At 59.2% G+C, this 112,750-nt stretch carries 110 protein-coding genes; 62 read left to right on the top strand and 48 right to left on the bottom strand.

Annotated elements, in window-relative coordinates; genetic code table 11:
- Positions 1-64: 64 nt before the first annotated feature.
- Together TX23_RS20640 and TX23_RS20635 are read left to right on the top strand one after the other, a co-directional pair.
- Complete coding sequence (locus TX23_RS20640; protein WP_057703792.1) at positions 65-499, top strand: DoxX family protein; 435 nt, start codon at positions 65-67, stop codon at positions 497-499.
- A 259-nt stretch (positions 500-758) separates the two neighbouring features.
- Positions 759-1,067: a hypothetical protein gene (locus TX23_RS20635; protein ID WP_057703791.1), complete on the top strand. Its 309-nt coding sequence runs from the start codon at positions 759-761 to the stop codon at positions 1,065-1,067.
- 4 nt (positions 1,068-1,071) lie between these two features.
- Here TX23_RS20635 and TX23_RS20630 read toward each other — a convergent pair whose 3' ends face one another.
- Genes TX23_RS20630 through TX23_RS20620 form a run of 3 tightly spaced genes read right to left on the bottom strand, consistent with a single transcriptional unit; the run spans position 1,072 to position 4,478 of the window.
- Entirely contained in the window at positions 1,072-2,814 is a 1,743-nt protein-coding gene (locus tag TX23_RS20630; protein WP_057703790.1) for a Gldg family protein, read from the bottom strand.
- Positions 2,815-2,829: 15 nt separating this feature from the next.
- A complete protein-coding gene (locus TX23_RS20625) occupies positions 2,830-3,555 on the bottom strand; it encodes an ABC-2 transporter permease (protein WP_057703789.1) in 726 nt (241 codons plus the stop codon).
- Complete coding sequence (locus TX23_RS20620) at positions 3,552-4,478, bottom strand: ABC transporter ATP-binding protein (RefSeq protein ID WP_057703788.1); 927 nt, start codon at positions 4,476-4,478, stop codon at positions 3,552-3,554. Before TX23_RS20620 ends, TX23_RS20625 begins: the two co-directional genes overlap by 4 nt.
- A 239-nt stretch (positions 4,479-4,717) precedes the next feature.
- Between TX23_RS20620 and TX23_RS20615 the strand changes: the two genes are divergently transcribed.
- Both TX23_RS20615 and greB read left to right on the top strand, forming a co-directional pair.
- Positions 4,718-5,716: a hypothetical protein gene (locus TX23_RS20615; RefSeq protein WP_057703787.1), complete on the top strand. Its 999-nt coding sequence runs from the start codon at positions 4,718-4,720 to the stop codon at positions 5,714-5,716.
- 112 nt (positions 5,717-5,828) lie between these two features.
- On the top strand, positions 5,829-6,308 hold the full coding sequence (gene greB, locus TX23_RS20610; protein ID WP_057703851.1) for a transcription elongation factor GreB: 480 nt from the start codon (positions 5,829-5,831) through the stop codon (positions 6,306-6,308).
- Positions 6,309-6,346: 38 nt separating this feature from the next.
- Here greB and TX23_RS20605 read toward each other — a convergent pair whose 3' ends face one another.
- Positions 6,347-8,857 (bottom strand): ABC transporter permease, encoded by a 2,511-nt coding sequence (locus tag TX23_RS20605; RefSeq protein WP_057703786.1) that lies wholly within the window; start codon positions 8,855-8,857, stop codon positions 6,347-6,349.
- The gene (locus tag TX23_RS20600) at positions 8,857-9,540 is read right to left on the bottom strand and encodes an ABC transporter ATP-binding protein (RefSeq protein ID WP_057703785.1); all 684 of its coding nucleotides are present in this window, start codon (positions 9,538-9,540) and stop codon (positions 8,857-8,859) included. The genes TX23_RS20605 and TX23_RS20600 overlap by 1 nt, the downstream gene beginning before the upstream one ends.
- A gap of 10 nt (positions 9,541-9,550) precedes the next feature.
- Here TX23_RS20600 and TX23_RS20595 point away from each other — a divergent pair, with 10 nt between their 5' ends.
- The 3 genes from TX23_RS20595 to TX23_RS20585 all read left to right on the top strand — a co-directional run bounded on the left by TX23_RS20595 (position 9,551) and on the right by TX23_RS20585 (position 11,551).
- Positions 9,551-10,156 (top strand): arylesterase, encoded by a 606-nt coding sequence (locus tag TX23_RS20595; protein WP_057703784.1) that lies wholly within the window; start codon positions 9,551-9,553, stop codon positions 10,154-10,156.
- Positions 10,157-10,214: 58 nt separating this feature from the next.
- On the top strand, positions 10,215-10,508 hold the full coding sequence (locus TX23_RS20590) for a hypothetical protein (protein WP_057703783.1): 294 nt from the start codon (positions 10,215-10,217) through the stop codon (positions 10,506-10,508).
- Between the two features lie 77 nt (positions 10,509-10,585).
- Positions 10,586-11,551 (top strand): L,D-transpeptidase family protein, encoded by a 966-nt coding sequence (locus TX23_RS20585; protein ID WP_057703782.1) that lies wholly within the window; start codon positions 10,586-10,588, stop codon positions 11,549-11,551.
- A 172-nt stretch (positions 11,552-11,723) separates the two neighbouring features.
- Here TX23_RS20585 and oprI read toward each other — a convergent pair whose 3' ends face one another.
- Positions 11,724-11,975 carry an outer membrane lipoprotei OprI gene (oprI, locus tag TX23_RS20580; RefSeq protein WP_003172710.1) on the bottom strand — a complete coding sequence of 84 codons (252 nt, stop codon included), beginning with the start codon at positions 11,973-11,975 and terminating at the stop codon, positions 11,724-11,726.
- 609 nt (positions 11,976-12,584) lie between these two features.
- Between oprI and TX23_RS20575 the strand changes: the two genes are divergently transcribed.
- Entirely contained in the window at positions 12,585-12,866 is a 282-nt protein-coding gene (locus TX23_RS20575) for a GNAT family N-acetyltransferase (protein WP_003189869.1), read from the top strand.
- A 68-nt stretch (positions 12,867-12,934) separates the two neighbouring features.
- On the opposite strand, the gene TX23_RS20570 is transcribed toward TX23_RS20575, so the two are convergent.
- Both TX23_RS20570 and TX23_RS20565 read right to left on the bottom strand, forming a co-directional pair.
- Positions 12,935-14,011 carry a 3-deoxy-7-phosphoheptulonate synthase gene (locus TX23_RS20570; RefSeq protein ID WP_057703781.1) on the bottom strand — a complete coding sequence of 359 codons (1,077 nt, stop codon included), beginning with the start codon at positions 14,009-14,011 and terminating at the stop codon, positions 12,935-12,937.
- A gap of 130 nt (positions 14,012-14,141) precedes the next feature.
- Positions 14,142-14,576 carry a PilZ domain-containing protein gene (locus tag TX23_RS20565; RefSeq protein WP_057703780.1) on the bottom strand — a complete coding sequence of 145 codons (435 nt, stop codon included), beginning with the start codon at positions 14,574-14,576 and terminating at the stop codon, positions 14,142-14,144.
- On the opposite strand from TX23_RS20565, the gene TX23_RS20560 reads away from it, so the two are divergent.
- The 5 genes from TX23_RS20560 to cysB all read left to right on the top strand — a co-directional run bounded on the left by TX23_RS20560 (position 14,575) and on the right by cysB (position 18,480).
- Positions 14,575-14,961, top strand: a complete 387-nt coding sequence (locus TX23_RS20560) for a thioredoxin family protein (protein WP_057703779.1) — start codon at positions 14,575-14,577, stop codon at positions 14,959-14,961. The genes TX23_RS20565 and TX23_RS20560 overlap by 2 nt on opposite strands.
- Positions 14,958-15,920 (top strand): putative 2-dehydropantoate 2-reductase, encoded by a 963-nt coding sequence (locus TX23_RS20555; protein WP_057703778.1) that lies wholly within the window; start codon positions 14,958-14,960, stop codon positions 15,918-15,920. Before TX23_RS20560 ends, TX23_RS20555 begins: the two co-directional genes overlap by 4 nt.
- Before the next feature lie 15 nt (positions 15,921-15,935).
- Positions 15,936-16,853 carry a 5'-nucleotidase gene (locus TX23_RS20550; RefSeq protein ID WP_057703777.1) on the top strand — a complete coding sequence of 306 codons (918 nt, stop codon included), beginning with the start codon at positions 15,936-15,938 and terminating at the stop codon, positions 16,851-16,853.
- 48 nt (positions 16,854-16,901) lie between these two features.
- Positions 16,902-17,402, top strand: coding sequence for a universal stress protein (locus TX23_RS20545; RefSeq protein WP_057703776.1), 501 nt, complete (start codon positions 16,902-16,904; stop codon positions 17,400-17,402).
- A gap of 103 nt (positions 17,403-17,505) precedes the next feature.
- Positions 17,506-18,480: an HTH-type transcriptional regulator CysB gene (gene cysB, locus TX23_RS20540; RefSeq protein WP_005786423.1), complete on the top strand. Its 975-nt coding sequence runs from the start codon at positions 17,506-17,508 to the stop codon at positions 18,478-18,480.
- Between the two features lie 126 nt (positions 18,481-18,606).
- On the opposite strand, the gene TX23_RS20535 is transcribed toward cysB, so the two are convergent.
- Complete coding sequence (locus TX23_RS20535) at positions 18,607-19,089, bottom strand: GreA/GreB family elongation factor (RefSeq protein ID WP_057703775.1); 483 nt, start codon at positions 19,087-19,089, stop codon at positions 18,607-18,609.
- Between the two features lie 5 nt (positions 19,090-19,094).
- Positions 19,095-19,463: a hypothetical protein gene (locus tag TX23_RS20530; protein ID WP_057703774.1), complete on the bottom strand. Its 369-nt coding sequence runs from the start codon at positions 19,461-19,463 to the stop codon at positions 19,095-19,097.
- Positions 19,464-19,595: 132 nt separating this feature from the next.
- Here TX23_RS20530 and earP point away from each other — a divergent pair, with 132 nt between their 5' ends.
- Both earP and TX23_RS20520 read left to right on the top strand, forming a co-directional pair.
- Positions 19,596-20,729: an elongation factor P maturation arginine rhamnosyltransferase EarP gene (gene earP, locus TX23_RS20525; RefSeq protein WP_057703773.1), complete on the top strand. Its 1,134-nt coding sequence runs from the start codon at positions 19,596-19,598 to the stop codon at positions 20,727-20,729.
- Between the two features lie 49 nt (positions 20,730-20,778).
- Entirely contained in the window at positions 20,779-21,351 is a 573-nt protein-coding gene (locus TX23_RS20520) for an elongation factor P (RefSeq protein WP_003172723.1), read from the top strand.
- Positions 21,352-21,416: 65 nt separating this feature from the next.
- Here TX23_RS20520 and TX23_RS20515 read toward each other — a convergent pair whose 3' ends face one another.
- The 3 genes from TX23_RS20515 to TX23_RS20505 all read right to left on the bottom strand — a co-directional run bounded on the left by TX23_RS20515 (position 21,417) and on the right by TX23_RS20505 (position 23,604).
- Positions 21,417-21,836 (bottom strand): organic hydroperoxide resistance protein, encoded by a 420-nt coding sequence (locus tag TX23_RS20515; RefSeq protein WP_005786430.1) that lies wholly within the window; start codon positions 21,834-21,836, stop codon positions 21,417-21,419.
- 285 nt (positions 21,837-22,121) lie between these two features.
- Positions 22,122-22,574, bottom strand: a complete 453-nt coding sequence (locus tag TX23_RS20510) for a MarR family winged helix-turn-helix transcriptional regulator (protein WP_057703772.1) — start codon at positions 22,572-22,574, stop codon at positions 22,122-22,124.
- Positions 22,575-22,653: 79 nt separating this feature from the next.
- Positions 22,654-23,604 carry a LysR family transcriptional regulator gene (locus TX23_RS20505; RefSeq protein WP_057703771.1) on the bottom strand — a complete coding sequence of 317 codons (951 nt, stop codon included), beginning with the start codon at positions 23,602-23,604 and terminating at the stop codon, positions 22,654-22,656.
- 106 nt (positions 23,605-23,710) lie between these two features.
- On the opposite strand from TX23_RS20505, the gene TX23_RS20500 reads away from it, so the two are divergent.
- A complete protein-coding gene (locus TX23_RS20500; protein ID WP_057703770.1) occupies positions 23,711-24,460 on the top strand; it encodes a sulfite exporter TauE/SafE family protein in 750 nt (249 codons plus the stop codon).
- Here TX23_RS20500 and TX23_RS20495 read toward each other — a convergent pair.
- Positions 24,450-25,331 carry a LysR family transcriptional regulator gene (locus tag TX23_RS20495; protein WP_057703769.1) on the bottom strand — a complete coding sequence of 294 codons (882 nt, stop codon included), beginning with the start codon at positions 25,329-25,331 and terminating at the stop codon, positions 24,450-24,452. The two genes, TX23_RS20500 and TX23_RS20495, sit on opposite strands and share 11 nt — an antisense overlap.
- Positions 25,332-25,401: 70 nt before the next feature.
- Here TX23_RS20495 and TX23_RS20490 point away from each other — a divergent pair, with 70 nt between their 5' ends.
- Both TX23_RS20490 and TX23_RS20485 read left to right on the top strand, forming a co-directional pair.
- On the top strand, positions 25,402-25,608 hold the full coding sequence (locus TX23_RS20490) for a DUF1127 domain-containing protein (protein WP_057703768.1): 207 nt from the start codon (positions 25,402-25,404) through the stop codon (positions 25,606-25,608).
- A gap of 45 nt (positions 25,609-25,653) precedes the next feature.
- Positions 25,654-26,865, top strand: a complete 1,212-nt coding sequence (locus TX23_RS20485) for a winged helix-turn-helix domain-containing protein (RefSeq protein ID WP_057703767.1) — start codon at positions 25,654-25,656, stop codon at positions 26,863-26,865.
- 90 nt (positions 26,866-26,955) lie between these two features.
- Here TX23_RS20485 and TX23_RS20480 read toward each other — a convergent pair whose 3' ends face one another.
- Positions 26,956-28,302: a class II 3-deoxy-7-phosphoheptulonate synthase gene (locus TX23_RS20480; protein ID WP_057703766.1), complete on the bottom strand. Its 1,347-nt coding sequence runs from the start codon at positions 28,300-28,302 to the stop codon at positions 26,956-26,958.
- 123 nt (positions 28,303-28,425) lie between these two features.
- Between TX23_RS20480 and TX23_RS20475 the strand changes: the two genes are divergently transcribed.
- Positions 28,426-29,181 (top strand): spermidine synthase, encoded by a 756-nt coding sequence (locus TX23_RS20475; RefSeq protein ID WP_057703765.1) that lies wholly within the window; start codon positions 28,426-28,428, stop codon positions 29,179-29,181.
- Between the two features lie 133 nt (positions 29,182-29,314).
- On the opposite strand, the gene TX23_RS20470 is transcribed toward TX23_RS20475, so the two are convergent.
- Positions 29,315-30,106, bottom strand: coding sequence for a crotonase/enoyl-CoA hydratase family protein (locus TX23_RS20470; protein WP_057703764.1), 792 nt, complete (start codon positions 30,104-30,106; stop codon positions 29,315-29,317).
- Positions 30,107-30,528: 422 nt separating this feature from the next.
- On the opposite strand from TX23_RS20470, the gene TX23_RS20465 reads away from it, so the two are divergent.
- Positions 30,529-32,202: a DEAD/DEAH box helicase gene (locus tag TX23_RS20465; protein WP_057703763.1), complete on the top strand. Its 1,674-nt coding sequence runs from the start codon at positions 30,529-30,531 to the stop codon at positions 32,200-32,202.
- Positions 32,203-32,291: 89 nt separating this feature from the next.
- On the opposite strand, the gene TX23_RS20460 is transcribed toward TX23_RS20465, so the two are convergent.
- Positions 32,292-33,059, bottom strand: coding sequence for a DODA-type extradiol aromatic ring-opening family dioxygenase (locus TX23_RS20460; RefSeq protein ID WP_057703762.1), 768 nt, complete (start codon positions 33,057-33,059; stop codon positions 32,292-32,294).
- A 103-nt stretch (positions 33,060-33,162) separates the two neighbouring features.
- Here TX23_RS20460 and TX23_RS20455 point away from each other — a divergent pair, with 103 nt between their 5' ends.
- Positions 33,163-33,819, top strand: coding sequence for a thiopurine S-methyltransferase (locus TX23_RS20455; protein ID WP_057703761.1), 657 nt, complete (start codon positions 33,163-33,165; stop codon positions 33,817-33,819).
- A 56-nt stretch (positions 33,820-33,875) separates the two neighbouring features.
- Here TX23_RS20455 and htpX read toward each other — a convergent pair whose 3' ends face one another.
- A complete protein-coding gene (htpX, locus tag TX23_RS20450) occupies positions 33,876-34,763 on the bottom strand; it encodes a protease HtpX (protein WP_057703760.1) in 888 nt (295 codons plus the stop codon).
- A gap of 303 nt (positions 34,764-35,066) precedes the next feature.
- Complete coding sequence (locus TX23_RS20445) at positions 35,067-36,278, bottom strand: pyridoxal phosphate-dependent aminotransferase (RefSeq protein WP_003189906.1); 1,212 nt, start codon at positions 36,276-36,278, stop codon at positions 35,067-35,069.
- A gap of 202 nt (positions 36,279-36,480) precedes the next feature.
- Here TX23_RS20445 and msrB point away from each other — a divergent pair, with 202 nt between their 5' ends.
- Together msrB and TX23_RS20435 are read left to right on the top strand one after the other, a co-directional pair.
- Positions 36,481-36,873, top strand: coding sequence for a peptide-methionine (R)-S-oxide reductase MsrB (msrB, locus tag TX23_RS20440; protein WP_057703759.1), 393 nt, complete (start codon positions 36,481-36,483; stop codon positions 36,871-36,873).
- 149 nt (positions 36,874-37,022) lie between these two features.
- On the top strand, positions 37,023-37,508 hold the full coding sequence (locus TX23_RS20435; RefSeq protein ID WP_057703758.1) for a glutathione peroxidase: 486 nt from the start codon (positions 37,023-37,025) through the stop codon (positions 37,506-37,508).
- Positions 37,509-37,518: 10 nt separating this feature from the next.
- On the opposite strand, the gene TX23_RS20430 is transcribed toward TX23_RS20435, so the two are convergent.
- Positions 37,519-39,828 (bottom strand): ATP-binding protein, encoded by a 2,310-nt coding sequence (locus TX23_RS20430; protein WP_057703757.1) that lies wholly within the window; start codon positions 39,826-39,828, stop codon positions 37,519-37,521.
- A 164-nt stretch (positions 39,829-39,992) separates the two neighbouring features.
- On the opposite strand from TX23_RS20430, the gene TX23_RS20425 reads away from it, so the two are divergent.
- Both TX23_RS20425 and TX23_RS20420 read left to right on the top strand, forming a co-directional pair.
- Positions 39,993-40,883, top strand: coding sequence for an ATP-binding protein (locus tag TX23_RS20425; protein ID WP_057703756.1), 891 nt, complete (start codon positions 39,993-39,995; stop codon positions 40,881-40,883).
- Entirely contained in the window at positions 40,880-41,362 is a 483-nt protein-coding gene (locus tag TX23_RS20420; RefSeq protein WP_057703755.1) for a GAF domain-containing protein, read from the top strand. The genes TX23_RS20425 and TX23_RS20420 overlap by 4 nt, the downstream gene beginning before the upstream one ends.
- 65 nt (positions 41,363-41,427) lie before the next feature.
- Here TX23_RS20420 and TX23_RS20415 read toward each other — a convergent pair whose 3' ends face one another.
- The 7 genes from TX23_RS20415 to TX23_RS20385 form a co-directional block, all read right to left on the bottom strand.
- Positions 41,428-45,063, bottom strand: coding sequence for a transporter substrate-binding domain-containing protein (locus tag TX23_RS20415; RefSeq protein ID WP_057703754.1), 3,636 nt, complete (start codon positions 45,061-45,063; stop codon positions 41,428-41,430).
- Between the two features lie 8 nt (positions 45,064-45,071).
- The gene (locus TX23_RS20410; RefSeq protein ID WP_057703753.1) at positions 45,072-45,698 is read right to left on the bottom strand and encodes a response regulator transcription factor; all 627 of its coding nucleotides are present in this window, start codon (positions 45,696-45,698) and stop codon (positions 45,072-45,074) included.
- A 268-nt stretch (positions 45,699-45,966) separates the two neighbouring features.
- Positions 45,967-46,347, bottom strand: a complete 381-nt coding sequence (locus tag TX23_RS20405; protein ID WP_057703752.1) for a response regulator — start codon at positions 46,345-46,347, stop codon at positions 45,967-45,969.
- A 169-nt stretch (positions 46,348-46,516) separates the two neighbouring features.
- Entirely contained in the window at positions 46,517-47,848 is a 1,332-nt protein-coding gene (locus TX23_RS20400) for a deoxyguanosinetriphosphate triphosphohydrolase (RefSeq protein ID WP_057703751.1), read from the bottom strand.
- A 162-nt stretch (positions 47,849-48,010) separates the two neighbouring features.
- Entirely contained in the window at positions 48,011-48,349 is a 339-nt protein-coding gene (locus TX23_RS20395) for a hypothetical protein (protein WP_005786471.1), read from the bottom strand.
- Positions 48,346-48,750 carry a phage holin family protein gene (locus tag TX23_RS20390; RefSeq protein ID WP_057703750.1) on the bottom strand — a complete coding sequence of 135 codons (405 nt, stop codon included), beginning with the start codon at positions 48,748-48,750 and terminating at the stop codon, positions 48,346-48,348. Before TX23_RS20390 ends, TX23_RS20395 begins: the two co-directional genes overlap by 4 nt.
- A gap of 2 nt (positions 48,751-48,752) precedes the next feature.
- Entirely contained in the window at positions 48,753-49,067 is a 315-nt protein-coding gene (locus tag TX23_RS20385) for a DUF883 family protein (RefSeq protein ID WP_005786475.1), read from the bottom strand.
- A gap of 345 nt (positions 49,068-49,412) precedes the next feature.
- Between TX23_RS20385 and TX23_RS20380 the strand changes: the two genes are divergently transcribed.
- Complete coding sequence (locus TX23_RS20380) at positions 49,413-50,621, top strand: ammonium transporter (RefSeq protein WP_057703749.1); 1,209 nt, start codon at positions 49,413-49,415, stop codon at positions 50,619-50,621.
- On the opposite strand, the gene TX23_RS20375 is transcribed toward TX23_RS20380, so the two are convergent.
- Positions 50,608-52,344, bottom strand: a complete 1,737-nt coding sequence (locus TX23_RS20375; RefSeq protein WP_082629662.1) for a cation:proton antiporter — start codon at positions 52,342-52,344, stop codon at positions 50,608-50,610. The genes TX23_RS20380 and TX23_RS20375 overlap by 14 nt on opposite strands.
- A gap of 239 nt (positions 52,345-52,583) precedes the next feature.
- Between TX23_RS20375 and TX23_RS20370 the strand changes: the two genes are divergently transcribed.
- The 3 genes from TX23_RS20370 (at position 52,584) to TX23_RS20360 (ending at position 54,190) form a co-directional block, all read left to right on the top strand.
- Positions 52,584-52,820, top strand: a complete 237-nt coding sequence (locus TX23_RS20370; RefSeq protein WP_057703747.1) for a glutaredoxin family protein — start codon at positions 52,584-52,586, stop codon at positions 52,818-52,820.
- A gap of 74 nt (positions 52,821-52,894) precedes the next feature.
- On the top strand, positions 52,895-53,230 hold the full coding sequence (locus TX23_RS20365) for a hypothetical protein (RefSeq protein ID WP_003189932.1): 336 nt from the start codon (positions 52,895-52,897) through the stop codon (positions 53,228-53,230).
- A gap of 69 nt (positions 53,231-53,299) precedes the next feature.
- Positions 53,300-54,190 carry a pseudouridine synthase gene (locus TX23_RS20360; protein WP_057703746.1) on the top strand — a complete coding sequence of 297 codons (891 nt, stop codon included), beginning with the start codon at positions 53,300-53,302 and terminating at the stop codon, positions 54,188-54,190.
- A gap of 55 nt (positions 54,191-54,245) precedes the next feature.
- Here TX23_RS20360 and TX23_RS20355 read toward each other — a convergent pair whose 3' ends face one another.
- Positions 54,246-54,467 (bottom strand): YgdI/YgdR family lipoprotein, encoded by a 222-nt coding sequence (locus TX23_RS20355; RefSeq protein WP_005786486.1) that lies wholly within the window; start codon positions 54,465-54,467, stop codon positions 54,246-54,248.
- A gap of 79 nt (positions 54,468-54,546) precedes the next feature.
- The gene (gene mobA, locus TX23_RS20350; RefSeq protein WP_057703850.1) at positions 54,547-55,149 is read right to left on the bottom strand and encodes a molybdenum cofactor guanylyltransferase MobA; all 603 of its coding nucleotides are present in this window, start codon (positions 55,147-55,149) and stop codon (positions 54,547-54,549) included.
- Between the two features lie 76 nt (positions 55,150-55,225).
- Between mobA and moaB the strand changes: the two genes are divergently transcribed.
- On the top strand, positions 55,226-55,765 hold the full coding sequence (moaB, locus tag TX23_RS20345) for a molybdenum cofactor biosynthesis protein B (protein ID WP_056857153.1): 540 nt from the start codon (positions 55,226-55,228) through the stop codon (positions 55,763-55,765).
- The gene (locus tag TX23_RS20340) at positions 55,749-56,975 is read left to right on the top strand and encodes a molybdopterin molybdotransferase MoeA (RefSeq protein ID WP_057703745.1); all 1,227 of its coding nucleotides are present in this window, start codon (positions 55,749-55,751) and stop codon (positions 56,973-56,975) included. The genes moaB and TX23_RS20340 overlap by 17 nt, the downstream gene beginning before the upstream one ends.
- A 163-nt stretch (positions 56,976-57,138) precedes the next feature.
- Here the strand turns inward: TX23_RS20340 and TX23_RS20335 are convergent, their stop codons facing one another.
- Both TX23_RS20335 and fliK read right to left on the bottom strand, forming a co-directional pair.
- Complete coding sequence (locus tag TX23_RS20335; RefSeq protein ID WP_057703744.1) at positions 57,139-57,468, bottom strand: EscU/YscU/HrcU family type III secretion system export apparatus switch protein; 330 nt, start codon at positions 57,466-57,468, stop codon at positions 57,139-57,141.
- Positions 57,465-59,042, bottom strand: a complete 1,578-nt coding sequence (gene fliK, locus TX23_RS20330) for a flagellar hook-length control protein FliK (RefSeq protein ID WP_057703849.1) — start codon at positions 59,040-59,042, stop codon at positions 57,465-57,467. Before fliK ends, TX23_RS20335 begins: the two co-directional genes overlap by 4 nt.
- 200 nt (positions 59,043-59,242) lie before the next feature.
- Between fliK and ccmA the strand changes: the two genes are divergently transcribed.
- The 10 genes from ccmA to TX23_RS20280 all read left to right on the top strand — a co-directional run bounded on the left by ccmA (position 59,243) and on the right by TX23_RS20280 (position 66,605).
- Positions 59,243-59,878: a cytochrome c biogenesis heme-transporting ATPase CcmA gene (gene ccmA / locus TX23_RS20325; RefSeq protein ID WP_057703743.1), complete on the top strand. Its 636-nt coding sequence runs from the start codon at positions 59,243-59,245 to the stop codon at positions 59,876-59,878.
- The gene (gene ccmB / locus TX23_RS20320) at positions 59,875-60,543 is read left to right on the top strand and encodes a heme exporter protein CcmB (RefSeq protein ID WP_057703848.1); all 669 of its coding nucleotides are present in this window, start codon (positions 59,875-59,877) and stop codon (positions 60,541-60,543) included. Before ccmA ends, ccmB begins: the two co-directional genes overlap by 4 nt.
- Positions 60,544-60,631: 88 nt before the next feature.
- Positions 60,632-61,387, top strand: coding sequence for a heme ABC transporter permease (locus tag TX23_RS20315; RefSeq protein WP_057703742.1), 756 nt, complete (start codon positions 60,632-60,634; stop codon positions 61,385-61,387).
- Positions 61,384-61,560: a heme exporter protein CcmD gene (gene ccmD, locus TX23_RS20310; protein WP_003172771.1), complete on the top strand. Its 177-nt coding sequence runs from the start codon at positions 61,384-61,386 to the stop codon at positions 61,558-61,560. Before TX23_RS20315 ends, ccmD begins: the two co-directional genes overlap by 4 nt.
- Positions 61,557-62,015, top strand: a complete 459-nt coding sequence (gene ccmE / locus TX23_RS20305) for a cytochrome c maturation protein CcmE (RefSeq protein ID WP_005786506.1) — start codon at positions 61,557-61,559, stop codon at positions 62,013-62,015. The genes ccmD and ccmE overlap by 4 nt, the downstream gene beginning before the upstream one ends.
- A 3-nt stretch (positions 62,016-62,018) precedes the next feature.
- The gene (locus tag TX23_RS20300; RefSeq protein WP_057703741.1) at positions 62,019-64,007 is read left to right on the top strand and encodes a heme lyase CcmF/NrfE family subunit; all 1,989 of its coding nucleotides are present in this window, start codon (positions 62,019-62,021) and stop codon (positions 64,005-64,007) included.
- Positions 64,004-64,540 (top strand): DsbE family thiol:disulfide interchange protein, encoded by a 537-nt coding sequence (locus TX23_RS20295; protein WP_005786510.1) that lies wholly within the window; start codon positions 64,004-64,006, stop codon positions 64,538-64,540. Before TX23_RS20300 ends, TX23_RS20295 begins: the two co-directional genes overlap by 4 nt.
- Positions 64,537-65,010 (top strand): cytochrome c-type biogenesis protein, encoded by a 474-nt coding sequence (locus TX23_RS20290; protein ID WP_005786512.1) that lies wholly within the window; start codon positions 64,537-64,539, stop codon positions 65,008-65,010. The genes TX23_RS20295 and TX23_RS20290 overlap by 4 nt, the downstream gene beginning before the upstream one ends.
- Positions 65,003-66,193 (top strand): c-type cytochrome biogenesis protein CcmI, encoded by a 1,191-nt coding sequence (gene ccmI / locus TX23_RS20285; protein WP_057703740.1) that lies wholly within the window; start codon positions 65,003-65,005, stop codon positions 66,191-66,193. The genes TX23_RS20290 and ccmI overlap by 8 nt, the downstream gene beginning before the upstream one ends.
- Positions 66,194-66,209: 16 nt before the next feature.
- Positions 66,210-66,605 (top strand): hypothetical protein, encoded by a 396-nt coding sequence (locus tag TX23_RS20280; RefSeq protein WP_057703739.1) that lies wholly within the window; start codon positions 66,210-66,212, stop codon positions 66,603-66,605.
- Positions 66,606-66,778: 173 nt separating this feature from the next.
- Here TX23_RS20280 and TX23_RS20275 read toward each other — a convergent pair whose 3' ends face one another.
- The gene (locus tag TX23_RS20275) at positions 66,779-67,054 is read right to left on the bottom strand and encodes a DUF6124 family protein (protein ID WP_057703738.1); all 276 of its coding nucleotides are present in this window, start codon (positions 67,052-67,054) and stop codon (positions 66,779-66,781) included.
- A gap of 487 nt (positions 67,055-67,541) precedes the next feature.
- Between TX23_RS20275 and phnN the strand changes: the two genes are divergently transcribed.
- The 5 genes from phnN to TX23_RS20250 all read left to right on the top strand — a co-directional run bounded on the left by phnN (position 67,542) and on the right by TX23_RS20250 (position 75,580).
- Positions 67,542-68,105, top strand: a complete 564-nt coding sequence (gene phnN / locus TX23_RS20270; RefSeq protein ID WP_057703737.1) for a phosphonate metabolism protein/1,5-bisphosphokinase (PRPP-forming) PhnN — start codon at positions 67,542-67,544, stop codon at positions 68,103-68,105.
- 418 nt (positions 68,106-68,523) lie between these two features.
- Entirely contained in the window at positions 68,524-70,065 is a 1,542-nt protein-coding gene (locus tag TX23_RS20265; protein ID WP_057703736.1) for a M10 family metallopeptidase C-terminal domain-containing protein, read from the top strand.
- A 300-nt stretch (positions 70,066-70,365) separates the two neighbouring features.
- Positions 70,366-71,490, top strand: a complete 1,125-nt coding sequence (locus TX23_RS27420) for a M10 family metallopeptidase C-terminal domain-containing protein (protein ID WP_082629661.1) — start codon at positions 70,366-70,368, stop codon at positions 71,488-71,490.
- Between the two features lie 751 nt (positions 71,491-72,241).
- The gene (locus TX23_RS20255; protein WP_057703734.1) at positions 72,242-73,816 is read left to right on the top strand and encodes a M10 family metallopeptidase C-terminal domain-containing protein; all 1,575 of its coding nucleotides are present in this window, start codon (positions 72,242-72,244) and stop codon (positions 73,814-73,816) included.
- A gap of 237 nt (positions 73,817-74,053) precedes the next feature.
- Positions 74,054-75,580, top strand: coding sequence for a M10 family metallopeptidase C-terminal domain-containing protein (locus TX23_RS20250; protein WP_057703733.1), 1,527 nt, complete (start codon positions 74,054-74,056; stop codon positions 75,578-75,580).
- Between the two features lie 117 nt (positions 75,581-75,697).
- On the opposite strand, the gene TX23_RS20245 is transcribed toward TX23_RS20250, so the two are convergent.
- The 9 genes from TX23_RS20245 to gcl form a co-directional block, all read right to left on the bottom strand.
- Entirely contained in the window at positions 75,698-76,894 is a 1,197-nt protein-coding gene (locus tag TX23_RS20245) for an MFS transporter (RefSeq protein WP_057703732.1), read from the bottom strand.
- Between the two features lie 272 nt (positions 76,895-77,166).
- Complete coding sequence (locus TX23_RS20240) at positions 77,167-78,168, bottom strand: sulfate ABC transporter substrate-binding protein (RefSeq protein WP_057703731.1); 1,002 nt, start codon at positions 78,166-78,168, stop codon at positions 77,167-77,169.
- A 94-nt stretch (positions 78,169-78,262) separates the two neighbouring features.
- Positions 78,263-79,087 (bottom strand): ion transporter, encoded by an 825-nt coding sequence (locus TX23_RS20235; RefSeq protein ID WP_057703730.1) that lies wholly within the window; start codon positions 79,085-79,087, stop codon positions 78,263-78,265.
- Positions 79,088-79,118: 31 nt separating this feature from the next.
- A complete protein-coding gene (locus tag TX23_RS20230; protein WP_057703729.1) occupies positions 79,119-79,994 on the bottom strand; it encodes an urea transporter in 876 nt (291 codons plus the stop codon).
- A 130-nt stretch (positions 79,995-80,124) separates the two neighbouring features.
- Positions 80,125-81,540 (bottom strand): pyruvate kinase, encoded by a 1,416-nt coding sequence (gene pyk / locus TX23_RS20225; protein WP_057703728.1) that lies wholly within the window; start codon positions 81,538-81,540, stop codon positions 80,125-80,127.
- Positions 81,530-82,810 (bottom strand): glycerate kinase type-2 family protein, encoded by a 1,281-nt coding sequence (locus TX23_RS20220; RefSeq protein ID WP_057703727.1) that lies wholly within the window; start codon positions 82,808-82,810, stop codon positions 81,530-81,532. Before TX23_RS20220 ends, pyk begins: the two co-directional genes overlap by 11 nt.
- Before the next feature lie 98 nt (positions 82,811-82,908).
- Complete coding sequence (locus TX23_RS20215; protein WP_057703726.1) at positions 82,909-83,799, bottom strand: 2-hydroxy-3-oxopropionate reductase; 891 nt, start codon at positions 83,797-83,799, stop codon at positions 82,909-82,911.
- Positions 83,800-83,927: 128 nt separating this feature from the next.
- Positions 83,928-84,710 carry a hydroxypyruvate isomerase gene (gene hyi, locus TX23_RS20210; protein ID WP_057703725.1) on the bottom strand — a complete coding sequence of 261 codons (783 nt, stop codon included), beginning with the start codon at positions 84,708-84,710 and terminating at the stop codon, positions 83,928-83,930.
- 10 nt (positions 84,711-84,720) lie between these two features.
- Positions 84,721-86,496 (bottom strand): glyoxylate carboligase, encoded by a 1,776-nt coding sequence (gcl, locus tag TX23_RS20205; protein ID WP_032877099.1) that lies wholly within the window; start codon positions 86,494-86,496, stop codon positions 84,721-84,723.
- Positions 86,497-86,752: 256 nt separating this feature from the next.
- Between gcl and TX23_RS20200 the strand changes: the two genes are divergently transcribed.
- Complete coding sequence (locus TX23_RS20200; protein ID WP_020302584.1) at positions 86,753-87,193, top strand: GlcG/HbpS family heme-binding protein; 441 nt, start codon at positions 86,753-86,755, stop codon at positions 87,191-87,193.
- Between the two features lie 133 nt (positions 87,194-87,326).
- Here TX23_RS20200 and TX23_RS20195 read toward each other — a convergent pair whose 3' ends face one another.
- Both TX23_RS20195 and TX23_RS20190 read right to left on the bottom strand, forming a co-directional pair.
- Positions 87,327-87,785, bottom strand: coding sequence for an REP-associated tyrosine transposase (locus tag TX23_RS20195; RefSeq protein WP_057703724.1), 459 nt, complete (start codon positions 87,783-87,785; stop codon positions 87,327-87,329).
- Between the two features lie 204 nt (positions 87,786-87,989).
- Complete coding sequence (locus tag TX23_RS20190) at positions 87,990-88,595, bottom strand: TetR/AcrR family transcriptional regulator (RefSeq protein ID WP_057703847.1); 606 nt, start codon at positions 88,593-88,595, stop codon at positions 87,990-87,992.
- Between the two features lie 134 nt (positions 88,596-88,729).
- Between TX23_RS20190 and TX23_RS20185 the strand changes: the two genes are divergently transcribed.
- Complete coding sequence (locus TX23_RS20185) at positions 88,730-89,644, top strand: DUF808 domain-containing protein (RefSeq protein ID WP_054920097.1); 915 nt, start codon at positions 88,730-88,732, stop codon at positions 89,642-89,644.
- 56 nt (positions 89,645-89,700) lie between these two features.
- Here the strand turns inward: TX23_RS20185 and TX23_RS20180 are convergent, their stop codons facing one another.
- Positions 89,701-90,489 carry an MlaA family lipoprotein gene (locus TX23_RS20180; protein ID WP_057703723.1) on the bottom strand — a complete coding sequence of 263 codons (789 nt, stop codon included), beginning with the start codon at positions 90,487-90,489 and terminating at the stop codon, positions 89,701-89,703.
- Positions 90,482-91,780 carry a serine/threonine protein kinase gene (locus TX23_RS20175; protein ID WP_032892643.1) on the bottom strand — a complete coding sequence of 433 codons (1,299 nt, stop codon included), beginning with the start codon at positions 91,778-91,780 and terminating at the stop codon, positions 90,482-90,484. The genes TX23_RS20180 and TX23_RS20175 overlap by 8 nt, the downstream gene beginning before the upstream one ends.
- Before the next feature lie 233 nt (positions 91,781-92,013).
- On the opposite strand from TX23_RS20175, the gene TX23_RS20170 reads away from it, so the two are divergent.
- Entirely contained in the window at positions 92,014-92,382 is a 369-nt protein-coding gene (locus tag TX23_RS20170) for a hypothetical protein (RefSeq protein ID WP_057703722.1), read from the top strand.
- Positions 92,383-92,488: 106 nt separating this feature from the next.
- Here TX23_RS20170 and TX23_RS20165 read toward each other — a convergent pair whose 3' ends face one another.
- Positions 92,489-94,042 (bottom strand): glycoside hydrolase family 17 protein, encoded by a 1,554-nt coding sequence (locus TX23_RS20165; protein ID WP_057703721.1) that lies wholly within the window; start codon positions 94,040-94,042, stop codon positions 92,489-92,491.
- Positions 94,043-94,375: 333 nt separating this feature from the next.
- On the opposite strand from TX23_RS20165, the gene TX23_RS20160 reads away from it, so the two are divergent.
- The 3 genes from TX23_RS20160 (at position 94,376) to TX23_RS20150 (ending at position 97,516) form a co-directional block, all read left to right on the top strand.
- Entirely contained in the window at positions 94,376-95,227 is an 852-nt protein-coding gene (locus TX23_RS20160; protein WP_032877092.1) for a glycine betaine ABC transporter substrate-binding protein, read from the top strand.
- A gap of 322 nt (positions 95,228-95,549) precedes the next feature.
- Positions 95,550-95,861 (top strand): DUF485 domain-containing protein, encoded by a 312-nt coding sequence (locus TX23_RS20155; protein WP_005786564.1) that lies wholly within the window; start codon positions 95,550-95,552, stop codon positions 95,859-95,861.
- Entirely contained in the window at positions 95,858-97,516 is a 1,659-nt protein-coding gene (locus tag TX23_RS20150; RefSeq protein ID WP_057703720.1) for a cation acetate symporter, read from the top strand. Before TX23_RS20155 ends, TX23_RS20150 begins: the two co-directional genes overlap by 4 nt.
- A gap of 239 nt (positions 97,517-97,755) precedes the next feature.
- On the opposite strand, the gene gltA is transcribed toward TX23_RS20150, so the two are convergent.
- A complete protein-coding gene (gene gltA / locus TX23_RS20145; protein ID WP_005786568.1) occupies positions 97,756-99,045 on the bottom strand; it encodes a citrate synthase in 1,290 nt (429 codons plus the stop codon).
- A gap of 365 nt (positions 99,046-99,410) precedes the next feature.
- Between gltA and sdhC the strand changes: the two genes are divergently transcribed.
- From sdhC to brnQ, 10 genes are all read left to right on the top strand, one after another.
- Positions 99,411-99,785, top strand: coding sequence for a succinate dehydrogenase, cytochrome b556 subunit (gene sdhC / locus TX23_RS20140; RefSeq protein ID WP_003190005.1), 375 nt, complete (start codon positions 99,411-99,413; stop codon positions 99,783-99,785).
- Complete coding sequence (gene sdhD / locus TX23_RS20135; protein WP_003172805.1) at positions 99,779-100,147, top strand: succinate dehydrogenase, hydrophobic membrane anchor protein; 369 nt, start codon at positions 99,779-99,781, stop codon at positions 100,145-100,147. Before sdhC ends, sdhD begins: the two co-directional genes overlap by 7 nt.
- Positions 100,148-100,150: 3 nt before the next feature.
- Positions 100,151-101,923 (top strand): succinate dehydrogenase flavoprotein subunit, encoded by a 1,773-nt coding sequence (gene sdhA, locus TX23_RS20130; protein ID WP_057703719.1) that lies wholly within the window; start codon positions 100,151-100,153, stop codon positions 101,921-101,923.
- An 11-nt stretch (positions 101,924-101,934) separates the two neighbouring features.
- On the top strand, positions 101,935-102,639 hold the full coding sequence (locus TX23_RS20125; protein ID WP_005786573.1) for a succinate dehydrogenase iron-sulfur subunit: 705 nt from the start codon (positions 101,935-101,937) through the stop codon (positions 102,637-102,639).
- Between the two features lie 261 nt (positions 102,640-102,900).
- Positions 102,901-105,732: a 2-oxoglutarate dehydrogenase E1 component gene (locus TX23_RS20120; RefSeq protein ID WP_057703718.1), complete on the top strand. Its 2,832-nt coding sequence runs from the start codon at positions 102,901-102,903 to the stop codon at positions 105,730-105,732.
- A 44-nt stretch (positions 105,733-105,776) separates the two neighbouring features.
- Complete coding sequence (odhB, locus tag TX23_RS20115) at positions 105,777-107,000, top strand: 2-oxoglutarate dehydrogenase complex dihydrolipoyllysine-residue succinyltransferase (protein WP_034127192.1); 1,224 nt, start codon at positions 105,777-105,779, stop codon at positions 106,998-107,000.
- A 99-nt stretch (positions 107,001-107,099) separates the two neighbouring features.
- Positions 107,100-108,536 carry a dihydrolipoyl dehydrogenase gene (gene lpdA / locus TX23_RS20110; RefSeq protein ID WP_003190010.1) on the top strand — a complete coding sequence of 479 codons (1,437 nt, stop codon included), beginning with the start codon at positions 107,100-107,102 and terminating at the stop codon, positions 108,534-108,536.
- Positions 108,537-108,740: 204 nt separating this feature from the next.
- Positions 108,741-109,907, top strand: coding sequence for an ADP-forming succinate--CoA ligase subunit beta (gene sucC, locus TX23_RS20105; protein WP_057703717.1), 1,167 nt, complete (start codon positions 108,741-108,743; stop codon positions 109,905-109,907).
- Complete coding sequence (gene sucD / locus TX23_RS20100; RefSeq protein ID WP_003172813.1) at positions 109,907-110,788, top strand: succinate--CoA ligase subunit alpha; 882 nt, start codon at positions 109,907-109,909, stop codon at positions 110,786-110,788. The genes sucC and sucD overlap by 1 nt, the downstream gene beginning before the upstream one ends.
- 428 nt (positions 110,789-111,216) lie before the next feature.
- Positions 111,217-112,530: a branched-chain amino acid transport system II carrier protein gene (gene brnQ, locus TX23_RS20095; protein WP_057703716.1), complete on the top strand. Its 1,314-nt coding sequence runs from the start codon at positions 111,217-111,219 to the stop codon at positions 112,528-112,530.
- Positions 112,531-112,750: the final 220 nt, after the last annotated feature.

Genomic DNA, 112,750 nt, shown 5'->3' with positions numbered 1-112,750 from the left:
ATCATTGTTTAAACTGATTAATATAGCGGCCAACCAACCCCTACCTGGAAAAGGATTTACTTAAATGAGCCCAATGATTACACGCGTCCTGTCCACCCGTGCCGGTTACGGCCTGACCATCCTGCGCATCTTCGTCGGCATGATCTTTGCCGCCCACGGTTCGCAAAAACTGTTCGGCTGGTTTGGCGGCGGTGGCCTGGCGGGTACTGCTCAATTCATGGAAAGCCTCGGCCTGACGCCGGGCACCCTGATGGCAGTGTTGTCGGGCGGTACCGAGTTTTTCGCCGGCCTGGCCCTGATCATTGGTTTGCTCGCTCGCCCGGCGGCATTGGGCCTGACCTTCCTCACGCTGGTGGCGATCTTCTCGGTGCATATCCACAACGGTCTGTTCATGGCCAACAACGGTTATGAATTTGCATTGGCCTTGCTCGGCGGGGCGCTGGCGGTGTTGCTCGAAGGCGCCGGCAAACTGTCGGTTGACCGCGCGATCACTGACTGATCAGTCTGTATGTCCCGGAAAAGGCCCGCATCTGCGGGCCTTTTCGTTGCTCGGGATTCTTGACACTGCCCCACCGGCTTCTCTAGGATGCTGCTCATGCGCCGATTTAAACAGCTAATTGCGGGGCGCCACTGGGACTCAATGCAGCCCGACAGAAGTACGTATCCTTGCCCAGGGCACTCTTCGAAATACCGCTAAAGCGCTGGTTCGGTGTTGCCTCTCACCTGCCCGCAGACTTTTGAGGCAGAGACACGACACGATGAATGCACCACGCCCTCTCATACGCCTGGCCCCGATTACTGCGGACCTGACTCAACGCAACCCAAAAATCCTCTTGGGCGGTAAACACCAGCCGACGCTCCTGCGTTACCTGGACGGCTGGCCACGCCGTAGCGGTCGGCCTTCGGCGTTCCTGATCCAGTTTGTGAAGGACGGCGAATCCCTGGCTCGTTTTGCCAGCAATAGTTTCGACCTTGCAGTGATCCAGGCGCCCAGTGCCGGCGACGCCCATGAAGTGATCCACCAACTGACGCGCATCGCCCGCCAAGGGTTGATTGCTCGGCGTTGAGCGGTCAGTCATAGGCTGCTGGCGCGGCTGATCGGCGTCGACGCTGATAAAGGACAAGGCTCCAGGCAATCAGGCATAACAGTAACGGCATCGTGGCGATCATCAGCCCTTTCAGGTATCGCTCGAAGCGCTGCAACGGCGCGTATGCCTGGGCCTTGAGTGCGTGCAACTCGATGGGCAATTGCAGGCGCTCCTTGTTGAGTGCCTGCAACTGGGTGTTGGTATCCACGGCCTGTGTGACCAGGCTTGCGTGCTCTGGATTCAGCCTTTGCCAGGCTTGCTCTGTGTGCTCGTGTCGTCGCTCCAGTTCAACCGCACTTTTGCGATAAGCCTGCGCGGCTTCTTCGCGCATGTGTTCGAGCCTGTGCAGTGGCTGGGTAATAACGCGCGGTTGGATGCGCCTGAGTATCTCCGGGGCTGCCAGGTTATCCAGCGTATTGAGTACAAATTGCGTGTTGCCGTTGGGCTGAGCAGTGTTGACAGCGTCGGCGAGCACGTCGGTGTCGGCCACGACCACCACTTGGATCTGCTCGGCTCGTTGCATCCCCGGTGGCAGGTCCTTGAAACCGTCGGGAAACACCGAATAAGCGGGGCCCTCAACGCGGGCGGCGATCACGTGGCGCTCTCCTGTGGTGGCGGTTTCATCGATGAGTGAGTCGAAGGTGGTCGCAGACGCAAAGCGCTCTGCATCCACCAGCGCGGACTGTCGGGAGCTCTGCAACAAGGGGGTCAGCAGCGTACGATTGTTGTTGGACAGAGAGAGTGCGCCGCTGCTGGACACGGTTACGGCATCCACTTTCCAGGTGCTCGGATCCGTCGGGTTCATTGCCTGTCGTGGAAGTTCCAGCCGGGCCGGGTGCAATACCTTTGGCATTCCGGGGCCGGGCGTAGCCGATGAAGCGTAAAGATTGTCGACCAACAGCGTGTCCGCAGGCATTTGTATACCCCATGCGGTGAGCAGCGCATCCAGTCTGGCATTGGTCGATATGGCTTGCGCCGCTATCTCACTCACCGGGTCGATAAAGACCATCAGCTTCGCACCTCTCATTAGCGCTTGCTCAATGGCATACAGGGCCCGCTCGGGCAGGGCGCGCGGCTGTACGACCATCAAAGCAGTTATCGATGACGGCACTTGAGCGATGGTCGGTGCCAGTTCCACCACGTTGAATTGTTCGCGCATCTGTTCCAGTAGTTCGCCGGCAGGTTCATCCAGCGCCAGCCCCGACAGCAGGCCGATAGTAGGGCGTTCAGGGTGCGTGAGTTTGTGGAGCAGGTGGCTGATTTCATATTCAAGCAAAGGCTCATGTTCGGGACTGAACAGGTCAATGCGTTGCGCGCTATGGCCGGCACGGGTGCCAATAAGGCCCAGGAATCCTTGCGTGTCATCCAGGCCAAACAAACCGGCTTTGTAAGCATCTTCTGAAAAAGGCGTTGGATTGATGACATGTAGATTGATCATGCCGTTGGCCGCTTTTTCGACTTCCTTGAGCATGTCTTCAACGCGACGGCCGTAACGACTCATCGCCTGGCTCCGTTGAGGGGCATTGATGGCATTGAAGTAATACAGGTCCAGTGGGTGTTCAAGTGTTGTCAGCAGTTGGCGTGTCGATGGCGATAAGGTATGGATTTGTGTGTATGAAACGTCCCAACGGACATTGGGTAGTTTCGGTACCCAGACCAGATTGAAGGCCAGAAACAGTAGCGATATGACAAGTAATGTCATACCCGCACGAAGAGCGGATCCCATCAGTGGCTTTCCTTCTCAGCTGTTCTTGTAGTTGAGGGTGATGGTCGTCGCAAAGAGAAAAGCCAGGATCATGCTTATAAAGTACAAGCCGTCATGCAGTGTCAGTTTGCCGTTATCCATCGTGCTAAAGCGAGCAATAGGATCAAGGGACATTAGGCTGTCGATAATCCAAATGGGTGCCTGGTTATCAAGTGCATCCAGCATTGAGGAAAGCGCGCTGGCGATCAGCAATAAGCCGAGTGTGAGCAGGAAAATTACGATGCGTTGTTTGGCAAGTACACAGATGAAGCAGCCCGCCGAGAGATAACTTCCGGCCAGCAGCCAACTGGCCAGGAATTGTGACGCGATAACGGAATTATCCGGCGTGCCCAGATAGTTGACCACGATCACCAGAGGGAAATTAAACATTAATGCAAGTGCGCAGACGGTCCAGGCGGCCATAAATTTTCCGATCACCTGTTCCGTGGCGGTGACAGGCAAGGATTTCAGCGTGTCGCAAAAGCTGTTGTTGTATTCATCCGACCACAACTGCGTCGATAAAATGGGTATTAACAATAGATAGAGCCAGGGGTGCAGTTCGAAGAAAACCTGCAAATCGCTGCTGTTTCGCTCCACCCAGTGCTGGGCGTCCAATCCCAATGTCGCACACAGTACGAGGAAAACCGCCACACTCAGGTAAGTGCTTGGTGAGGAAGCATAACTGGCGAGTTGACGCTTGAAAATAACAGGTAGCAGTCTCAAGCAGATACCTCCTGGCTCAGATGGTGAACCACATCGCTCAGGCGACCCGGCTCCAGGCTCAATGACGTTATGTTCCAGCCGCGGTGTGCGATAAGCGCGTTAATGGCGGGGAAGATGGAGTGCCCGGGCATGGCCAGGACAGTCACTTTGCCCTGGGCATGGCGGTCTTCCTCAATGCCCGCGACACCGGGTAATACGGCAAGTGCGAGTAAATCCAACGGGCTGTCTGACGCCAGGGTCACAGCCTGAAAATGCCGGGAACTGCGCTGCAGATCCGCCAGCGAAGCATCGGCGGCCAGGCGCCCACCGGCGATGACCAGGGCACGGCTGCACATGTCCGTCAGTTCGTGGTACTGGCGGGAGGCGATAATGATCGTCATGTCCTCGCTCAGGGACTTGATGAGTGCGCTGAACTTGAGCCGTTGATCAGGGCATAGCCCTTGTGTGGGTTCATCGAGCAGGAGCAGGCTTGGGGAGTGGAGCAAAGCCTGGGCCAGTGCAACCCTGCGCTTGAATCCAGGGGGCAGTATGTCGACGGGGCAGTCGAGCACGGGCATCAAATCCAGCCGTGCGGCCGCCTGCTCTACCTGGCTGCGCTTTTCGAGCCCCCTCAAACCGTGGATGGCCGCAATAAAATTAAGTATGTTTTTGACGGACATTCTGTGGTGGGTGAGTCCACCCTGAAGCTGATAGCCAATGGCTTTTTTTGTTTGAAGTGAATGGGTTGAGGTATTGAATCCCAGAATGTTGATTTGCCCTGAAGTCGGTTTGATTGTACCGGCGATCAAGTTCAATAAGGTTGTTTTGCCCGCACCACTTTCCCCCAGCAGACCCACGCATTCCTGATGCTGCGCACTGAAGGAGATGTTAGTGATTGCGCGTGTTCTGCCCAACTGTTTTGTTAAGTTGCTTATCTCGATCATGTCGTTACCGAATAAGTGCGCGGGGCGGGTGAGAGGCGGCGGCTGTATAGGAAGGTGCCCTAAAAAGGGTACGTTCATTAGTTGTAGTTGGGAACGCGTAGCGCGACTTATAAGAAGAATCCTACGTTCGACTCGATAATTCGCTGAAACAATTGTTTTGTTTGGAGGGCTTATTAATGTTCGGATGTTTATCTGATGTTTATATAAGGTTTTCTCTTTTGTAACGAGGCCTGATTGCCATGATGCTTCTACGTACTCTTGTTCTTGAGCGCAGCGATGCGCAGGCGCCTGTAAATGGCGCTTTGCTCTGTGGGTTTGCTGTCGCTCAAACGGCTTCCAACTTTCTTGTGTATAGCCTCGATGAAGAAGCCGAACCCGGTCATTCCAGGGTATACATCGCCGTTCTGCGTAAAAAGCTTGAACGCTATTTCCTGGGCGGCGTTGATTCGAAAGAGGATTTGCAGGTGGCGATGCAGGTCTTCAAGCAGGTTCTGACGCTGGCGGCGGCACCAGGGTCCAAGGTGATTCCGGCTGCTGAGCCCCAGGTTCCGTTCCATTTCATTGATCTTAAGGGCTGCAGGTTGCCGCCTGCCCGACCCGAGGATCATCACTCGGTGATCATCAAAAAAGCATTGGTGATGAAGGTGATTACCCTGGGCATGTCAGCCCCTGCGTTGCCTGCCATCGAAAGTAGTACGGTGATCGTGCCGTCGATTCGCTTCTCATCACAAATGGTCGCGCCTCCACGCAACCCAAGCCCTCCTCAGATTGCGCCACAGCCTGTGGTTGAAGATATCGTGGAAGAACCACTGCCGTCGTTTGTTGAAATGCCGGAGCCGCCCGCTGAGGCAGTTAAGGTGCCTTTTCAGGTTGAACAGCGTGAAATCCCAACGTTTGAAGAGCCTGCGCCGCTGGAGCAAGAGTCTTTGCTTGAGATGGACAGCACCCTGAGCAATCTCGCCAAGGTCGCTCAGGAGCTGACGCAAAAAAAACGCGCTGTCCTCGAAAAGGAAGAGCAACTTGAGCAGTGGCAGGTGCGGCTGCAAGAGCAGCAAAGCCAATTGGACGAAAAACACCGAGAGTTGGAGCAGCGTCATACTCAACTGCTGGAGCAGCAATCAGAGGTTAACCAAAAGGCGGAAAAGCTGGCGATGATGATGTCGCAGTTGTCAGGCGTGCGCCAGCATCTGCACGGTACGCTCTTTGGCCTGGATCAGGTTCTGGAGGGCCAGGGATAAGCCGATGGGCTCGCCGCTCAGGTTCATTTATCATCCCCCCCAGCCAGCCAACGCCTGGGCATGATGCCAGGCGTATTTGGCACCATTGGACACTGCCTGGGGATGCAAGCGTTTGAGTACCAAGCTGATTACCAAAGAAGGCCATGAAGCGCTTAAAAAAGAGTTGGATTACCTGTGGCGGGAAAAGCGTCCAGACACTACGCGCAAAGTGACGTGGGCAGCCTCCCTGGGAGATCGCAGTGAGAACGCGGACTACCAGTACAACAAGAAACTGCTGCGCGAGATCGACCGGCGGGTGCGCTACCTGCGTAAACGCCTGGAAGACATGCGCGTGGTGGAATACATGCCCGAGCAGGAGGGCAAGGTGTTTTTCGGTGCATGGGTCGAAATCGAAAACGAACAGGGTGACACCAAGCGTTTTCGCATCGTGGGTTATGACGAGATTTATGACCGTATGGATTACATCTCCATCGACTCACCCATGGCACGGGCTCTGCTGCGCAAGGAGGTGGACGACGAGGCAATCGTGCACACCCCCGGCGGCGAGGTGTGTTGGTGGATCACCAGGATTGAATATGTGAAACCGGCATAATGGCCCGCGCTCTGAACCGAGCACGGGCCAGCCAGGTTTCAGCCTTCGCGCAATACAGTCAGCGGGCTGGCATTCAGTGCGCGACGCGTGCCGAATACCCCGGCAGCGCCGATCAGCATGGCGCCGATCACGGGTAGCATTAACAGCCACGGGTGGGGATGCCACGCCAGATCGAAGGCGTAGCGGTACAGCACCCACGTCACCAGTTCGGTACCCAATGCCGCCAGCAGGCCACTGACGGCACCCAGCAGGCCGAACTCGATGCGCCGCGCCTTGATCAGCAACTTGCGCTCGGCACCCAGGGCTCGCAGCAAGGCACCTTGGCGGATGCGTTCGTCCAGCGTGGCCTGCAAACCTGAGAACAACACTGCCATGCCTGCCGCCAATACAAACAACAGCACGTACTCCACCGCCAGGGTCACTTGGGCAAGGATGCTGCGTAACTGTTCCAGCAACGCCTCGACCTGCAGGATAGTGACCGCCGGGAAGGCCCGTGACAGGTCGACGATCTGTTGGTCGTGACCGGGTGCCAGGTAGAAACTGGTCAGGTAGGTCGCGGGTAAGTCCTTCAAGGTGCCGGGCTGGAAGATCATGAAGAAGTTGGGCTGGAAATTATCCCAGTTGATAGTCCGCAAGCTGGTGACCCGTGCCTCGCGGTTTTCCCCGCCGATGGTGAACAGCAAATGGTCGTTAAGCTTGAGTTTCAGGCTCTCGGCCACTTTGGCTTCCACCGACACACCAGGAATCTCATCGCTGGGTTGCGCCGACCACCAGGCGCCCGCAGTCAGGACGTTACCCGCAGGCAAATCGGCAGCCCACGTCAGGCTCAGGTCGCGTTGAACGGCACGGTCGCCACTGGAGTCCTTGCTGACAATCTCTTGCACGGGTTCGCCGTTGATGCTGATCAACCGCCCCGGCACTACCGGATACAACGGCGCCGCTTGCGCCTGTACTTCCAGCAGGCGGGCGCCAAAGGCGTCCTTGTCGGCCGGCAGGATATTCAAGGCGAAATAATTGGGCGCGTCTTTGGGCAGTTGATTTTGCCAGGTGTCGAGCAGCTCGCCGCGCAACAGCGCGATCAGCCCCATGGACAGCAGAATCAGGCCAAACGCCAGGGATTGGCCTGCCGCCGCCAGCGGGTGGCGCAGCAATTGGCCCAGGCCCAGGCGCCAGGGCAAGGAGGCGCGAGCCAGTAGGCGTCGCAGACTCTGCAACATCACCAACAACAGGCCGCCAAGGACCAATGCCGCGACCACGCCGCCGCCCAGCAGAGCGAAGGTCAATACCAGGTCAAGGCTCAGGCGCCACATGATCAGGCCCAGGGCAAACAGCGCCGCGCCGTAGACCATCCAGGTGCTTGAGGGAATGGGCAGCAAGTCGCGGCGCAGAACCCGCAGCGGCGGTACACGACCCAGCGCCGCCAGTGGCGGTAGGGCGAAGCCTGCGAGCGCGACCAGCCCGGTGCCGATCCCGGCGACGGCCGGCAGCAACCCGCCCGGCGGCACATCGGCAGGTAGCAGGTCGTGGAGGAAATAGAACAAACCAAATTGTGCGAGCCAGCCGAGCAGTGCGCCGACCAGGCTTGCCAGCAAGCCCAGTACGCTCAGTTGCAGGCTGAACAGCAACATGGTTTCACGTCGCGACAATCCCAGGCAACGCAGTAACGCACTGGCATCAAAACGTCGACTGGCGAAGCGGTTGGCCGACAGCGCCACGGCCACGCCGGCCAGCAGCACGGCCACCAGGCTGGCCATGTTCAGGTAGCGCTCGGCCTTGCCCAGGGCGCCGCCGATCTGCTGGTTGCCATCGCGCGAATCCTGCAGCCGCTGGTTGGCAGCGAGGCCCGGCTTGATCAGGTCGCGATAGGTTTGCAGCGCCAAGCTGCCTTGTGGGGCGCGCCACAGTTCGCGGTAGCTCACACGGCTGCCCGGCTGGACTACACCGGTGGCGTCCAGGTCGGTCAGGTTGATCATCACCCTGGGCGTGAGGCTGTAGAAATTGCCGGCGCGGTCGGGCTCATACGTCAGGATGCGCGCCAGGCGCAGGGTTTTCATGCCGACATCGATGCTGTCGCCGACTTTCAGGTCCAGCGCGGTCAGCAGCCTGGCTTCCACCCAGGCTTCACCGGGTTTGGGGCCGCCGCCCGGCGTCTGCGCACCGAAGGGCTCGGCGCTGCTTTTCAACTCGCCGCGCAAGGGGTACTGCTCGTTGACGGCCTTGATGCTGGAAAGCTGAATGCCGTTGTCTGCGGCGATAACGCTGGAAAACTCCACGATGCGGGCGTGATCCAGGCCCAGCTCGGTCCCGGACCTGATTTGCTCGGGGCGCGCTGGTGAGCTGCCTTCGAGCACCAGATCGGCGCCGAGGAACTCGGTGGCGCGCAACAACATGGCGCCGTTGAGGCGTGCACCGAAGTAGCCGATGGCGGTGCTGGCAGCCACGGCCACCAGCAGGGCGAAGAACAGCACGCGCAATTCACCTGCGCGGGCGTCGCGCAGTAACTGGCGCATGGCAAGGCTGAACAGGCGCAATAGCGGCAAACGTGCCATCAAGGCTCCAGGGGCGCGACCATCAGGCCGGCTTCAAGGCGGATCAGGCGTCGGCAACGGTGGGCCAGGCGCTCGTCGTGGGTGACCAGCACCAGGGTCGTGCCGCTCTCTATATTGAGTTCGAACAGCAGGTCGCTGATGCGCTCGCCGGTATGGCTGTCGAGGTTGCCGGTGGGTTCGTCGGCAAACAGCACATCTGGTTCGGCGGCGAACGCACGAGCAATGGCGACCCGCTGCTGTTCGCCGCCGGACAGTTGGCGCGGTGAGTGAGTCAGGCGCTGGCCCAGACCCACGCGCTCCAACAGATGTCGGGCGCGCTCGCGGGCGTCCTTGCGGCCGTCCAGTTCCAGCGGCAGCATCACGTTTTCCAGCGCATTGAGGCTGTCGAGCAGTTGGAAGGATTGAAAGACGAAACCCACATGTTCGGCGCGGATGCGCGCGCGCTGGTCTTCGTCGAGCGTGCTCAGTGCTTGCCCGGCCAGGGTGACTTCGCCGCTGCTGGGCAGGTCGAGGCCGGCCAGCAGGCCCAGCAGGGTGGATTTGCCGGAACCGGAGCTGCCGACGATAGCCAGGCTATCGCCCTTGTTCAGTTCCAGGCTCAGTTCGTGCAGGATAGTCAGTTCACCTTCCGCGCTGGGAACCACTTTGCTAAGGTTTCGCGCGGTGAGAATGCTTGCGCCCATGGAGAATCCGATGCGAATGTGGTTTTTGAGTGCTGGCCTGGCCTTGATGTGCATGGCCCAGAACGCAGCGGCGGGTACAGTCCTGATCGTTGGCGATAGTATCAGTGCCGGTTTCGGCCTGGATAGCCGCAAAGGGTGGGTCGCCCTGCTGGAGCAACGGCTCAAGCAGGAGGGTTTTGACGATAAAGTGGTCAATGCTTCCATCAGTGGTGACACCAGTGCCGGAGGCCTCGCGCGGCTGCCGGCGGCGCTTGCAGCGCATAAACCGGATGTGGTGGTGATCGAGTTGGGCGGCAACGATGGGTTGCGCGGCCAGCCGCCGGCGCAATTGCAACAAAATCTTGCCTCGATGATCGACCAGTCCCGGGCCGGTGGTGCCAAAGTGCTGCTGTTGGGCATGCAATTGCCACCCAATTACGGGCCGCGATACACCACCGCGTTTGCACAAGTCTACGGTGCATTGGCCAAGGAAAAAGACATCCCTCTGGTGCCGTTTTTCCTCGAAGGTGTGGGGGGGCATCCGGAGCTGATGCAGGCCGATCAACTGCATCCGGCAGTCGCGGCGCAAGGCAAGTTACTGGAAAATGTCTGGCCGGCGCTAAAACCGCTGTTATGACGCTTTTCTACCGGCAGGCTTTCGGCTAAGGTGGCGCCCCCCCGATTTGGAGCCCCTGATGTCGCGTCCTGCCTGGTCCCTGTTTAACTACCAACTGATCGAGCCGGACGAGCAGCTGGATCTGTTCGCCTGTCAGGAAGTGCGGGTGCATTTGGTGGCGCGTCAATTGGAGTTGGGCGGCTCGATCGACCGTACGCTCTGCGGCACGTTGTTGCCGGCACAACCACGCTGGTCATCGGTGAGTCGCTCGATCTTTCAGGACCAGCGCCTGTGCCCGTTGTGCCGAGCGATTCTGGAATCGCAAAAGCGCGGCACACCGCCGATCTGGCCGGAGCTGCGTTTCGAGTTATAAAACAGCTTGAAGCCTGGCGCCGCGAAGCCGTATACAATCAATTTTTCCTACCCGTCGTCTTGCGAAGGATTTTCCGGATGTTGTCGCGCCTTTCCGTCGTCACCTGCTGCCTGTCTCTCGCTGCGCTCTGTGCGGCCGGTTCGGCGGCAGCCTTGCAGTTGCCCCTGCCGCCGCCAGGCGAGGACATTGTCGGTCAGGTCCAGGTCATCAAGGCCAAGTACGAAGATACCTTTGCCGACTTGGGCACCACTTATGACCTGGGGTACTCGGAAATGGTCGCGGCCAACCCCGGCGTCGATGCCTGGTTGCCGGGTGCGGGCACCGATATTGTGCTGCCTACGCGCTTTATCCTGCCGCCGGGGCCACGGGAAGGCATCGTGATCAATTTGGCCGAGTACCGGCTCTACTACTATCCAAAGGGCCAGGACGTCGTCTACACCTTCCCGCTGGGTATTGGCCGTGAAGGCTGGGGCTCGCCGATCGCCCACACCAGTATCATCGCCAAGACGCCGAACCCGACCTGGACGCCGCCGGCCTCGATCAAGGCCGAGCACGCCGCCAATGGTGACCCGCTGCCCAATGTGGTGCCGGCCGGTCCGGATAACCCGCTGGGGCCGTTCAAATTCACCCTGGGCACGCCGGGTTACCTGATCCACGGCTCCAATATGAAGTTTGGTATCGGCACGCGTACCAGCCACGGCTGCTTCCGCATGTTCAATAACAACGTCCTGGAAATGGCCGGCATGGTGCCGGTGGGCACCTCGGTGCGCATCATCAACGACGCCTACAAGTTCGGCAGCAGCGGCGGCAAGGTCTACCTTGAAGCCCATACCCCGTTGAACGATGACGGCACGCCTTCGGTGGTCGACAAGCACACCGCGGTCATCAATGCGTTGCTCAAGCGTGAAGACCTGTCCAACAACCTGCGCGTGAACTGGGACCAGGTGCGTGACGTGGTCGCGGCCGAGGATGGTTTACCGACCGAGATTGGTGTGCCGGGCGCGGCGCCGGTGGCCTCCAGCACGGAGGATAACCTGCTGTAGGAGCGAGCTTGCTCGCGAAAAACTTAAGGGCGGCGCTGTAATTCAGCACGCCCGCGTCATCGTTGACCACCTTCGCGAGCCAGCTCGCTCCTACAGGTAGCACACGCCAAATCAAAGGCAAAAAAAAGCCGACCCATAAATGGATCGGCTTGATAACAACCCCGAAGGATTATTACTTGCGGCTTGCTTTTTCAAGCATGCGCAGAGCGCGCTCGTTAGCTTCGTCAGCAGTCTGTTGTGCTTTTTGAGCAGCAGCCAGAGCTTCATCAGCTTTACGGTAGGCTTCGTCTGCACGAGCCTGGGAGCGAGCTGCTGCGTCTTCAGTTGCAGTCAGACGAGCTTCGGTTTCTTTGGAGACGCTGCTGCAACCGGTAGCCAGAACTGCGGCCAGAGCCAGAGCAGAGAATTTCAGAACGTTGTTCATCGTGTTCCCCTTCAAGGACTTTCAATTAGATGGCTACTTGCTCAGAGTGAGCTAATAGCCGGCGTACATACTACCCATTACTTGTAGTAAGTAAACTGACGTTGCGCAAGAAGCAAAAAAAATTCCTGTGCCGAATCTATTTTGGCTAACCTTTTGAAGGTTTGTATGAAAACTGTCCAGTTTTTTCATCTCGACAGGCATTGGATCCAGGCTGAAAGGGCCGGCCCGCATGTGTTAAGCCTTGTAAATAGATGAAAATTTATATATCGAAGCGGGCACTTTCGTTGCGCTTGGCTTTACTCGGGCTGGCATCTTTTGCGCATCTAGAGGTGACTTTAAGAGCGCCAGTTCGTCTCAAGCTTCAACTGCCGGCAATGTTCAGGCTATCGGTCAACGGTTGATCGAGGCCCTTTCTATATCCAGCCGGGCAGGGAATGATGAGTGCGCCTTGAGCAATTGCAGGATTGGTGCCTACTATTCCCTACGTGCTGGCTGTGAGCGCTCACGGTTTTCTCGTTGTCGAAACCGGCACGGGGTGGCGTAGATGTTCCTTCGCCGGAAAAACATCGGTAAGGTAGGGTCAATATTCAAGACCCGCGAGGAGTAGTGATGAGCGAGGCGTTGTCCATCCACCATGACCAGGCTGGTCATCAGTTCGAGACCAATGTGGACGGTCATCGTGCCTATCTGACCTATATGGACCTCGGGAAGCAGACCCTGGATATCTATCGCACGTTCGTGCCCAACGCGCTGCGCGGACGAGGCATTGCCGCCGCGTTGACCGAAGAAGCCCTGAAGTTTGCCGAAGAGGCCGGCTACACGGTGATCCCGTCGTGCTCTTACGTCGAACGCTACATGGAGCGCCACCAGCGCCATGCTGCAAAGCTGTAACTGACCAGTTGCCAATAAAAACGCCGGGCTTAGCCCGGCGTTTTTGTGTGCGCGAAACAGGTGCTGGCTCAGGTGCGTTTGCGCTGGGGCAACACGTCCTTGAGCTTGGCGTGCATGCTGCGCAGAGTGGTTTCGGTCGCCGCCCAGTCGATGCAGGCATCGGTGATCGACACGCCGTACTGCAAGTCGGCCAGATCCTTTGGAATCGCCTGGCAACCCCAGTTCAGATGGCTTTCGACCATCAAGCCGATGATTGACTGGTTACCTTCCAGGATCTGGTTGGCGACGTTTTCCATCACCAGCGGCTGCAAGGCCGGATCCTTGTTGGAGTTGGCGTGGCTGCAGTCAACCATGATGTTTGGCTTGATCTTGGCTTTGTTCAGCGCCTGTTCGCACAGGGCGACACTGACCGAATCGTAGTTGGGCTTGCCGTTGCCGCCGCGCAGCACCACGTGACCGTAGGCGTTGCCCTTGGTGGTGACGATGGAGACGCCGCCTTCCTGGTTGATACCCAGGAAACGGTGAGGGCTGGAGACCGATTGCAAGGCGTTGATCGCAACAGTCAGGCCGCCGTCGGTGCCGTTTTTGAAGCCTACGGCCGAAGACAGGCCGGACGCCATTTCGCGGTGGGTCTGCGATTCGGTGGTGCGTGCGCCGATGGCCGACCAACTGATCAGGTCCTGCAGATACTGCGGGGAGATCGGGTCCAGTGCTTCGGTAGCGGTGGGCAGGCCCATTTCAGCCAGGTCCAGCAACAATTTGCGCCCGATGTGCAAGCCGTCCTGGATCTTGAACGAGTCGTCCAGGTACGGGTCGTTGATCAAGCCTTTCCAGCCGACGGTGGTACGCGGTTTTTCGAAATAGACGCGCATCACCAGGTACAGGGTGTCGGACACTTCCGCAGCCAGCACCTTGAGACGCTCGGCGTATTCGTGGGCAGCCTTGAGGTCGTGGATCGAGCAAGGCCCGATCACCACGAAGAGGCGGTGGTCGGTGCCGTCGAGAATGTCACGGATGACTTCGCGACCCTTGGTGACGGTCTGCAGGGCAGCGTCGCTCAGGGGGATTTCGCGCTTGAGCTGATCGGGTGTGATCAGGGTCTCGTTGGATTCGACGTTAAGGTCATTGATCGGTAAATCAGCCATCGTGTTACTCGCCAGGGTCACGGGTGCCGGCCGCCAGCTATCCCCGTGCGGCGGGCACAGCATGATTTGAATACAGGGGGGAGGAACCTTAGCGCGTAACACGGGCCCGCGACAATGGGCAAAGCCCGGTTTAATCCAGCGCAGGCTGCACAACCGCCTCATGGGAGAACTCGGCGGCGTGGCGCGACACCCAATCACGGGCCATGGCTTCCAGTTGCGCAGGTGTTGGCTCGGCGTTTTCGTGCAGGCGGCAGTAACGTTCAATCTGGCACACTTGCTCGCCCATACGCGCACCGAACAAGGCGTGCTCATCGGTAAAGCATATGCCGACGCGATAAGCGTCTTCGCTTCTGCGGCACCAGGCTACATAGCCGGGATATCGGGCGCTTGGCCCCAGGGAGGGGATATGCAGGTCGACCGCCGTGCCTGGGCGCCAGGCTCGCGGCCAATTGCAGGCGACGCCGCCGCGGCCGATAGTATGCAGGCGCTGGCGGGGCAGGGCAGGAGAGGGACGTTGGATCAACTCGACAGCGACATCATCAGGGTGAGGTAAAAAACGACCCATGTACACGGACTCCGAGCGCCGTCCGGTTGACGGCAGTGGCAGCAGTATAGTGAAGGAACTGGAATTGACCGACCTGGATATTGACCAGCAATTGCTGGGATTGCCAGGTATTTCGCTGGTAGTGTTCACCAGTGTCGGCTGCTCCAGTTGCCGTTGGGCGCGCCAGCAACTGCCGAGCTGGCAGTTGCCGGTGGACCGCGTGTGCTGGGTCGATGCCGGGCACAATGGCGGTGCGGTCGAACGCTACCAGATCTTTCATTTGCCGGCGTTGTTCCTGGTGTGCGAGGGTCAGTTCCTTGGGCAATTACAGACACGGCTTACGGCAGCCGACCTCGCCGAATCTGTAAATCAGGCGCTCACCCGCACACCAGAGGATTTGCCATGACAGCCCTTTCATCCCGGTCGCCACGCATTGGCATTATTGGTACCGGTGCCATTGGCGGTTACTACGGCTTGATGCTGGCGCGCGCCGGCTTCGATGTGCATTTCCTGCTGCGCAGCGAGTATGCAGCGGTCAGTCAGCATGGCCTGCACGTCAACAGCACAGTGCATGGCCAGTTGCACCTGCATCCGGTTCAGGCCTATGCCTGCGCCGCCGACATGCCGCCGTGCGATTGGCTGTTGGTGGGCACCAAGTCCACCGGCAACGTGGACCTGGCGCCCACCATCGCCCAGGTCGCGGCGCCGAACGCCAAGGTAGTGCTGCTGCAAAACGGCCTCGATGTGGAGGACAGTCTGCGTGAACATCTGCCCGCGTCGCTGCACCTGCTGGGCGGGCTGTGCTACATCGGCGTGCACCGATCCGCACCGGGTGTGGTCGAACATCAGGCCCTGGGCCGGGTCAACCTGGGGTATCACAGCGGTACGGCCGCCAACGACGAGGCGCAGCAGAAGGCAATTGTTGAAGAGGGCGCCGGGTTGTTTCACCGCGCCGGCATCGAGTCCCAGGCCATGGCCAACGTCCATCAGGCGCGCTGGCATAAGCTGGTGTGGAACGTGCCGTATAACGGCCTGTCTGTGTTGCTGGGCACGGGTACCAAGGCCATGATGGCCGATGAGTCCAGCCGCGAATTGATCCAGGCCTTGATGGCCGAAGTGGTGCAAGGCGCTCATGCGTGTGGCCATGACATTCCTGCCAGCTACGCCGGACAGATGTTCACCATGACCGAAACCATGGACGACTACCTGCCCAGCATGTATCACGATCACGTGCACAAGCGCCCGTTGGAATTGGCGGCGATCTACGCCCGGCCTCTGGCCGCCGCCAGGGCGGCCGGTTGTGAGCTGCCGCGAATGCAGGCGCTGTACCAGGCCTTGAGTTTTATTGATCGGCACAATGGCTGACTGAAGGGAGACACCATGGCAAAGGCGTTGGGTGACAAGCTGGTGCTGGCGATTTCGTCACGGGCGCTGTTCGACCTCAGTGACAGTCACAAGGTTTACCTGGCTGAAGGTGTTGAGGCTTACCGCAAATACCAGATCGAACACGAGGAAGAAACCCTTGAGCCCGGCGACGCCTTCCCGTTGGTCAAGAAACTGCTGAGCCTTAATGCCAGCTTGGGCCGTGCGCGGGTCGAGGTGGTGCTGGTGTCGCGCAACAGTGCCGATACCGGGCTGCGGGTGTTCAACTCGATCCAGCATTACGGCCTGGATATTTCCCGCGCCGCTTTTGTCGGCGGGCGTAGTCCCTATCCCTATTTGGCCGCCTTCGGTTGTCATCTGTTTCTCTCGACCCATGCTGAAGATGTGCGCAGCGCCCTGGACGCCGGTTTTGCCGCGGCGACGATCTTGTCGGGCGGTGCGCGCCGGGCTTCGAGCGAAGAACTGCGCATCGCATTCGACGGCGACGCCGTGTTGTTTTCCGACGAGTCCGAGCGTGTCTACCAGGCCGGCGGGTTGGCAGCCTTCCAGGCCAGCGAGCGCGAGTCGGCGCGCCAGCCGTTGCATGGTGGCCCGTTCAAAGGTTTCCTGGCGGCGCTCAACCTGTTGCAGCGCGAGTTTGCCGATGACGCCTGCCCAATCCGCACGGCGCTGGTCACCGCACGTTCGGCCCCGTCCCATGAGCGTGTGATTCGTACGCTGCGTGAGTGGGATATCCGCCTGGACGAGTCGCTGTTTCTCGGTGGTTTGGAAAAATCCGCCTTCCTGGAGGCCTTTGCCGCCGATGTGTTTTTCGATGATCAGGCCGGTCATTGTGAGAAAGCCAGGGAGGTGGTAGCCACCGGGCACGTGCCCCATGGCATCAGTAACGAGTTGAGAATCCAGACCGAGAGCTAGCTGCTAAGCTCATTCAATCCCCGCCATCCTGGCAGCCCAGGAGGTTCTATGATTCGTTCGATGCTGTATGCCACGGACCTGGGTCTGTATGCGCCGTATGTGATGCAACATGCGCTGGCGCTGGCGCGAACGTTCAAGGCTGACCTGTATGTGATCCATGTGGTCGAGCCCATTGGGTTGTTCGCCGAATCGGTGTTACAGAGCTACCTTGATGAGAAGGCCCTGAGCGAATGGCAGAGCCAGGGGTTGAGCACGGTCATGGCAACCATCGAACAGCGCGTATTGGACGGCTTTCGCGAGGAGTTGGGGGAGGGGGAGCAGGACCTGCAATTGATTCGTTCGGTCAGAGTGATCCAGGGGGATCCGTGCGAGGTGATTCTCGACCAGCTGCGAAAACTTTCCGTCGACTTGCTGATCGTAGGAAGTCATAGCCAGGCAACCGGCGTGGCCGTGCCCCTGGGCCGTACCGCTGCGCGCGTGTTGCAGCTGTCTCCGGTGCCGGTTTACCTGGTGCCATCGCTGCAGCGTCGACGCAGCGAGGACTGCTGATCGGTAAAAACGATAAAAAGTTCTAGATTTATCCGTCTAACCTTTAATATAGTTATATACCGTCGCTGATACCCGTGGCGTCTATCTGCTTTGAGGGATTGATATGAAGCTTCAACAACTGCGCTACATCTGGGAAGTGGCGCACCACGACCTCAACGTTTCCGCTACCGCTCAAAGCCTTTACACCTCGCAACCCGGTATCAGCAAGCAGATCCGCCTGCTCGAAGACGAGTTGGGCGTCGAAGTGTTCGCTCGCAGTGGCAAGCATCTGACCCGCGTCACCCCGGCTGGCGAGCGCATCATCACCACCGCCGGCGAGATCCTGCGTAAAGTCGAGAGCATCAAGCAGATAGCTCAGGAATTCTCCAACGAGAAGAAGGGCACCCTGTCGATCGCTACCACTCACACTCAGGCGCGTTATGCATTGCCGCCGGTGATTCGCGATTTCATCAAACAATACCCGGACGTGGCCCTGCACATGCACCAGGGCTCCCCGATGCAGATCGCCGAGATGGCCGCTGATGGCACCGTCGATTTCGCCATCGCCACCGAGGCCCTGGAGTTGTTCGGCGACCTGGTGATGATGCCGTGCTATCGCTGGAACCGCTGCGTGGTCGTGCCTCAGGGCCACCCTTTGGCCAAGCTGCCGAAGCTGACCCTGGAAGCCCTGGCCGAATACCCGATCGTGACGTATGTATTCGGGTTTACCGGCCGCTCGAAGCTCGACGAAGCGTTCAGCCATCGTGGCCTGACGCCAAAAGTGGTGTTTACCGCGGCGGATGCCGACGTGATCAAAACCTATGTTCGCCTGGGCCTGGGCGTCGGCATCGTTGCCAAGATGGCGGTCGACACCAACCTCGACAAAGACTTGGTTGTGCTGGATGCCAGCGAATTGTTCGAGTCGAGCGTGACCAAGATCGGTTTCCGTCGCGGCACCTTCCTGCGGGGGTTCATGTGCGATTTCATCGAGAAGTTCGCACCGCACCTGACCCGCGAAGTCATGGCCAAGGCGATCCAGTGCCACAACAAGCAAGAGCTGGAAGATTTGTTCGACGGCGTTGAATTACCCGTCCACTGATCGCGATGACCTTGTAGGAGCGAGCTTGCTCGCGAAGATCGCCAACGTTAACGCGGGGTGCCAGGTTGTATGCGGCGCCCTTGCGTTCCTTCGCGAGCAAGCTCGCTCCTACAGGGAAGCTGCAGGTTATTTTGCCTCGGTAACCGTGAAGTATTGCCGAGCGCCTGCCACTAGAATCTCTACCTCATCGCCTTCAAACTTGCCCAGCAGGCTTTTGCCCAGCGGCGAGCGCGGGGTGATGACGGTCACCGGTTGCCCGACCACATCGACTTTCAACCCTGCCGCATCCGGCGCCAAAAATAGCCACTGCTGACGACCGTTCTCGTCTTCCAGGCCCAGCAGCGCACCGACTTCTATCCCGCGTTGTTCATCGTACCCTCGCAACTGAAGGTTCTGGCACAGCGTCAGCGATTGCTTGATCTCCTCGACCCGCTTGGCCTGTCCGGCCGCCAGGTATGAAGCTTCCAGCCCAAGGGTGTCGTATTTGTTTTCGGCGATGTTTTCTTCGTGGGTCGCGGTTTCGTAGGCGGTCTGCGCGGCGCGTTGGGCAATATCGAGGTCGGCGGTGAGTTTTTCCAGAATCAACTGGAGGACGGCGTGTTTATTCATGGTCTTTAATCGCAAAATTGCAGGACATTGGCCCGAGTCTTTTCACTGGGGGCGTTCTGGTCCTGTTGCAGCCAGAACTGGCATTTGGGGTTGGACAGGTTGCGCGCATTACTGCGGGCCTGGTCCAGAGCCTGTTGTTGTTCCTGCTTTTGCAGGTTTTGTTGATACTGCTCGAACATGCGGTTCGGTGGCTGCGGCACCACAGTGGCCGGCTCGCCCAGCTGCTGAACCGCCTGGGCCACGGGTTCCAGGCTTTGGGGAAACAGATAACGCGACGCCAGCCAGGCGGTCAGCGCAATGGCGATAAACCCCAGCCACACGCCTGCGGCAATCGCGATGCACAGCTTGAACAGTGACAGCTGACGGACAGACATGATGGCCTCCTGGCAGGCATTGATGGCGGGGTGGCGATTGTCGCACAGCCACCTTGCAGAATAATCGCGATCAAGCCTTCTGCATCAGCGCATTTATGCGGACAATCGAGCCTTTGGACGATGGAGCCCGGAATGAAAGCCCGCTGGGATATTTTTTGCAGCGTCGTCGACAACTACGGCGACATCGGCGTGACCTGGCGCCTGGCCCGGCAGTTGGTGGCGGAGCATGGCTGTGAGGTGCGCTTGTGGGTCGATGACCTGCGGGCGTTCGAGCGCATGTGCCCGCAAATTGATGTGCAGGTGGACCAACAATGGCAGGAAGGCGTTGAGGTGCGGTACTGGCCGGCCGAGTGGCCGGGCGCGCAGTCGGCCGATGTGGTGATTGCCGCATTCGCCTGCCAGCTGCCGCCGCCCTATATGGAGTGCATGGCCGAGCGTGAGCGCCCGCCGTTGTGGATGAACCTGGATTACCTCAGCGCGGAAGACTGGGTGGTGGGCTGTCATCGCCTGCCTTCGGTGAAGTTCAAGGGTGTGCAGAAGTACTTTTTCTTTCCTGGCTTTCGTCCCGGCACCGGCGGCTTGCTGCGTGAAGCCGGGTTGGTGGAACGTCGCCAGGCTTTTCAGCAGGATGACGTTGCACAACGACACTTCCTGCAGAGCCTGGGCGTGTCTCCTGCAAGCGGGGCACGCTTGATCTCGTTGTTTGCCTATGAGAATCCCGGGCTGGCCGGTTGGCTGGACGTGCTCGCCATGGAGGGGCGCGCGACTCACTTGCTGGTGCCCGAAGGGCGCATTTTGGGAGATGTGCAACGCTGGTTGGGCGTGACTCGCTTGTCGGCGGGCGACATCCAGGTGCGCGGGGCGCTGACGGTGCAGGTCATTGCGTTCATGCGTCAGGAGCAATATGACCATTTGCTGTGGTGTTGCGAGTTCAACGCCGTGCGCGGTGAGGACTCCTTCGTCCGCGCCCAGTGGGCGGGGAGGCCGCTGCTGTGGCATATCTATCGCCAGGATGAAGACATCCACCTGGATAAGCTCGATGCCTTCCTTGAGCTGTACACCGCTGCACTTTCGCCAGCCGCCAAAGCGGCTGTGGTTGCGCTTTGGCAAGCCTGGAACGCTGATGGCGATATGGCACAGTCGTGGAAAATGCTGCTGGAACACTGGCCCGAGGTGAGCGAGCACGCGCAGAACTGGTGTCTGGAACAGGGCTTGCAGGCCGATCTTGCGACGGCGCTGGTACAGTTTTATGAAAGTTGGATATGATACGCCACCTTGATTTTTGTAAATCCCATCCAAATTTCGGATATATGCAATGAAAACTGGTAAAGAACTGAAACCCGGTACAGTGATCCGTCTCGAAAACGACCCTTGGCTGGTTCAGAAAGCTGAGTTCACCAAGTCTGGTCGTAACAGCGCAATCATGAAGACCAAGCTGAAGAACCTGCTGACCGGTTACAAGACCGAGATCGTCTACAGCGCCGACGACAAACTGGACGACGTGATCCTCGACCGCAAGGAAGCGACCCTGTCCTTCATCAGCGGCGACACCTACACGTTCATGGACACCACTGACTACACCATGTACGAGCTGAACGCTGAAGATATCGAAGCCGTTCTGCCGTTCATCGAAGAAGGCATGGAAGACGTTTGCGAAGCGATCTTCTTCGAAGAGCGCCTGGTTTCCGTAGAGCTGCCGACCACCATCGTGCGTAAAGTTGCCTACACCGAAGGTTCCGCTCGCGGCGACACTTCGGGCAAGGTGATGAAGCCTGCCAAGCTGAGCAACGGTACCGAACTGCAAGTGGCCGATTTCATCGAAATCGACGACCTGATCGAGATCGACACTCGCGAAGGTGGTTCGTACAAAGGTCGCGCCAAGAAGTAATTCTGGCCCCGCCGGTACGCAAAAAGCCCGACCTTACGTCGGGCTTTTTTGTGGGCGTCTGTTTATCAGACCGTTACATGCAAGCGCACATCCACATTGCCGCGGGTGGCGTTGGAATACGGGCACACCTGGTGGGCGGCGTCGACCAGACTTTGCGCATCCTCCTGGGCCAGGCCTGGCAGGCTGACGTGCAGGTCGATATCCAGGCCGAAACCGCCGGGGATCTGACCGATACCCACATGGGCGGTGATGGAGGCGTCATCCGGGATTTTGCGTTTGGTCTGGCTGGCGACGAATTTGAGTGCGCCGATAAAGCAAGCGGAGTAGCCCGCGGCGAACAACTGCTCCGGGTTGGTGGCCTGGCCACCGGCACCGCCCAATTCCTTGGGGGTAGAGAGTTTGACGTCGAGGATGTTATCGCTGGAAACAGCGCGACCATCACGGCCGCCAGTGGCGGTGGCTACTGCGGTATAGAGCGTTTGCATGGGCGTTCCTCTTTGTTTGTTAGCGCTAAATGTTTGTGCGCTAAGTAGTTGGTGAGGCCAATGTATAGCGCTAATGTTTTGCGCGCAAGCTAAATATCTTGCTTGCTGAATTTTAATGTGAGAGGGAAAGCCCTAATGCCAGCCAATCAATGCTCTGTAGGAGCGAGCTTGCTCGCGAAAAACTCACAGGCGCCGCGCTTATTGAGCAAGCACGCGTTATCGTTGACGTTTTTTCGCGAGCAAGCTCGCTCCGGCAGAGGGTAATGTCGGCTTGATTTGCAGCTTTTAGATTGTGTTCTGCAGGTTGCCGCGCAGCGCGATCAAGTCCGCCTGCAGCTTGCGTATTTGTTCCAGCGCCATCCCGCTCGCGCCCAGAATGCATTGGGGAACATCCTTGGCCTTGCTCTGCAAGGCGCGCCCGGCGTCGGTCAACTCCACCACCACCACGCGCTCATCTTCGCGGCTACGGGTGCGGCTAAGCAGGCCCTCGGCTTCCAGGCGTTTGAGCAGAGGCGTGAGGGATCCGGGGTCGGTCAACAGGCGGTTGCTGATTTCGCTGACGGTCAAACCATCCTCTTCCCACAGCACCATCATGGCCAGGTACTGTGGGTAGGTGAGGCCGAGCGCTTGGAGCAAGGGTTTGTACACCTTTGTCATCAGCAACGAGGTGGAATGCAAGGCGAAACACAGCTGATTGTCCAGCAGCAGCGATTCGCAGGGATCAGGATTTTTACTCATGGGGTGCCTCGTGAAAGCGTGTCTACGCTGGAATCTAGCGGGCAAATCTTTAATGCGCCAGGTAATTCTGCCTGGCGGGTCAGATCAGGCCGCTTTGCAAGGCCTGATCCCAGGGCGGCACCGGGCTGAAGCGCGACTTGAGGTATTCAAGGAGCAAGCGGCTCCGTGCGTTGGGCTGTTGTTCCAGACGCAGCGCATAAATGCCGGCAGTCTCCGGGCTGGGTAGGCCGTTTTCACAAAACAGCGGTAGCAGCTCACCCCGTACCAGGTATTCACTGGCAAGCCAGGTCGGCAAATGCGCAATGCCCAGCCCCGCCAGCGCACCGCTGAGCAGGGCTTCGGCATTGTTGGCGCTCAGGCGGATGCGCCGCGGACGGTAAGTGGTGCGGCGTTCATCGTGCTCAAAGCGCCAGGCAAACATCGGTGCCAGGCCATCCCAGTCAAGCCCGTCATGCTCGCTCAGCTCCCGAGGATGGGTCGGTGTGCCGCGGCTCTTCAAATAGGCCGGGCTGGCACAGGCGATCCTCACGATGCTTGCCAGCGGGGTGGCGATTAACCGCGTGTCTACGATGTGCCCGGCGCGCAGCACTAGATCAACCTTGCCCAGATGTGCACCCTGCATATCGACAAAGCTGTCGATCAGATGCAGATGTACGTCGAGGCCCGGGTATACGTTCAAAAAATCTGCGATCACCGGCGCCAAGTGCCGTCGACCGAATGCTGCAGGCGCATCCACTCGGATCAAGCCTTCCGGCGCGTGGCTCAGGGACACTGCTTCGGCCCGCGCCAGCTGCAACTCGCTGACGATCCGCCGGGCCCGTTCGGCAAAGGCCAAACCCGCCGGTGTGGGCACCACCGCATGGGTGCTGCGCTGGAACAGCTGGCTGCCCACTGAGCTTTCCAGGCTGTCGATGCGCCTGGCCACCGCTGAGGGTGTCAGCGGATGGCGCCTTGCGGTGGCGGAAAAGCTGCCGGTTTCCAATACATCCAGAAACAGGCCCAGTTGTTCGGTGAGAGTATTGGGATTCATCGGCAAGCGCTTGTGCGAGATTGGCACAGCCATTGTGCGTTGCTGTGCGTTTCCGCGCTAGAGCCGACTGCGTAGCATGCATGGCTTGGGATGAAGGAGTAGTGCGGTGTTGGATTTAGTGATGTACCTGATATTGGGCGCGGCCCTGGGCACGGTAGGTGGACTGTTTGGCATCGGCGGCGGGCTGATTGCTATCCCGGTGCTGGGCGTACTGTTCGGCCTGGATCAGCAAATCGCCCAGGGCACCGCTTTGGTCATGGTGGTGCCCAATGTGATGCTTGCTCTGTGGCGCTATCACCAGCGTAACCGCATCGAGTTGCGTCACGCCTTGCCGTTGGCTGTGATGGGGTTCTGCTTTGCCTGGCTGGGGTCCATCTGGGCGGTGGGGCTGGATGCGGGTGCGATGCGTATCGGCTTTATTGCGTTTCTGGTGGCGCTGTCGGCCTACAACCTGCTGCGCATGTTCACCCGCAACGCGCCGCCCACGGCGCAGATGCGCTACTCGTGGCCGTGGCTTGGGGTATTGGGTGCGGCGTCGGGTTCCATGGGCGGATTGTTCGGGGTCGGAGGCGCGGTGGTCGCCACGCCGGTACTCACCAGTGTGTTCGGCACCACCCAAGTGGTTGCCCAGGGGTTGTCGCTGGCCTTGGCCCTGCCCAGCACCGGCGTGACCCTGGTGACTTATGCCTGGCACCACGAGGTGGACTGGATGATCGGCTTGCCGCTGGCGGTAGGTGGCCTGCTCAGTATCAGTTGGGGAGTGAAAGTCGCACATGCCATGCCGGAGCGCCTGTTGCGTGGTCTGTTTTGTGGTTTTTTGGTGGTGTGCGCGGTGATGCTGACCTTTAAAGTTTGAAGCCCTCAACGATGTACTCCGCCAGGCATTCGGTGATCGGCGACGTCATCTGCGGGTTGCGCAGCAAGCGCAGATTCATCGAAGGCAGCGGTGGAAAGCCTTCATCGCTGCCCAGCACCCGCAGGTCGTCGGTGATCAGGCTTTCCATGCTGACCATCGCCGCCAGGCCGGCACTGACCACCGCCTGGATCGCCGCACCGTTGGAGCTGTGATAGGCCAGGCGATAATCCCTTCCGGCCGCATCCAGAGCGGCGCGTGCCCAATGGGTGTACAGGCAGTCGTCGCCGGAAATCGCCAGTGGCAGGGCATCGTGCTCATCCACGCAGAAACACGGTGACGCAGCCCACACCATGCGTTCAGTGCGTAACAACTCACCGATATCATTGCCGGGCTCGCGGCTGATAACGGTCAGCGCCAGGTCACGACGTTGCATTAATACGGACGACGCCTCGCAGTGCATCTCAAGCTGAATCAGTGGGTACGCCTTGGAAAACTGCTTCAGGATCCCCGGCAAAAAACGCATGACGTAGTCATCCGGCGTGCCGATGCGTACCAGCCCCACCATATGCGGCTCGCGCAGGGTGTTGAACACTTCGCTGTGCAGTTTCAGGATGCGCCGCGCATACCCCAGCAGCACCTGACCCTCGGGTGTGAGCCGCACCTGTCGGCCATCACGCTCGAACAGCTTGCGCTGCAACACATCCTCCTCCAGGCGTTTCATCTGCATGCTCACCGCCGATTGCGTGCGGTTGACCAACTCACCGGCGCGGGTAAAGCCGCCCTGGTCGGCAATGGCGACGAAGGTGCGCAGCACGTCAGTGTCGATACTCGGGTAGCCGGACAATTGATCAATCTCAGAGATGTATCGCATAAGAAACATTCGTTGGATTGATCATAGCGCCAGGCCCACACTTTCGTCATCCCCACTGGAGGGCGAGAAGATGAAAGGCCAGAAAGGTTCTGTATTGCTGAATAAAGGGGCGTTTGCCGGGCTGTTCCATAGGCTTGCGCGTTGGCAGTTATTGCATCAGGAGCGCAACTTGCTGGCGACCTTGAGCGATGACGCACTCAAGGACATTGGGCTCAACCGCGCCGACATCGAGCAGGAAAGCCATCGGCATTTCTGGGAAGACCCGCTGCGCAAATAAGCCAGGATGCAGTAGGGTAGGGGGCGAGCCTTTATGGAGAGTGCCATGCCCGCCGACCTGTCTTTTTCTCTCAAGCAAGCTCGACGCATGGCGCTGACGGCCCAGGGGTTCTCGGGGCGCCAGGCGCCTGCCCAGATAAAGGCTGCGCACCTCAACCGGTTGATCGAACGCCTGGGCGTCATACAGATCGACTCGGTCAACGCATTGGTGCGCTCCCACTACCTGCCGTTGTTCTCACGACTGGGCCAGTACAGCCCGTTACTTCTTGAGCAAGCAGCCTGGAGTCAGGGGCGGCGGCGTTCGTTGTTCGAGTATTGGGGGCATGAGGCATCGCTGTTGCCGATGGCGATGTACCCGCTGATGCGTTGGCGCATGGAGCGGGCCAGGCAAGGGCAGGGCATCTATGCACAGATGGCGCGTTTTGGCCGTGAGCAGCAGGCAACTATCCAGCGTGTGTTGGGCATCGTCGAACAACAAGGCGCCTTGGGTGCGGGCAGCTTGTCGACCCGCGAGGAGCGTGCCGGGCCCTGGTGGGATTGGAGCGATGAGAAACACGCGTTGGAATGGCTGTTCGCCGCCGGGTTGGTCACGGTTGCGGGGCGCCGCGGATTTGAACGGCTCTATGATTTGCCGGAGCGCGTGATCCCTGGCGACATGCTTCAAGTGTCCATGGGCGAGGCACAAGTCCAGCGTGGTTTGCTGTTACATAGTGCGACGGCGCTGGGCATTGGCACCGAAAAGGATTTGCGTGATTACTTCCGTCTCGACCCCGCAGACAGCCGCCCGCGTTTGGCTGAACTGGTCGAGGACGGGCAGTTGCTGATGTGCCAGGTACAGGCGTGGAAGCAACCGGCGTATTGTCTGCCGGAGCCAAAAGTGCCACGCAAAGTGCCGGCGAGCGCCTTGCTGTCACCGTTCGATTCATTGATATGGGAGCGCAGTCGCACCGAGCGCTTGTTCGATTTCCGCTATCGGCTGGAGATCTACACCCCGCAAGACAAGCGAGTGTATGGCTATTACGTGCTGCCGTTTTTGCACCATGAACGGATCGCTGCGCGCATCGACCTGCGGGCCGAGCGTGCCCATGGACGGCTGGCGGTCCATGCGGTGCACGAGGAAGATCCGGGGCTGGATGAGGAAGGGATGACGGCGCTGGCCTTGAACCTGCGCGAAATGGCCGACTGGCTGGGGTTGGAACAAATCCAGCTCAATTGCCAGCGGCCCAGTGCCGCCCGATTAAGGGCGGCGCTGGCGTAGGAGCGAGCGTGCTCGCGAAAAACTCAAGGGCGCTTGGTTAATCCTGATGTTTCGCGTCATCGTTAACGACCTGCGCGAGCAAGCTCGTTCCTACCTCTTGACCTGTTTCAAGGTCTCGGCAATCAAAAACGCCAGTTCCAGCGACTGATCGGCATTCATGCGTGGGTCGCAATGGGTGTGATAGCGGTCCGACAGCCCGTCTTCGGTAATCGGCCGTGCGCCGCCGATGCATTCGGTGACGTTCTGCCCGGTCATCTCGATATGAATGCCGCCGGCGTAGCTGCCTTCAGCCTGGTGCACCTGGAAGAACTCCTTCACTTCGCCGAGGATTTGCGCAAAGTCGCGGGTCTTGTAGCCGCTGCTGGCCTTGATGGTGTTGCCGTGCATCGGGTCGGAGCTCCACAGCACCTGCTTGCCCTCGCGCTGAACGGCACGGATCAGGTTGGGCAAGTGGTCGCCGACCTTGCCTGCGCCCATGCGGGCAATCAGGTTGAGGCGACCAGGGTCGTTGTCCGGGTTCAGAATATCGATCAGGCGGATCAGATCGTCCGGGTTCATGCTCGGCCCGACTTTCACGCCGATCGGATTGTTCACCCCACGCAGGAATTCGACGTGGGCGCCGTCCAGCTGGCGTGTACGGTCGCCGATCCACAGCATATGGGCCGAGCAGTCGTAGTAGTCGTTAGTCAGGCTGTCGCGGCGCACGAAGGCTTGTTCATAGTTGAGCAGCAATGCTTCGTGGGCGGTGAAGAAGCTGGTTTCGCGCAGTTGCGGCGAGCTGTCCATGCCACAGGCGCGCATGAACGCCAGGGTCTCGTCGATGCGGTCGGCCAGTTGGCTGTACTTTTCGGCCAGTGCGGAGTTGGCGATAAAGTCCAGGTTCCACTTGTGCACCTGGTGCAGGTCGGCGAACCCCCCTTGGGCGAACGCGCGCAGCAGGTTGAGGGTAGCAGTGGACTGGTGGTAGGACTGCAACAGCCGGTCCGGGTCCGGCACACGGCTTTTTTCATCGAAGCCGATGCCGTTAACGATGTCGCCACGGTAGGCGGGCAGGGTGACGCCGTCGATGGTCTCATCGTTGGACGAGCGCGGCTTGGCGAACTGACCGGCCATGCGCCCGACTTTCACCACTGGGCAGCCGGCGGCGAAGGTCATGACGATCGCCATCTGCAGCAGCACCTTGAAGGTGTCGCGGATCTTGGCCGCGGAGAACTCGGCAAAGCTCTCGGCGCAATCGCCACCTTGCAGGAGGAAGGCGCGGCCCTGGGTCACTTCGGCAAACTGGCGACGCAACTCACGGGCTTCCCCGGCAAACACCAGTGGCGGATAGCTGGCCAGGTTCTGCTCCACCTGTAACAGGTGTGCAGCGTCCGGGTACTGGGGTTGTTGCTGGATCGGCAGGGCGCGCCAGCTGTCGGGGCTCCAGGGTTGGCTCATCATGAACTCGATTGGGTGATTGACGGGGGGCGCTAATGTTATCAGCAATTAGTGCGTGACCTGTTGCTGCTGCTTGGCCGACAATCGCGCCTTTGCCAAGCGGTAAACCCCTTAGGAGTAATGATGACCGAGGAGCGTGTCGAGCGCCTGCTGGCCGAAGTCCATGATGATTTCGGCATGATCCGTGTGCTCGAAGTAGCCGATTACCGCTTTCTCGAATTCGGCGACGCCATCGAGCAAAGCTGCGTGTTCACCGCCGACCCGAGCTGGCTGGAGTATGACTACACCCGCGCCATGTTGATCGGTGCGCTGTGCCATGAGCAGCCGGAGAGCGCGTTGTTCCTGGGGTTGGGCGCTGGCACGTTGACCCAGGCGTGCCTCAGGTTTCTGCCGCTGGAAGACGTCGAGGCCATTGAGCTGCGCCCTGATGTACCGCGCTTGGCCATCGAGTACCTGGGGCTGGACGACGACCCGCGCTTGTATATTCGCGTGGGTGACGCGCTGCAATTGCTCGATACCGCCGAATCGGCCGACCTGATTTTCGTCGACCTCTACACCGATGTCGGCCCCGGTGTGGGGCATCTGGCCTGGACCTTCCTGGAAAACTGCCAGAAGAAGCTCAACCCCGGCGGCTGGCTGGTGATCAACCAGTGGGCCACCGATGACGGTAAACCGCTGGGCGCGGCATTGCTGCGTGGGTTGTATCACCGGCACTACTGGGAACTGCCGGTGAAGGAGGGCAATGTGATTTTGTTGGTGCCTTCGGAGCTGGATCAGGAGATGGATCTGAACTCACTTTCGGCCCGCGCCGAAGCCCTGGCGCCGCGATTGGGGTACTCGTTGCAGCCGTTGATCAAGGCGATTCGGCCAGCAACTTAGTTGCCGGTTCGGATGCTTTCGCGGGCAAGCCCGGTCCCACAGTTGAATTGCATGCTCTGTTCAAATGCAATCGCCTGTGGGAGCGGGCTTGCCCGCGAAGAGGCCCTCACCGCCGACGGCTAATTCAGTTCGTTCAAATTCCCTTGAACACCCCAGGCCGCTTCTCGACCATCGCCCGAACCCCCTCCTTGGCATCCTCGCTGTTGAGCAGTTTATCCACCATGGGCGGCAGCGCGGCAGCTGCGACAGCCTCACCCTCCATACGCGCCAGGCGTGCCGACATCAACGTCGCCTGTACGCCAAGCGGCGCCTGACGGGCAATGCGGTTGGCCAGTTCGATGGCTCGGGGCAACAGGTCTTCACTGGCCATCACTTCCTGTACCAGGCCCAGACGCAGGGCTTCATGGGCGTCGAACTCGTCTCCGGTCAGCAACCAGCGCATCGCATTGCCCCAGCCGGCGATCTGGTGAAAGCGCAATGTCGCGCCGCCAAACGGAAAGATCCCACGTTGCACTTCCATCTGTGCAAAGCGTGTATTGCTGGCGCACAGGTTGATATCCGCCGCCAGCATCAACTCGATACCAATGGTCAAGCAGTAGCCCTGGGCTGCGACGATCACCGGTTTGCTGACCCTGGGGCCTGCGAATACGCCCCACGGATCGCATCCGCCCAGCGGCGGTTGCCACCCACCCGCCATTACGCCGCTGACATTGGCCAGGTCCAGCCCCGCCGTAAAGTGATCGCCATGGGCAAATACCACGGCCACCCGGGCGTCATCGTTTCGATCAAATTCGCCATAGGCCAGGCTCAGCTCATTGAGTAAATCCAGGTCGAAGGCATTGCGCTTGGCCACGCGGTCCAGGCCCAGCAACAGAACATGGCCCTCAAGTGCACGGCTGACGCGGCTGCTGCTGGCTTGTTTCATCGGGTGTGCCCTCGGGCGCGGGTAGGGTTTCAGACCAAAGGGCCTGAATGAGTGGGTGAACCGTTTAAGCTTAATGACCAGCAGGGCCGGGCCTTTGAAAAATAGACCCTGGCGCACAGATCTGCAAAGCCCGCGACGCAGCGCGGTTTATCAGTGCGCCGCGATAAAAAAAGCTCCCTTTTTCAGCTATTTCCGGTATAGTGCGCGCCGGCCTTTAACCGGGCCGCGTTTAGGTAGCGCAATTCCCCGAAGTCAGCTTCGGCTGCACGTCCGCACAGCGGACTCTCCCTTGACGAATCTTTTTCATTCATTCGTTTTCGCAAATCCCCGCCGACAAAGCAGCCAGGGCGACTCTTGAGTCTCAACACGGCATGCGCAGCTTTGGAGCATGGGTCTTTGCGGATGCACTTAGAGGCAGACCCATGACCCAGGAAACCGGCGGCTTCGCCGCTTTTAATCTTAACCCGAACATTCTCGCCGCCGTCATCGCGACTGGCTACGAAGAACCTTCGGCTATTCAGCAGCAATCGATCCCGATCATCATGGCCGGCCAGGACATGATTGGCCAGGCGCAAACCGGTACCGGTAAAACCGCCGCGTTCGCTCTGCCTATTCTGCATTGCATCGATCCTGCCAAGCGCGAGCCGCAAGCCCTGATCCTGGCGCCAACCCGAGAGTTGGCGCTGCAAGTAGCAACCGCTTTTGAAACTTACGCCAAGCAAATGCCAGGCGTAACCGTTGTGGCCGTTTACGGCGGTGCGCCGATGGGCCCACAACTCAAGGCTATCCGTAACGGCGCGCAGATTGTTGTCGCCACCCCGGGCCGTCTGTGCGACCACCTGCGTCGTGACGAGAAAGTCCTGTCGACCGTGAACCACCTGGTTCTGGACGAAGCCGACGAAATGTTGAAGCTGGGCTTCATGGATGACCTGGAAGTCATCTTCAAGGCTCTGCCACCCACCCGTCAGACCGTATTGTTCTCGGCTACCCTGCCGCAGTCGATCCGTGCCATTGCCGAACGCCACTTGCGCGATCCGCAACACGTGAAGATCCAGACCAAGACTCAGACCGTTACCGCGATCGAACAGGCTCACCTGTTGGTTCACGCTGACCAGAAGACCTCGGCTGTATTGAGCCTGCTGGAAGTCGAAGACTTCGACGCCCTGATCATGTTCGTGCGCACCAAGCAAGCGACCCTGGACCTGGCCAGTGCCCTGGAAGCCAAAGGCTATAAAGCCGCTGCGCTGAACGGTGACATCGCCCAGAACCAACGTGAGCGCGTGATCGACTCCCTCAAGGATGGCCGACTGGACATCGTTGTGGCGACCGACGTTGCCGCCCGTGGCCTCGACGTTCCACGTATCACCCACGTGTTCAACGTTGACATGCCGTACGATCCGGAGTCCTACGTTCACCGTATCGGCCGTACCGGCCGTGCGGGTCGCGAAGGTCGTGCTCTGCTGCTGGTGACTCCGCGTGAGCGCCGTATGCTGCAAGTGATCGAGCGCGTAACCGGTCAGAAAGTTGCCGAAGTGCGTCTGCCGGATGCCCAGGCCGTTCTCGATGCTCGCATCAAGAAATTGACCAACAGCCTGGCGCCTTTGGTGGCTGACGCTGAATCGACCCACGGCGACCTGCTGGACCGCCTGACCGCCGATATCGGTTGCACCCCGCGTGCCCTGGCTGCCGCGCTGCTGCGCAAAGCGACCAACGGTCAAGCCCTGACCCTGGCTGCCATCGAGAAAGAGCGCCCACTGGTGCCGAACAACGCACCGCGCGGTGATCGTCCAGAGCGTTCCGGCGACCGTCCAGACCGTGGCGATCGTGAGCGTCGTGCTCCGGTTCCATTGGCTGAAGGTCGTGCTCGTTGCCGTACCGCGCTGGGTGCGCGTGACGGTATCGCTGCCAAGAACCTGCTGGGCGCTATCCTCAATGAGGGTGGCCTGGCGCGTGAAGCCATCGGTCGCATCCAGGTACGTGACAGCTTCTCCCTGGTGGAGCTGCCGGAAGACGGCCTGGAAAAACTGCTGGCCAAGCTCAAAGACACTCGCGTTGCCGGTAAGCAGCTCAAACTGCGTCGCTACCGCGAAGATTGATCCGCCTCTGGGCTGATTGATCGCACATAAAAAATCCCCGACTGGTTCGGGGATTTTTTTTGCCTGCAATTTCAGGCTGTGCACCTGCGTCAGCCAAAGCGGTAAATGTCCATGCCCAAGGCTCCCAGGGTGAAGCCCTGATGCGCCACGCTGAAATCACCGCCGGCACCTCTCGCGAAGTACAGCGGCAACAAATGCTCGTCGCTGGGGTGGCTGCGCACTGCATGGGGAGCCTGGAGGCGATAGTCATGCAAGGCTGTTTCGTCGTCGGCAGCAAGTTTGTCGACCACCCAATCGCGAAAGGCTTGCGCCCACGGCGTGATAGTTTCCGGCCCGGCGCGCCAGTCCAGTTCGCCGAGATTATGGGTGATGCTGCCGGAGCCGATCAGTAGCACACCTTGCTCGCGCAGGCTGGAGAGGGCATGTCCAACCCGGGTTTGAAACGCCGGGCCCATGCGGCTTGGCAGGGAGACTTGCACCACCGGAATATCCGCCGCCGGGTACATCAACGACAGCGGCACCCAGGCGCCATGGTCGAAGGGCCGTTGGTTATCGGCGCGTGCATTCAGACCGTCAGCCTGCAATAACTCGACGATTTCATTCGCCAGCTTCGGGTCACCCGGCGCAGGGTATTGCACAGCAAACAGCTCACGAGGGAAGCCGCCGAAGTCGTGCCAGGTTTCGGGCGTGGCGCTGCCACTGACCAGCAACTCGTGGCTTTCCCAATGCGCCGATACCACCACGATGGCCTTGGGCCGTGGCAACGCGGCTGCCAGGGCCTGTAACGCCGGGCCGCTGGCGCCGGGTTGCAGGGCCAGCATCGGGGAGCCATGGGAGATAAACAGGCTGGGGAACATAAGAGGGTCCTGAAGATTAATATGCAGCTATCTTCATTCAGATCATTCATCGAGATCTAATATAAGATTTAGTGTCTTTTGATCGATTTTTTCAGGGTGATGCATGGAAGCAAAAATTTGGCAGGAACGCTGGGCAACCAATCAGATCGGTTTTCATCAGTTTCAAGTTAATCCCTACTTGCAACGGCACTGGTCAACGTTGGCCCTCGACGAGGGCGCCAAGGTCTTTGTGCCTTTGTGTGGCAAGAGTCTGGACATGAAGTGGCTGGCCGAGTGCGGGCACCGCGTGATGGGCGTGGAGGTCTCGGATAAAGCCGTTGAGGCGTTCTTCAGCGAGCAGGGGCTCACACCCAGGATCGATCAAAAAGGCCTGTTCAAGGTGTATCAAGCGGGCCTGATCGAAGTGTGGTGCGGTGACTTCTTCGCTCTTGACGCCCGTGCCGTGGCCGATTGCACGGGGCTGTATGACCGCGCGGCACTGATCGCCTTGCCGGAGCAAATGCGCCCGGGATACACCGAGCATCTCGATACCCTGCTGGCTCCTGGCTGTGAGGGGCTGCTGATCGCGGTCGACTACGACCAGGCGCAAAGGGCTGGCCCGCCTTTCGCTGTCCCGGATAAGGAAGTGCAGTCGCTGCTGGGCCCGCGTTGGAAGGTGGTCACGCTACAAGAGCGGGACATTCTGAGTGAAAGCAGCAAATTCAAGGCAGACGGCGTTACCCGCCTTGATGAGCGTGTTTACCGGCTGACCAAGCGGTAAATTGCGGCCACGAAAAAGGGGCGATTCAATCGCCCCTTTTTTGTATGGCCGGTGTATCAGCCCCGACGACGCAGCGCGTCGATCCGCTCTTCCAGCGGCGGGTGGCTCATGAACAGGCGTGCCATGCCCTGTTTGATGCCACCGTTGATGCCAAAGGCGGTCAGGCTGTCCGGCATATGCACCGGCAGGCCCTGTTCGGAGCGCAAGCGTTGCAGCGCGCCGATCATTGCGCTGGTGCCCGCCAGGCGTGCGCCGGCTTCATCTGCGCGGAACTCGCGTCTGCGCGAGAACCACATGGTGATCGCGCTGGCCAGGAAGCCCAGCACCAACTCGGCGAAGATGGTCGCCACGAAGTAGGCGATGCCGCGACCTTCCTCGTTCTTGAAAATAACCTTGTCGACGAAGTTGCCGATGATCCGCGCAAAGAACATCACGAAGGTGTTCACTACGCCCTGTACCAGTGCGAGGGTAACCATGTCGCCGTTGGCCACGTGACCAATCTCGTGGGCCAGCACCGCCTTGACTTCATCGGGCGAAAAACGCTCCAGCAGGCCCTGGCTTACGGCCACCAGCGCGTCGTTCTTGTTCCAGCCGGTGGCGAAAGCATTGGCCTCATAAGCAGGGAAAATCCCCACTTCGGGCATTTTGATGCCTGCTTCTTGAGATAGCTGCTCCACGGTTTGCATCAGCCATTGTTCATGGCGAGTGCGGGGTTGAGTGATGACCTGGGTGCTGGTGCTCATTTTCGCCATCCACTTGGAGATGAACAGCGAGAACAGCGAGCCGGCAAAACCAAAGACCGCACAGAAAACCAACAGCTGATTGAGGTTCAGGTCAACCCCGTTGGCCGCCATGAACCCGTTGAAGCCGAAGAGGCTCAGGGTGATGCTGGCAATCAGCACGACCGCCAGGTTAGTGGCCAAGAACAGCAGGATGCGCATCATGGTTGTAAGGTTCTCCTCATGCTTAATATGTCGCGTACTGCGGGGTATATAAGGTGCCGCATGGGGTGATTCAACCGAGCGACTATTTCAAACTGTGTCCTACAGCTTGAACGTAAGGCCCTGAAGGGATTTTCCGACCTGTATTGTCGGCCATGACCGGCGTGATTTTACCTTGGCGCCCCGTGATTATAGGGGGCAGGCCTCTGGCAGGGGTTAAGTGAATGACCACCGCACGTAAGCGAGAAAGAAGTGTTGCCAGATAATCGCTGTACGACCCAATGTGAGTCGTACAGCGTCAATTCCTTACTGGCGATAGGATTTCAGGAAGTTGCCGATGCGACCGATGGCCATTTCCAGGTCATCCACACGTGGCAACGTCACCACGCGGAAGTGATCCGGCCATGGCCAGTTGAACGCAGTACCCTGAACCACCAGTAGCTTTTCCGACAGCAGCAGGTCGAGCACGAACTTCTCATCGTTGAGAATCGGGCAGACTTTCGGGTCGATCCGCGGGAACGCATACAACGCGCCCATGGGCTTCACACAGCTCACGCCGGGGATCGCGTTGAGCAACTCCCAGGTGCGGTTGCGCTGCTCCAGCAGGCGACCCTGGGGCAGGATCAGATCATTGATGCTCTGGTAGCCGCCGAGGGCGGTCTGGATGGCGTGCTGGCTCGGCACGTTGGCGCACAGGCGCATGTTGGCCAGCATGTCGATGCCTTCGATGTAGCTCTGGGCATTATGCTTGGGCCCGGAGATGGCGATCCAGCCGGAGCGAAAGCCCGCCACGCGGTAGGACTTGGACAGGCCGTTGAAGGTCAGGCACAGCAGGTCCGGGGCCAGGGAGGCGGTGCATATGTGAACGGCGTCATCGTAGAGGATCTTGTCGTAGATCTCGTCGGAGAACACCACCAGGTTGTGCTGGCGTGCCAGTTCAAGCATGCCCAGTAGCACTTCTTTGGAGTACACGGCGCCAGTGGGGTTGTTCGGGTTGATGATCACCAGGGCCTTGGTGTTGGGGGTGATTTTGGCCTTGATGTCGGCCAGGTCCGGAAACCAGTCGGCGCCTTCATCGCACAGGTAATGCACCGGATGGCCGCCAGCCAGGGTCACGGCAGCGGTCCAGAGCGGATAGTCAGGTGCCGGCACCAGCACTTCATCGCCATTATTGAGCAGCGCCTGCATCGACATCACGATCAGCTCGGAAACGCCGTTGCCCAGGTAGATGTCTTCGATACCGACACCTTCGACCTGCTTCTGCTGGTAGTACTGCATCACCGCCTTGCGCGCACTGAACAGGCCCTTGGAGTCGCTGTAGCCTTGGGCGGTCGGCAGATTGCGGATTACATCCTGGAGGATTTCGTCCGGCGCTTCGAAACCAAACGGCGCCGGGTTGCCAATGTTCAACTTGAGGATGCGATGGCCTTCCTCTTCCAGGCGCTTGGCGTGCTTGAGCACTGGGCCGCGAATGTCGTAGCAGACGTTGGCGAGCTTGTTCGATTTGCTGACCTGCATGGCGATGTGATCCTGAAAATGAACGATTCAGACGGCGTAGGCACTACCGTAGGGTGAACTCTGCGCGGTTCGCCCCCATAAATACGTTTGAATGCCGATGGCGCGGGTGCCAGACTGGCGTTTTGAAGAGGCGCAATCATACGTGCCGCCTGATCCACGGAAAAGACACAGATCAGGGTTTTTCAGTTGCCGAGGTGTACCGATGGAAAAGTTGCAGAAAACCGTTGATGAGTGGAAGGCCATGCTCGACCCTGAGCAGTACAACGTGTGCCGTCTCAAGGGCACCGAACGGCCTTTCAGCGGCAAGTACAACGGCACCAAGACCGACGGCGTGTACCACTGCATTTGCTGCAACGAGCCGCTGTTCGATTCCACTGCCAAGTTTGACTCCGGCTGCGGCTGGCCAAGCTTCTATGAGCCGATTGCCGACAGCGCGATGATCGAGATCCGTGACGTCAGCCACGGCATGATTCGTACCGAAGTCACCTGCGCCAAGTGCGACGCACACCTGGGGCATGTGTTCCCCGATGGCCCGCCGCCGACGGGCCTGCGCTACTGCATCAACTCGGTGTGCCTGGACCTGGTGCCGCGCTAGGCTTGCATGGTCCCTGCAGGAGCGAGCTTGCTCGCGAAAAACGTCAACGATAACGCGGGTTTCCTGAATGAACGCGGCGCCTGATAGTTTTTCGCGAGCAAGCTCGCTCCTACGATAAGGCTCTTCTTTCCCTGACTTGAGGCATTGCCATGAGCGACTCTCTGCTGAGCATCCCTTGTACCACCATCAAGGGTGAGCAAAAGACCCTGGCCGATTTCGCCGGCAAAGCCATTTTGGTGGTCAACACCGCCAGTAAATGTGGCTTCACCCCCCAGTACAAGGGCCTGGAGCAGCTTTGGCAGCGCTACAAGGACCAGGGCCTGGTGGTGCTGGGGTTTCCCTGCAATCAGTTCGGCAAGCAGGAGCCGGGTAATGAAGGCGCGATAGCCGAGTTCTGCGAGCTGAACTTCGGCGTCAGTTTTCCGCTGTTCAAGAAGGTTGACGTCAATGGCAGCGATGCCCACCCGCTGTTCGTACAGTTGAAAAAGCAGGCTCCGGGGCTGTTGGGCTCCAGGAACATCAAATGGAACTTCACCAAGTTCCTCATCGGCCCCGACGGCAAGCAGGTCAAGCGTTTTGCGCCAACGACCAAGCCCCAGGACCTGAGCCTGGAGATCGAAGCCCTGCTCAAGTGAACGCGTAGCCTCAGAGGCTGGTCGTTGTCGGCACCCACAACTCCAGCAGCGCATGGAGTTCTTCGCGGCGAAACGGCTTGGCCAGGTAATCGTTCATGCCTGCCGCCCGGCAACGCTCGCGCTCTTCGGACAGGGCGTTGGCGGTCAAGGCGACAATGGGCAGGTCCGGCCAGCGCCCGCTGCGGCGAATTTGCCGGCTGGCCTCGTAGCCGTCCATCACCGGCATGTTGCAGTCCATCAACACCATATCGAAGCGCTGGTCCTCAAGCAGCTTGAGCGCCTCCCCACCATGGGCGGCCACAATCACCTCACACCCCAGCTTGCTGAGCATCCCTTTGGCCACCAGCTGATTGACCGCGTTGTCCTCCACCAGCAGGATGCGTGCACGGTGAGCCAGCGGCGCGGCTTCCATCTGGATCGGGTCGAGGATCGGTTGCGTACTGCTGCGCAGGTTGCGTTGCAGGATCTGGTACAGCGCGTTACGGCTCAACGGGCGTGCCTGTTGCTGCAGTGGCGCCAGGGCCGCGACTTCTTCGCTGGGCATGAAGTTGCCATAGGCGGTGACCAGCAGAATTGGCGCGCTGATTGCCGGGCGCAAGCGGAACAGGCATTCAGGGCAGTCGGTAATCAACAGGTCAGGGGCCAGCGTGCTCAAGTCATCGTCCTGGGAATAACACCTTGGCGTCAGCCCCCAAGAGGGCAGCAGGGTGGTGAGCAGTTCCGTCAACCCGCCACCGGCATAGGTGATGGCGATAACATCACCTGCGAGGGGGGCATAGCGCGTGGCAGGCAAATGGGTGGGTAGCGGGAGGTCGGCGCTGAACTGGCTGCCAAAGCCCACCTCCGAGCTGATACTCAAGCGGCCTTGCATGGCTTCACACAGGTTGCGGGTCAAGGCCAGTCCCAAACCCGTACCGCCAAATTGACGGGTGATGCCCGCGCCGGCCTGGGTGAAGGGCTGGAAGATCCTCGCCTGGGCTTCCTGGGCGATACCGATGCCGGTATCACAGACTTCAATATTGACCCGGCCTTCCAGGGCACGCAGGCGCACATCGACTCGGCCGAAGCGGGTGAACTTCAACGCATTGGAAAGCAGATTACTGACGATTTGACGCACGCGGGTCGGGTCGCCTATAACCTGGGCGGGAAACTGTGGATCAATCAGGCACGTCAGTTCGACACTTGGCGCCGCGTTCTGCGACAGCAGGTTGGCGGTGTCTTCCACCAGTGAGCCCAGGTCGAAGGGGATATGTTCCAGTTCCAACTGGCCGGCATCGAACTTGGACAGGTCAAGAATATCGTTGAGTAATTCAACCAGCACTTTGCCCGAGTCATGGGCGATCGACAGTTGCTGGCGCTGCTCGGCATTCAGTGGGCTGTCGAGCGACAGTGCAATCATCCCCAGCAAACCATTGAGCGGCGTACGGATTTCATGGCTCATATTGGCCAGGAACGCGGCCCGCGCCTGCGCCATACCCAGCGCGGTCATCCTGGCTGCTTCCAGTTCATCGTTGGATTGGCTCAGGCGTTGGTTGCTGGCCTTGAGTTCAAGGGTGCGCGCCGAAACGATATTCTCCAGTTGGCCCAGGTATTCGGTGAGGCGGTCCTCGGCGTGACGCCGCTGATGGATCTCGGTTTGCATGTTTTCAAATTGCTGGTTGGCCACGTCGACCAATACACCGATTTCGTCGTGCTCATGCCCAGGTGGGCAATCCAGGCGTGCCTGTTTGCGGCTACTCAATTCTCGGATAATACGTACCAGCGGTTGAGTGAGCATTACGTAGAATAAGCCCAGCAAGATCCCGGTCAGCAGCAGGCTGCGGGCAAAACCATTGAGCAGGGTGATCTCGGCGCGATGCAGGAAACGGCTGCCAAAGGCATAGGTATCGACATCCAGGCGCAATACACCGAGGGATTCGTTGGGCATATGGCCGAGAAACAGTCGGTCCTCGAACTGACGATTGGCGCCAAACAGAAAATCGCTGAGCGGGCGATAGTTACTGTCTTTGCGCGAGCGGTTGACGTCGGCAAGCACCGCGCCATTGTTGTCGATCAGCTGCGCACGGGTGATGGCAGGGGAGTGCAGCAGGCCCAGGGTCAATTCCTGGGCGAGTTCGGCATCGATGTTGTAGGCGATGCGCGACGCGGGGTTATGGCTGATTTCAATCAGTGAGCGTATTTCACGGTTGATGGATGCGTCTTCACTGGCATAATCAATGCCGATTTGGATCAGGCTGAGCAAGGTTCCCAACACGAAACCGACCAGCACAGTCAATCTGGCTTGTTTATAAGACAAGCGGTGGGCGAACTTGATATCCATCGAGTGTTGAACCACTTCACGTTTCCTTTCGCTCGGCAAGCATAGCTGAACATCCCCAAGCTTCAGCTTGCCGGGCACGAATCGTTTTTTGACGCAGCCTCACGCGGTCTGCCGCAGGGTTGCCAATACGCCATCTTTTACAAGAACTTGCCAGAGGAATAATCATGGATTCTCGATTGAGTGCCTTCCTTGAGCGGGCCGACGCCGTACTTGCTCGCCTGGAACCCTTATTGCCGGCCCCGCGCCAAGCCATCGACTGGAGCCAATGCCTGGCTGCTCGTTGGCAGCGCGAAGGCCGCAGTGGCTTTCTGTTACCGTTGGAAGTCAGTCTGGATATGCGCCTGTCGGACTTGATTGGCGTCGACAAGCAACGGGAACAATTGGCGCGTAACACCCAGCAGTTCCTCGATGGCCTGCCTGCCAACCATGCGCTGCTGTGGGGTTCTCGCGGTACTGGCAAGTCTTCTATGGTACGCGCCTTGCTGGCTCAGCACGCCACGGCGGGCCTGCGCTTGATCGAAATCGAACGTGACCACCTGGCTGACCTGCCCCGTGTGGTCGAGCAGTTGATAAAACTGCCGCAGCGTTTCATTTTGTTTTGCGATGACCTCTCGTTCGAAGCCGGCGAAGGCGATTATCGCGTGCTCAAAAGCGTGTTGGACGGTTCCCTGGAGCAGGCGCCGGAAAACGTGCTGCTGTATGCCACGTCCAACCGCCGCCATCTGGTGCCGGAGAACCAGAGCGACAACGACAACTGGAAACGGGTGGATGGCGAGTTGCACCCGAGCGAGGCAGTAGAGGACAAGATTGCCTTGTCGGACCGTTTCGGCTTGTGGCTGTCGTTCTATCCATTTTCCCAGGAGCATTTCCTGGATGTGGTAGAACACTGGATCGGCGAGTTGGCCGGCAAGGCCGGCTTGCAGTGGCAGCGCGATGAGCAGCTTGATGTACTCGCGGTGCGCTGGGCCACAGGGCGCGGCAACCGCAATGGCCGTTGTGCCTATCAATTTGCCCGTTATTGGGTAGGTCTTAAATTGCTGGAACGTCAACCATGATCGATTTACAACAGGCCGGCAGCGGTCTCGATGGCTACGCCATGCTGTGTGCGCAACTGGAGTCATTGCTGGCTGATGAACGTGACTTTATTGCCAACAGTGCACAGTTTTCTGCGTTTCTGTTCAACCAGCTTGATGACCTGAACTGGGCAGGCTTTTACCTTAATCGCAATGAAGAGCTGGTGCTTGGGCCGTTCCAGGGTCAGATAGCCTGCGTGCGCATCCCGTTCGGTCGTGGCGTATGTGGCGCCGCTGCGGCTTCACGACAAACCCAGCGGGTGGAGGACGTGCATGCGTTCCCAGGCCATATTGCCTGTGACAGCGCCTCGAACAGTGAGTTGGTGGTGCCACTGGTCAAAGACGGTCAGTTGATTGGCGTGCTTGACCTCGACAGCCCCTCACTGGCCCGCTTTACAGCTCAGGACCAGGCAGGGATTGAACGGCTGGCGGCGATTTTCCTGCGGCTGACCGACTGCTGAACAGGGGCCAGGGTATGGATGTGCAGGAGCGAGTGACTCGCTCCTGCGGCTTCGGGTGTGGGTGATTATTGGTCTTGCAGCTCGGCAAGCTGAACCTGCAGCATCCGTTCCAGTTCCAGCATGAGGTGCTCCAGCGCCTTGATGCCGGTTTCAATGGTTGCCCACTCTTCTTTGCGAGCGCAGGTTTGCTCCAGCGCTTCGCATTGCCCAGCCAATGAATGGGCCTGAACGATACGGGCCGCGCCCTTGATTTTGTGGGCTTGCTCGATGATTTCCTGAGGTGGGGCCTGTCGGTTCAATAGCTTGATAAGCGCCTGACGGTCGTCACGGCTGCTGCTCAGCAGCTCTTCCAGCAGGCGTCGGCTCAATTGCGGGTCGCCGCCGGTCAGCGCTTGCAGGCATTCGAGGTCCAGGCGTTGGTTTGCAGATTTAGGCACGATTTGCGCCAGTTGCCGTTCCAGTACGGTCAGGCTGATGGGCTTGAACAGGCAGTCATCCATGCCGGCCTGCACGCAACGTTGTCTTTCCTCTGGCTGGGCGTTGGCGGTAAAGCCCAGCACCACGCAGGGTACCAACTGCTCGCGTTGTTCATACTCACGGATTGAACGGCTCAGCTCATAGCCATTCATGATGGGCATGTTGCAATCGGCGATCACCAGGTCGAAATGCTCCTTGCGCCAGGCCTGGAACCCTGCCGCACCATGCTCGGCGGCAGTGAATTGATGACCCAGGTAACCCAGTTGCTGGCACATCAACAGGCGGTTTGCCGGGTGGTCGTCTACCACCAATACATTCAGCACCCGAGTGGCGGCCGGCGTTTCGGGCTGTTGCTCACCCACCGCCGTGATCGTTTGCAGGCGGGGTACGCTCAGGTTGACGTGCACCTGGGTGCCTACCATGGGCACGCTGCTCAGGCTCAACTGGCCGCCCATCATGGCGCACAGGCTGCGGCAGATCACCAGCCCCAGCCCCGCGCCGCTCCTGGCCAGTTGACCGGAGTTGTCCGCTTGGGCAAAGGGTTCGAACAAACGCAGTTGATCCTCTCTGCTGATGCCGATGCCGGTGTCCTCCACCACCAGCTTGAGCTCGATCTGCTCCGGTGCCTGGGTCGGCTGTACTTCCACTTTGATCTTCACCTGCCCTTGCTCGGTGAACTTGATCGCGTTGCTCACCAGGTTCGACAGCACTTGCTTGAAGCGAAGAGGGTCTATCAGCACTTCGATATCGTTCAGGTCGGGCTTGAACTCCAGCAGCAGGCTGAGGGTTTTCTGGCGGGCCAGACCGTCGAAGACACGCACCACCGATTCAATCACCTCACGCAGGTTGACGCGCTCAGGCGCCAGGCTGAGACGGCCGGACTCGATACGCGCGATGTCCAGAATGTCGCCGATCAACTCCAGCAGATCCCGGGCCGAGTTGTACGCCACTTCAATGGCCGGGCGGTCGAGATGCCCTTGATCGGCGCGCTTGAGCGTCAGTTCGAGCATCCCGATCACGGCGTTCATGGGCGTGCGGATCTCGTGGCTCATGGTGGCAAGGAACGTGCTCTTGGCGCGATTGGCCTCATCGGCGCGCTCTTTGGCGGCGCGTAGCTCATCAAACAACTGGCGTCGGTCGCTGATGTCGATCCAGCCGCCGATGATGCCCTGGACTTCGCCTGTGGAGTCACGGTACGGCAGGATCCAGTGATAGATCGTCAGTTTGCGCTCGTGGATGTGCAATGTGCGATCCAGGATCAGCGGCATACCCTCAGCCACAACGCGCAGATAGTCGGCATGGTACTGCGCCGCCTCCGACTCCAGGGCCATGCTGATCTGGGTGACGCTTTTGCCGATCACGTCTTCGCGTTTGACGTCGAATACCTGCAGGTAGCTGTCGTTGCAGGTTTGCAGCAGGCCGTTGCGGTCACGCACGTAGATTGGATGGGGCGTTTCATTGACCAGCGCGCGCATGAATTCGAATTGGTCGTTCAGGGCCCGTTCGGCCATTTTGCGGTGTTGTATCTGGCGCCGCATGTAGGCGTTCCAGGTCAGTGAAATCAGGAGCAACAGCCCGGTGCCGATGATGATTCGAGAGATCAATTGATGGTAGTTGCGCCAGTAGCTGTCGGACGCAGCGGTGTAGCCCCGCCAGCGACTGTTGATCACGCCCATTTCATCCGGGGCGATGCTGAGCAGCGCCTTGTCGAGGATTGAGCTCAGCTCCGTGGCGTGGCGCGATGTCGCCAGGGTGTAAGTTGCCGGCGTAGTGCCGATGCTGGCGCTGATCTGCAACTTGTCCTGAAACGCCTTGGAAGACAAAAGGTAGTTGGCGATCACCAGTGTGCTCACCGCGCCGTCCACTTGGCCCTGTGCGAGTAGCTCCGATGCCCTGAAAGTATCACTGGTTTCGACCAGGTGGACCTGGGGAAAGTCGTTGGTCAAGGTCTCGACCAAGGGGTTGCCCTGGGTGATCGCCAGGCGCTTTCCTGCCATTTGCGCGATGTTCGCGGAAGCCCCTGGCTCCTTGCGGGTCAACAATACGTAGGAATTTTCCAGGTAGGGGCGGCTGAAATTGAGCTGCGAGTCCCTTGCGTTGCTCGGCACAATGGCCCCGATCATATCGACGTTCTGGCCCGTGACCTGATCAATCATCGCCTTGACGTCACGCCCGCGTTCAACTGAAAAGCGTAGGCCGGTGCGCAGGCGAATCAACTCCAGAAGGTCGGCGGTAATACCGCGAAAGTTACCGTCGGCGTCGAAGAACGTGAGTGGTGCGAAGGTTTCATTGACGATCACCTTGACCACCGGATGCTCTTTAAGCCAACGCTCTTCGCGTTGGGTCAATTGCAGTTTCTTGTCGGTGAGCAGGATATCGCTGCCGGCGCTCCAGCGTTTGGCGATGCTGTCTCGTTCGCTGATGGGGACTGCTGCCAGTACCGCGTCGACAATGCTCAACAGCACGCGGTTATCTTCACGCATGGCGAAGCTGAAACCATAGGCCTCATGCTTGCCGAAATTGGCCATGCGGATATTTTTGAGATAGCCCTTGTTGATCATGTAGTGGGTGGAAATGGTGTCACCCAGAAACACATCCGCCTGGTCGAAGGCCACTGCATTCAAGGCGTTCTGATAAGAGGGATAGGCGCGAATGACGGCCTTGGGGTATAGCTTTTCTACCTCATTGAGCGGCAGGTAATGATACACAAGGCTCAAGCGCAGCCCGTCCAGGCCCTCATTGAGGCTGCGGGTTTCTCCTTCGCGGGTGACCAGTACCGGCTGGTCCACGGCGTAGGGTTCAGAGAGGATAAGGTTAGGTGTCGCAGCCTCAAAGCCGTTGGATGAGCCCAGCAAGTCGATTTCCCCGCTTTCCAGGGCTCGAATGGCTGCATCCCGGGACGGGTAGCGCATTACGTTGACCGGCAAGGAGAGTGCCTTGGCCAACAAACCTGCGTAATCGGCGGTCAGCCCTTCATAATCGTAGCCACTGGATGTCAGGTCGAATGGCGGGTAATCGGGCGTGGAGGTGCCCAGCACCAGTTCGCGTTTGTTCTGCAGCCACTGGCGCTGAGCCTTGTCAAAATGAGTGCCGAGTTGAACGGCTCCCGCACGACTCAATAAGGTGAAGCGTTCCGGGTTTGTTTGGTGCTCTGCGAGCACGGCAGTGCTGAAGTACAGACCGGCACTCAATATAATCAGATAGTCCTTTATACGCCTGGGCATCCGCTTTCTCACACTAGCGCGTTTCGTTTTGCCATCTCGATGAGTTCTACCAAGGATTTGGCTTTGAGTTTTTGCATTAACCTCTTTTTATAAGTGCTGACAGTCTTGTTGCTCAAAAACATGCCTTTGGCTATTTCCTTGTTAGTGCGCCCTTGTGCAAAAAGTTGCAAGACCATCAGTTCCCGATCGTTGACTGTCTTGAACAGCTCCAGCTCTTGTACATCCATGCCTTCCGTTCCGGGACCGTTCAAGGCCTGGCTGGGGAAGTAGTTGTAGCCGGACAGAACTGCGCGGATGGCGCTCAGCAACTCGCTCAAGTCACCTTCCTTGCACACATAGCCCTCGGCACCCGAGCGCATGCATCGCGTGGCAAACAGCGTGGGGCATTGGGCCGTGAGCACCAGGGTTTTCATCGAGGTGTTCATGGCGTTGAATCGGCACAGCACCTCAAGGCCGTCGAGTTTCGGAATGCTGATGTCGAGAATCACCAGGTCGGGAAGGCATTCGCGGACCATCTGTATCGCATCGCACCCATTGTCTGTTTCGCCGACGACCTTGTAGCCCTCATGCTCCAGCAACATTCGAATGGCAAGCCGGATTACAGGGTGGTCATCGATAATAAAAACTGAGTTCATAATCACATTCCATGCTGGTGCAAATAAAGCGGGCACATTAGCTCAGAAGATGCGGGCGCAGCATGAAGCTCACACGGAGTAAATGCAAAACAGGAAAGATCCTACATTTAATAAGGCAAAGGCCTACAAGTTATTAGGGGAGCGTTACAGGGCATATCAATAATTTAAAGCTGGCGGCACCCACAAACAGGGCCTTGGATTTTGCGACGGCCCTTATAGCGCTTTTCGTTGAAGATAATGTTTAAGTTCCTACATGAGGGGGTTAAGGTTAACCGAGTAACCTCTCCAGCTCATCTTTGTTCAGGGGCTTGGATAAGTAGCCCAGGAGTGGAAGATGTCGTTGCACGGCTTGTCTGCTCAGGTTGATCAATTCCTGCATGGGTAAGCTGCTTAACAGAATGGCGCCGGTGATAAAGCGCTGGCGGTGGGCGATTTCGATCAGTTCAAGCCCCGGCAGGTCAGGCAGGCATTGGTCACACAGCATCAGGTCGAAGGGGGGTTCGGACCGGCTCATCGTGTGTATGGCCTGCTCGGCATTTTCCACGGGTGTCAGTTGCTCGAAACCGAAGCTTTTGAGCAGGCACTGGGTGGCCAGCAGTTGAAAAGGGTGATCCTCCACCAAAAGAATACGAAGAGAGTGTCTGGGCATAAAGGTGCACACAGTGATGCAAGCGTCGATGGGGGCGGTAGGAATTGCGCGGTTGGTCCGTTAGGAGCGTGCGTGATTATTCTTCGGGCGCCTGTACGAATTCGATCAGGCCGCTCTGTTCCCATCGTAGGGCGATTCGCTTCAGGGAACAGGCCGCGTGATCGAGTCGTTATTGAGGGCTGGATCGCCCGGTCATCTCCCGTGCCATTTCAGTGGCGTAGCTGTCGGTCATACCGGCGATGAAGTCGATCATCCGCAGGAACGAGGCGTGCAGCGGCCAGGCCGGATCCGGCGCGCTATTGCCGAGCAAATCCAGTATGCGCCGATTCTTGAATGACGGCGTACGCCCGCCATGTTGTTCCAGCGCCGCGCCGCAGAACGCATTCAGCAGGATTTCCAGGGTGGTGTAGGCGCCGATTTCATGCAGCGTCTTGCGCTTGTCCTGGAAGATCTTCTTGCGCGCCATGTCCTTGGCATCCAGCACGCAGCGCTTTGCCGGGCCGTGCATATGCTCGACCAGATCGCCCGGCAGTGTGCCGGCGAGCAGGGCGTCCTGTTGTTCGACAAAGGCCTGCGCCGCCGCATTGGTCAGGTGCTCGATCGCTTTGCCGCGCAGGATCGCCAACTTGCGGCGACGGGAGTCCTGCGGGCCCAATTGGCGGTACGTCTGCGGCAGGTCATCGCCCACCAGGTCAAGCAACAACGACTCGACTTCGGCGTACTCCAGCAGCTCCATTTCCAGGCCGTCTTCCAGGTCGATCAACGCATAGCAGATGTCGTCGGCCGCCTCCATCAGATACACGAGCGGGTGACGGGCCCAGCGTTGCTCTTCAAGCTGGGGCAGGCCGAGCTTATGGGCGATCTGCTCCAGAATCGGCAGCTCGCTCTGGTAACAGCCGAACTTGTGCTTCTTGTAGCCCAGCGAGTCGGCGTGGCGGGCGGTCCAGGGGTATTTGAGGTACGTTCCCAAGGTGGCGTAGGTCAGCCGCGTGCCGCCGTCGAACTGATGGTATTCAAGTTGGGTCAGCACCCGAAAGCCCTGGGCATTGCCTTCGAAGTTGAGAAAGTCATTGCGTTCGGCACCGCTCATGTCATCCAGCCAGCCGCGCCCGGCGGCCTGTTGGAACCAGTGGCGAATCGCGTCTTCTCCGGAGTGTCCAAATGGCGGGTTGCCGATGTCGTGGGCCAGGCAAGCGGACTGCACCACCATGCCCAGGTCGCTCGGGTCGCACCAGTCGGGCAGGGCATCGCGCAGGGTTTCGCCCACGCGCATCCCCAGGGAGCGGCCGACGCAGCTGACTTCCAGCGAGTGGGTCAGGCGCGTGTGGATATGGTCGTTGCTCGATACCGGATGCACTTGGGTCTTGCGGCCCAGGCGCCGGAACGCGCCGGAGAAAATAATGCGGTCGTGGTCTTTGTGAAAGGGGCTGCGACCCAGTTCTTCAGGGCTGTGCAGGGGTTTTCCCAGACGTTCGCGATTCAGCAGGGTGGGCCAATCCAAGGCAACTACTCTCCGGTCGGTGAATGACATCCGCCAGCTTCCCGTTTCCGGCGTGGCGGAGCAAGCAAAAATCTACAGGTCGGTGGCGCGGGCGAAAAAAGGCCCGGCACTCGTTGACGAGGGCCGGGCCACTGGTATCGGCAAGCTAAGAGCCGGCAAGGTTTAACCTTTGCGCGAGCCTTGCATGGCCAGTTTGATCAACGGGATCAACCCGGCACCCAGCCGCACCAGGCGCGTCACGCTGCTGATGCTGCCGCCCTTGGCGCCTTTGCCGGTGAAAAAGCCCATCAGCGTTACCGCGGCCACGCCCCACAGTGGCGCGTGCTTGATGCCCAGGCTGTCCTGCCAGTTGTGGCGCATGTTGCGCATTTTCTGCAGGGGGGCCATGAGTTGCTGGGACTCATGGCGGATTTCCTGGCGATGCATTTCCATGCGAAGACGGATCAGCGTTTTGCGCATTTCCCGGCGGGAGGTGTTTTTCGGGATCTCGGTCATGCTCATGGCAACAGGCGCTCCCGGTCGTTGGCCAGCTCTTCGAGCGTGGCGTGGAAGGGCGTGGATTCATCGAACACTGCCGCTTTCAAGCGCACACCGCAGAAAGCTGCGGCCAGGCTATAGAACACGCAAAGGCAGATGATCCCCGTCAGGCGGTAGCCGGTATCCCACACCAGGATCATTACCAGCGTCGACAGCCCCACCAGCAACAGCAGGGCAAACACCAACGCCAGCCCGGCGAACAACAACAGGCTGACAGTGCGGGCCTTTTGCTCCTGCAACTCGATGCCAAACAACTCGACATGGCTGTGCAGCAAGCCCAGCACAGCGGCGCCCAGGCGTCGGGAGGTGGAACTGCTTCCTGAAGAGTGCGCGCTCGTGGATGAGCTGGATTCGCCGATAGACATGATTAGCGCCTTGTAGCCAGCAGGCCGATCAAAAAGCCTACGCCGGCAGCGATGCCGACGGACTGCCATGGGTTGGCTTGCACGTAGTCTTCGGTGGCGGTAATCGCCGCCTGACCGCGCTCGCGCAGGGAGTCTTCGGTCAGTTGCAAGGTCTCGCGGGCCTTGAGCAGGCTCTCGTGGATCTTGGTGCGCAACTCGTCGGCCTGATCGCCGGCCAGCACTGCGGTGTCGTCCAGCAACCTTTCGGTATCACTGACCAGGGTTTGAAAATCCGCCATCAGTATCTCTTGAGCAGTCTTTGCTGTTTTACCGGCCATGGTTGTCTCCGTGTGTGGCTGATCTGTACGTGTGGTTTCGAGTCGCGGCGTTCGCTGAAGGTTCACTGCAATTGTGTGGTACAGCTTTTGCTTTGCCTTGGTGCGCAGGCTGTATGGCCCGCGCTGAATATGGGCGGTCGTGGCGCAAGCCTTGAAAAACCTTACCCTAAATAACTTAAACCCGCGGAAAAACCCTGTCGGCAACGGCCGGTTGTGTTGATCGCTGCGCTAAAGCGGTTCACGCCCTCCCAAGAGGGGCGAAGCCGGTGGTACCCATTTAGTGCGCCAACCTTCGGCTTGAACCGTTTTGGTGCTTTTTGCCTTGATGCAGGCCTGCCAACCTCCATGGAAAATCTGCAAAGTGCGGTGGATACACTGATCCACAGCTCCAACACCCTGTTTATCCTGATTGGTGCGGTCATGGTCCTGGCCATGCACGCCGGCTTTGCCTTCCTTGAAGTCGGCACGGTGCGCCAGAAGAATCAGGTCAACGCCTTGTCGAAAATCCTCAGCGATTTCGCCATCTCCACCCTGGCCTATTTCTTTATAGGCTATTGGATCTCATACGGTGTGAGCTTCATGCAACCGGCGGCCGTCATCAGCGCCGATCATGGCTACGGCCTGGTGAAGTTTTTCTTCCTGCTGACCTTCGCCGCGGCGATTCCGGCGATCATTTCCGGCGGCATCGCCGAACGTGCGAAGTTTGCGCCGCAGTTGTGCGCCACCGCGCTGATCGTGGCGTTTATCTATCCGTTCTTCGAGGGCATGGTGTGGAACGGCAATTTCGGTCTGCAAGCCTGGCTGCTTGCACGCTTTGGCGCCAGCTTTCACGATTTTGCCGGCTCTGTGGTGGTGCACGCCATGGGCGGCTGGCTGGCGCTGGCGGCGGTGTTGCTGTTGGGCCCGCGCAACGGACGTTATCGCGAAGGGCGCCTGGTAGCGTTTGCACCGTCGAGCATCCCGTTCCTGGCGCTGGGGTCGTGGATCCTGATCGTAGGCTGGTTCGGCTTTAACGTGATGAGCGCGCAAACCCTCAACGGGGTCAGCGGTTTGGTGGCCGTCAACTCGTTGATGGCCATGGTGGGCGGCACCGTTGCCGCGTTGGTGATTGGCCGTAATGACCCTGGGTTTCTGCACAACGGTCCCCTGGCCGGGCTGGTGGCGATCTGCGCAGGCTCCGACCTGATGCATCCGGTGGGCGCGCTGGTCACCGGTGTGGTCGCAGGCGGCTTGTTTGTGTGGTGCTTTATCGCCGCCCAGGCGCGCTGGAGAATCGACGATGTGCTGGGTGTATGGCCGTTGCATGGCTTGTGTGGCGTGTGGGGCGGTATCGCCTGTGGGATCTTCGGGCAGGCCGCCCTGGGCGGGCTGGGCGGCGTCAGCCTGATCAGCCAGTTGATCGGCACCGGCCTGGGTGTGACGGTGGCGTTTGGCGGCGGCTTGCTGGTGTACGGCGTGATCAAGCGCGTGCAAGGGCTGCGCTTGAGCCAGGAAGAGGAGTATTACGGCGCGGATTTGTCGATCCACAAGATCGGTGCGGTCAGTCAGGATTGATCGGCGCTTGCTCATCAGGATGTGGCGGCGGATAAAACCCGTGCAACAGGCGATAGCGGTTCTGCCGCACTTCATCCACCCGCGCCTGTACCTGTTGGTCCGGCAGGCCCAGCAGGATCAGGGCGTGGGAAGCGAGCATCAGGCTTGACTCAAGCAACTCGGGCACCACTTCACTGGCCCCCGCGGCCTTGAGTTCAGCCAACTGGCTGTCATCGCGGGTGCGCACCAGGATCGGCACCTGGGGGTTGATCCGTCGCGCTTCCTTGAGCACCACCAGGGCGACATCGCTGTTGTCGACGGCGATCACTACCAATCGTGATCGCTCCAGGCCAACGGCACTGAGCAAGGCACCCCGGCGGCAGTCGCCGTAATGCACGCTGCTCTCCTCGGTGGCGGCGTCCTGCACCCGCTCGGGGTCGTCATCCAGGGCAATAAATGCCTGGTGTTCACGACGTAAAAACCGCCCGATCGACTGTCCCACGCGACCATAACCGCAAATCACCACGTGCCCGTGCAACTGGGCGTTGAGCGCGGTGATGTGTTCCAGATGCACTTGCTGGTTGGGTTTGCGATGCAGGCGCAGGGCAATGGCCGGTGCTGCACGCAACAGCAGTGGCGTCAACAGCATCGAGCAGAACGTGGCGGCCAATAGCAGGCCGTTGAACTCATCCGGAATCAACCGGCTCTGCTGCATCTGCGCCATCAGCGCGAAACAAAACTCGCCACCCTGGGCCAGGGCCAGGCCGCTGCGCCAGGCGGTTTCAGTGTCGCTGCCACGCAGCTTGACCAGTACGCCCACCACGCAGCCTTTGACCAGCATCAGCGCAAGGGTCAGGCCGAGGATCAACAGGCTGTGGCTGATGAACAACTGCAGGTCGATCAACATGCCGATGCTGACGAAAAAAAGCCCCAGCAGAATGTCGCGAAACGGTCGTATATCCGCCTCGATCTGATGCCGATAATGACTTTCGCCCAGCAACATACCGGCCAGAAACGCGCCGAGGGCAGGGGACAGGCCGAGCAGGTGGGTGAGCCAGGCGGTGAGCAACACAATCACCAGCGCCAGCAGTACAAACAACTCCGCCGAATGGGACGCGGCGACTTCATGGAACAACCGCGGCAGCAACCAGCGGCTGGCGAACAACAGGCCGACGAACAACACCACGGTTTTGCCCAGGGTCAGCGGCAATGCCCAGTACCAGGCTTGGTCACCGGTACCGGCAAACACCGGCACCAGAGTCAGCAGCAAGACCGCTACCACGTCCTGGAACAGCAGCACGCCTATCGCATTCTGGCCGTGGCTGCTGAAGATCTCCCCCAGGCTGGTCAACTCCTTGCTGACGATGGCCGTGGAAGACAACGCCAACCCTGCGCCCAGCAACAGCGCGATGCCCGGCGACAGGCCAAAGCCCATCAATAAGCCACCCAGCAGCACACCACAGCCCAACACTTGCAGGCTGCCCAGGCCGAAGACCACGCGGCGCAGGGCGAGCATTTTCGTCAGGGAAAACTCCAGGCCCAGGGAAAACAGCAGGAATACCACCCCCATCTCGGCCAGGTCCGGCAGGTCCTCGTTGTCGTTTACCCAGTCCAGCGCGGTCGGCCCCACCGCCAGACCCACGCACAGATAACCCAATACCGGCGGCAGTTGCAGCCGGCGAAACAGCGCAATCACCACCAGGGATGAGGCCAGAATAATCAGCAAGTTGGCAAACACAGGCATCTCCGTTGCAGGGTGGCGGGCAAAAAGCCGCGAGAATCGCTGAATCAGTTATAGGCCATGGTGACCTGGGTCAGATTTTTTGCACTGTAGGAGCGAGCTTGCTCGCGAAAAGCGTCAACGATAACGCGGGGTTCCTGAATGAACGCGGCGCGCGGGAGTTTTTCGCGAGCAACCTCGCTCCTACAAGGGGCTTGTTGGGCTTAGAATGGAGGCCTGTTTTTTGATCGAGTCCTTTCATCATGCTTCCTGAATGCCAGCTGTTCGGCACCCTGGGTTGCCATCTATGTGAGATTGCCGAAGCCGAAATCATGCCGCTCGTCGAACACGGGTTGCTGGTGGAGTTGGTGCATATCACCGACCCCGATGACCTGACAGACGACTACGGCCTGCGGATTCCGGTGCTTCGCCGTATGGACACCGGGGCGGAACTGGACTGGCCGTTTGACACCGATCAGGTTGTCGCCTTCCTGCGCTGACGTTTATGCGATGGCGGGTTTCCCAATATTACGTTACTGTATATTCGTACAGCGATTGAATAGAGGGAACGCCCGTGGTGAATGTTGAACAATTGAAAAGCAGCGTCAATCGCATGTCCGCCGACGTGGTGCGCGACGCGGTTAACGAGCTGCGCCTCGATGGGCTGGTCACGGAAGGCAAGACGCCCTTCAACAAAGTGCATTTCAACACCTGCTTTGCGGAAATCGAAGCGCTGTTCCAGCGTGCCGGTTATCACAAGCAACTGGATGTGGTGGGTTATCAGGGCTTGCTCTACGCGCTTTATGATCCGGGCCGTTGGGAAGCGGTGGATGTACTGCGCTGGCTCAAGGAGTTCACCGAGGCGGCCAGTGCTTCTCCGGTCCTGCGGGCACAATTGGCCAAGGCCTGAGATAGGCTCTAGGCAATCGTGCTCCATACGGGATAATGCCCGCCTGTTTTCCAGGCTTCGAGCATCTGTATGTCCACTTCCGGTTTTTCCGCCGCCCAGCACCAAGCCAGCACGTTGTATCTGCCCCCGGGCCCGTGGGCAACGGTAATCGACTGCCTGTGCGATCACTTCCCGGCCATTGGCCGTGAGCAGTGGCTGGACCGCGTTGCGCGGGGGCGAGTGCTGGATATCAACGGCAGCCCGATCAGCCTGGGCCTGGCCTACAAGGAAGGCCTGTGCATCTATTACTTTCGCGAAGTACCCAACGAAAAAGTGATTCCGGTACAGGAAACCATCCTGTACGCCGATGAACACCTGGTGGTGGCGGACAAGCCGCATTTCCTGCCGGTGACTCCCGCCGGCGAGTACGTTGAGCAAACACTGCTGCGTCGCCTGATCCGGCGCCTGGACAACCCCGCCCTGGTGCCGCTGCATCGCATCGACCGGCACACGGCGGGGCTGGTGCTGTTCTCGGCCAACCCGCAAAGCCGCTCGGCGTATCAGCAACTGTTTCCCACGCGGCGTATCGACAAATTCTACGAGGCCATCGCCCCGGCCTTGCCGAACTTGAGCTTTCCCCTGGTACATAAAAGCCGCCTGGTCGATGGCGAACCGTTCTTTCGTATGCAGGAAGGGCCGGGCGCCAGCAACACCGAGACGGCCGTTGAAGTACGCGAGAAAAACGGCGATTTATGGCGCTACGGCCTGTTCCCGGTGACCGGCAAGAAACACCAGTTGCGTGTACACATGACGGCCCTCGGGGCGAGCATCTGCAATGACCCGTTCTATCCCGAGGTGATCAAGGATGCGCAGGACGACTACGCCCACCCCCTCAAGTTGCTGGCCCAGGGCGTGCGGTTTATTGACCCGGTAACTGCCCAAGAGCGCAGTTTTCGCAGCGCCATCACCCTCGACTGGTAAACGCCGCAAACAACAAGGCCCGCGCGAAGCGGGCCTTGTTGGCAAGCGTTAAGACTTACAGGTCTTTAACGGTGCGAACCTGATCTTTGTTGATACGGGTGCGCTTGCCGTCAAGCTGTTGGAATTCGTAGAAACCCGAATCTTCGTCAAACTTGGGGGTGTCGACGGCCTGGATTTCGCGACCGTCATTCAGGGTGATCACTGTTGGCGAAGCGCAACCGGCGAGGGTGGCGAGGCCCAGTGCAAGCATGAGAGCGGCGATGGTCCGTTGAGTCATGAGTTTGTCTCCGAGAAAATACTTTTAAATTGCTGACCTTGTGACGTATGGGACGTCGGCAAAGTTCCTTGTGAAAGGCTCATTCTGACACGCCAGCCCGTGGGTGCAACAGTTCGGGCGTATTAAGATTGGCCAGGCGCGGGTCATCGGCCGGGCATTCCAGGCCGACGCCACCCAGTTGCAGCAGGACCTTGCGCGGGCTGCGTTCACCCGCTTGCCAGGCCCGTTCCACCTGATCTTTCAGGCCCGTTGGGATAATGCACAGCAACGGTTCCCAGAACTCGCCATGACGCACCATGACCGGAACCCGCAGGTTGCGTTGGGCAATCTGACGCAAGTCGGCCAGCAGTCGCGCATCGATCTGCGGCACATCGCACGGCAAGATCAGCAGATGCTCGTGCCGTGCGGCGAGCAGTCCCGCGCGGATGCCGGCAAGCGGGCCGGGAAAGTCCGGGCTGTCATCGCTCACCAGTTGGTCGGCATAGGGAGCGTAGCGTTCCAGGTTGCGATTGCACGAGATGATCAGGTCATCCGTGAGCGGGCGGACCAGCCGTTGCAGGTGGGCGATCAAGGGCTGGCCTTGCCACTCCAGCAAGCCTTTGTCCTGGCCGCCCATGCGTTGGCCGCGACCACCGGCCAACAACAGGATCGAACACGGCAGGGATGAAAATTCAGGCGTCATGATGGTTGCGCTGCGGCAGGTAAACAGGGGCCTGTGATATAACATCGGGCTGTTCCTTCGACAACCGGACCGTGCCATGAAAGCCAAGGCCGATGCGCCCTTTGTACCCCTGAATATTGCTGTTTTGACCGTCAGCGACACCCGCACCCTGGACACCGACACCTCCGGCCAGGTGTTCGTCGATCGCCTGACTGCCGCCGGCCACAACCTGGCCGAGCGCGTGCTGCTCAAGGACGACCTCTACAAGATTCGCGCCCAGGTGGCCCACTGGATCGCCGAAGACGTGGTGCAAGTGGTGCTGATCACTGGCGGCACCGGTTTTACCGGCCGTGACAGCACCCCTGAAGCGGTGAGTTGCCTGCTCGACAAGCAGGTCGATGGCTTCGGCGAACTGTTCCGTCAGATCTCCGTGGCTGATATCGGCACCTCCACCGTGCAATCGCGCGCCCTGGCCGGCCTGGCCAATGGCACTCTGGTGTGCTGCCTGCCTGGCTCCACCAATGCCGTGCGCACCGGTTGGGACGGCATCCTCGCCGAGCAACTGGATAATCGCCACCGCCCGTGCAACTTCGTCCCGCATTTGAAGCAGGCCGAGCCGTGTGAATCCCGTGGATAAGCCGGGCAAAACCGGCGCACTGATGCCGGTGGAAGAGGCCTTGCAGCGGCTGCTCGTCATGGCGCAATCGGCGCCGATCCAGGTGCAGCAAACGCTGCCCCTGGCGCAGTGCGATGGCCGGGTACTGGCCCAGGACCTGATCTCGACGCTCGATCTGCCGCCGTGGCCCAACAGTGCCATGGACGGCTACGCCGTGCGTGTGGCGGACTGGACCGGCGAACCGCTGGTGGTGAGCCAGCGCATTTTCGCCGGCACGGCGCCTGAGCCGTTGGCGGACGGCACCTGCGCACGGATCTTTACCGGCGCGCCGGTGCCCGAAGGCGCAGACTGCGTGCAAATGCAGGAAAACGCCGTGGTGCACGCCGACCAGCGCGTGAGTTTCACCGAGCCGCTCCGGGAGGGCGACAACATCCGACCACAGGGCCAGGAAACCACGGTGGGTGAGTGCGTACTCAGCGCCGGAACTCGCCTGGGGCCTATCGAGTTGGGCCTGGCGGCGTCCCTGGGGCGGGATCGGCTCGACGTGGTACGCCCCCCGCGCGTGGCCGTGCTGTCTACCGGCGATGAACTGATCGAGCCAGGGTTGCCGCTGGGCCCGGGGCAGATCTACAACAGCAACCGTCGCGTGCTGTGCAGCTGGCTGGCGCGCATGGGCTGTGAAGTGATCGATGCCGGGATTCTGCCGGATGATCTGGAACAGACTCGCACGTGTCTGGCGGGTCTGGGCAGCGTTGACCTGATTCTGTCTACCGGCGGTGTGTCGGTGGGCGAAGCGGACTTCCTTGGCATTGCCCTGCGTGAAGAGGGCGAACTGGCGCTGTGGAAGCTGGCGATCAAGCCGGGCAAACCGCTGACCTTCGGGCATTTTCGTGGCGTGCCGGTGATCGGCCTGCCGGGTAACCCGGCCTCGACGCTGGTGACCTTTGCACTGTTGGCGCGCCCGTACCTGCTGCGCCGCCAAGGCGTTGCGCAGGTGGAACCGCTGCGTTTCGAGGTGTCGGCAGGCTTCGACTGGCCCAAGCCTGGTAATCGCCGCGAATACCTGCGCGGGCGTATCGAGCAGGGCAAGGCGATTATCTATCGCAACCAGAGCTCCGGGGTGCTGCGCAGTGCGGCGTGGGCCGAAGGGTTTGTGGAGGTGATGGAAGGGACCACATTGGCCGTTGGCGACCGGGTCAATTTCATTCCCCTGAGCGAAGTCTTGAACTGAACACAGATCAAAAATGTGGCTGGCTCCAAAGGGGCAGGGGCCAGCACTAACCCCTGTAGGAGCGAGCTTGCTCGCGAAAAAAACCTGGGCGCCGCGGTTATTCAGAAAACACGCGTCATCGTTGAGGTTTTTCGCGAGCAAGCTCGCTCCTACAGAGGGCTATTCAGTAATCGTCGCCACGCTCAGTGACATCCCGCTCCACCGGCCCCGCATCCGGGTCGTAGCCCACCGGGAACTTGCCTTTCAACGTCCATGCAAACGCGATGATCTCGGCGATCGTGCGGTACAACTCTTCAGGAATACTGTCCCCCAATTCCATGCGCGCCAGCAGCTTCACCAGCTCGGCGTTTTCATAGATCGGCACTTCGTTTTCCCGTGCCAGTTTGAGGATGGCTTCGGCCAGGGCGTCATCGCCCTTGGCGGTCAGGGTGGGGGCCTGTTGGCCGTCGTACTTGAGGGCGATGGCCTGGCGAGGTGGGGCGGTGTTCTTCATGCAGTTTCATCCACCCAGCGTTGTTCCAATCCGGTTTTTGGCCCGCGTGGCGGGGTGCCCAGGTGGCAATCCAGGTCGCCGACGTTAAGTCCGGATGACACCAGGCGCTCGCGCAGGCTGCCCAAGTGGCTTTCGATCAGGCTGGCGGTGAAAGGGCGACTGGCCCACAACTGGCTGGACAGTTTGCCCTGGGACAGTTGCGCCTGAACTTGCAACGGCCCCAGCGGCTCCATGTCGAAGGCCAGTTCGACGCGCCAAAGCATCTGTTTCGGGTCCTTTTTATCCTTGCGCTCGGGCTGGTCCTTATCGGGCGCCGGTTCCTCGCGCTGAAACTTGACCTGCAACGGCACGATGTCCTGCAGAGTGCGCATGGGGATTTCCAACTGCCAGGTGGTTTGCAGGCGGCCATCGGCGGTGGTGCCGGTCTGTTCCAGGCTCGACAGTTGATGGCTCTGCAAGCGCGAGATCGCCCCGGCGGCCAGGCGCAGCAGGTTTTCCAGATCGCCTTCGCCTTCCAGTTTCGCCATCAGCCGCTCCGGCAGCGGGAAACCGGCGGGTATCTGCCGAGCGCCGACCTGGCCGAGGGTGTTCAACGGGCTGCGCACAAAGTGCGGCAGCACCTGAGCCAGAGTATTGGCGGCGAGGATCGCGTTCAGGTTGGTGTTGGCGGGCAGGGCGGGCAGCAGGTCCGCGACCAGGCGCAACAGTGCGCCTTTCATGTCCAGCGGTGGTATTTGCGGGTTCTGCCCGGCGAGTAATTTGGCTTCCAGGAAGGCGCCACTGTTTTGCACCACTTGCGCCAGTACCTTGGGATTGCTGACTTGCGCCAGATCGGGCAAGGCCGCCAATAAACGCTCGGCAGCGCCCCGCAGTTCGGCCGAGGTACTGTCGCCACGGGGCAGGTTCTGCAGAGCGGAGAACACCGCATCCAGCGAGCCTTGGCGGCTTTGCTGGGTGGCCAGTTGCTGCGTCACGGCCAGTTGGTCTTTCAACCCGCTCAGCGGCACAAAGTTCAGGGTTTGCGCGTTCTGCACCACGGCACTGAGCAAGCTGCCGACCCGCAGGGGTTGAGGGCTTTCCAACGTCAGCGTGGTACCGGCCAGGGCGTTATTGAGCACACTCACCAGTGAGCGATAGATCGCTGGTTGCGCGGTGCCTTGAGGCAGCATCTGAGTGGTCAGCACCTTGGCTTGCAGCAGCGTGCCCACCGGCATTTGGGTGGTGTCCAGGCGGGTGAGGGCGGCCACGTTGGCACTCATCGCTTGCTGCAAGCTGATGGCCAGGTTGCCCGCAGGCGTTTGGCTCACTGCCACATTGCTGCCCAGCGGCAGGGGCTGGGCACTGCTGGCCTGCACCAGGGTCTGGCGGCCGCCTGCGAGGGTCAACTTGAGCAATAACTGAAAGGCTTCGCCGCCTTGTTTAAGTGCGATGACCTCGGCGTTTACAGTTTTCCCAGGGTCGATCAACCCGGCCTGCGGCTCCAGCAGTTTGAGCAACGCGCCGGCCCCGGACAGTGGAGCAGGCCCGGGCGCGGAGGTGGGTGGCAGTGGGGGAAGATTGATCTCACCGGTCATCGTGCGCATCGTCTCTGGGGAAATTGCCCTCTTTAGAGTAGGGCATCGCATGTATAATGCCGCCCGTCTGCAAAGAGAGCGGTAAAAACCTCACAACTATTTGATCCAGCTCTCTAAAATCGGTCGCCAAAGTCGTTATTGTGCATCTCTCTATAACGGCCGCTGCACCGCCGACTTGAACCGTAAAGGCCCGCGATCTCTTGACCAGCCCTCTTCTTGAAGCCGTAGCGCTTGCCTGTGAACGCGACCTGCGCCTGTTGTTCGAGCAACTCGACCTGCGGCTGGCGGGTGGCGACATGGTGCAAATCAGCGGCCCCAATGGCAGCGGCAAGACCAGTCTGCTGCGCCTGCTGGCCGGTTTGATGCAGCCCACGGCGGGTGTTGTTCGGCTCAATGGCAAACCCTTGCACGAACAGCGTACGGAGCTTGCGCGCAACCTGATCTGGATCGGCCACGCCGCCGGCATCAAGGATGTGCTCACCGCTGAAGAAAACCTCAGCTGGCTCAGCGCCCTGCATCACCCTGCTACCCGCGAGGCCATCTGGCAGGCCCTGGCCGCCGTTGGCCTCAAGGGTTTTGAAGATGTGCCCTGCCACACGTTGTCCGCCGGCCAGCAGCGCCGCGTGGCCCTGGCGCGTTTGTACCTGCCCGGCCCGCCGCTGTGGATTCTCGACGAACCCTTCACCGCGCTCGACAAACAAGGCGTAGCCCAACTCGAAGAACACCTGACCCGGCACTGCGAGCAGGGCGGCCTGGTGGTGCTCACTACCCATCACACCCTGGCGCGCAAGCCTGGCGGTTACCGGGAGCTGGATCTGGGGCGGTGGTCGGCATGAGTGTGTTTGCCTTGTTGGTGGCCCGTGAAGCGCGGCTGTTGTGCCGTCGCCCGGCTGAACTGGCCAACCCGCTGGTGTTCTTTGCGATCGTGATCGCGCTGTTCCCGTTGGCGGTCGGCCCGGAGACTAAACTGTTGCAAACCTTGTCCCCAGGGCTGGTGTGGGTAGCGGCGCTTTTATCGGTGCTGCTCTCGCTGGACGGGCTGTTTCGCAGTGATTTCGAAGACGGTTCCCTGGAACAGTGGGTCCTTTCGTCGCACCCCCTGCCACTTCTGGTACTGGCCAAGGTACTGGCACACTGGGCTTTTTCCGGCTTGGCGCTAGTCTTGCTCTCGCCGCTGCTGGCGATGATGCTGGGTTTGCCTGTTCAATGCCTGCCCGTGTTGCTGGTGTCCTTGTTACTCGGTACGCCGGTGCTCAGCCTGTTGGGGGCGGTGGGCGCAGCGTTGACCGTCGGCTTGAAACGGGGTGGCCTGTTGCTGGCCCTGTTGATTCTGCCTTTGTATATCCCGGTGTTGATCCTGGGCAGCGGCGCTTTGCAAGCCGCGCTTATGGGGATGCCGGCGACCGGTTACCTCTTGTGGCTTGGTAGCCTGACCGCCCTGGCGGTAACCCTGACACCCTTTGCTATAGCCGCCGGCCTGAAAATCAGCGTCGGTGAATAATGAGGTCTGACTCGGCGTTAATGACGTTGAGTCAGTAAAGACCCTAAGCTTTTCGCCACGACGAAAAGCACCCGTGATGGAAACTGCAATGAACTGGACCTGGTTTCACAAGCTCGGCTCGCCCAAATGGTTTTATGGCATCAGTGGCAAGCTGCTGCCATGGTTGAGCATCGCCGCCGTGTTGCTGATCGGCATCGGCCTGGTCTGGGGCCTGGCCTTCGCGCCGCCGGACTACCAGCAAGGCAACAGCTTTCGCATCATTTATATCCACGTCCCTGCCGCGATGCTGGCTCAGTCCTGCTACGTGATGCTGGCGGTGTGCGGCATCGTCGGCCTGGTGTGGAAGATGAAGCTGGCCGACGTGGCCCTGCAATGCGCGGCGCCCATCGGGGCGTGGATGACCGCCGTGGCGCTGGTCACCGGGGCGATCTGGGGCAAGCCGACCTGGGGCTCATGGTGGGTGTGGGATGCACGCCTGACCTCGATGCTGATCCTGCTGTTCCTGTATTTCGGCCTGATTGCCCTGGGCAACGCCATCAGCAACCGTGACAGCGCCGCCAAGGCCTGCGCGGTGCTGGCGATTGTCGGCGTGATCAACATCCCGATCATCAAGTACTCGGTGGAGTGGTGGAACACCCTGCACCAGGGCGCCACCTTCACCCTCACCGAGAAACCGGCGATGCCCGTTGAAATGTGGGCGCCGTTGCTACTGATGGTGCTGGGCTTCTACTGTTTCTTCGGCGCCGTACTGCTGCTGCGTATGCGTCTTGAGGTGCTCAAGCGTGAAGCCCGTACCAGTTGGGTGAAAGCCGAAGTGCAAGACTGCCTGGGAGCACGTGGATGAGTTTTGCTTCTTTCAGTGATTTTCTCGCCATGGGCCACCACGGCCTGTATGTCTGGACGGCCTATGGCATCTGCCTCGCGGTGCTGGCCCTCAACGTCGCCGCGCCGATCCTGGCCCGCAAGCGTTACCTGCAACAAGAGGCGCGACGTCTGCGCCGGGAGACCGAAAAGTGAATCCGCTGCGTAGAAAGCGTCTGTTGATCATCCTTGCCATCCTGGTCGGCGTCGGCATTGCCGTGGGCCTGGCCTTGAGCGCTCTGCAGCAGAACATCAATCTGTTCTACACCCCAACCCAGATCGCCAACGGTGAAGCCCCGCTGGATACGCGCATCCGCGCCGGCGGCATGGTAGAGCAGGGCTCGTTGAAACGTTCCGGCGATTCTCTGGACGTGACCTTCGTGGTCACCGACTTCAACAAGGCCGTGACCATTACCTACCGCGGCATCCTCCCGGACCTGTTCCGCGAAGGCCAGGGCATCGTCGCCCTGGGCAAACTCAACGCTGACGGTGTGGTAGTGGCGGACGAAGTGCTGGCCAAGCACGATGAAAAATACATGCCGCCCGAGGTCACCAAGGCCTTGAAAGACAGCGGCCAATCCGCGCCGGCAACTCCAGCCAAGGAGGGCTAAGTGATGACGTCCGCATTGTTTATTCCTGAGTTGGGCCAACTGGCGATGATCCTCGCCCTGTGCTTTGCCGTGGTCCAGGCCATTGTTCCGTTGCTCGGCGCCTGGCGCGGCGACCGTTTGTGGATGAGCCTGGCGCAGCCGGCCGCCTGGGGCCAGTTTGCCTTCCTGCTGTTTGCCTTCGGTTGCCTGACCTACGCCTTCATGACCGACGACTTTTCCGTCGCCTACGTCGCGAACAACTCCAACAGCGCGTTGCCCTGGTACTACAAGTTCAGTGCGGTGTGGGGCGCCCACGAAGGTTCGTTGCTGTTGTGGGCGCTGATCCTCGGCGGCTGGACCTTTGCCGTGTCGGTGTTCTCGCGCCAATTGCCGCAAGTGATGCTCGCGCGCGTGCTGGCGGTGATGGGCATGATCAGCATCGGCTTCCTGTTGTTTCTGATCATGACCTCCAACCCGTTCAGCCGCATCCTGCCGCAGATCCCGGCAGACGGGCATGACCTCAACCCGCTGTTGCAGGATATCGGCCTGATCGTGCACCCGCCGATGCTCTACATGGGGTACGTGGGCTTTTCGGTGGCCTTTGCGTTTGCCATCGCTGCCTTGCTCGGCGGCCGCCTGGATGCGGCGTGGGCACGCTGGTCGCGGCCTTGGACCATCGTTGCCTGGGCCTTCCTTGGTATCGGTATCACCCTGGGCTCGTGGTGGGCCTACTACGAACTCGGCTGGGGTGGCTGGTGGTTCTGGGACCCGGTGGAAAACGCGTCCTTCATGCCCTGGTTGGTGGGCACGGCGCTGATTCACTCCCTGGCAGTGACTGAAAAGCGTGGCGTGTTCAAAAGCTGGACGGTACTGCTCGCCATCGCCGCGTTTTCCCTCAGCCTGCTTGGCACGTTCCTGGTGCGTTCGGGCGTGCTGACATCGGTGCATGCCTTTGCGTCGGATCCTGAACGCGGTGTGTTCATATTGATCTTCCTGCTGTTTGTGGTCGGCGGTTCCCTGACCCTGTTCGCCCTGCGTGCTCCGGTAGTCAAGAGCCAGGTCGGTTTCAACCTGTGGTCGCGGGAGACCCTGTTGCTGGGCAATAACCTGGTGCTGGTGGTGGCCGCGTCAATGATCCTGCTCGGCACCCTCTACCCGCTGGTGCTGGATGCCTTGAGCGGCGCCAAGCTGTCCGTGGGCCCGCCATACTTCAACGCTTTGTTCATCCCGTTGATGGGCCTGTTGATGGTGGTGATGGCGATCGGCGTGCTGGTGCGCTGGAAAGACACCCCGGTGAAATGGCTGGCCGGCATGTTGATGCCGGTGCTGCTGGGCAGCGTGGCCCTGGCAGTGATCGCCGGGTTCGCCTACGGCGACTTCAATTGGGCGGTACTCGCCACGTTCCTGCTGGCGGCCTGGGTGTTGCTGGCCGGTGTGCGGGACATCGTCGACAAGACGCGCCACAAAGGCCTGATCAAAGGCTTGCCCACCCTGACCCGCAGTTACTGGGGCATGCAGATCGCTCACATTGGCATCGCCGTGTGCGCTTTGGGCGTAGTGCTCTCCAGCCAGAACAGCGCCGAGCGCGACCTGCGCCTGGCGCCGGGTGAGTCCATGGACCTGGCCGGTTACCAGTTCATCTTCGAAGGCGCCAGGCACTTCGAGGGGCCGAACTTCACCTCGGATAAAGGCACCGTGCGCGTAGTGCGCAATGGCAAGGAAATCGCCGTATTGCACCCTGAAAAGCGCCTGTACACCGTGCAAAGTTCAATGATGACCGAAGCCGGCATCGACGCCGGTTTCACCCGTGACCTGTATGTGGCCCTGGGTGAACCCTTGGGCGACGGCGCCTGGGCGGTGCGGGTGCATGTCAAACCCTTCGTGCGCTGGATCTGGTTCGGCGGGTTGCTCACAGGCTTTGGCGGTTTGCTCGCCGCGCTGGACCGGCGTTATCGGGTCAAGGTCAAGAGCCGGGTGCGTGAAGCACTGGGCCTTTCGGGAGCTGCGGTATGAAGCGTTGGTTGATGGTGGTGCCGCTGGCGTTGTTCCTGCTGATGGCGGTGTTCCTGTATCGCGGGCTGTACCTGGACCCGGCCGAGTTACCCTCGGCGATGATCGGCAAGCCGTTTCCCGCGTTCAATCTGCCGACGGTACAGGGTGACAAGACCCTGACCCAGGCCGACCTGCAGGGTAAACCGGCGCTGGTCAACGTATGGGCCACCTGGTGCATATCTTGCCGCGTCGAACACCCGGTGCTGAACAAACTGGCCGAGAAGGGCGTGGTGATCTACGGCATCAACTACAAGGACGACAACGCGGCGGCCTTGAAATGGCTGGCCGAGTTTCATAACCCTTACCAGTTGGATATCCGTGATGAAGACGGCAACCTGGGGTTGAACCTGGGTGTCTACGGCGCGCCGGAAACCTTCTTCATCGATGCCAAGGGTGTGATCCGCGACAAGTTCGTCGGTGTGATCGACGAGGTGGTATGGCGTGAGCAACTGGCTGCCAAGTACCAGGCTCTGGTCGATGAGGCCAAGCCATGAAGCGTTGGTTAACCGCTGCCGTATTAGCCCTGGGCCTGGCCGGTGTGGCCCATGCCGCCATCGACACCTATGAATTTGCCAACGACGCCGAGCGTGAGCGCTTTCGCGACCTGACCAAGGAGCTGCGCTGCCCCAAGTGCCAGAACCAGGACATCGCCGACTCCAACGCCCCCATCGCCGCCGACCTGCGCAAAGAGATTTTCCGCATGTTGGGGGAGGGCAAGGACAACCAGCAGATCATCGACTTTATGGTCGATCGCTACGGTGATTTCGTGCGCTACAAACCGGCCCTTACCGGCAAGACCGCGCTGCTCTGGTTCGGCCCCGCGGGGCTGCTGCTGGCCGGCGTTGTGGTCATGGCCGTGATCGTGCGCCGTCGCCGCGCCGCGCCGACTGATGGCTCCGACGCGCTGTCCCCTGAAGAGCGTAAACGCCTCGACCAATTGCTGGACACCAAGACTGATGATTGATTTCTGGCTCGCAGCCGGCTTGCTGCTTCTGATTGCCCTGAGTTTCCTGTTGATCCCTGTACTGCGTGGTCGCCGCGCCCAGCGTGAAGAGGATCGCACCGCGCTGAACGTGGCGCTGTATCAAGAACGCGTCGCCGAGCTGCAACTGCAGCAGGACGAAGGTGTATTGAACGCCGTGCAACTGGATACGGGCCGCGCTGAAGCGGCCCGTGAGTTGCTGGCCGATACCGAGGGCGTGGAAAAGCCCCGTGAATCGCGCCTGGGCAAACCGCTGCCGTTTTTGGCGGCGTTTCTGGTGCCCGTGCTTGGCGTTGCGCTGTACCTGCACTATGGCGCGAGCGACAAGGTCGAACTGACCCGTGAATTCTCCCAGCCGCCCGTGTCCATGGCCGACATGACCCAGCGCCTGGAACGCGCCGCGGCGGCCCAGCCGGATTCGGCCGAAGGTCTGTACTTCCTCGGTCGCGCCTACATGGCTCAGGACCGCCCAGCCGATGCCGCCAAAGTCTTCGAGCGTACCGTGGCCCTGGCCGGGCGCCAGCCGGAACTGCTCGGCCAGTGGGCTCAGGCGCAGTATTTTGCCGACAACAAACAATGGTCACCCAAGGTCCAGGCTCTGACCGACGAAGCCTTGAAGCTCGATCCCAAGGAAGTCACCAGCCTTGGTCTGCTCGGTATCGCCGCCTTTGAAGGCCAGCGTTATCAGCAAGCCATCGACTACTGGAACCGTCTGTTGGCGCAACTGCCGCCCCAGGACAATTCCCGTATCGCGCTGCAGGGCGGGATTGACCGCGCAGCGGAGAAGCTCAAGGAGAGCGGTGGCAGCGTCGTGCAGGCGCCCAAGGCACTGCTCAAAGTGCGGGTGGATGTCTCCGCCGAGGTCAAGGCCAAAGCCCTGCCAACCGACAGCGTGTTCATCTTTGCCCGTGCCGTAAATGGCCCGCCGGCGCCACTGGCGGCCAAGCGCGTGACGGTCGGTGCGTTGCCGGTCACTGTAGAACTGGGTGATGCCGACGCGATGATGCCGCAGTTGAAACTGTCCAACTTCCCCGAAGTCCAACTGGTTGCGCGCATATCCCGGGCCGGTCAACCGACCACTGGCGAATGGATCGGCCGCAGCCAACCGCTGGCCAGCAGCACCACTGCGCTGCAGCAATTGACCATCGACACTCCGGACAAGTAATTCAGAGGAAACGCCCATGACCGCATTTGCACGCATCACCCTGCTCAGCCTGGTACTCGGCCTGAGTGCTTGTGCGGTCCATCGGCCACCTCCGGCGCCCACCGGCCCAACCATTCCGCCATCGGGCCCGTCGACCCAGCCAAGCACCAAGCCTTCCGGCCCGGTGACCCCGCCGCCCAAGCCACTGCCAAGCAAGTCCCCTACCTTCGCTCCACCACCGGGTGCTGCCAGCCACTGGGACGGCAAGATGCAGGTGTACGTACTGGACGACCAGCCCGACACCTTCTACCGCCAGCGCACCTACTACCGCTGGAGCAACGGCTGGAGCCGCTCCATCAGCCCCAACGGGCCCTGGGAAGAAACCAATGTGCAAGGCGTGCCGCCGGGGTTGAGCAAGCAATACGCGCAATGACAAAAGGCGACCTGAGGTCGCCTTTTTCATGCCTGTGAAATGCATTCTTCCAAACCCGAGAGGGCAATGTGGGAGGGTGCTTGCTCCCGATAGCATTGGGTCAGATCAATGATCTGCTGAATGTTATTGCGCCATCGGGAGCAAGCCCCCTCCCACAGTAGATCTGTGCGTCATCAAGTCACTGGACACTCTCGATTCAGCGCCTCATCCACCAACAACTGCGCAATCTCAATCATTTGGGCCATCGCCAGCACCTGCTTGCGGCCTGAACCTTCCAAATGCTCGGCACAGTCGTACGCGCACACAGTCGCCGACTCAAGCATTTCGCTGGCATTGCTCAAAGCCGCTTCGGTGTTGAGACCGGGTCGGACGGTGAAGATAAGGTTGGGTGGAGTTTGTGGTGCAGCATCCGAGGTGGATGGCGGGGGATTTGGAGTAGCTTTTTTCATGCAGTAAATCTCCATTCAGTTGGAGCTCACCGCGTCTGCGACCAAGCAGAAGGGTGGCGAGCTGTACGCAGGTTGGTCGACCAGGGAATGGAAACCCGGCAGGGCCCTAAGCCCTCCCGCGCACGGCTCGCCATAACGCGAACACAATAATGCCGCTTGCGCGGCACTGTGCGCCATTCTAACCCAGGCGACCAAGCCTGACCGCTGATGAGCAGCGATTGCGAGAGGCTAACGGTGTGTTATAGCGACTGCAAGCCATAGAGATCGTAGGAAAGTTCCTGTGCGGATCACAGGTATTCTTCCAAACCCGAGAGGGCAATGCGGGAGGGTGCGCGGCAGGGTCCACATCCGGTAATGTGGCGGCCGCCGGCCTGGCTGGCAAAAAATTGCTGGATATACTTTCCTGTGACCCTTATCTGGCGCAGGCCAGTCGCTGCGAAGAGTTACCGGGGCGCAACAAGTCTGGAACACGCCAAGAGGATTTTTGATGACGGGCAGGTTGATCTATCTCATCGGGCCATCGGGTTCAGGCAAGGACAGCCTGCTGGAGGCTGCACGCTTGCGCTTGCAGGCGCGTGGTTGTCGCATGGTGCGCCGGGTGATCACACGCTCGGCGGAGTCGGTGGGCGAAGCGGCGCAAGGGGTGAGCCCGCAGGCGTTTGCGCGGATGGACGCCGAGGGCGCGTTTGCCTTGAGCTGGCAGGCCAACGGCTTGTCGTATGGCATCCCCAGGGAAATCGACGACTGGCTGGCTGCGGGGGACGATGTGCTGGTCAACGGCTCTCGCGCTCACCTGGCGCAGGCCCGTGAGCGTTACCCCACGTCGCTGGTATTGCTACTGACGGTCGATCAAGCCGTGTTGCGTCAACGTCTGCTCGCACGCGGACGTGAGTCGTTGGCGGACATCGAAGAGCGCTTGGCGCGCAACGCGCGATTTACCGCCGAGTTGATTGCCGGAAACGGCGCGGGCTTGTTCGTGCTGGATAACTCAGGCCCTCTGGAACACACCGTCGAGCGCCTGCTGTGTTGCCTGGATCACGAATGCTCGTGAGCCTCGCGGGTAGTGCGCGGCATGTCGCGGTAGGGCAGGGCATCCCATTTATGTAAGGCGTGGCCATGCTCAACTATCGGATCAGAACACAGGCGTTCAGCTTTTTTTCTTTGGGATGTTTGAGTGGGTTTCTTGATGTTTGAGGCTCAACTGTTGACCCATTTAATTTAATTAGTTTCAATATTTTTCTTTTTTGATTATCAGGGTTCCGTGCTTATTGATATGTACGAGTGTGTCGCGCTAATGAAAACTTGTACGATTTTTTTGCTGGCGTGTTTATCGCGTGTTGTTGTAATTAAATAGCAGTAGTGAAGGTGTTTTAAATATGGGACTTTTATCGGGCTGGCAACGGATCAGTCAGTGTCGGTAATTCATACATGGACGGGTAACTCTTCACTGTTGAGAGTATCAATACACGATGCATATCCCTTCCAGGCATTCTGCCCCCGAGCAGTCCCCAGCGACGTCGCATTTCAATTTATCCAGCGCCGAGCGCAATATTCTGAGCTGGGCGAATAATAAAAGAAGCTTTACCACGGATCAGGCGGCCAAACATATTACGCGCAAGGGGCACAAGTTTCATGACCTTAATAGAGATGGAAAAGTTGTAGTGAGTTTCAACTTTGCAGGCGGCTTCAACGCTGCTCAGAAAGCGTGCGCCAGACAAGCCCTGAAATACTGGGAGGATGTAGCCAATATCAAATTTGTAGAAGGCGGATCGAACACCGACGGCACGATCAGCATCAGGGGTATAGGGGGAACGTCAGGCGTGGCGGGGCTACCTAACCAGCATTACAACAAAGTGGAGGCCAGGATCGGCACCAGTGGTGCACACAACCCGACAATGAACAGCCATTTCCTCGGGTTGTTGATCCATGAGTTGGGCCACACCCTGGGGTTGAGTCATCCGGGCGGATACAATGGCTCGGGCACCTACTCCCGCTCTGCCGAATATGCACAGGACACCAAGGCTCGCAGTGTCATGAGTTATTGGTCGGAGACTTATCAGCCAGGGCATAACTTTGCCGGGCAAAGCCCGGTGGCGCCAATGATGGATGATATTGCCGCTGCCCAGCAGCTTTACGGCGCGAATACAAACACCCGCAATACCGATACCACCTACGGCTTCAACTCCAACACCGGCCGGGACTTTTATAGCCTCAAGCACGGAAGTGACAAGCCGATTTTCACCGTTTGGGACGGCGGTGGTACCGACACGCTCGACTTCTCCGGCTTCACCCAGAACCAAACCATCAACCTCAAGGCCGAGACATTTTCGGATGTAGGTGGCTTGCGGGGGAATGTGTCGATTGCCAAGGGGGTGAGCGTGGAAAACGCCATTGGTGGCTTTGGCGACGATACCTTGATGGGCAACGAAGGGAATAATCGCCTCACGGGCGGCCGGGGCGCAGATAGGCTGCACGGCGGGGCCGGGGCGGACACGTTTGTCTATCAGCGCGTCAGCGATTCGACGCCGCAGAATCCGGATATCATCCAGGATTTCCAAAGCGGGATCGACAAGATTGACCTGACCGGAGTGCTTGGGGCGGTGGGGCTCAAGTCGTTGAGCTTTGCCGATCAATTCAGCGGCAGTGCAGGTGCGGCCGTGCTTGGCCGCGATCCCAAAACTGGCCGTTACACCCTGGCGGTGGATACGACAGGCAATGGTACGGCGGACCTGTTGGTGGTCAGCCAACACCCGATAAAACAGACGGATGTGATTTGGAACAATCAGTCGCCAGCAGTGATTGCGCCTTCTGATACCACCCTTACTCCTGTTTCCGTTCTTCCCGTAGCTACCGTTCTGCCGCCCGACTCAGATACGGCTCCAAACACGCATACAGACACGGATCCGGATCCGGGGCCCGAGCCGTCACCCTGGCCTGGAATGGGGGTTATCAAGAAAGTGGCTTCGGTTTTCAAACGTATGCTGAACGGAGTGTTCTCGATCTTCAGGTAGAACAATACTGTTAATGAATAACCCGTGGCTCGGTAGGGTTGTGAGAGGTCACTGTTTGAAATACATAGGTCTGTATTATTGGTTGTATGTTGATGTGTCGGTTGGATGATGTTTTCTTAGGTTCTATTCTCTGTGGTGCGTACGTTTTAGTTTGAAATAAATAGGCTGTTGTGAGGTTTTTTTGTTTGTGCGAATTTAGCCGCGCCTTAATCGTGTGAGCGTATGTTTTGTACGTATGTTCCAGTCATGCGATGGATGGTAATTATTTGAGCTGATATATAATTTGGAGAATATTGAATTATGAATGTATATGGTTCTGGTGTGGGTTCGCAGATGTATAACACTTCAGCATTCCCCCGCTTCCTGCCGCAGGGTGCGGCTGGCGAATCGACGATGTCCAGATATTCCGGCGAGCGCACCGTACACTATCGCGGTTATTCATCCTCTGCTGGGCGCTTCTCGGAATTCAAGGAGGTCGAGAGCCGCGCGCCAGGCAATAACGGAGTGCCGCCCCTGCCGTTCTTCAGAAACGAACAAACTCGGGAATTCACCCATCATTCCTGGATGAGCGAAGCCTCCAGGAACACCGTTAGCAAGTTCACAGATTATCACGGAAAACCTAGGCAGGTTTTCAAGGGTCGCGGCGAATGGGTCGAACCTTACCCACTTGCGCAATTAGAGCCACGGCCAAATGCGAGACCATTGGTTCAGGCACGCCCGACACCAGAGGCAACGGCCTATGTAAAGCCCGTGCTGAATGAAGTGTCTACGCAGTATTTTCCGGGGGATACCGTGTATGGCTTCAATTCAAATACCCGAAATCCCGATATGTCGTTCACCTCGACCTATGACACACCGTGGTTCAGGGTTGAGGATATACAGGGTAACGATACATTGGACTTCTCCGGGTTCAGGCAGCATCAAGTCATAAACCTGGGTGCTGGTACCTGTTCCAGCGTGGGTGGGCTGGTTAATAATGTTCAGGTCAGCATTGGATCGGTCATTGAAAATGCTATCGGCGGTTCAGGCGATGATCGGATCCTGGGCAATGCATCCAACAATGTACTGACCGGTGGTGAGGGCGCGGATATATTAAGCGGCGGTGGTGGGAGCAATACCTTCAAATATAATACGGCGTCGGATTCTACCTTCGCGAAGGCTGACCTGCTGACGGATTTCAAGGCCGGTTGGGACAAGATCGATTTAAGGGGTATGGCTGCGACGGCCGGCGTCGAGTTGAACCTCGTGACCAGGTTCACGGGCCGACCTGGCGATACCATTATTAAATTCAACCAGCAGAGCGGACGCTATTACCTTGCGGTTGACCTCTCGGGTGATCAAAGAAGTGACTTTCTGATAAAGAGCACTCGGCCTTTCGGCCCGCGAGACGTAATGGGATGGCATAACATGCCTATTCAGGCGTGAACGATGTGAACCCATACCCGCGTTGCTAGGGTTCTATGCGGTAGACAATCATTTTTCACTTTTATCTACAGGCTTGAAACGCGGGTGACGTCGCGTTCAAGTCTGTTTTTTTTTGCCTTGCAGTATCAAGGCATATGCTCATGCGCTCGTCAGGCCATCAGAGCCTGATGCATTCTCTCCGCTCGCTTGGCAGCGTCTTCGCCATCTATAGGGTTCTCCTCACTGCCTGACGTTCTACAAGCGACCGGATATTGGGTTGTAAGATCGTTCACTCACGGATGTACATAACGTTATGGTTATTAGGCAGAAATAATACTTAAAGATCATAAGTGTGGGAATTTCGTTAACGCTGCGTGCTGAGGCGTTTTCGCTGTACACCGAACGATAGAGTAGAAGTGGCTGAGTAATCGACTTGAGGGTGGGGGGTGTTATCTAATTGTGAGTAATAGTCTGACAACATTTCAACGTCTGTTTTGTTTTTGGTTTTTTATTTTCAATAAGATCAGCAGGTTGCGATGAGGTCTAAAAGACATCATGTGCTTGTATGATTTCCATTTTTTTCAGTTGTACGTTCAAAGTGTGTTCAGGCTTTAGAGTGTGTCGGCGTGAATTAATTTGCGCGTGGTGTGAATGAGAGTGATGTGAGAACTTAGCGATGTACCGACGACTGACACCGTTTCTGTTCGCGGTATTTAGTCTTTCGGGTGTGGCGATTGTTACTTTGAATTTGGTTGTATGAGGGATTTGGCTTATGAGCTCGTTAATAGCGCCAGCTGCTCAAGTCGGTGTTTATGAAAAACTTGATCCCAGTCGTCATGTTAGTTTTGCCAGGGCCGTTGATGGGCCTGGCGAGGGGTATACTTTACACAGTAAGAAGAGGGAGTTAACGACGGAGCAGGCCGGTAAACAAATCGCTCGACATGGTCAACGTTTTAGTGATCGCAACAACGATAAAAAAATCGATTTGTCGTATCGTATTTCCAAGGGCTTCACTGCGCAGCAGGCGGATCATGCCAGGCAGGCCATGCAGTCTTGGGCGGATGTCGCCAATGTGACCCTCGCTGAAAATCCACAATACGCTGACGGCCACATAGATATCAATGATATGCCTGGAACGTCGAAGGGTGAGGCCTCTTTGCCCAACAAGTATGTAAGTCATGTGCTTGCAAATATTGGAACGGCGAATACAGAGGAGAATCCCAAAATCGGGAGTTTTTTCCGCACAATGCTTGTCCATGAAATAGGGCACACTCTCGGCCTAACTCATCCTGGTGATTATGATGGTTCTGCCGACTATGGGCGTGACGCAGTGTATGCGGGAGATACCAAGGCGCGCTCGGTGCTGAGTTATTTCTCGGAGAAAAATCAGCCCGGACACGATTTCAACTCAAAGCTACCTTCTGTACCGTTGATGGATGATATTGCCGCCATCCAGCAGGTATACGGGGCAAATACCAAAACCCGTAATACCGATACGACCTATGGGTTCAACTCCAATACCAACCGCGAAGCATTGAGTCTGAAGGGGGCGAACGACAGTCCTATCTTCTGCGTGTGGGATGGCGGTGGGAACGACACATTGGATTTCTCCGGGTTTGCACAGGACCAGAAGATCAATCTCAATGCGGAGTCATTTTCAGATGTTGGAGCGTTGAAGGGGAATGTCTCTATCGCCAAGGGCGTTGTACTTGAAAACGCAGTGGGGGGTTACGGCAATGACGCCCTGGAAGGTAATGAGGTCGCTAATCGCCTCAAAGGCGGCGGTGGAGCGGACAGATTACGCGGGGGCGGTGGAGGGGACACTTTCGTTTATGACCGGGCAAGTGAATCAACCCCGGACAATCCCGACGTCATTCTGGATTTTGAGAGCGGCACAGACAAGATTGATCTCTCGGGTATCCTGAAAGCGTCAGGCATTAGTGCGCCAAAGGTTGTCGATCATTTAAGCGGTCATCCAGGCCAAGTCGTGCTCAAGTATGACGAGGGCAGTGGCGAGGGTAGCCTGGCCCTGGATGTGACGGGCAATGGTAAAGCCGATTTGCTGATAAAAAGCATTGGTCGGATTAAAGCCGGTGATGTGATGGGGCACGACGGTAGTCCGCAGCCGCATTCCAAACCAACGGATTCCAAGCCGCGTACTGAACCCACGGCCCCCACGTTGGAGCCATGCCCTGAGCCTGAAGACCCCAAGCCGGTGTCATGCTATGCACCAAGTGGAAAGCTTCGCTCGATACTGCTGCCAGCCCTTGAGCAGTTTGTATTTACCGAGCAGGCGTGGCGGGTCGAACAGTTCAAACGTGCGAATACGATAAGAACGTTAAAATAAAGTGCGGTAACTAGTCTGTTTGTCCTGGTGTTGTGTTTTGTCCGTATTTATATCGGCTGCATTATGTTGCGCGCTGTTTGACAAGTGTCGCTGCACGTAAGGTTTTCAGTGTGTAAAAGATTCGCTCTTTTGCTGTGTTTGTACGTTGGGCAAAACGAAGTAGCAAGGATTCGTAAATAATAGTGTTTGCGAAGTGTTGGTTGTTGTTTTTATATCACTCATCGAGAAGGTAACGTTATGATTAATTTGAATGCGCCCGTTTTAAATCTTCAGGTAGCTAACCATGTCGCTCAGCAGTCGTTACCTGCGGCACTGCCTGGCAACAATGAAGCCAGTAGCGCGCATAATCATGAGCACTCAACTATCGGGTTGACCCCCTCAAAACATTCCATACTGCTGAATGTATCTGAGCAGGTACCAGGCGAGCTCACCACCCAGCCTCGTTTCTTCGGATCGAGCGCCCATCTCGGTGCGTCCCCCAGGCTGCTGCAACTTGGCGAGGTCGCCACTTCCACTTTGTCTTTTTCGTTCGTCTCTGGGTTTGGCACTCATGTACTTAAGTGTGAAACCAAGCCTCAAGGGGATCATCCCAAGGCCAACGTCGATAAAACACCCAAGGACGAGCCCAAGGCCAACGTCGATAAAACGCCCAAGGACGAGCCCAACGCTGGCGTCGATAAAACGCCAAAGGACCAGCCCAACGCTGGCGTCGATAAAACGCCAAAGTCCGAGCCCAAGGTTGGCGTCGACAAAGCGCCAAAGGACGAACCCAACGCTGGCGTCGCTAAAACGCCCAAGGACGAACCCAACGCTGGCGTCGCTAAAACGCCCAAGGACGAGCCCAACGCTGGCGTCGATAAAGCACCAAAGGCCGAGCCCAAGGTTGTCGCCGATAAAGCGCCAAAGGCCGAGCCCAAGGTTGTCGCCGATAAAGCGCCAAAGGCCGAGCCCAAGGTTGTCGCCGATAAAGCGCCAAAGGCCGAGCCCAAGGTTGTCGTCGATAAAACGCCAAAGGCCGAGCCCAAGGTTGTCGTCGATAAAGCGCCAAAGGCCGAGCCCAAGGTTGTCGCCGATAAAGCGCCAAAAGACGAGACCAAACCAGGCCGCAACTCCAACTCGGATGACACTGTCTACGGTTTCAACTCCAACACCGGAAAGCCAGAGATGACCCTCACATCCGCTTCCGACAAACCAGACTTTACCGTTTGGGATGACCGAGGCAACGATACGTTCGACTTCTCCGGTTTCAAGCAGGATCAGTCGATTGACTTGCGAGGTGGTTCGCGCTCAAGCGTAGGTGGGATGAAAGAGAACGTCAGGATCGCCGAGAAGACGGTGATCGAAAACGCGATCGGTGGTCAGGGTAACGATCGGATCATTGGCAACAGTGCGGACAACGTACTGATCGGTGGGGGAGGGAGCGACACGCTGGTCGGCGGAGGTGGCTGGAATACGTTCAAGTTCAATGCCTTCACGGACTCCAGCCGCACCAATGCCGATCTACTGGTGGACTTCAACACGGGTCAGGACAAGATAGATTTGTCGCAAATGGCCATCGACGGCAAGGTCGCGTTTAACTTCGTTGATAGCTACAGCGGTAAAGCGGGCGACACTATTATCAAGTTCAATCCGCAATCGGGCCGCTATCTGCTGGCGATAGACCTGGATGGCGATGGCAAGACCGATTTCCTGATTAAAAGCACGCGAATGATCAGCCCGGAAGATGTCATCGGGCTGAACATCAAGGATGACGGTTATCTCTGATGGGTTAATGACGGTTTTCCAGAATCGTCATTGCATGAGGTAAAGCTGGGCAGGACTGATCAGTAGTTGATCCAGTCCTGCCCTTTTGTGCGTGATAAAAAGTCTTGATGAGAGCGCTCAGGCGGTAGTCACAGCGACTTTACGGGAAGTACCGAGGAACCTTAGCAACGCCACCAGTGGGAAAGCACTGCCCACCAGCATCACACTCAGCCAGCCGCCGTGTTCATACACGCTGCTGGCAATGGCCGAGCCGAACGCGCCGCCGATGAAAATGCTGGTCATGTACAGCGCGTTGAGGCGGCTGCGGCTGTGGGCATCGAGGGCGTAGACAGCGCGCTGGCCGAGCACCATGTTCATCTGCACGCAGAAGTCCAGGACCACGCCGGTCACTGCCAGGCCGATCACGCTGTACAACGGATGCACGAACGCCGGCAGGAAACTCAGCGCCCCAAACAGCATCGCCAGCAGCGAGGCGCGGTGCGTGTGGCCGGCATCGGCGAGGCGACCAGCGATGGGCGCGGCGATGGCGCCCAGCGCCCCCACCAGGGCGAACAGCGCAATTTCACTTTGGCTCAGGCCATGGTTGCGCGCCAGCTCCAGCGGAGCAGCGGTCCAGAACAGGCTGAAGGCGGCAAACATGCACGCCTGGTAAAACGCACGCTGGCGCAATACCGGCTGCTCACGCAGCAAGGTGCCCAGGGAGCGCAGCAATTGGGCGTAGCTGGCGCTGTGATCGGGTTGGCGCTTGGGAATGGTCAGCATCAGCACCACGCTGATAAACGCCATCAAGGCGGCGGCGGCCATAAACATCGCACGCCAGCCGAAGTGGTCAGCCACTACGCTGGACACTGGCCGCGCCAGCAGAATACCCAGCAGCAAGCCGCCCATGATGCTGCCGACTACACGACCACGGGATTCGGCAGGCGCCAGGTGCGCGGCGAGCGGGATCAGGATCTGCACCGATACCGAACTGAAACCGATCAGCAGCGACACCAGCAGGAACAGGTTGGGCTGTTCAGTGAGCGCTGCGCCCAACAGGCTCGCGATAGCCACCACAGTGGTGAAGATCATCAGTCTGCGATTTTCCAGCAGATCACCCAGCGGCACCAGGAAGAACAAGCCCAGGGCATAACCGATTTGCGTCAGCGACACGATCAGGCTGGCCATCGCCGGCGTCAGGCCAATGTCCGGCGCAATCAGTTCGATGATGGGCTGCGCGTAGTAGATATTGGCGACGATGGCGCCGCAGCAAAACGCGAACAGCATGACCATGCCCCGGGTCATGGTGCCTGTAGCGTGAGAAGTTGCGTTCATGGTGTGCTCGTAAGGCGAAGGACGATGGGGTGAGAGAGTAAAGGTAAGGGCCGTTAGTGAGTAGGCTGCTTGTGGTGATACCTGTCATGCCGCGAAATAATGCCCCAACCACCCTATAAATGTGGAAGGGGCTTGTCCCCAATGCCTGTAGGAGCGAGCTTGCTCGCGAAAAACGTCAACGATTACGCGTGTTTTCTGAATAAACGCGGCGCCTATGGATTTTTCGCGAGCAAGCTCGCTCCTACAGGCGTTACAGCAAGCTCCCTTAACGCTTATTGGCCAGAGTAGATCTGGTCAAACACCCCACCATCATTGAAGTGGGTCTTCTGCACCGTGCGCCAGTCACCAAAGGTTTTTTCTACCGACAGGAAGTCCACCTTCGGAAAACGGTCGGTGTACTTGGCCAGCACCTTCGGGTCTCGTGGGCGCAGGTAGTTGTTGGCCGCAATTTCCTGACCCTCTGGCGACCACAGGTACTTGAGGTAGTCTTCGGCGGCGGCACGGGTGCCTTTCTTCTCGACCACTTTATCGACCACCGACACAGGCGGCTCGGCTTCGGCGGAAACGCTTGGATAGATGACTTCGAACTGATCGCGGCCAAACTCACGGGCGATCATTTCCGCTTCGTTCTCAAAGGTCACCAGCACATCGCCGATCTGGTTGGTCATGAACGTAGTGGTCGCGGCACGCCCGCCGGTGTCCAGTACCGGTGCCTGTTTGAACAGCTTGCCGACGAAGGTCTTGGCTTTTTCTTCGTCGCCGCCGTTCTTGAGCACATAACCCCAGGCCGACAGGTAGGTGTAGCGGCCATTGCCCGAGGTTTTCGGGTTGGGCACGATCACCTGCACGCCATCCTTGAGCAGGTCCGGCCAATCTTTAAGGGCTTTGGGGTTGCCTTTGCGCACGATGAATACGGTCGCGGAGGTGAACGGCGCGCTGTTGTTCGGCAGACGCGTGACCCAGTTGTCCGGCACCAGCTTGCCGTTGTCGGCCAGGGCATTGATGTCGGTGGCCATGTTCATGGTGATCACGTCAGCGGGCAGGCCGTCGATTACCGAGCGCGCCTGTTTGCTGGAGCCGCCAAAGGACATCTGCAGCGTCAGCTTGTCGTCCGGGTGCTCGGCTTCCCAGTGCTTCTGAAAGGCGGCGTTGTAGTCCTTGTAGAAGTCGCGCATCACGTCGTACGAGACGTTGAGCAGGGTGGTCGCTGCCTGGGCGGAGCCCGCCAAGGCCAGGCCGGCGGCCAGAAGAGAGGCGCTGAGGATTTTTTTCACTGCTCATTCCTTGTTGTTCGAGAAGAGGGGAGGCAATTTGCCAGCGACTATAGCCGGGCCTGCATAGACCTTTAAAGATTAAAACGAACTTTGCTTATTCCAGTTTATGGAAAAGATTGCTGCCGCAGCGCGAGCAAAACGCGGCGTTGGGTTCATGGCTGTCCTTCGTGCACACTGGGCAGTCGGTATGCAGCTGCTCACCGCGCATGGCACTGGCCAGTTCGGCGGTAAAAATGCCCGTCGGCACGGCGATGATCGAGTAACCGGTAATCATCACCAGCGACGAAATCACCTGGCCCAGGGGCGTCTTGGGCACGATATCGCCGAAGCCCACGGTAGTCAGGGTCACGATGGCCCAATAGATGCCCTTGGGAATGCTGGTGAAGCCATGTTCCGGGCCTTCGATCACGTACATCAAGGTACCGAACACCGTCACCAGCGTGCACACACTGACCAGAAACACCACGATCTTCTGCTTGCTGCCGCGCAGCGCCGCCATCAAATAATTGGCTTGCTTGAGGTACGGGCTGAGCTTGAGCACGCGGAAGATCCGCAGCATCCGGATAATACGGATGATCAGCAGGTACTGCGCATCGCTGTAGTACAGGGCAAGGATGCCGGGGACGATGGCCAGCAAGTCCACCAGGCCATAAAAGCTGAAGGCATAGCGCAACGGCTTGGGTGAGCAATACAGGCGCAGGCCGTACTCGATGGCGAAGATCAGCGTGAAGCCCCACTCGATATAGGCCAGCACATCCGCGTAGTTCTGGTGGATCTGGTCGATGCTGTCGAGCATCACGATCACCAGGCTTGCCAGGATGATCAACAGAAGGATGCCGTCAAAGCGCCGCCCGGCGACGGTATCGCTTTGAAATACCATGATGTAGAGCCGCTGGCGCCAGTCGTTGTTGCTGTCCATAAGTCCTGCCTGAAGCGAATATCGAGCAAGCCTAGGGGGATTCGAACGGGCTGTCCATGCGGGGTTTGTGCAACAACCGGTGGCCGGCGCGCACCAGCCAGCAGGCGAGGATAAACGGTGCAGTCAGCGCGGGCAGGTGCAGGGCGGCGAAGCCTGGCGTAAGCAGGATGGCCAGGCCGATGCCCAGCAGCGGCATCCACGGCTGGCGCCGTAACGGGCTCAGGGCCAGAGCCGCCAATGCCGGGTTATAGCTGTGCAGGCCGAGCAGGGCGCCGCAAGTTTCGTTTAACCCAAGAGCGGCCAGTACGCCGAGACTGGCGCCGCACAAAGCCCATGCGGCCGCACGGCGGTCAGCCAACAGCAAGCCCAGGGCGATTAAAAGGCCTGCCAGGGGCTGCTCCATCAGCATGATCTGCCCAAGGCCGGTAAAAGGTGCTGCGAGTAGAGCGAACATGTCGGCCTGGATCGGCGCAAGCGTACTTTGGGGGGCATGGCCGAGCAGCAGCCAGCCGAGGCCAACAAAGGGCGCGGTATAGGCAGGCAAGTCGTGGGGGTGGCTCGCGTGTTTCAACCATTGGCGGGTGAGGATCGCGCTCAAGCCGCCGCCCGCCAGGATCAACGGCGGCACCAGCGCCGACCAGGCAAATTGTTGGCTGATCAACAAGCCCAGCAGTACGCCGTTGTAGCTGTACAGCCCGGCCTGACGCTCAGCCTTGGGATACCCCCGGCGCTGGGCGGTGAGCAAACCGGCGACACCGCCCAGCAAAGCACCGCCCAGCAAGGCCGGGGCGCCGATCAGGATCGCCAGCAGGCACAGCAGGCCGCACAGCGGGTGGCGCTGCAGGAAAATCTGGCTGAAGCCGTTGAGCAGGGCTTCGGCCCAGTCGGGGCAGGTTGGGTTGTGCATTTGGGTTGAGTCAATAAGACCGAGTTGCCCTCATCGCAGGCAAGCCAGCTCCCACATTTGATTGATGTTCGACATGCAAACTCGATCAAATGTGGGAGCTGGCTTGCCCGCGATGAGGCCCTGACAGGCGCTAAATCAGCGTCTCTATACGCAGCGAATTGGTGGACCCCGGCTGCCCGAACGGCACCCCTGCGGTTATCACCAGGGTATCGCCACGCTGCGCCATACCCTGGGCCTGGGCAATTTCCAGCGCGGTGGAACACACCTCATCCACCTGGCGCAGCCGATCATTGACCACCGAATGCACGCCCCACGCCACGCTCAAGCGTCGCGCCGTGGACAGGTTCGGGGTGAGGTTGAGGATCGGCGCCACCGGCCGTTCCCGCGCCGCGCGCAAGCTGGAACTGCCTGACTCGCTGTAATTCACCAGCACCGCCACCGGCAGGATGCTGCTGATGCGGCGGATCGCGCAGCTGATGGCGTCCGACACCGTGGCATCCGCCTTGGGCCGGCTGACGTCCAGTTGCGCCTGGTAATCCGGGCCGTTTTCCACCTGGCGGATGATCTTGCTCATCATCTGCACGGCTTCCAGCGGGTACTCGCCCGACGCGGTTTCCGCCGACAGCATCACAGCGTCGGCACCTTCAGCCACCGCGTTGGCGACATCGGTGACTTCGGCGCGGGTGGGTGCCGGAGAGAAGCGCATGGATTCGAGCATCTGCGTGGCCACCACCACCGGCTTGCCCAGTTGGCGGCAGGTGCTGATGATGTCTTTCTGAATCTGCGGCACGCTCTCGGCCGGCACTTCCACGCCCAAATCACCCCGGGCCACCATGATCGCGTCACTCAGTTCGGCGATTTCACGCAACCGTTGCACCGCCGAAGGCTTTTCGATCTTGGCCATCAAAAACGCTTTATCGCCGATCAGCTCGCGGGCTTCGCGGATGTCTTCCGGGCGCTGCACAAACGACAGCGCCACCCAGTCCACACCCAGCTCCAGGCCGAAGCTCAGGTCGCGGCGGTCTTTGGCGGTGAGTGGGCTCAGTTCCAACAGCGCTTGTGGGACGTTCACACCTTTGCGGTCAGACAGTTCGCCGCCATTGAGCACGGTGGTGTCGATGGCGTCGGCGTGTTTGGTGATTACCCGCAGGCGCAGCTTGCCGTCGTCCAGCAGCAGGTCCATGCCCGGCTCCAGGGCCGCGATGATTTCCGGGTGGGGCAGGTTGACCCGGCGTTGATCGCCTGGCGTCTCATCCAGATCCAGGCGCAGCGCCTGGCCACGCACCAGTTGCACCTTGCCCTCGGCGAAACGACCGACCCGCAGCTTCGGCCCTTGCAGGTCCATGAGGATACCGAGCGGGTAGTTGAGCTGGCGCTCGACCTGGCGAATCCACTGGTAGCGCTGGGCATGGTCGGCGTGGTCGCCGTGGCTGAAGTTGAGGCGGAAGATATTAACCCCGGCCTGCACCAGTTCGCGGATGTCATCGATACCGTCGGTGGCCGGGCCCAGGGTGGCGAGGATTTTGACCTTCTTGTCAGGCGTCATGGTTGGCAGTCTCAAGGATCAGGATGGCGCGGAAGTCGTTGACGTTGGTGCGGGTCGGCTCGGTGACGATCAAGTCGCCCAGGGCGGCGAAATAGCCGTAGCCGTTGTTGTTATCCAACTCGTCGCTGGCGCTCAGGCCGAGGGCTTCGGCACGGCGGTAGCTGCATGGGGTCATGATCGCGCCGGCATTGTCTTCCGAGCCGTCGATGCCGTCGGTGTCGCCGGCCAGGGCGTACACGCCGGGCAGGCCCTTGAGGCTGTCGGTGAGGCTGAGCAGGAATTCGGCATTGCGCCCGCCACGGCCATTGCCGCGCACGGTGACGGTGGTTTCGCCGCCGGAGAGGATCACGCACGGCGCTGCCAATGGCTGACCATGCTGCACAATCTGCCGGGCGATGCCGGCATGTACCTTGGCCACTTCCCGCGCTTCACCTTCCAGGTCACCGAGGATCAGCGGGCTGAACCCTGCTCGGCGGACCTTCACGGCCACGGCTTCCAGGGATTGCTGAGGGCGGGCGATCAATTGGAAGTGGCTGCGGGCAAGTATCGGGTCGCCAGGCTTGACGGTTTCCGAGGCGGGGTTTTGCAACCAATTGCGCACCGAGGCGGGCGCGTCGATGCCGTAGCGCTTTAGGATTGCCAAGGCCTGTTGCGAGGTGCTCGGATCACCGACGGTTGGCCCCGAGGCGATCACCGTGGCCTGGTCACCCGGCACATCGGAAATCGCGTAGGTGTACACGGTGGCCGGCCACGCGGCCTTGGCCAGTCGCCCGCCCTTGATCGCCGAAAGGTGCTTGCGCACGCAATTCATCTCGCCAATGGTGGCGCCGGATTTGAGCAGGGCTTTATTGATGCTTTGCTTGTCGGCCAGGCTGATGCCTTCGGCGGGCAAGGCCAGCAGTGCGGAACCGCCGCCGGACAGCAGGAAGATCACGCGGTCGTCTTCGCCCAGGTTGCTGATCAGCGCCAGTACGCGTTGAGCCACGGCCAGGCCGGCAGCATCCGGTACCGGATGGGCTGCTTCGACCACTTCGATTTTTTTGCAGGGCGCGCCATGGCCGTAGCGGGTGACCACCAGGCCCGAGACGTCGCCCTGCCAGCAGTCTTCGACGACCAGCGCCATGGCGGCCGCGGCCTTGCCGGCGCCGATCACGATCACTCGACCACTGCGGTCGGCAGGCAGATAGGGTTCAAGGACTTGCCGGGGGTGGGCGGCGTCGATGGCTGCGGCAAACAGCTCACGAAGCAGGTGTTGCGGATCGACCGACATAAGCGGGCTCCCGGGGGATTCTTGTTATTAGAGGTGCAGCACATTCAAAGGTGGGAGCTGGCTTGCCTGCTCCCACACTGGATTGCATTCAAGCTGGGTTATTTATCGCGAATCGAGAAATTGGCCATATGCTCCAGGCCCTTGATCAGCGCCGAGTGATCCCAGTTACCGCCGCCGATCGCCGTGCAGGTACTGAACACTTGCTGGGTGCCTGCGGTGTTCGGCAGGTTGATCCCCAGTTCCTTGGCGCCGGCCAATGCCAGGTTCAGGTCTTTCTGGTGCAGGTTGATGCGGAAACCCGGATCGAAGGTGCCCTTGATCATGCGTTCGCCGTGCACTTCCAGAATCTTCGACGACGCAAAGCCACCCATCAGCGCTTCACGCACCTTGGCCGGGTCGGCGCCGTTTTTCGAGGCAAACAGCAACGCTTCGGCCACCGCCTGGATGTTCAGCGCGACGATGATCTGGTTGGCAACCTTGGCGGTCTGGCCATCGCCGTTACCGCCCACCAGGGTGATGTTCTTGCCCATGGCCTGGAACAGCGGCAATGCGCGTTCGAACGTTTGCGGTTCGCCACCAACCATGATGCTCAAGGTGCCGGCCTTGGCGCCGACTTCACCACCGGACACCGGTGCATCCAAATACTGTGCGCCGGTCTCGTTGATCTTCGCCGCGAACGCCTTGGTGGCGGTGGGGGAGATCGAGCTCATGTCGATCACGACTTTGTTCGGCGACAGACCGGCGGCCACACCATCGGCGCGCAACAGCACGTCTTCGACCTGCGGGGTGTCGGGCACCATGACAATGATGAATTCGGCTTCCTGGGCGACCTGCTGCGGGTTGGCCAAGGCGATGGCGCCGGCAGCAATCAGCTCGGCGGGCGCTTTGCCGTGGTGCTCGGAGAGAAACAGTTGGTGACCGGCTTTCTGCAAGTTGGCGGCCATGGGGTGGCCCATGATGCCGGTGCCGATAAATCCGATTTTAGCCATGATCAAAATCCTCTTTTAATGTGGGAGCTGGCTTGCCTGCGATGGCATCAACCGGACCTGACTGATACACCGAGGTGTTTGCATCGCAGGCAAGCCAGCTCCCACATTGTTTTATGTTGTGTCAGTTGTCAGATGGCGTTATGGGTCTTGAGCCAACCCAAACCCGCCTCGGTCGTGGTCAACGGCTTGTATTCACAGCCGACCCAACCCGTGTAACCAATGCGGTCCAGATGCTCGAACAGGAAGCGGTAGTTGATCTCACCGGTCCCTGGCTCGTTGCGCCCCGGGTTGTCCGCCAGCTGGATATGGTTGATCTCACCCAGGTGCGTTTGCATGGTCCGCGCCAGGTCGCCTTCCATGATTTGCATGTGATAGATGTCGTATTGCAGGAACAGGTTGGCGCTGCCCACTTGCTCGCGAATCAACAGAGCCTGCGCCGTGTTATTGAGGTAGAAGCCCGGAATGTCGCGGGTGTTGATCATCTCCATCACCAGCTTGATACCCGCCGCTTGCAGCTTCTCGGCGGCGTACTTGAGGTTGGCGACGAAGGTTTTTTCCACGGTCTCGTCATCGACGCCTTGTGGCCGGATACCCGCCAGGCAGTTGACCTGGGTGTTGCCCAATACCTGGGCATAGGCGATGGCCAGCTTGACCCCGGCGCGGAATTCCTCGACCCGGTCCGGGTGGCAGGCCAGGCCGCGCTCGCCCTTGGCCCAATCACCGGCCGGCAGGTTGAACAGCACCTGGGTCAGGCCGTTGGCATCGAGCTGTGCCTTGATATCGGCAGAACTGAATTCGTACGGGAACAGGTATTCCACACCTTCGAAGCCGGCATCGGCGGCTGCCTTGAAGCGAGCAAGGAAGTCCTGTTCGGTAAACAGCATGGACAGGTTGGCGGCAAAGCGCGGCATAGGGTTCTCCTTAATCGAGCAGGGAAATGGCAGTCGGCGCATCGTTGCCGACCAGGGCCAGGTCTTCGAATTCGTTGACGGCGTTGATCTCGGTGCCCATGGAAATATTGGTCACTCGCTCCAGAATAATCTCAACGATCACCGGCACTTTGAATTCTTCGATCATTTCCTGAGCCTTGCGCAGGGCCGGTTGGATCTGGCCCGGCTCGAACACACGCAGCGCCTTGCAGCCCAAGCCCTCGGCAACCGCCACATGGTCGACGCCATAACCGTTGAGTTCCGGGGCGTTGAGGTTGTCGAAAGACAGCTGCACGCAGTAGTCCATTTCGAAGCCGCGTTGGGCCTGGCGGATCAGCCCCAGGTAAGAGTTGTTCACCACCACGTGGATGTACGGCAGCTTGAACTGCGCGCCCACCGCCAGTTCTTCGATCATGAACTGGAAGTCGTAGTCGCCTGACAGCGCCACCACCTTGCGGCTCGGGTCGGCCTTGACCACGCCGAGTGCCGCCGGAATCGTCCAGCCCAACGGGCCCGCCTGGCCACAGTTGATCCAGTGGCGGGGCTTGTACACGTGCAGAAATTGCGCGCCGGCAATCTGTGACAGGCCAATGGTGCTGACGTAGCAGGTGTCTTTGCCGAACACCTGGTTCATCTCTTCGTACACGCGCTGCGGCTTGACCGGTACGTTGTCAAAGTGCGTTTTGCGGTGCAGGGTGGCTTTGCGTTGCTGGCAGTCATGCAACCAGGCGCTGCGGTCCTTGAGCTTGCCGGCGGCTTTCCACTCGCGGGCCACTTCAATGAACATCGTCAGCGCGGAACCGGCGTCGGAGACGATACCCAGATCCGGGGTGAATACGCGGCCAATCTGCGTCGGCTCAATGTCGACGTGTATGAATCTGCGCCCTTCGGTGTACACCTCCACCGAGCCGGTGTGGCGGTTGGCCCAGCGGTTGCCGATACCCAGCACCACGTCCGACTTGAGCATGGTCGCGTTGCCATAACGGTGGGAGGTCTGCAGGCCAACCATACCGACCATCAGCGGGTGATCGTCGGGGATGGTGCCCCAGCCCATCAGGGTTGGAATCACCGGAATGCCGGTCAACTCGGCGAACTCCACCAGCAACTCGCTGGCATCGGCGTTGATCACGCCACCACCGCTCACCAGCAAGGGGCGTTCGGCCTGGTCCAGCATTGCCAGGGCTTTTTCGACCTGGATGCGGGTGGCCAAGGGCTTGGCCAGCGGCAGAGGCTGGTAGGCATCGATGTCGAATTCGATCTCGGCCATTTGTACGTCGAACGGCAGGTCGATCAGGACCGGGCCCGGGCGACCGGAACGCATTTCATAGAAGGCCTTCTGGAACGCGTACGGCACTTGGCCGGGTTCCAGGACCGTGGTTGCCCACTTGGTCACGGGCTTGACGATGCTGGTGATATCAACGGCCTGGAAGTCTTCCTTGTGCATCCGTGCACGCGGCGCTTGCCCGGTGATGCACAGGATCGGAATCGAGTCGGCCGAGGCGCTGTACAGACCAGTGACCATGTCGGTGCCCGCCGGGCCCGACGTGCCGATGCACACGCCGATATTGCCGGCCTTGGTACGGGTGTAGCCCTCGGCCATGTGCGAGGCGCCTTCAACGTGGCGAGCAAGGACGTGATCGATGCCACCCACCTTCTGCAAGGCCGAATACAGCGGGTTGATCGCGGCGCCCGGGATACCGAAGGCGGTATCCACACCTTCACGGCGCATCACCAGGACGGCGGCTTCGATTGCTCTCATTTTGCTCATGGTTTTGGTGCCTCTTGCGTTTTGTAATTGTATACAAGTGGTGTCTGTCCAAAGTGTATTCACGGCGAGCGGCGTTGGTCAATGCCTTTCGTAAACTGACCTTTGCGTTCGTCGGAAGCGCTTTTTTCGACGTGTGGAGCCTTTGTTTGGAAATATTGTATACAAAAACAAATATCATTGTGTTCTATTTGTATGGTCGAGCATCTGATCAAACAGACCTCACCGCTTTACCCATAACAAGATAAGGACGGCACCTATGAGCGCTTTAACCTTGAAACTCGCCACCCAACTGGCCACCCAGGCCCTTACCGCAGGCCGCACCATTTCGGCTGCGCCACTGACCATCGCCGTGCTCGACAGCGGCGGCCACCTGGTCACCCTGCAACGCGAAGACGGCGCCAGCCTGCTACGCCCGCAAATTGCTATCGGCAAGGCCTGGGGCGCCATTGCTCTGGGCAAGGGTTCACGTTTGCTGGCACTGGACGCCCAACAGCGCCCGGCGTTTATCGCGGCGTTGAACAGCCTGGGGCAGGGCAGCGTCGTGCCGGCGCCGGGTGGGGTGTTGATTCGGGATCAGAGCGGCATGGTGCTGGGCGCGATCGGGATCAGCGGGGACACGTCCGATATTGACGAGCAGTGTGCGATCACGGCGATAGAGGGAGTGGGGTTGATGGCGGATGCGGGGGTGTCGGCTTGATTTGTTCTGACTGTGAGTAAGCTATCGCAGGCAAGCCAGCTCCCACATGGATTGAGTTCACACAGGTGGATCTGTGAACACAGTCAAACTGTGGGAGCTGGCTTGCCTGCGATGCAGTCGACTCGGTCTACAGTCAAACCCAAATGGCATCCCACAGCGGATAGTCGCCAATCTGCTTTACCAGCCCGGCCCTGAGTGGATTGGCTACGATGTAACGTGCAATCCCCTCAAGGCTTTCCTCTCGACGCACGTCATGGTCATGAAAGCCCGGTTGCCAGAGGCGACCTTGGCGGCCAGCCACCGCATTCACCACTCGGGTGCTCTTGGATTTAACTTGTCGCATCAAGTCGGCAAGCGAACCTTTCTCCAGAGAAACAAGCCAATGGAAATGATCAGGCATTACCACCCAGGCCAATGATGTTGCGAGCCCTTTATATTGGGCGATCCTGAATTGTTGTACGACCAGGCGGCCGAGTCTGAAGTCGCTGAAGATGGGCTCGCGTTCAAGGGTGTTGGTGGTGAGCAGGTAAATGCGGTTGGACTCGTTATAGCGGCCGATGCGCAGGCGTTTTGAAGCAGGTAAATCAGGCATTCCTTGGCCTCTCTTCAGATGGGGTTCTGAGAGGCTAGATCTGGGTGGCTGAGGCTGATCTGTGGGCTTTTGGCAAGATGTGTCTGGGAGGGCGCTATCGCGGGCAAGCCCGCTCCCACAGGGGATTGTGACCATTTTACATTTTGTGTCCGGCGCAAATCCGTGTGGGAGCTGGCTTGCCTGCGATAGCCTCGCCGCGGTCTATCAATCCGGCTCACACCCCTTGAGCACCAACCGAATAATCGTCTGCGCCGCCGCTTCATAATCGGCCTCATCCAGCTTGGCCTTGCCGGTCACCGCCGAGATCTGCCAGTCGAAATCGGCATAGGTCTGGGTCGCCGCCCAGATACTGAACATCAGGTGATTGGGCTCGATCTTCGCAATCAGGCCGCGGTCAACCCAGTTCTGGATACAGTCGATATTGTGCTTGGCCTGGGCATTGAGTTGTTCCACCTGCTCGGGGCTCAGGTGCGGTGCGCCGTGCATGATTTCGCTGGCGAACACCTTGGAGGCAAACGGCAGGTCGCGGGAGATGCGGATTTTGGAGCGGATGTAGTTGCTCAACACGTCCTTGGGGTCACCCTCGGCGTTGAAGGGCGTGGAAGCCGCCAGGATTGGCTCGATAATGCTTTCGAGCACCTCGCGGTAAAGGTTGTCCTTGGACTTGAAGTAGTAATAGACGTTGGGCTTGGGCAGCCCGGCCTTGGCGGCGATGTCGCTGGTTTTGGTCGCGGCGAAGCCCTTGTCGGCAAACTCCTCGCTCGCCGCCCGCAGGATCTTTTCTTTGTTGCGCTCGCGAATGCTGCTCATAAACCAGACGTTTCCTTGCCATGACAGGCGGTTGCGCATGGTAGCACCGGCCATCCGCGGGCCTCAACAATCTGCCCGCAACGCTTTGCGCCGCGCTATGCTCGCGTCATCTCTCTCTAACGGAAGTCCGGTTCATGGCAGGAAGCAGCTTGTTGGTGTTGATCGACGATATCGCGGCGGTACTCGATGACGTCGCGCTGATGACAAAAATGGCCGCCAAGAAGACATCGGGCGTGCTGGGCGATGACCTTGCACTGAACGCCCAGCAGGTCTCCGGCGTGCGCGCTGAGCGGGAAATTCCCGTGGTGTGGGCGGTGGCCAAGGGCTCGTTTCTCAACAAGTTGATACTGGTGCCCACCGCGTTACTGATCAGCGCCTTCGCTCCCTGGGCGGTGACCCCCTTGTTGATGCTGGGCGGCGCTTACCTGTGTTTCGAAGGTTTTGAGAAGCTCGCGCACAAATTCCTGCACAGCAAGGCTGAAGACCAGGCCCAGCACGCGCAGTTGGCAGAGGCCGTGGCCGACCCGGCAACCGATCTGGTGGCCTTTGAAAAGGACAAGATCAAGGGCGCGATCCGTACCGACTTCATCCTTTCAGCGGAAATCATCGCCATCACCCTTGGCATCGTTGCCGATGCGCAGCTGACTCAACAGGTGATCGTGCTGTCGGGTATCGCCATTGTCATGACCATTGGCGTTTACGGCTTGGTCGCCGGTATCGTCAAACTCGACGACCTGGGGCTGTGGCTGACGCAGAAACCGGGTCAGATAGCACGCAGTATTGGCGGCGCCATCCTGAGTGCGGCGCCCTACATGATGAAGAGCTTGTCGGTGATCGGCACGGCGGCGATGTTCATGGTTGGTGGCGGTATCCTCACCCATGGCGTGCCCGTGGTGCATCACTGGATCGAAACCGTGAGCCAGAGCACCGGCGCGTTGGCGTGGCTGATGCCAACGCTGCTCAATGCGGTGGCGGGGATCATTGCCGGCGCTGTCGTCCTGGCAGTGGTCAGCGTGGCAGGTAAAGGTTGGAAAGCACTGCGAGGGTGAAACCGCAGGCATAAAAAAGGCCATTCAATCGAATGGCCTTTTTTTATCGCTGCTGTTTACTCGGCGATCTGCAACTTGCGCGATTCGGTGTAGATATACCGCACCTTCTCATACTCGAACGGCGAGTTCATCTGGCCGTAGCGGAAGCTGGTCTGGTAGCGCTTGTCGACGGCGCGCAGGGCCCAGACTTCCGGATGGTTGGAGCTGACTTCAGACACGTTGAGGAAGTTGATCTGCGATTCGGCGGTGTAGTCCACCAGCAAGCCGGTGGTGTCACGCAGGTTCGACGGACCAAAGATCGGCAGCACCACATAGGCTCCGCCCGGTACGCCGTAGAAGCCCAGGGTCTGGCCGAAGTCTTCACTCTGGCGCGGCAGGCCCATGGCCGTTGCCGGGTCCCACAGGCCGGCGACGCCGATTGTGGTGTTGACCAGCAGGCGCCCGGTGGTTTCCAGGGAGCGATGGCCCTTGAGCTGCAACAGGCTGTTCAACAGGTTGGGCACATCGCCCAGGTTGTTGAAGAAGTTGCTGACGCCGGTGCGCAGAAAGCTCGGCGTGACATAGCGGTAACCGTTCACCACCGGCAGGAACACCCACTGGTCGAAGCGATAGTTGAAGTGATACACGCGGCGGTTCCACGACTCCAGTGGGTCGTAGACGTTGAGCGCGGTGAGCGTGGAACGCTCGAATTCGCGCTGGTCCAGGCCTGGGTTGAACTTGAGCTTGGTCAGCGGCTCCTTGAAGCCGTCGGCATCGACCTTGACTGGTTCTTGGGCCTTGCTGTTGTCGGCATTGGCCACGCCTGCGCACATCAGTGCGGCGAGCAGCAGAAGATATTTAGCCACGGAAGAACTCCAGCATGGCGTCGGCGTTGACGCGGTAATTAAGGTTGCCGCAGTGGCCGCCCAGCGGGTAGACGGTCAAGCGATCGCCGAAAGTTTTACGCAGGAAGCCCAGGTCGCCAGGGCCGAGGATCACGTCGTCGGCGTTATGCATCACGGCGATTTTCGGGCTGTCGCGCAGGTAGTCCTTGAGGGCGTAGAGGCTGACCTGGTCGATCAGTTGCAGCAGGCTGCCGCCATCGGAACGCGCGCGCCACATCGGGATCACTTGTTCGGTGAGGTAGCAGTCAAAGTCACACTGCAGGGCACGCTTGAGGAACGGCGTGAGGCTGGTGCCTTCGGTAATCGGGTACTTGGGCGGAATAATCAGGCCACGTCGGTTGATCAAGTCCGAAGTGAAGGCAATATCGGCGGCCGAGAAGCGGAACGAGGTGCCGATCAGCATGGCCATCTGTTCGTTGGTCAGGTGCTGCTTGGACTGCTGGAAGTCATAAAGCAGGGCATCGTTGAGGTCGATGTAGCCTTTTTGCTGGAAGTAACGCGTCAGTTTGCTCAGCACCAACTCATAGAAGGTGGTGCTGTTGTTGATGCCCTTGACCTCGGTCTGTACCAGCTTGTCGAGGTTGGTGATCGAGGTGTAGAGGTTGACCGGTGGGTTGAGCAGCAGCACTTTCTTGAAGTTGAAGCTGCGGCGGGTCTCATCCAGCTTGCTGACAAACGCCGCATCCAGGGCGCCCAGGCTGTAGCCGGTGAGGTAGAAATCGGTCACGGGCAACGAGGCGTTCTGCGCGCGTACGGCTTGCATCACGCGGTACATGTCTTCGGCGTCTTCCTGGGTGATGCCCGGGGTGGCGAAGCGCGAAGCGGCGCTGATGAAGTCGAAGCTGGTCGGCGAAGACAGCTGCACCACATGGTAGCCGGCCTGGTAATACAGCTTTTTCAGGTATTCGTTGATGCTGCTGTCAAAGCGTGCACCGGTGCCGGCGATCAGGAAGATCAACGGCGCAGCACGGTCCTGCTTGGCAATGCGGTAGGTGAGTTTCTTCACCGCCCAGAAATTGTCCGGCAGGCTGAACTCGCGCTCGGGGCGCATCGTCAGGGTGTAGTCGGACTGGGTGATCTCGTCATCGGTCGGCAGGGTTGGCCGCAGATCGGGAGGTGTGGTGGCAATGGTCGCTTCGAACGGGTTGGTCAAAGGGTAGCCATAGCTGGCCTGGTCGATATCGACGGCCAGTGCTGACGCACTCAAAAATAGGCTGCCCAGCAAGGCAGCACAGCGCAAGGAACGGAGCATGACTTAATCCCTAAGAGGAACGGGCTGAATGAAGTTCGCAGGCTATGACCACCGCCTTGTCACCGAAGTGCCAGCACTCGGCACGAAAAGTCGGAAAAAACGTCGGAATCGGGGTAATAGTAGCCAGACGATACACTTTGCCACGCATTGTTGAACAGATATCTGCGCGAACACCTTGCTAACGGCCGAAGTGGGATTAAGCTGAGCGCCGTTTTTGCCTATCGGAGTGCTCCATGTCCCCTCGTTTGCCGTTGATCCTGCTGCTTATTGCCCTGCCGTTGTGGTTGGCCGCCAGTTATGCCGCACGTTATGGCGTTATGGAGGATGGGCAGTGGGTCGGCATCTGCGCCGAGCAAGCCGGCCGCTGGGAATGCCAGGTGCGGGCGAACCTGGGGTTGATGATTCACTTTAAGGTACTGGGCTGGGCGGCGTTGATCACCTCGGTGCTGGCGTTTTTTGTGCCCGGGCGTACGGGGTGGGCCTTGGCGGTACTGGGGATGGTGTTCGGACTGCCGGCCCTGGCGTTGTACAACACCACGTTTGCGGTGTTTGCCGTGGTGATTGCGGGGTTGCGGTTGGTGAGGAAGCCTCGCGGCGCCTGATGTGGCCTCATCGCAGGCAAGCCAGCTCCCACATTTGACCGTGCTCACAGATAGAAATGTGTGAACCCAATCAACTGTGGGAGCTGGCTTGCCTGCGATAGCGGTGTTAAGCCTTGCGCACCCGCAAGCAACGCCACAAAGCCGCAACCATCAGCACGCTGACCACTGCCCAAACCCAGGCCTGCTGATTCAACAGCCCTTCACGGTACAACTGCGGCGCAACGCCGGCACCGATGATGAAGGCCAGTAGCGCGATCTCCCGACGCGGGCCGGTCACCGGGCGCACCAGGTACACCAGGGCCGGCAGTACCAGCGCCGCGCTCGGGAAGCTGCGATAGCGCGGGTCAAAGACCAGCGCCAGCATCATCACCGCCCCCGCAAACCCGGCGATTGCCACCCACCAGCCTGCACGTTTCTCCAGCCAGTTGAATGCACGTTCACGCCACCCTTCACGGGCGCCGAGGGTCAGGGCGGCGTGGGCCAGCACCAGCAGATTCAACAGCACCAGCAAGCCTGCCCAGACCCATTCATCGTTGAAACGCGCAGTGACGCGGGTCAGTTCGGCCCAGGTGCCGATGGAGCAGGCAGCAACGGCACCGAGCAATGGCAGGAGCAGCGCGGAGCGTGTGCTGCGCACGCGGCCACCGAGCACCAGGGTGCCGAGCAGAATCACTGCGCCTACGCCCAGCCACAACGTCCAGTACGGCACATTGGTCACCGGCCCTGCGAGGATGCCCTTGTCCTGACGGTCTGCATCGAACAGCCCCCAATAACCGCCCACTGCACCTTCATTCGCGCGTTTCCACGGCTGGTCAAACGCCTCGATCAGGTTGTAGCGCCAGCCATTGGCTTCGGCCATGGCAACAAAGCCGCGCATGAACCTGGCTTCATTCACCCGGCTCGGCACGGCAGTCTCGCGCTGACGGCCTTCGCTGGGCCAGCCGGTCTCGCCGATCACGATGTCCTTGGGTGCGAACTTGTGGCCGAAGGTCTGGCGCACATCGCCCACATGCTTGAGCGCCTGGTCGATGCCGGACGGCTCATCTTCCCAGTACGGCAGCAGGTGAATGGTCAGGAAGTCCACCGCCGGCTCGATTTCCGGGTGTTGCAACCAAAATTCCCAGACATCGGCATAGGTGACGGGCTGCTTGATCTGGCTTTTAACCTGATGGATCAGCGCCACCAGTTGCTTGGCAGTGACTTCCTTGCGCAGCAGGGCTTCGTTGCCGACGATCACCGAGGTCACCACGTCCGGGCTGGCGTTGGCCGCCGCGATCAACTCGTTGATCTCTTTTTGAGTCGCCACGGGGTCACTGCTGACCCAGGCCCCGGCCATCACCTTCAACCTATGCTTGCGCGCCATGTCCGGCAAGGCTTCCAGGCCGGTCATGGAGTAGGTGCGGATGCATTCAAAGCGGGTGGCCAGCAAGGCCAGGTCGGCATCCATGCGCTCGGGGCGCAGCTTGAACGGCTGGTCGTACGGCGATTGATCCTTGTCGAACGGCGTATAGGACGCACATTGCAACTTATGGCTGGCGCTGGCGACGTCCGGCAATACCACGGGCCGGCCGAGGCCATACCAGTAGCCGACGAGGGCAAGCGCACCAAGGATCAAGGCAAGAAAATAGGGCAGGGCAGGAAAGCGGGCAGTCGCGGGCATGGTCGGCTTATCTGGGGGAGCAAAGGCGCGCATCTTACCCGGATTTGGCGCGTGCCAGTGCGGCTGCATAATTTTGACATGCAAACATCGAGCGGGATTCTGACGATACCTCCTACAAAACGTCCTGCTGGCGATGTGATGTCGTTTCTTGCTCAACCAAGGTCGCCCACAGAGCAGGGCAAAGGCCTACGCAGGTTGATGATAAAACTGTCAGTACTCCACTGACGCCTCAGCAACCGGATCGATGCGCGTGAAGGGGGCGCGGTGCACCGTATAACAACAGGTTGATGTCGCTCGGCATCCGTCGGGCGCAGCACTTTCGGGGAAGTACATATGAAGATGCGACGACTCTTGGGCGCAGCTGCCACGCTGGTAGTTGCGATGGGCTCCACACTGGTCAGTGCCGACAGCAAAACCCTGAGCATCGGTTACGTGGACGGTTGGTCCGACAGTGTTGCCACGACCCATGTGGCGGCAGAAGTGATCAAGCAAAAGCTCGGTTATGACGTGAAACTGCAAGCGGTCGCCACGGGGATCATGTGGCAGGGCGTCGCCACCGGCAAGCTCGATGCCATGCTGTCGGCCTGGCTGCCGGTAACCCATGGTGAATACTGGACCAAGAACAAGGACAAGGTGGTCGACTACGGCCCCAACTTCAAGGATGCAAAAATTGGCTTGATCGTGCCGGAGTACGTCAAGGCCAAGTCCATTGAAGACCTCAAGACCGACACCACCTTCAAAAACAAGATCGTCGGCATCGACGCCGGTTCAGGCGTGATGCTCAAGACCGACGATGCCATCAAGCAATACGGCCTGGACTACAAGCTGCAAGCCAGCTCGGGCGCGGCGATGATCGCCGAACTGACCCGTGCCGAAGACAAGCAGGAATCCATTGCGGTAACCGGTTGGGTGCCCCACTGGATGTTCGCCAAGTGGAAACTGCGTTTCCTGGACGATCCAAAAGGGATTTATGGTGCTGCTGAAACCGTCAACAGCATCGGCAGCAAGGGCCTGGAGAAGAAAGCGCCGGAAGTCGCCGCTTTCCTGAAGAAATTCCAGTGGGCCTCCAAGGATGAAATCGGTGAGGTCATGCTGGCGATTCAAGAAGGCGCCAAGCCAGACGCAGCGGCCAAGGACTGGGTCGCCAAGCACCCTGAGCGCGTAGCCGAATGGACTGCTAAATAAAAGCCAGTGATGCACCCTGTGGGAGGGGGCTTGTTCTAATACCAGTGTAGGAGCGAGCTTGCTCGCGAAAAAATCACAGGCGCCGCGTTTATTCAGCAAACGCGCGTTATCGTTGACGTTTTTCGCGAGCAAGCTCGCTCCTACACTGGCATTGGGGTTTGCCCCCTCCCACATTTGTTTCGTTCCCCGCCAAAATGTCGTAGTACACCCAAAATCCTCGCTAAGCTCGATCTACTACTAAGGTCGTCTGGAACCCATTGCGCAGCCGCATACAGTGGCTATGTTCCAATAATAAAAAAGCTGTGCTGCGAGGATAAAAACAATGAACGACAGCATTTACCTCTCGATTCAAAACAGCCCGCGTTTCAAGGAGCTGGTCAGAAAAAGGGAAAGGTTCGCCTGGATTCTCTCGGCGATCATGCTAGGGCTTTACTCCGCTTTCATCCTGTTGATTGCCTATGGGCCACAAATACTGGGGGCCAAGATCAGCCCCGGTTCCTCGATTACCTGGGGCATTCCCCTGGGCGTCGGGCTGATTGTGTCGGCCTTCATTCTTACCGGCATCTACGTGCGCCGGGCCAACGGCGAGTTTGACGACCTGAACAATGCGATTCTCAAGGAGGCTGCGCAATGATCCGGCGTTTATTGGCTGTATTCGGCGCTTCGCTGTTTGCTCCGGCCGTTTGGGCGGCGGACGCATTGACTGGTGAAGTGCACAAGCAACCGTTGAATATCTCGGCCATTGTGATGTTCGTCGCGTTTGTCGGCGCCACCCTGTGCATCACTTATTGGGCGTCCAAGCGCAACAAATCGGCAGCGGACTACTATGCGGCGGGCGGTAAGATCACCGGTTTCCAGAACGGTCTGGCGATTGCCGGTGACTACATGTCGGCGGCGTCCTTCCTGGGGATTTCCGCGCTGGTGTTCACCTCCGGCTACGATGGCCTGATCTACTCGATCGGCTTTCTGGTGGGCTGGCCGATCATTCTGTTTCTGATCGCCGAGCGCCTGCGCAACCTGGGCAAGTACACCTTTGCCGACGTGGCGTCCTATCGCCTGGGGCAAACCCAGATCCGCAGCCTGTCGGCCTGTGGCTCGCTGGTGGTGGTGGCGTTCTACCTGATCGCGCAGATGGTTGGCGCGGGCAAGCTGATCCAGCTGCTGTTTGGCCTTGATTACCATGTGGCGGTGATCCTGGTGGGTATCCTGATGTGCATGTACGTGCTGTTCGGCGGCATGTTGGCGACCACCTGGGTGCAGATCATCAAGGCAGTGCTGCTGCTCTCCGGTGCCTCGTTCATGGCGCTGATGGTGATGAAGCACGTCAATTTCGACTTCAACATGCTGTTTTCCGAGGCCATCAAGGTTCACCCCAAAGGTGAAGCGATCATGAGCCCTGGTGGCCTGGTGAAAGACCCGATCTCGGCATTCTCCCTGGGCCTGGCACTGATGTTTGGTACCGCTGGCCTGCCGCACATCCTGATGCGCTTCTTCACGGTAAGCGACGCCAAGGAAGCGCGTAAGAGCGTGCTGTACGCAACCGGCTTCATCGGCTACTTCTATATCCTGACCTTCATCATCGGCTTCGGCGCGATCCTTTTGGTCAGCACCAACCCGGCGTTCAAGGATGCGGCAGGCGCCTTGCTCGGTGGTAACAACATGGCGGCGGTGCACCTGGCCAACGCGGTGGGTGGCAGTATCTTCCTGGGCTTCATCTCGGCCGTGGCGTTTGCCACCATCCTGGCGGTGGTTGCCGGCTTGACCCTGGCGGGTGCTTCGGCGGTGTCCCATGACCTGTATGCCAGCGTGATCAAGAAAGGCAAGGCCAACGAGAAAGATGAGATTCGCGTGTCGAAGATCACCACCGTAGCCTTGGGTGTATTGGCCATCGGCCTGGGTATCCTGTTCGAAAGCCAGAACATTGCGTTCATGGTCGGCCTGGCGTTCTCTATCGCTGCAAGCTGTAACTTCCCGGTGCTGCTGCTTTCCATGTACTGGAAAAACCTCACCACCCGTGGTGCCATGATCGGCGGCTGGCTGGGCTTGATCAGCGCCGTGGGCCTGATGATCCTCGGCCCGACCATCTGGGTCTCGATCCTGCACCATGAAAAGGCGATCTTCCCGTACGAGTACCCGGCGCTGTTCTCGATGATCATTGCGTTCGTCGGCATCTGGTTCTTCTCCATCACCGACAAGTCGGCGGCGGCGGAGAAAGAGCGTGCGCTGTACTTCCCACAGTTTGTGCGTTCGCAGACTGGCCTGGGGGCGAGCGGGGCGGTTAATCACTAAGTCGTCAGCTGCATAAGAGATACCCCGGTCGCAAGGCCGGGGTATTTTTTTTGCCAGGGTCTTTGTGTTGCCTGAGCTGCCCTCATCGCGGGCAAGCCCGGCTCTCACACTGGACTTTTGTTGGAATGCGGTCTGATGTGGGAGCTGGCTTGCCTGCGATGGCGGTAGATCAGGCCACCCAAACAAAAACGGCCTCCACTAAGGGAGGCCGTTCTCAGTACAAACAAGCAGCTAAGTGCTTACTTGCGATCTTCCAGCTTGGTGATGTCACGCGACTCGTAGCCGGTGTACAGCTGGCGCGGGCGGCCAATCTTGTACGGGCTGGAGAGCATTTCTTTCCAGTGGGAGATCCAGCCCACGGTCCGCGCCAGGGCGAAGATCACGGTGAACATGCTGGTTGGAATGCCGATCGCCTTGAGGATGATCCCCGAGTAGAAGTCGACGTTCGGGTACAGCGAGCGTTCGATGAAGTACGGGTCGGTCAGGGCGATCTCTTCCAGGCGCATGGCCAGTTCGAGTTGCGGATCGTTCTTGATGCCCAGTTCCTTCAACACTTCGTCGCAGGTCTGCTTCATGACGGTAGCGCGCGGGTCGCGGTTCTTGTAGACCCGGTGACCGAAGCCCATCAGCTTGAACGGATCGTTCTTGTCCTTGGCCTTGGCGATGAAGGTGTCGATGTTGGACACATCGCCGATTTCATCGAGCATGGTCAACACGGCTTCGTTCGCACCGCCGTGGGCAGGGCCCCACAGTGCGGCGATACCGGCGGCGATACAGGCGAACGGGTTGGCACCCGAAGAACCGGCCAGGCGTACGGTAGAGGTGGAGGCGTTTTGCTCGTGGTCGGCGTGGAGGATGAAGATCCGGTCCATTGCCTTGGCCAGCACCGGGCTGATCGGTTTGATCTCGCACGGGGTGTTGAACATCATGTGCAGGAAGTTTTCCGCGTACGTCAGATCGTTGCGCGGGTACATCATGGGCTGGCCCATGGAGTACTTGTAAACCATTGCGGCCAGGGTCGGCATCTTGGCAACCAGGCGAATCGCGGAAATTTCGCGATGCTCGGCGTTATTGATGTCCAGGGAGTCGTGATAGAAGGCCGACAGGGCCCCGACCACACCGCACATGACGGCCATCGGGTGGGCGTCGCGACGGAAGCCGTTGAAGAAGGTCTTCAACTGCTCGTGAACCATGGTGTGGTTCTTCACGGTGCTGACGAACTGGGCCTTTTGCTCGGCTGTTGGCAATTCGCCATTTAGCAGCAGGTAGCAGGTTTCCAGGTAGTCCGACTTTTCAGCCAGTTGCTCGATCGGGTAGCCACGATGAAGCAGAATGCCATTGTCACCATCGATATAGGTGATCTTCGACTCGCAGGAAGCGGTCGACATGAAGCCTGGGTCGAAAGTAAAACGGCCCGTGGCCGTCAGGCCCCGTACGTCGATAACATCGGGACCAACGGTGCCGGTTAAAATGGGCAGCTCGACGGGGGCTGCGCCCTCGATGATCAACTGCGCTTTTTTGTCAGCCATGTGGCCTCCTATTTATGCTTCAAATCATCAGACAGACCCCCCACGCAGGGCCCGCACCACTATATTGATATAAATCCAGATGTCAATTTGCCTAAAGTCTTGCGCCAGAAGGCTTTAACCGTACTTTTTCGTCGAAATTGCCTGCCATTTACGCCTTTTATCCCGCCAGCGCAATCAGCTATTAGGGTGAGGTGTGCGCGTTGTCATTAGTAACCTAACTGTCTATACTCGGCCACCGACCGCCAAGGGCTTTTGGGCTTGCTTTCATTGGGGGTCGCACTCCCTGGGTGGTGCTTACCTGACCAGTCGCACTCCCCAACAACTTTGCCCTGATTGTTAGGGGCTCTTCAGTGTGAAAAAAAGCCGTGAATAGCCAACGACCTGTAAACCTAGACCTAAGGACCATCAAACTCCCCATCACCGGCGTTACGTCGTTCCTGCACCGTGTTTCCGGCATCATCCTGTTCCTGGGCTTGGGCATCATGCTTTATGCATTGAGCAAATCCCTGGGTTCCGAGGAAGGTTACGCCGAGGTGAAGGCATGCTTGACCAGCCCGCTGGCCAAGTTCGTAGCATGGGGCCTCCTGTCCTCTCTTCTGTATCACCTGGTAGCCGGTGTGCGCCACTTGATCATGGACATGGGCATCGGTGAGACGCTGGAAGGCGGCCGCCTGGGCTCGAAAATCATCATCGCCATTTCCGTGGTGCTGATCGTTCTGGCAGGAGTTTGGATATGGTAACCAGCGTAACGAATCTGTCGCGTTCGGGCCTCTATGACTGGATGGCACAGCGTGTGTCTGCGGTCGTTCTCGCGGCTTATTTCATTTTCCTGATCGGATACCTCGTCGCAAACCCGGGCATCGGCTATGAGCAATGGCACGGCCTGTTTTCCCACAATGCGATGCGAATCTTCAGTCTGCTGGCCCTTGTAGCCCTGGGCGCACACGCCTGGGTTGGCATGTGGACCATCGCGACCGACTACCTGACGCCGATGGCGCTGGGCAAGTCCGCGACTGCAGTACGTTTCCTCTTCCAGGCAGTATGCGGCGTTGCGATGTTCGCTTACTTCGTCTGGGGTGTGCAGATTCTTTGGGGTATCTGATTCATGGCTAACATTCCAACTATTTCATTCGACGCCATCATTATTGGTGGCGGCGGTGCGGGCATGCGCGCTGCGCTGCAGCTGGCTCAGGGCGGTCACAAGACTGCCGTGATCACCAAGGTGTTCCCGACGCGCTCGCACACCGTATCGGCCCAGGGTGGCATCACCTGCGCCATCGCCTCCGCCGACCCGAACGATGACTGGCGCTGGCACATGTACGATACCGTCAAGGGCTCCGACTACATCGGTGACCAGGACGCTATCGAATACATGTGTCAGGAAGGCCCGGCCGCGGTGTTCGAGCTGGACCACATGGGTCTGCCGTTCTCGCGTACCGAGCAAGGCCGTATCTACCAGCGTCCATTCGGCGGCCAGTCGAAGGACTACGGTAAAGGCGGGCAGGCTGCCCGTACCTGCGCTGCGTCCGACCGTACCGGTCACGCGCTGCTGCACACCCTTTATCAGGGCAACCTGAAAGCCGGTACCACGTTCCTGAACGAGTACTACGCGGTAGACCTGGTCAAGAACGCACAAGGCGAATTCGTCGGTGTGATCGCCATCTGCATCGAAACCGGTGAAACCACCTATATCCGCGCCAAGGCCACCGTGCTGGCGACCGGCGGTGCAGGTCGTATCTACGCCTCGACCACCAATGCCCTGATCAACACCGGTGACGGCGTCGGCATGGCACTGCGTGCTGGCGTACCGGTGCAAGACATCGAAATGTGGCAGTTCCACCCGACCGGCATCGCCGGCGCCGGTGTACTGGTGACCGAAGGTTGCCGTGGTGAAGGTGGTTACCTGATCAACAAGCACGGCGAGCGTTTCATGGAGCGTTATGCTCCGAACGCCAAAGACTTGGCGGGTCGTGACGTTGTGGCCCGCTCGATGGTTAAAGAAATCATCGCCGGTAACGGCTGTGGCCCCAATGGCGACCACGTACTGCTCAAGCTCGATCACCTGGGTGAAGAAGTGCTGCACAGCCGTCTGCCTGGTATTTGCGAGCTGTCCAAGACCTTTGCCCACGTTGACCCGGTAGTTGCTCCGGTTCCGGTGGTTCCGACCTGCCACTATATGATGGGCGGCGTGCCGACCAACATTCATGGCCAGGCAATCACCCAGAACGCCGACGGCGAAGACGAGATCATTCATGGTCTGTTCGCGGTAGGTGAAGTGGCTTGCGTATCGGTTCACGGTGCCAACCGTCTGGGCGGCAACTCGCTGCTCGACCTGGTGGTATTCGGCCGTGCGGCCGGCCTGCACCTTGAGAAGGCGCTGACTGACGGCATCGAATACGATGACGCCACCGACGCCAACATCGAAGCGGCCCTGGCGCGCCTGAACGCTCTGAACGAGCGCACGGATGGCGAAGACGTAGCAACCCTGCGTCGCGAGCTGCAAAACTGCATGCAGAACTACTTCGGTGTGTTCCGTACCGGCGAATACATGCAGAAGGGCATCGCCCAGCTGGCTGATCTGCGCAAGCGTATCGCCAACGTCAAGATCAACGATAAGAGCCAGGCGTTCAACACCGCTCGTATCGAAGCCCTTGAGCTGCAAAACCTGCTGGAAGTGGCTGAAGCGACGGCGATCGCCGCCGAGGTTCGTAAAGAATCCCGTGGTGCTCACGCTCGTGAAGACTTTGAAGATCGCGACGACGAAAACTGGTTGTGCCACACCCTGTACTTCCCGGGTGACAAGCGCGTAACCAAGCGTGCCGTGAACTTCTCGCCGAAGACGGTACCGACGTTTGAACCGAAGATTCGGACTTACTAAGGGTGGCTGCCATGTTGAAAGTCAGTGTTTATCGCTACAACCCTGATCAGGACGCCGCGCCGTTCATGCAGGAGTTCCAGGTCGATACCGGTGGTAAAGACCTGATGGTGCTGGATGTACTGGCACTGATCAAAGAGCAGGACGAAGGTTTCTCCTATCGTCGCTCTTGCCGTGAGGGCGTTTGCGGCTCCGACGGCATGAACATCAACGGCAAGAACGGCCTGGCGTGTATCACGCCGCTGTCTGCTGTTGTCAAAGGCAACAAGCTGATCGTTCGTCCTCTGCCAGGTTTGCCGGTTATCCGTGACCTGGTCGTCGATATGAGCATCTTCTACAAGCAATACGAGAAAGTTAAGCCGTTCTTGCAGAATGACACGCCGGCTCCGGCCATCGAGCGTCTGCAATCCCCGGAAGAGCGTGAAAAGCTCGACGGTCTGTACGAGTGCATTCTGTGCGCTTGCTGCTCGACGTCGTGCCCGTCCTTCTGGTGGAACCCGGACAAATTCCTGGGTCCAGCTGCGCTGCTGCAAGCGTACCGCTTCCTGGCAGACAGCCGCGACACCAAGACGTCCGAGCGTCTGGCTTCGCTGGATGACCCGTTCAGCGTATTCCGCTGCCGCGGGATCATGAACTGCGTCAACGTATGTCCCAAAGGCCTGAACCCGACTAAGGCCATTGGTCACATCCGTAACATGCTGCTGCACAGCGGCGTGTAACTGACGTTGTAGTAAAGCAGGACCGTTGTGCCCGTAAATGCTGCGGCGCAGGCTTCAACCGGCGCCGTAGTTTTAACTTGAGCAGCGACTTACAAAGCCGCGGCTCTTATTTTGAAGAAATGAGACAAGCAGGGGCATTCGGGTTGGTACCCGAACTATCAGCGTGATCCTAAGTGGCTTGTTTTGGTCGCTGCACTTGGCCTTTTGCAAGCAAACTCGGTGTTTTCGCCGGTGGTGTCCCCAAATCGAGGGTGACCAAGCATGCAAGAAAGCGTGATGCAGCGCATGTGGAACAGCGGCTATCTTTCAGGTGGTAACGCTGCCTATGTGGAAGAGCTTTATGAGCTCTACCTGCACGACCCTAACGCTGTGCCAGAAGAATGGCGCACCAAATTTCAGACGTTGTCTTCAGACGGCAACGCTGCCACCGATGTATCGCACGCAACAATTCGCGATCAGTTTGTGCTGCTGGCAAAGAACCAGCGCCGCGCCCAACCGGTTTCCGCCGGCAGCGTGAGCAGTGAGCACGAGAAGAAGCAAGTTGAAGTACTGCGACTGATCCAGGCCTACCGTATGCGTGGCCACCAGGCAGCCCAGCTTGACCCGCTGGGGCTGTGGCAGCGTCCTGCACCTGCAGACCTGTCGATCAATCATTACGGCTTGACCAATGCCGATCTTGATACGACCTTCCGTGCCGGCGACCTGTTCATCGGCAAAGAGGAAGCGAGCCTACGCGAAATTCACGAAGCGTTGCAGCAGACATATTGCCGCACCATCGGCGCTGAATTCACGCACATCACCGATTCCGAGCAGCGCCAGTGGTTCCAGCACCGCCTGGAAGGCGTGCGTGGGCGTCCGGTCTTGTCCGCCGATGTCCGCAGCCACTTGCTGGAGCGCGTGACCGCGGCCGAGGGCCTCGAAAAATACCTGGGTACCAAATACCCGGGCACCAAGCGTTTCGGCCTGGAAGGCGGCGAAAGCCTGATTCCGATGCTCGACGAGCTGATCCAGCGTTCCGGTTCCTACGGCACCAAGGAAATCGTGATCGGCATGGCTCACCGTGGTCGCCTGAACGTGTTGGTCAACACCTTCGGCAAGAACCCGCGCGAGCTGTTTGACGAGTTCGAAGGCAAGAAGAAGGTCGAGTTGGGTTCCGGTGACGTTAAATACCACCAGGGCTTCTCGTCCAACGTGATGACCACCGGCGGTGAAGTTCACCTGGCCATGGCGTTCAACCCATCCCACCTGGAAATCGTTTCGCCAGTGGTCGAGGGTTCGGTACGTGCACGCCAGGATCGTCGTAACGATTCTACCGGTGAGAAGGTTCTGCCGATTTCCATCCACGGTGACGCGGCATTCGCCGGTCAAGGCGTGGTCCTGGAAACGTTCCAGATGTCGCAGACTCGCGGCTTCAAGACCGGCGGTACCGTTCACATCGTCATCAACAACCAGGTCGGCTTCACCATCAGCAACCCGTTGGACGCGCGTTCCACCGAGTACGCCACCGACGTTGCCAAGATGATCCAGGCGCCGATCCTCCATGTGAATGGTGATGATCCGGAAGCCGTGCTGTTCGTGACCCAACTGGCTGTCGACTACCGCATGCAGTTCAAGCGTGACGTGGTGATCGACCTGGTTTGCTACCGTCGTCGCGGTCACAACGAAGCGGACGAGCCAAGCGGCACTCAGCCGTTGATGTACCAGCAGATCACCAAGCAGCGCACCACCCGTGAGCTGTACGCTGAAAGCCTGACCAAGGCCGGCGTGGTTGATGATGCGCGTGTTCAGGCGAAAGTCGATGAATACCGCAATGCGCTGGACAATGGCCTGCATGTAGTGAAAAGCCTGGTCAAGGAGCCGAACAAAGAGCTGTTCGTCGACTGGCGCCCGTACCTGGGCCACACCTGGACTGCACGTCACGATACATCCTTCGATTTGAAGACGTTGCAGGAACTGTCCGCCAAGCTGCTGGAAATTCCAGAAGGCTTCGTCGTACAGCGCCAGGTTGCGAAGATCTACGAAGACCGTCAGAAGATGCAAGCCGGCGGCCTGCCGATCAACTGGGGTTACGCCGAAACCATGGCGTACGCAACCCTGGCGTTCGAAGGTCACCCGATCCGCATGACCGGCCAGGACATCGGCCGCGGTACGTTCTCGCACCGCCATGCGGTATTGCACAACCAGAAAGACGCGGGCACCTACATCCCGCTGCAGAACCTGTACGAAGGCCAGCCACGTTTCGACCTGTACGATTCGTTCCTGTCCGAAGAAGCCGTACTGGCGTTCGAATACGGCTACTCCACCACCACGCCGAACGCGCTGGTGATCTGGGAAGCCCAGTTCGGCGACTTCGCCAACGGTGCCCAGGTGGTTATCGACCAGTTCATCACCAGCGGCGAGCACAAGTGGGGCCGCCTGTGCGGTCTGACCATGCTGCTGCCGCACGGTTATGAAGGCCAGGGCCCTGAGCACTCCTCGGCCCGTCTGGAGCGTTACCTGCAATTGTGCGCCGAGCACAACATTCAGGTATGCGTGCCAACGACCCCGGCACAGATTTACCACTTGCTGCGTCGTCAGGTGATCCGCCCGCTGCGCAAGCCGCTGGTGGTGCTGACGCCGAAGTCGCTGTTGCGTCACAAACTGGCCGTTTCGACCCTGGAAGATCTGGCCCAAGGTTCGTTCCAGACCGTGATTCCAGAGATCGATACACTGGACGCCGCCAAGGTCACTCGCCTGATCCTGTGCAGTGGCAAGGTCTACTACGATCTGTTGGAAAAACGCCGTGCCGAAGGCCGCGAAGACATCGCCATCGTGCGTATCGAGCAGCTTTACCCGTTCCCGGAAGATGACCTCATGGAGATCATCGCGCCTTACACCAACCTCACGAACGTAGTGTGGTGTCAGGAAGAACCGATGAACCAGGGCGCCTGGTACAGCAGCCAGCATCATCTGCGTCGCAGCATCGGCAACCACAACAAGGCCTTGGTCCTTGAGTACGCCGGTCGTGATGCTTCTGCTGCACCTGCGTGTGGCTATGCGTCGATGCACGCCGAGCAGCAGGAAAAACTGCTGCAAGATGCTTTCACTGTTTAACGCCTTCGCGCTGACTGAAACCGAATTTTAAGGACCTACAGATAATGGCTATCGAAATCAAAGCCCCGTCATTCCCGGAATCGGTTGCCGATGGCACCGTTGCCACCTGGCACAAGAAACCAGGCGAGGCCGTCAAGCGTGACGACCTGATCGTCGACATCGAGACTGACAAAGTCGTACTGGAAGTGTTGGCCGAAGCTGACGGCGTGCTGGGCGCGATCGTAGCTGAAGAGGGCGCTACTGTTCTGTCGAACCAGGTACTGGGTTCGATCGAAGAGGGCAGTGCTGCTGCCGCACCTGCTCCTGCCGCTGCTGCACCGGCTGCTTCGGCGCCTGCCGCTGCACCGGCAGCCGGTGGCGAAGATCCAATCGCTGCCCCGGCTGCGCGTCAACTGGCTGAAGAAAACGGCATCAACCTGGCCTCCATCAAGGGCACCGGCAAAGACGGCCGCGTGACCAAGGAAGACGTGGTTGCCGCCGTTGAAGCCAAGAAGAACGCTCCGGCTGCCGCACCTGCCAAGGCTGCTGCTCCTGCTGCCGCTGCGCCTGTGTTTGCCGCTGGCGACCGCACCGAGAAGCGCGTACCGATGACTCGCGTACGTGCCACCGTGGCCAAGCGCCTGGTTGAAGCGCAGTCGAACATGGCCATGCTGACCACGTTCAACGAAGTGGACATGACCGAAGTCATGGCCCTGCGTTCCAAATACAAGGATCTGTTCGAGAAGTCCCACAATGGCGTGCGCCTGGGCTTCATGTCGTTCTTCGTGAAAGCGGCCACCGAAGCGCTGAAACGCTTCCCGGCAGTCAACGCTTCCATCGACGGCGGCGACATCGTTTACCACGGCTATGCAGATATCGGCGTTGCCGTGTCCAGCGACCGTGGTCTGGTAGTTCCAGTGCTGCGTAACGCAGAGCTGATGAGCCTGGCTGAAATCGAAGGCGGCATCGCCGGCTTCGGCAAGAAAGCCCGTGACGGCAAGCTGACCATCGACGAGATGACCGGCGGTACCTTCACCATCACTAACGGTGGTACCTTCGGTTCGATGATGTCGACGCCGATCGTCAACCCACCGCAAGCCGCGATCCTGGGCATGCACAACATCATCCAGCGTCCGATGGCCATCAACGGCCAGGTCGTGATCCGCCCAATGATGTACCTGGCATTGTCTTACGATCACCGCCTGATCGATGGTAAAGAAGCCGTGACGTTCCTGGTGACCATCAAGAACCTGCTGGAAGACCCGGCTCGCCTGCTCCTGGACATCTGATAGAAGCAGCTGCAGGTTGCGAGCTACAAGCTGTAGGAAAAAGCAGCTTGGCTTGCAGCCTGTGGCTAGAAGCTTGTCGCAAATAGAGGATCTATTTTCATGACACAGAAATTTGACGTTGTAGTGATTGGTGCAGGCCCTGGCGGCTATGTTGCCGCCATCAAGGCTGCGCAACTGGGCCTCTCGACTGCTTGCATCGAAAAGTACACCGATAAGGAAGGCAAGCTGGCGCTGGGCGGTACCTGCCTGAACGTTGGTTGCATTCCTTCCAAGGCGCTGCTGGACAGCTCCTGGAAATTTCACGAAGCCCAAGACGGCTTCGCGATCCACGGCATCAACCATGCTGGCGTGACCATGGACGTGCCAGCAATGGTCGGCCGTAAAGCCAACATCGTCAAAGGCCTGACTTCCGGCGTTGCCACCTTGTTCAAGGCCAACGGCGTTACTTCGATTCAAGGCCACGGCAAGCTGCTGGCCGGCAAGAAAGTTGAAGTCACCAAACCGGACGGTTCGGTTGAAGTCATCGAAGCTGAAAACGTGATCCTGGCACCCGGCTCGCGTCCAATCGACATTCCGCCTGCTCCAGTTGATAACAACGTGATCGTTGATTCGACCGGCGCCCTGGAATTCCAGGCTGTGCCTAAGCGCCTGGGCGTGATCGGCGCTGGCGTCATCGGTCTGGAACTGGGCTCGGTATGGTCCCGTCTGGGCGCTGAAGTCACTGTGCTGGAAGCCCTGGATACGTTCCTGCTGGCGGCCGACACTGCCGTCTCCAAGGAAGCGCTGAAAACCCTGACCAAACAAGGTCTGGACATCAAGCTCGGCGCCCGTGTTACCGGTTCCAAGGTCAACGGCGAAGAAGTCGTGGTGACCTACACCGATAAAGACGGCGAGCAGACCATCACCTTCGACAAGCTGATCGTTGCCGTTGGTCGCCGTCCAGTGACCAATGACCTGTTGGCTTCCGACAGCGGCGTGAACATCGACGAGCGTGGCTTCATCCACGTTGATGATCACTGCGCGACCACCGTACCGGGCGTTTATGCGATCGGCGACGTGGTTCGTGGCATGATGCTGGCCCACAAGGCTTCCGAAGAAGGCATCATGGTTGTTGAGCGCATCAAGGGTCACAAGACCCAGATGAACTACGACCTGATCCCATCGGTTATTTACACCCACCCGGAAATTGCATGGGTCGGCAAGAACGAACAGCAGTTGAAAGCTGAAGGCGTTGAAGTTAACGTCGGCACCTTCCCGTTTGCCGCTTCCGGCCGTGCCATGGCAGCCAACGACACCGGTGGTTTTGTCAAAGTCATCGCTGATGCCAAGACTGACCGCGTATTGGGCGTCCACGTGATTGGCCCAAGCGCTGCAGAACTGGTTCAGCAAGGCGCGATTGGTATGGAATTCGGCACCAGTGCCGAGGACCTGGGTATGATGGTCTTCTCCCATCCGACCCTGTCCGAAGCGTTGCACGAAGCAGCGTTGGCAGTGAATGGCGGCGCCATCCACATCGCCAACCGCAAGAAGCGCTAAGCGAGATAATAAGAAACCACGGCGGAGTTGCCCGTCGTGAGCCTTGCGCGCAAGACTCACCGCGGAATATCCGCTGGACGCAGCCTTGCGCAGCTTTACGGGCCATAAGCCCCGCAAGTTGCGCGAGCAGCAGTCACAGGTGGCGCGGCACTCATAATGAGCGCAGCGCCGAATGCGCAGTACCTAACGAAGACGGTAAAAAGCATGAATCTTCACGAGTATCAGGGTAAGCAGCTGTTCGCTGAATACGGCCTGCCAGTTTCCAAGGGCTACGCAGTAGACACCCCGGAAGCAGCAGCAGAAGCTTGCGACAAAATCGGCGGCAGCGAGTGGGTTGTCAAAGCCCAGGTCCACGCCGGTGGTCGCGGTAAAGCGGGCGGCGTTAAGCTGGTTCGCAGCAAAGAAGACGCCAAGGCCTTCGCACAGCAGTGGCTGGGCAAGCGTCTGGTGACTTACCAGACTGACGCCAATGGCCAGCCAGTCACCAAGATCCTGGTTGAATCGTGCACTGATATCGCTAAAGAGCTGTACCTGGGCGCTGTCGTTGACCGTTCGAGCCGTCGCATCGTGTTCATGGCTTCCACCGAAGGTGGCGTGGACATCGAGAAGATCGCTCACGAAACCCCAGAAAAAATTCTGAAGGCCACTATCGATCCACTGGTTGGCGCACAGCCATTCCAGGGTCGTGAACTGGCGTTCCAGCTGGGTCTGGAAGGCAAACAAGTTGCCCAGTTCGCCAAGATCTTCGTAGGTCTGGCCAAACTGTTCCAGGATCACGATCTGGCCCTGCTGGAAGTGAACCCGCTGGTGATCAAGGAAGACGGCGACCTGCATTGCCTCGATGCCAAGATCAACATCGATGCCAACGCCATGTACCGTCAGCCTAAGCTGAAGACTTTCCACGATCCGTCGCAAGACGATCCGCGCGAAGCGCACGCTGCCAAGTTCGAACTGAACTACGTAGCTCTGGAAGGCAACATCGGCTGCATGGTTAACGGTGCCGGTCTGGCCATGGGTACCATGGACATCGTCAACCTGCATGGCGGCAAGCCAGCCAACTTCCTCGACGTAGGTGGTGGCGCTACCAAGGAACGCGTTACCGAAGCGTTCAAGATCATCCTGTCCGACTCCAACGTCGCCGCAGTACTGGTCAACATCTTCGGCGGCATCGTTCGTTGCGACATGATTGCCGAAGGCATCATCGGTGCAGTGAAAGAAGTCGGCGTTAAAATCCCGGTTGTTGTTCGCCTTGAAGGTAACAACGCTGAACTGGGCGCTAAAGTACTGGCAGAAAGCGGTTTGAACATTATCGCGGCTACCAGCCTGACCGACGCTGCTCAACAAGTTGTCAAAGCTGCGGAGGGCAAGTAATGAGCGTCCTGATCAATAAAGACACCAAAGTTATCTGCCAGGGTATTACCGGTTCGCAAGGTAGTTTCCACACCCAGCAAGCCATCGAATACGGCACCAAGATGGTTGGCGGCGTAACCCCGGGCAAAGGCGGCACCGAGCACCTGGGCCTGCCCGTGTTCAACACCGTGAAAGACGCTGTAGCTGCCACTGGCGCCACCGCCAGTGTGATCTACGTTCCAGCTCCTTTCTGCAAGGATTCGATCCTGGAAGCGGCATTCGGCGGCATCAAGCTGATCGTTTGCATCACCGAAGGCATTCCTACCCTGGACATGCTGGACGCTAAAGTTAAGTGCGACGAGCTGGGCGTAGTCCTGATCGGCCCTAACTGCCCAGGCGTGATCACCCCAGGCGAATGCAAGATCGGCATCATGCCAGGTCACATTCACTTGCCAGGTAAAGTCGGTATCGTTTCCCGTTCCGGCACCCTGACCTACGAAGCTGTGAAGCAGACCACTGACGCCGGTTTCGGTCAGTCGACTTGCGTCGGCATCGGCGGTGACCCGATCCCAGGCTCCAACTTCATCGACATCCTGAAGCTGTTCCAGGAAGACCCGAAGACCGAAGCGATCGTGATGATCGGTGAGATCGGCGGTTCGGCTGAAGAAGAAGCGGCTGCCTACATCAAGGCACACGTGACCAAGCCGGTTGTTTCCTACATCGCTGGTGTGACTGCCCCTGCGGGCAAGCGCATGGGCCATGCTGGCGCAATCATCTCTGGCGGCAAAGGCACTGCAGACGAGAAATTCGCTGCACTGCAAGACGCAGGCGTTAAAACCGTGCGTTCGCTGGCAGACATCGGCAAGGCCCTGGCCGAGCTGACCGGTTGGGCTGTCAAGTAAGCCTCGCGCTTAGCTGACGCTTTACCACACAAAGGCCACCTTCGGGTGGCCTTTGTGCATTCTGGATATAGCCAGATTGACGAATGTGCTCGGTTCAAGATGGGAGCTGGCTTGCCTGCGATACAGACACCTCGGTGCATCAGCCAAACCGAGTCGATGCCATCGCAGGCAAGCCAGCTCCCACAGGGTTCTGTATTGCCCAATTAAGTATGAAAACGCGACATTCAAATGTCGCTTATCGGACAGTTCGCCCCGCAACAGTGCGTTTGTCAGCCTGATTCTGTACTCTAGCCGCCTCTTTATGCGTCCGCATCCCAAAAGGAAGCTGCGCGCTAGACCGGTCGGTCCCCATAAGGGCCGGCAGCATTTCCCTCATCCATAGGGAAGCCCTCTCTAAATTCCGATTCAGTAGTGTGGTATTTCCTCAAATGAAAGTGTTGAAAAGCCAGGATATCCTGGCGCTGGGCTTTATGACCTTTGCCCTGTTCGTGGGCGCCGGCAACATCATCTTCCCGCCTATCGTGGGTTTGCAGTCCGGGCCGCATGTGTGGATGGCGGCGCTGGGCTTTCTGATCACCGCGGTCGGTTTGCCGGTGGTCACCGTGATCGCCCTGGCCAAGGTCGGTGGTGGCATGGACGCGCTGAGCAGCCCGATTGGCAAGATTGCCGGTGGCCTGCTGGCGGCAGCGGCCTACCTGGCAGTGGGCCCGCTGTTTGCGACCCCACGCACCGCAACAGTATCGTTTGAAGTGGGCCTGGCGCCCTTGACCGGTGAAAGCCCGTTGGCGCTGTTCCTCTACAGCTCGGTGTATTTCCTGGTGGTGTTCTTTGTCTCCCTGTACCCGGGTCGACTGCTGGACACCGTGGGCCGTTTCCTGGCACCGCTGAAAATCATTGCCCTGGCCATCCTCGGCATCGCCGCGTTTGCCTTGCCCGCCGGTGAGGTGGGCGTCGCCACGCCGGAATACGTTGCAGCACCGTTCTCACAAGGCTTTATCAATGGTTACCTGACCATGGATACCCTGGGCGCGCTGGTGTTCGGCATCGTGATCGTCAACGCGATCCGTTCCCGTGGCGTCGAGTCGCCCAAGCTGATCACCCGTTACGCGATCATTGCCGGGCTGATTGCCGGCGTGGGCCTGGCACTGGTGTACGTCAGCCTGTTCCGTCTGGGTTCCGGCAGCCATGCCGTGGCCGCCGGTGCCAGTAACGGCGCTGCCGTACTGCACGCTTACGTGCAACACACATTCGGCTCCCTGGGCAGCGGCTTCCTCGCTGTGCTGATCTCGTTGGCGTGCCTGGTGACCGCCGTCGGCCTGACCTGCGCCTGCGCCGAGTACTTCAGCAAGGTCCTGCCGCTGTCCTACAAGACCCTGGTCGTGATTCTGGCGTTATTCTCGCTGTTTGTGTCCAACCTGGGCCTGACCAAGCTGATCGCGTTCTCGATTCCGGTGCTGACCGCGATCTACCCACCGTGCATCGTGTTGGTGGCTTTGAGCTTCTGCAAAGGGTTCTGGCAGGAACAGGGCCGTATCGTCGGCCCGGTGATGCTGGTGTCGTTCATCTTTGGCTGCATCGACGCACTCAAGGGCGCAGGCCTGGCGGGTTGGATGCCTACACAGTTGGCCAACTTGCCGCTGAGCGAACAAGGTTTGGCGTGGCTGGTACCATCGCTGATGACGTTGGTGGTGGCTGTGGTGATTGACCGTATGCTGGGCAAGCGTAGCGAAGCCATCGCGTAACGCGCGGTTCGGGCTGTACTGAAATGCCCCGTATCAAACGATACGGGGCATTTTTTTTGAGTCGATGGCAGTGTCTTTTTTTTGGGGATGGCGTCAAAAATCTCAAGTTGAAAACACCGGTCGGTGTGGGAGCTGGCTTGCCTGCGATGGCGGTACATCGGTTGGCGCGGTGGTGACTGCAAAGACGCTATCGCAGGCAAGCCAGCTCCCACATTTGGAC

It is taken from the genome of Pseudomonas paralactis, assembly GCF_001439735.1.
Taxonomy (GTDB): Bacteria; Pseudomonadota; Gammaproteobacteria; order Pseudomonadales; family Pseudomonadaceae; genus Aquipseudomonas; species Aquipseudomonas paralactis.
This window is presented reverse-complemented; position numbering and strand designations above follow the sequence as displayed.

Bases quoted from the DNA above. Each gene is read 5' to 3' on its own strand.
- TX23_RS20160 (WP_032877092.1), top strand. From the start codon at position 94,376: ATGAAGATGCGACGACTCTTGGGCGCAGCTGCCACGCTGGTAGTTGCG.
- TX23_RS20385 (WP_005786475.1), bottom strand. From the start codon at position 49,067: ATGGCCGGTAAAACAGCAAAGACTGCTCAAGAGATACTGATGGCGGAT.
- ccmB (WP_057703848.1), top strand. From the start codon at position 59,875: ATGAGTGTGTTTGCCTTGTTGGTGGCCCGTGAAGCGCGGCTGTTGTGC.
- TX23_RS20545 (WP_057703776.1), top strand. From the start codon at position 16,902: ATGATTCGTTCGATGCTGTATGCCACGGACCTGGGTCTGTATGCGCCG.
- TX23_RS20195 (WP_057703724.1), bottom strand. From the start codon at position 87,785: ATGCCTGATTTACCTGCTTCAAAACGCCTGCGCATCGGCCGCTATAAC.
- TX23_RS20420 (WP_057703755.1), top strand. From the start codon at position 40,880: ATGATCGATTTACAACAGGCCGGCAGCGGTCTCGATGGCTACGCCATG.
- TX23_RS20490 (WP_057703768.1), top strand. From the start codon at position 25,402: ATGAAAGGCCAGAAAGGTTCTGTATTGCTGAATAAAGGGGCGTTTGCC.
- TX23_RS20375 (WP_082629662.1), bottom strand. From the start codon at position 52,344: ATGCCTGTGTTTGCCAACTTGCTGATTATTCTGGCCTCATCCCTGGTG.
- gltA (WP_005786568.1), bottom strand. From the start codon at position 99,045: ATGGCTGACAAAAAAGCGCAGTTGATCATCGAGGGCGCAGCCCCCGTC.
- TX23_RS20425 (WP_057703756.1), top strand. From the start codon at position 39,993: ATGGATTCTCGATTGAGTGCCTTCCTTGAGCGGGCCGACGCCGTACTT.
- TX23_RS20505 (WP_057703771.1), bottom strand. From the start codon at position 23,604: ATGAATCCCAATACTCTCACCGAACAACTGGGCCTGTTTCTGGATGTA.
- phnN (WP_057703737.1), top strand. From the start codon at position 67,542: ATGACGGGCAGGTTGATCTATCTCATCGGGCCATCGGGTTCAGGCAAG.
- TX23_RS20335 (WP_057703744.1), bottom strand. From the start codon at position 57,468: ATGAAGAACACCGCCCCACCTCGCCAGGCCATCGCCCTCAAGTACGAC.
- TX23_RS20465 (WP_057703763.1), top strand. From the start codon at position 30,529: ATGACCCAGGAAACCGGCGGCTTCGCCGCTTTTAATCTTAACCCGAAC.
- TX23_RS20570 (WP_057703781.1), bottom strand. From the start codon at position 14,011: ATGGCTGATTTACCGATCAATGACCTTAACGTCGAATCCAACGAGACC.
- htpX (WP_057703760.1), bottom strand. From the start codon at position 34,763: ATGATGCGCATCCTGCTGTTCTTGGCCACTAACCTGGCGGTCGTGCTG.
- TX23_RS20485 (WP_057703767.1), top strand. From the start codon at position 25,654: ATGCCCGCCGACCTGTCTTTTTCTCTCAAGCAAGCTCGACGCATGGCG.
- TX23_RS20395 (WP_005786471.1), bottom strand. From the start codon at position 48,349: ATGAGCATGACCGAGATCCCGAAAAACACCTCCCGCCGGGAAATGCGC.
- TX23_RS20535 (WP_057703775.1), bottom strand. From the start codon at position 19,089: ATGAATAAACACGCCGTCCTCCAGTTGATTCTGGAAAAACTCACCGCC.
- TX23_RS20220 (WP_057703727.1), bottom strand. From the start codon at position 82,810: ATGTCGGTCGATCCGCAACACCTGCTTCGTGAGCTGTTTGCCGCAGCC.
- TX23_RS20565 (WP_057703780.1), bottom strand. From the start codon at position 14,576: ATGGGTCGTTTTTTACCTCACCCTGATGATGTCGCTGTCGAGTTGATC.
- TX23_RS20190 (WP_057703847.1), bottom strand. From the start codon at position 88,595: ATGAGCAGCATTCGCGAGCGCAACAAAGAAAAGATCCTGCGGGCGGCG.
- TX23_RS20295 (WP_005786510.1), top strand. From the start codon at position 64,004: ATGAAGCGTTGGTTGATGGTGGTGCCGCTGGCGTTGTTCCTGCTGATG.
- brnQ (WP_057703716.1), top strand. From the start codon at position 111,217: ATGAAAGTGTTGAAAAGCCAGGATATCCTGGCGCTGGGCTTTATGACC.
- TX23_RS20230 (WP_057703729.1), bottom strand. From the start codon at position 79,994: ATGCACAACCCAACCTGCCCCGACTGGGCCGAAGCCCTGCTCAACGGC.
- sucD (WP_003172813.1), top strand. From the start codon at position 109,907: ATGAGCGTCCTGATCAATAAAGACACCAAAGTTATCTGCCAGGGTATT.
- lpdA (WP_003190010.1), top strand. From the start codon at position 107,100: ATGACACAGAAATTTGACGTTGTAGTGATTGGTGCAGGCCCTGGCGGC.
- gcl (WP_032877099.1), bottom strand. From the start codon at position 86,496: ATGAGCAAAATGAGAGCAATCGAAGCCGCCGTCCTGGTGATGCGCCGT.
- TX23_RS20275 (WP_057703738.1), bottom strand. From the start codon at position 67,054: ATGAAAAAAGCTACTCCAAATCCCCCGCCATCCACCTCGGATGCTGCA.
- TX23_RS20495 (WP_057703769.1), bottom strand. From the start codon at position 25,331: ATGCGATACATCTCTGAGATTGATCAATTGTCCGGCTACCCGAGTATC.
- TX23_RS20430 (WP_057703757.1), bottom strand. From the start codon at position 39,828: ATGGATATCAAGTTCGCCCACCGCTTGTCTTATAAACAAGCCAGATTG.
- TX23_RS20455 (WP_057703761.1), top strand. From the start codon at position 33,163: ATGGAAGCAAAAATTTGGCAGGAACGCTGGGCAACCAATCAGATCGGT.
- mobA (WP_057703850.1), bottom strand. From the start codon at position 55,149: ATGACGCCTGAATTTTCATCCCTGCCGTGTTCGATCCTGTTGTTGGCC.
- pyk (WP_057703728.1), bottom strand. From the start codon at position 81,540: ATGACGCCTGACAAGAAGGTCAAAATCCTCGCCACCCTGGGCCCGGCC.
- oprI (WP_003172710.1), bottom strand. From the start codon at position 11,975: ATGAACAACGTTCTGAAATTCTCTGCTCTGGCTCTGGCCGCAGTTCTG.
- TX23_RS20530 (WP_057703774.1), bottom strand. From the start codon at position 19,463: ATGTCTGTCCGTCAGCTGTCACTGTTCAAGCTGTGCATCGCGATTGCC.
- TX23_RS20620 (WP_057703788.1), bottom strand. From the start codon at position 4,478: ATGATCGAGATAAGCAACTTAACAAAACAGTTGGGCAGAACACGCGCA.
- TX23_RS20615 (WP_057703787.1), top strand. From the start codon at position 4,718: ATGATGCTTCTACGTACTCTTGTTCTTGAGCGCAGCGATGCGCAGGCG.
- TX23_RS20630 (WP_057703790.1), bottom strand. From the start codon at position 2,814: ATGGGATCCGCTCTTCGTGCGGGTATGACATTACTTGTCATATCGCTA.
- TX23_RS20370 (WP_057703747.1), top strand. From the start codon at position 52,584: ATGCTTCCTGAATGCCAGCTGTTCGGCACCCTGGGTTGCCATCTATGT.
- TX23_RS20120 (WP_057703718.1), top strand. From the start codon at position 102,901: ATGCAAGAAAGCGTGATGCAGCGCATGTGGAACAGCGGCTATCTTTCA.
- TX23_RS20560 (WP_057703779.1), top strand. From the start codon at position 14,575: ATGTACACGGACTCCGAGCGCCGTCCGGTTGACGGCAGTGGCAGCAGT.
- TX23_RS20445 (WP_003189906.1), bottom strand. From the start codon at position 36,278: ATGCAGGTCAGCAAATCGAACAAGCTCGCCAACGTCTGCTACGACATT.
- TX23_RS20480 (WP_057703766.1), bottom strand. From the start codon at position 28,302: ATGAGCCAACCCTGGAGCCCCGACAGCTGGCGCGCCCTGCCGATCCAG.
- TX23_RS20470 (WP_057703764.1), bottom strand. From the start codon at position 30,106: ATGAAACAAGCCAGCAGCAGCCGCGTCAGCCGTGCACTTGAGGGCCAT.
- TX23_RS20380 (WP_057703749.1), top strand. From the start codon at position 49,413: ATGGAAAATCTGCAAAGTGCGGTGGATACACTGATCCACAGCTCCAAC.
- ccmI (WP_057703740.1), top strand. From the start codon at position 65,003: ATGATTGATTTCTGGCTCGCAGCCGGCTTGCTGCTTCTGATTGCCCTG.
- TX23_RS20280 (WP_057703739.1), top strand. From the start codon at position 66,210: ATGACCGCATTTGCACGCATCACCCTGCTCAGCCTGGTACTCGGCCTG.
- ccmD (WP_003172771.1), top strand. From the start codon at position 61,384: ATGAGTTTTGCTTCTTTCAGTGATTTTCTCGCCATGGGCCACCACGGC.
- TX23_RS20315 (WP_057703742.1), top strand. From the start codon at position 60,632: ATGAACTGGACCTGGTTTCACAAGCTCGGCTCGCCCAAATGGTTTTAT.
- TX23_RS20155 (WP_005786564.1), top strand. From the start codon at position 95,550: ATGAACGACAGCATTTACCTCTCGATTCAAAACAGCCCGCGTTTCAAG.
- TX23_RS20150 (WP_057703720.1), top strand. From the start codon at position 95,858: ATGATCCGGCGTTTATTGGCTGTATTCGGCGCTTCGCTGTTTGCTCCG.
- TX23_RS20595 (WP_057703784.1), top strand. From the start codon at position 9,551: ATGCGAATGTGGTTTTTGAGTGCTGGCCTGGCCTTGATGTGCATGGCC.
- TX23_RS20405 (WP_057703752.1), bottom strand. From the start codon at position 46,347: ATGCCCAGACACTCTCTTCGTATTCTTTTGGTGGAGGATCACCCTTTT.
- TX23_RS20515 (WP_005786430.1), bottom strand. From the start codon at position 21,836: ATGCAAACGCTCTATACCGCAGTAGCCACCGCCACTGGCGGCCGTGAT.
- TX23_RS20250 (WP_057703733.1), top strand. From the start codon at position 74,054: ATGATTAATTTGAATGCGCCCGTTTTAAATCTTCAGGTAGCTAACCAT.
- TX23_RS20510 (WP_057703772.1), bottom strand. From the start codon at position 22,574: ATGAGTAAAAATCCTGATCCCTGCGAATCGCTGCTGCTGGACAATCAG.
- TX23_RS20640 (WP_057703792.1), top strand. From the start codon at position 65: ATGAGCCCAATGATTACACGCGTCCTGTCCACCCGTGCCGGTTACGGC.
- earP (WP_057703773.1), top strand. From the start codon at position 19,596: ATGAAAGCCCGCTGGGATATTTTTTGCAGCGTCGTCGACAACTACGGC.
- TX23_RS20265 (WP_057703736.1), top strand. From the start codon at position 68,524: ATGCATATCCCTTCCAGGCATTCTGCCCCCGAGCAGTCCCCAGCGACG.
- TX23_RS20550 (WP_057703777.1), top strand. From the start codon at position 15,936: ATGGCAAAGGCGTTGGGTGACAAGCTGGTGCTGGCGATTTCGTCACGG.
- TX23_RS20215 (WP_057703726.1), bottom strand. From the start codon at position 83,799: ATGGCTAAAATCGGATTTATCGGCACCGGCATCATGGGCCACCCCATG.
- TX23_RS20300 (WP_057703741.1), top strand. From the start codon at position 62,019: ATGACGTCCGCATTGTTTATTCCTGAGTTGGGCCAACTGGCGATGATC.
- TX23_RS20590 (WP_057703783.1), top strand. From the start codon at position 10,215: ATGTCGCGTCCTGCCTGGTCCCTGTTTAACTACCAACTGATCGAGCCG.
- TX23_RS20410 (WP_057703753.1), bottom strand. From the start codon at position 45,698: ATGAACTCAGTTTTTATTATCGATGACCACCCTGTAATCCGGCTTGCC.
- moaB (WP_056857153.1), top strand. From the start codon at position 55,226: ATGAAAGCCAAGGCCGATGCGCCCTTTGTACCCCTGAATATTGCTGTT.
- TX23_RS20245 (WP_057703732.1), bottom strand. From the start codon at position 76,894: ATGAACGCAACTTCTCACGCTACAGGCACCATGACCCGGGGCATGGTC.
- TX23_RS20600 (WP_057703785.1), bottom strand. From the start codon at position 9,540: ATGGGCGCAAGCATTCTCACCGCGCGAAACCTTAGCAAAGTGGTTCCC.
- TX23_RS20170 (WP_057703722.1), top strand. From the start codon at position 92,014: ATGTCCCCTCGTTTGCCGTTGATCCTGCTGCTTATTGCCCTGCCGTTG.
- TX23_RS20585 (WP_057703782.1), top strand. From the start codon at position 10,586: ATGTTGTCGCGCCTTTCCGTCGTCACCTGCTGCCTGTCTCTCGCTGCG.
- sdhA (WP_057703719.1), top strand. From the start codon at position 100,151: ATGGCTAACATTCCAACTATTTCATTCGACGCCATCATTATTGGTGGC.
- TX23_RS20360 (WP_057703746.1), top strand. From the start codon at position 53,300: ATGTCCACTTCCGGTTTTTCCGCCGCCCAGCACCAAGCCAGCACGTTG.
- sucC (WP_057703717.1), top strand. From the start codon at position 108,741: ATGAATCTTCACGAGTATCAGGGTAAGCAGCTGTTCGCTGAATACGGC.
- TX23_RS20460 (WP_057703762.1), bottom strand. From the start codon at position 33,059: ATGTTCCCCAGCCTGTTTATCTCCCATGGCTCCCCGATGCTGGCCCTG.
- TX23_RS20255 (WP_057703734.1), top strand. From the start codon at position 72,242: ATGAGCTCGTTAATAGCGCCAGCTGCTCAAGTCGGTGTTTATGAAAAA.
- msrB (WP_057703759.1), top strand. From the start codon at position 36,481: ATGGAAAAGTTGCAGAAAACCGTTGATGAGTGGAAGGCCATGCTCGAC.
- fliK (WP_057703849.1), bottom strand. From the start codon at position 59,042: ATGACCGGTGAGATCAATCTTCCCCCACTGCCACCCACCTCCGCGCCC.
- TX23_RS20355 (WP_005786486.1), bottom strand. From the start codon at position 54,467: ATGACTCAACGGACCATCGCCGCTCTCATGCTTGCACTGGGCCTCGCC.
- TX23_RS20125 (WP_005786573.1), top strand. From the start codon at position 101,935: ATGTTGAAAGTCAGTGTTTATCGCTACAACCCTGATCAGGACGCCGCG.
- TX23_RS20435 (WP_057703758.1), top strand. From the start codon at position 37,023: ATGAGCGACTCTCTGCTGAGCATCCCTTGTACCACCATCAAGGGTGAG.
- TX23_RS20520 (WP_003172723.1), top strand. From the start codon at position 20,779: ATGAAAACTGGTAAAGAACTGAAACCCGGTACAGTGATCCGTCTCGAA.
- TX23_RS20575 (WP_003189869.1), top strand. From the start codon at position 12,585: ATGAGCGAGGCGTTGTCCATCCACCATGACCAGGCTGGTCATCAGTTC.
- TX23_RS20165 (WP_057703721.1), bottom strand. From the start codon at position 94,042: ATGCCCGCGACTGCCCGCTTTCCTGCCCTGCCCTATTTTCTTGCCTTG.
- TX23_RS20635 (WP_057703791.1), top strand. From the start codon at position 759: ATGAATGCACCACGCCCTCTCATACGCCTGGCCCCGATTACTGCGGAC.
- sdhD (WP_003172805.1), top strand. From the start codon at position 99,779: ATGGTAACCAGCGTAACGAATCTGTCGCGTTCGGGCCTCTATGACTGG.
- cysB (WP_005786423.1), top strand. From the start codon at position 17,506: ATGAAGCTTCAACAACTGCGCTACATCTGGGAAGTGGCGCACCACGAC.
- TX23_RS27420 (WP_082629661.1), top strand. From the start codon at position 70,366: ATGAATGTATATGGTTCTGGTGTGGGTTCGCAGATGTATAACACTTCA.
- odhB (WP_034127192.1), top strand. From the start codon at position 105,777: ATGGCTATCGAAATCAAAGCCCCGTCATTCCCGGAATCGGTTGCCGAT.
- TX23_RS20390 (WP_057703750.1), bottom strand. From the start codon at position 48,750: ATGTCTATCGGCGAATCCAGCTCATCCACGAGCGCGCACTCTTCAGGA.
- TX23_RS20605 (WP_057703786.1), bottom strand. From the start codon at position 8,857: ATGGCACGTTTGCCGCTATTGCGCCTGTTCAGCCTTGCCATGCGCCAG.
- TX23_RS20555 (WP_057703778.1), top strand. From the start codon at position 14,958: ATGACAGCCCTTTCATCCCGGTCGCCACGCATTGGCATTATTGGTACC.
- TX23_RS20185 (WP_054920097.1), top strand. From the start codon at position 88,730: ATGGCAGGAAGCAGCTTGTTGGTGTTGATCGACGATATCGCGGCGGTA.
- hyi (WP_057703725.1), bottom strand. From the start codon at position 84,710: ATGCCGCGCTTTGCCGCCAACCTGTCCATGCTGTTTACCGAACAGGAC.
- TX23_RS20235 (WP_057703730.1), bottom strand. From the start codon at position 79,087: ATGGACAGCAACAACGACTGGCGCCAGCGGCTCTACATCATGGTATTT.
- TX23_RS20200 (WP_020302584.1), top strand. From the start codon at position 86,753: ATGAGCGCTTTAACCTTGAAACTCGCCACCCAACTGGCCACCCAGGCC.
- TX23_RS20175 (WP_032892643.1), bottom strand. From the start codon at position 91,780: ATGCTCCGTTCCTTGCGCTGTGCTGCCTTGCTGGGCAGCCTATTTTTG.
- TX23_RS20475 (WP_057703765.1), top strand. From the start codon at position 28,426: ATGACCGAGGAGCGTGTCGAGCGCCTGCTGGCCGAAGTCCATGATGAT.
- TX23_RS20415 (WP_057703754.1), bottom strand. From the start codon at position 45,063: ATGCCCAGGCGTATAAAGGACTATCTGATTATATTGAGTGCCGGTCTG.
- TX23_RS20290 (WP_005786512.1), top strand. From the start codon at position 64,537: ATGAAGCGTTGGTTAACCGCTGCCGTATTAGCCCTGGGCCTGGCCGGT.